Raw genomic sequence first — 112,586 nt, forward strand, 5'->3', positions numbered from 1 at the left:
CACCCCGAAGGAAACCCGCCGCGCTCGCGTAAGTCGGTGCTGCCGTGACGACGGTTGCCGCGAACGCGCCAAGGAGGCCACGCCGCGAAATGCAGCTTGCAGTCTTGTTTGTCATGTGAAGCGCCTGTCCCGTTTAGTCGCTGTGCCTGTTTGTTCCGCCTCGTTGGGCGGACCTACCATCTTTCCCCCAGATGTGCGGCTTTTATGGCACATGGAGATTAATGGATGAAGGATGTTTTCCCGTGTATAGTGGTTCCCATGCGGAAATCGGCGAAATCTTGCGCACGTGTGGAATAGCTGACTTGCCCAAAGCGGGAACCTGCCGCCACGCGATGCATTGACGTATCAGGTGCCGAAAACTCGTGTTTCTTGCGCGATTGTGTGTGGACAACCTCAGGCCCCGCACCGGAAAATCGGCACCTGAGATGAATGATAAAATTATCGGGTAGTCATGGTCATGATGCAGAGTTTCCGGAGTGGACGCAGCCTCGCAGTGTTGGCGCTGACAGGGGCGCTTTTTGCCTTCCAGCCGCCGGCTGCGGGCGCGCAAACCATGACATCCGCGCTTGGCCTGACCGCCTACCGGCAGGCCGTGGCCGAGAATCTGTCGAAAGATTCGGGCATGGCGGCCTTCTATCGCTCGCGCGATTTCGCCCCCATCTGGACCGGCCCCGACGACACGGCGGCGCTGCGCCGCGCGGCACTGATCGAGGCATTGGGCACCGCGCAGGCGCATGGCCTGCCGGCGCGCCGCTATGATCTCGACGGGCTCATCCGCCGCTTGCGTCACGTCGAGGGCGAGCGGGCCCGCGGCGAACTCGAGGTCGAACTGAGCCGCACCTTCCTGCAGTTTGCCTCTGACTTGCAGAGCGGCATCCTGACCCCGAACCAGACCGATCCGGGCATCAAGCGCGAGGCGCCGCGGCGCGATCCGAAGATCCTGCTCGAAGTGCTGGCCGCCAGCGATCCGCATCAGGTGCTGCAGCATCTTGCGCCGTCGTCGGATGAATACGCCCGGCTGATGCGCGCCAAGATGCGCCTCGAACAGACCGTCGCAGGCGGCGGCTGGGGGCCGGTGGTGCGCACCGCCAAGCTCGAGCCGGGGCAGAGCGGCGGCGATGTGGTCGTGCTGCGCGACCGGCTGATTGCCATGGGCTATCTCGAGCCGACGCTCTCGGCCTCTTACGCTGGCGCGCTCACCAGCGCGGTGAAGGCGTTCCAGACCCACCACGGTCTGGCGGTGGACGGCATCGCCGGGTCCAGCACGCTCAGCCAGCTCAACATCAGCGCCGAGCAGCGGCTCGAGCAGGTGCTTGTGGCCATGGAGCGCGAGCGCTGGATGAACCTGCCCGGCGGGCTGGGCAAGCGCCACATCACCGTGAACCTCACCGATTTCCACGCCAAGATTATCGACGACGGCAAAGTAACTTTCGAGACCCGCGCCGTGGTCGGCTCGCAAGAGAGCGACCGGCGCACGCCGGAATTCTCGGATGAGATGAACCATATGGTGATCAACCCGTCGTGGTATGTGCCGCGTTCGATCGTGGTGAATGAATACCTGCCGCTGCTGCGCCGCAATCCCGGTGCCGCCAGCCATCTGGAGATCACCGACCGGCAGGGCCGGCGGGTGAGCCGCGCCAACGGCTTCTCGCAATACAGCGCGTCGAGCTTTCCGTTCTCCATGCGCCAGCCGCCGGGGCCGCGCAACGCGCTGGGGACGGTGAAGTTCATGTTCCCCAACAAATACAACATCTACCTGCACGACACGCCGTCGAAGTCGCTGTTCGACCGAACCACGCGCACCTTCTCGCATGGCTGCGTCCGGCTCAGCGATCCGCATGACTTCGCCTATGCGCTTTTGGCGCGGCAGACCGCCGATCCGCAGGGGTTCTTCCAGTCGAAACTGGCCACCGGGCGCGAACAGCGGGTCAATCTCGACCAGCCGGTGCCGGTGCATCTGATCTATCGCACCGCCTTCACCACGGTGAAGGGCGAGATGGAATACCGCGAGGATGTCTATGGCCGTGATGCGCGGATTTGGGAGGCGCTGAGCGCCGCAGGGGTGGTACTGGCAGGCGGCCCGAGTTAAATCCTCTGGGAGACCATCCCGGAGGACCCCATGTCCCTAGACAGCACCGTTCAGAGCCACAGCATCGCTGATATCGCCGCCGCGCTTGGCCTCGAGGCCGCGGGCGACGGCACCATTCTTGTCACGTCGGTTGCCGAACCCGCCTCGGCCGGACCCGACCAGCTGGCGCTGGCGATGAAGCCCGAGTTCGCCGCAACCTTGGGTGAGGGCAAGGCGCGCGCCGCCATGCTCTGGGAGGGCGCCGACTGGCAGGGCATGGGCCTTGAGGCGGCGATCCTCGCGCCGCGCCCGCGCCACGCGCTGTCGGGGCTGTCGGCCATGCTCGACCGGGGCAACGGCTATGGCGAGGGCATCCACCCGAGCGCGATCATCGACCCCACGGCACAGCTGGGCGAGGGCGTCTCGGTCGGCCCGCTCGCGGTCATTGGCGCCTATGCCAAGATCGGCGCGCGTTCGATCATCGGCCCGCAGGTCTTTATCGGCGAAGATGCCACCATCGGCGAAGAGGCGGTGATCCACTCGGGCGTGCGCATCGGCGCGCGCTGCACCATCGGCAAGCGCTTCTTCGCGCAGTTCAACTGCTCCATCGGCGGCGACGGCTTCAGCTATGTCACTCCCGAGGTGTCGGGGGTCGAGAAGGCCCGCGCCAGCCTCGGCGAGGAGGGCACGCAGGTCGCGCAGCAGTGGGCACGGATCCACTCGCTCGGCGCGGTCACCATCGGTGACGACTGCGAGGTCGGGGCCAACGCCAGTATCGACCGCGGCTCGGTGCGCGACACGCGCATCGGCAATGGCACCAAGATCGACAGCCTCGTGATGATCGGCCACAACGTGGTGGTGGGTGACAACACGCTGATCTGCGGCTGCTGCGGCATCGCCGGATCGACCAAGATCGGCAATAACGTTGTGCTGGCCGGGCAGACCGGCGTGTCGGACAATATCTTCATCGGCGACAACGTCATCACCGGCGGCGGCACCAAGGTTCTGTCGAACATTCCGGCGGGCCGCGTGATGCTGGGCTACCCGGCGATGAAGATGGAAACCCACGTCGAAACCTACAAAGGTCTGCGCCGTTTGCCACGCCTCTTCCGCGAAGTTGCCGATCTCAAGAAAGCTGTTTCCAAGCTCACCGGGAGTGAGTAAGCCGAGACCGACGCCGAAGCTGCGACGACGAGAAGGGGAGCGCCGCACCATGAGTGTAAAAGACAAGGTCATCGAGATCATCGCCGAACAGGCTGTTCTGGAGCCATCGGATGTGACGATGGACAGCACCCTCGAAGATCTGGGCATCGACAGCCTCGGGCTGGTGGAAAGCATCTTCGCCATTGAGGAAGCCTTCGACATCTCGGTCCCGTTCAACGCCAATGAGCCCGAAAAAAGCGATTTCGACATCTCCACGGTGGCGAGCATCGTCGAGGGCATCGAAAAGCTGGTGGCCGAGCAGACCGCGTGAAACGGGTCGTCATTACGGGCGCAGGCACGATCAACGCGCTGGGGCGCGGCGTGCCTGCGACATTCGAAGCCATGCGCGAGGGGCGCTGTGGCATCGGGGAACTGGAGTTTCGGGACGTCGAGCGTCTGGCCATCCGCATCGGCGGCCAGATCAAGGGCTACGAGCCGGAAGAGACCTTCAACCGCCAGCAGCTTGCGCTTTATGATCGCTTCACACAGTTCGCGCTGATTGCGGCGCGCGAGGCGATCGCGCAATCGGGGCTGGAGTTCCACGGCGACATGGCCGACAGGTCGGGCGTGGTGCTGGGCACCTCGGGCGGCGGTCTGACCACGCAGGACGAGAATTACCGCTCGGTCTACGAGGAGGGCAAGAACCGCGTTCACCCCTTTGTTGTGCCCAAGCTGATGAACAACGCTGCCGCCAGCCATGTCAGCATGGAGTTCAACCTGCGCGGCCCGACCTTCACCGTCGCCACCGCCTGCGCCAGTTCCAACCACGCCATGGGGCTTGCCTTCCAGATGGTGCGCTCGGGGGCTTGCCCGGCGATGATCACCGGCGGCTCGGAGTCGATGCTCTGTTTTGGCGGGGTGAAAGCGTGGGAAGGCCTGCGGGTGATGTCGAAAGACGCCTGCCGCCCGTTCTCGGCCAACCGCAACGGCATGGTGCAGGGCGAGGGCGCGGGGGTCTATGTCTTCGAGGACTATGATCACGCGAAGGCGCGCGGCGCGGATATCCTTGCCGAGGTGGTGGGCTTTGCGATGACCTCGGATGCTGCCGATATCGTCATGCCCTCGAAACAGGGCGCGGCACGGGCGATCTCTGGCGCGCTGCGCGACGGCAAGATCGACCGCGATGAGGTGGGCTATATCAACGCCCATGGCACCGGCACCGCCGCCAACGACAAGACCGAATGCGCCGCCGTGGCCGACGCCATGGGACCGCAGGCGGACCGGCTGATGATTTCCTCGACAAAGTCCATGCACGGCCACTGCATCGGCGGCACCGGCGCGGTCGAATTGCTGGCCTGCATCATGGCGCTGCGCGACGGGGTGATCGCCCCGACGATCGGCCATGAGGAGTTCGACGCGGAATGCGCGCTTGACGTTGTGCCCAATGAAGCGCGCGAGGCGGATGTTTCGGTGGTGCTGTCGAACGCCTTCGCCTTTGGCGGGCTGAACGCGGTGCTGGCGCTGCGCAAGGTGTGATCCAATGAGACGGCGCGGCGGGCAGGTCTCCGCCCGCCGCTCTCTCGCCACCCGCACCACTCCCGTTCCGCGCATTCCTGCGCAGATCCGGTGCGCAAATCTGCCTCCTCCTTTCCAGCCCACGCCCCATATCTAAGGGCAAAGGCAAGGAAAGGAGATCGTCATGTCCAGAAAAGTTGCCGTCATCGTGGGCTCTCTGCGCGAGGGCTCTTACAACCGCAAGCTCGCCAAGGCGCTGACCGAGGTCGCGCCGGAAGGGCTTGAGTTCGACTTCGTGGAGATCGGCGATCTGCCGCTCTACAACCCCGACCTCGACGAGGGCACGCCGCCCGAGCCGTGGAGCCGCTTCCGCAGCCAGATGACATCCGCCGAGGCGGTGCTGTTTGTCACGCCCGAATACAACCGCGGCCTGCCCGCGGCGGTGAAGAACGCGCTGGATGTGGGCTCGCGCCCCTATGGCGACAGCATCTGGGATGGCAAACCGACGGCTGTGGTCACCGGCTCACCGGGTGGCCCCGGCGGCTTTGGCGCCAACCACCAGCTGCGCCAGTCCATGGTGTTTCTGAACATGCACCCGCTGCAGCAGCCCGAAGCCTATATCGGCAACATCATGAAGCTGATCTCGGAAGACGGAGAGGTGCAGAACGAGGACACCAAAAAATTCCTCGGAACGATCATGAGCGCCTTTGCGGAGCTGATCGAAAAGCACGGCTGAACGCTGCTCTCTGCGCACCGGCACAGAAAAGGGCGGCCCTGCGAAGGGCTGCCCTTTGGTATTTCGGAAATAGCAGTATCTCGGATTTAGCCGAAACGCTCTGGGTTCAGCGGCCCAACTCAGTGCAGCGTGCGCCCCAGCTCGGCGGCCACGTCCGCCATGCGCGCGGAGAAGCCCCACTCGTTGTCGTACCATGCCAGCACGCGCACGGTACGGCCGATGACCTTGGTCTGGTCCGGCGCGAAGATCGAGCTGTGCGTGGTGTGGTTGAAATCGACCGAAACCTTGGGCTCGGGGTCATAGGCCAGAACCGAGCCCATGCGCCCGCCAGCCGCCTCGCGGATGATCTCGTTCACATCCGCCACGGTCACGTCCTTGCCCGCCTGGAAGGTCAGGTCCACCGCCGAGACGTTCGGCGTCGGCACGCGGATCGACGAGCCGTCGAGCTTGCCACGCAGGTTCGGCAGCACTTCGCCAAGCGCCTTGGCCGCGCCGGTGGAAGTGGGGATCATCGCCATGGCGGCGGCGCGGGCGCGGTAGAGGTCCTTGTGGCGGCGGTCCAGTGTCGGCTGGTCGCCGGTGTAAGAGTGGATCGTCGTCATGATGCCGCTCTCGATGCCGATCGCCTCGTCCAGCACCTTGGCCAGCGGCGCCAGCGCATTGGTGGTGCACGAGCCGTTGGAGATCATCGTGTGACCCTTCTCCAGCTCGCGGTGGTTGACGCCGTAGACGATTGTCTTCTGCACGTTCTTCGCGGGCGCCGAGATCAGCACCGAGCGCGCGCCCTGATGGATGTGCTGCACGGCTTTCTCGCCATCGTTGAAATTGCCGGTGCACTCCAGAACGACATCGCAGCCGGTCCAGTCGAGCTCGGTCATATCGTAGGTCGACATCACTTCCATCGGCCCGCGGCCGAGGTCCATGGTCGAGCCGCTGACCCGCACGTCGCCGGCGAAACGGCCATGCACGCTGTCATAGCGCAGCAGGTGGGCGGCGGTCTCGATCGGGCCGGTGGCGTTGATCTTCACCACCTGCACGTCGTTGCGCGCGCTCTCGGCGATATGGGCGAGCGTGCAGCGGCCGATACGGCCAAATCCGTTGATCCCGACGGTCACGGTCATGGATTGGTCTCCTGGTCATATGGCGGAACTTGCCATTTCGTATACAGGCGCACACCGTGGCGGCAACGCGAAAAATACAAATATTGCAATATGTTAGCGATAAACCATGCTGCGGGCGCTAACATGAGTCACTGATAGCGTATAACCTTAGGCAGTGCCGCGACGGCAGCTTGTGCCCTTGCGCATCGCGCCCGTCGCCTTACCTTGCGGCGAAACAGAACGGAGACGGACATGAGCGGACTTCTCGCGCTCCTCGACGATGTGGCGGGAATCGCCAAGATCGCCGCGGCCTCGGTCGATGACATTTCGGCCAGCGCCGCCAAGGCCGGATCCAAGGCCGCCGGGGTGGTGATCGACGACGCGGCGGTGACGCCGAAATACCTGCATGGCTTCGAAGCCAAGCGGGAGTTGCCGATCATCTGGCGCATCGCGCGCGGGTCGGTGTTCAACAAGGTGGTGATCCTGCTGCCGCTGGCGCTCCTGCTCTCGACCTTCGCGCCGTGGATGATCCCGACGCTGCTGATCGCGGGTGGCTCGTTCCTCTGCTTCGAGGGGGCCGAGAAGGTGATGCATGTGCTTAAACCCGGCCATGAGGCGAGCGGGCCTGAGAAACAGGCGGCCAAGGGCGATCCGGTGCATCTCGAAGAGCAGAAGGTGAAGGGCGCGATCAAGACCGACTTCATTCTGTCGGCAGAGATCATGACCATCTCGCTCTCGGCCATCGAGGTCACTGAAGTCTGGATCAAGGCCGTCGCGCTCGGTCTCGTTGGCGTCGGCATTACGGCGGTGGTCTATGGCGCCGTGGCGCTGATCGTGAAGATGGACGACATCGGCCTGTGGCTGACCCGCGTCGGCCGCCTCGGGGCCACGCGCGCGCTGGGGCGCGGCATCGTCAAGGCGATGCCGGTGGTGATGTGGCTGCTCTCGACCGTGGGCACCGTGGCAATGCTCTGGGTCGGCGGCTCGATCCTCGTGCACTCGCTGGCGCAGATGGGCTGGCATATGCCCGAAGAGACCATCCACCATATCGCTGAAGGCGCGGCGCATAAGGTCTCCGAAGACCTGCAGCCTGCGGCGCTCTGGATCGTGACGGCGGTTTGCGATGGCATCCTCGGGGTGATCTGGGGGATCATCCTCGTGCCGATCGTCACCAAGCTGGTGATGCCGCTCTTCGGGAGCAAAAAGCAGGCACAGCACTGATCGCAGCACTGATCTCTGCGCCAAGTGCCCGCCGCAGCGCTACCTGCGGCGGAATGGGCGTGCTAGGCTGAGCGCGGCGCATGGGAAGCGATCCGCGCCGCGCGTCTCCCCGGAGGCCCTGCATGGCTATTCACCCGCGTCTCACGCTGCAAGCGGTGCTCTGCGCAGCCCTCCCGGCGGCTCTGCCTGCGCAGAGCCCGCTGATCGACGAGTCCTTTCTCACCGACCGCAGCTACGTGATGCTGGTGCCCCCGGCGGAGGCGGCGACGGCATGGGTCTGCATCGGCGCGGACGCGCGCGCCCGCGCAGTGCTGCGTCAGCCGGGCAGCGCGGCGCTGCAAGAGGCGCTCACCCAGGATTGGACCGCCACCGCCCGCTGCGACGCGGGCATCGCGCAGCTGCGCATCGCCGGGCCCACCGGCACAGCCTTGCAGAATTTCCCGGTCGGCCGCCATTATGTGGATGGCATCGCGCGGTTGCAGAGTTTCGACCTCACCGCCGTGATACGCCAATGCGCCGGCTGGTTCGACAGCCTTCCCGATGCCTGCCGCAGCGCGCCGCAAGGTGAGGGCTGCGCCGCGCTCGAACAGAGTTTCAGCTTCGGCCCCGGCGCGCCGCTGCCGGGCAGCGCGCCGCTCTCGATCTCCGCCAACTGCGTCAATGGCGACATCGCCCCGCGCCAGATCACCCCCCGGCTCGAGTTGCGCTGCCTGCATGAAACAATCTGCCTCGCCGCCTTCTGACGGAAAAAGGGCGCCCCAACAGAGGCGCCCTTCAAACTTCTTCTCTTTGTCAAATACGCCGGGGGTGAGCCCGCAGGGCGAGGGGGCAGCGCCCCCTCATCCTTCGCGTATCAGAGCAGACCCTTGGCCTTTTCGACCACGTTCGCCGCGGTGATGCCGAACTTCTCGTAAAGCACCTCTGCCGGGGCCGAGGCACCAAAGCTGTCCATGCCCACGAACGCCTGCTTGGCCTCGCGGCCACGCTCGCCGAGCAGCCAGCGGTCCCAGCCGCCGAGACGGGTTGCCGCCTCGATGCCGACGCGCACGGGGCCGGCGGGCAGCACGCGCTTGCGATAGGCCTCATCCTGCTGCGCAAAGAGCTCCATACAGGGCATGGAGACCACGCGGGTGCCGATGCCCTCGGCCTGCAGCGCGTCGCGCGCGGCCAGAGCGATCTCGACCTCAGAGCCGGTGGCGATGAGGATCACCTGACGCTTGCCCTCGGCATCGGCGAGCACATAGGCGCCCTTCGAGGTGAGGTTGCTGGTCTTGTGCTCCTTCCGCACGGTCGGCAGGTTCTGACGGGTCAGCGACAGCACCGACGGCGTGGTCTTCTGCGTCAGCGCGATTTCCCAAGCCTCGGCGGTCTCGACGGTGTCGGCCGGGCGGAACACCAGCGTGTTCGGCGTCGCGCGGCTGATCGCCAGATGCTCGATCGGCTGGTGCGTCGGGCCGTCTTCGCCCAGACCGATGGAATCGTGGGTCATCACAAAGACCGTCGGGATCTGCATCAGCGCGGCAAGGCGCATCGCGGGGCGGGCGTAGTCGGTGAACGCCATGAAGGTGCCGCCATAGGGGCGCAGGCCGCCGTGCAGCGCCATGCCGTTCATCGCCGAGGCCATGCCGTGCTCACGGATGCCCCAATAGACGTAGCGGCCCTTGCGGCTCTCGACGTCGAAGACGCCCAGATCGCCGGTCTTGGTGTTGTTCGAGCCGGTGAGGTCCGCCGAGCCGCCCACGGTTTCGGGCATGATCGGGTTGACCACCTCGAGCACCATTTCCGAGCTCTTGCGGGTGGCGACCTTCGGGCCTTCCTCGGTGATCTGCTTTTTCAGCGCGCGGATCACCGCCGACAGCTTCTTCGGCGCGTCGCCGTCTTGCTGGCGGGCGAACTCTTTCTGGCGGCTGTCCGACAGGCCACCCAGACGGGTTTCCCATTCGGCGCGCTCGGCGGCGCCGCGGCTGCCAACCTCTTCCCACCACGATTTCACTTCGGCGGGCACTTCGAACGGGCCGGTGGTCCAGCCCCAGACCTTCTTGGCCGCGTCGTTCTGCTCGCCGTTGGTCAGTGCGCCGTGACCCTTCGAGGTGTCCTGCGCGGCGTGGCCGAGGGCGATGTGGGTCTTGCAGGCGATCATCGTCGGCTGCGCGCTCTTCTTCGCCGCCACGATGGCCGCGTCGATCGCTTCGGGGTCATGGCCGTCGATCTCGATGACCTCCCAGCCCGCCGAGCGGAAACGGCCCGGCTGATCGGTCTTGTCCGAAAGCTCGACCTTGCCGTCGATGGTGATGCCGTTGTTGTCCCAGAAGACGATCAGCTTGCCGAGGCCATAGCGGCCGGCGAGGGTGATCGCCTCCTGGCTCACGCCTTCCATCAGGCAGCCGTCGCCAGCGATGACATAGGTGTGGTGATCCACGACCTTCTTGCCAAAGCGCGCGCGCAGGATCTCTTCGCCCATGGCGAAGCCGACGGCGGTGGCGATGCCCTGACCGAGCGGACCGGTGGTGGTCTCGATGGCGTCGGCGTGGAAGTTTTCAGGGTGGCCTGCGGTGCGGGCGCCCCATTGGCGGAAGTTCTTCACCTCATCGAGGGTGATCTGCTGATCGCCGGTGAGATAGAGCAGCGAGTAAAGCAGCATCGAGCCATGGCCCGCCGACAGGATGAACCGGTCGCGGTCGGGCCATTTGGGGTTGGCCGCATCGAACTTGAGATGCTTCGAATAGAGCACGGTCGCAACGTCTGCCATGCCGATGGGCATGCCGGAGTGGCCGGAGTTGGCGGCGGTCACCGCATCAAGCGTCAGCGCGCGAATGGCGCAGGCGCGGGTCCAGTGCTCGGGGTTGTTGGCTCGGAGTGCGTCGATATCCACGGGGCTTTGTCCTCTTGCCGGAAGCCTGTCAGCGCGCTCAATAGCAGCGTGGCCGATAAGTTCAAGCATTGCGCGGAAATCCGGTGATGCGCAGGATGAAGCGCGGGCCGTAAGGCCTTGGAACATATGGCGCGCATTTTCCCGGCACGCTTGCTATCCTTTTACGAAACCCGCTTGCATTGATTCGCCTTTCCCGTCTCGATGGTATAATTCGCGCCGAGGCCGCCGGTCGGCCCGGCACTGGCCGAAGCAGCATCGGACGGACCAAACCCGCGCATAGGCGGGAGGCAAGACCAAGGAAACAAGGGACGCAGGATGACCCAGATCGACGAGTTGCACTCACGGATCACCCGCGCACTCGACCGTATCTCGACCGGCGTCGAGATTCTGGGCACGGCGCCGGGCGCCGCCGCGCAGGGCGGCGAGAGCGATGAGATCGAGGCGTTGCGCAAGGCGCTGGACGATGAGCGCATGGCCAATGCCCAGCTCGAGGAGCGGGTGCGCGCGCTGCATGCGCAGATCGAAAACCCGCCGGTAGAGGCATCCGCTGAAAAGGATGCGGACTCGGACGCGCTGGCGGCGCAGATCGACGCGCAGCGCGGCGCCATGGCGGCGCTCGACGAGGATCTGCAGCGCCTGCGTCAGGCCAATGCCGCGCTTCTGGCGTCGCAGCAGGAGATGCGCGGGGCGCTCGAAGCAGGTGTCGGCGAGCCGCATCTGATCAATCAGGCGATGCTTGCCGAGCTTGAGGCCCTGCGCGCCGCGCGCGCCACCGAGGTCAGCGAGGCCAAAGCGCTGATCGCCGGGCTTGAGCCGCTGCTGGCCGGTGCCGCCAGTGAGTCTCAGGGCGAGATTCAGAGCGAAGCGGAGGAGCAGTGATGTCGCAGATCGAGGTCGAAATCATCATCGGCGGGCGCAGCTTCGAAGTGGCCTGCCAGCAGGGCGAAGAGCAATATCTGCAGACCGCCGCGCGTATGCTCGACACCGAGGCGCAGGTGCTGGTCAGCCAGATCGGGCGGATGCCCGAGGGGCGCATGCTGCTGATGTCGGGGCTGATGCTGGCCGATAAGACCGCCGGGCTCGAAGACCGGCTGACCGAGACCGAGGCGCGGCTGCGCGAGGCCGAGGAACGGCTCGCCGCCATGTCCTCCGAGGTGCGCGCCCTGCGCGACGCGCCGCCGCCCGAGCCGCAGCGCGTCGAGGTGCCGGTGATCCCGCAGGGGGTGACTGAGGCCATGGCCGAGCTTGCCGCCCGGGCCGAGGCGCTGGCCGCCGAGGTCGAGGAGAAAGCAGGGGAATGACCCCTGCCGCCGCGCCCTTGGATGGGGCGGGATTTGCGTATTTTTAAAGAGAAGAAGGGCTGGGGGGATACGCCCGGAATCTGATGGCGCGGCGCGAGGGGGCGGCGCTTTGGAGCGGCCAAAGTAAGAGGGCGGGAAAATTTCCCGCCCTTATCTATTGGTGCCAGTGGCGCTTTCCTGTGGCGCTCAGCGCTTGAGGATCGAGGCCCCTGCGTATTCCGCCGCTTCGTCGAGCATCTCTTCGATACGGATCAGTTGGTTGTATTTCGCGAGCCGGTCGGAGCGGGCCAGCGAGCCGGTCTTGATCTGACCGCAGTTGGTGGCGACGGCGAGATCGGCGATGGTGGCGTCCTCGGTCTCGCCCGAGCGGTGCGACATCACGTTGGTGTAGCGCGCGCGGTGGGCCATATCGACCGCCTTCAGCGTCTCGGACAGCGAGCCGATCTGGTTGACCTTCACCAGCATGGAATTGGCCACGCCCTTTTCGATGCCCATGGCGAGACGCTCGGGGTTGGTGACGAAGAGATCGTCGCCGACCAGCTGGATCTTGTCGCCGAGCTTCTCGGTCAGCAGCTTCCAGCCGTCCCAGTCATCCTCGGCGCAGCCGTCTTCGATCGAGATGATCGGGTAGTCGTCGCAGAGCGCGGCGAGGTAATCGACGTTCTCGGCCGGGGTGAGCGAGAGGCCTTCGCCCTTCATCTCGTATTTGCCGTCCTTGAAGTATTCGGTCGAGGCGGCGTCGAGCGCGAGGTAGATGTCCTCGCCGGGTTTGTAGCCGGCCTTTTTGATCGACTTGAGGATGAAGTCGAGCGCCTCGCGGGTCGATCCGAGCTCGGGGGCGAAGCCGCCTTCGTCGCCGAGACCGGTGGACATGCCCGCCGCCGACAGCTCTTTCTTCAGCGTGTGGAAGACCTCGGAGCCCATGCGCACCGCTTCGCGGATGCTGGTCGCCGAGACCGGCATGATCATGAATTCCTGAATGTCGATCGGGTTGTCGGCATGCTCGCCGCCGTTGATGATGTTCATCATCGGCACCGGCAGGACGCGGGCCGCGGTGCCGCCGACGTAGCGATAGAGCGGCTGGCCGGTGAATTCCGCCGCCGCCTTGGCCACTGCCAGCGAGACGCCGAGGATGGCGTTGGCGCCGAGCCGGCCCTTGTTCTCGGTGCCATCGAGCTCGATCATCGCCATGTCGATGGCCTGCTGCTCGGTGGCGTCAAAGCCGACGATGGTCTCGGCGATCTCGCCGTTCACCGCTTCGACCGCTTCGAGCACGCCTTTGCCCATGTAGCGGGATTTGTCGCCGTCACGCTTTTCCACGGCTTCGTGCACGCCGGTCGAGGCGCCCGAGGGCACGGCGGCGCGGCCCATGGTGCCGTCTTCGAGTGTGACGTCGACTTCGACGGTGGGATTGCCGCGGCTGTCGAGGATTTCGCGCGCGTGAATGTCGATGATGATGCTCATGGGTCCCTCGCAAAGGAATGGGTTCGCGACGAGCTATAACAGGGGCGGCGAAGAAGTAAACAATTGTGCTAACGCTAACAGCGCCTGTTTCTATTGGGTTGCGCTAACAATGCGGCGGCGCGGCGCGCAGGGTTTTGCCCTGCAGCGAAAACCCCCTAAGTTTTGCTGCAACCGCGAAAAGAGCAAACAGCAGGAAAGGCCGCAGGGCAGCGCCGAGGGGAGGACGGCGGGGCGCGGAAATACATGCATGGATGAAGAAATCAGCGAGATCGGGCAGCAGGTGGCAGAGATCTCGGAGCTGGATCAGCTTGAGCAGCAGGTGGCGGATTTTTCCGACACCGTCGAGGCGATCATCCCGGTGCTGCCGCATTGGGTGATGCCGACGGTGGTGATCGCGCTGGCCTTTCTCGTCGGCGTTTCGGCCTATCGGCTGGTGTTCTGGGCGCTGACCAAGGCTGTGGCGAAACGCGATCTGTTCTGGCGCAGCCTTGTGTCGCGCACCCGCAGACCGCTGCGCATGGGGCTGGTGGTGGCCTTTCTGGCCATCGGCGTGGCCGTGGCGCCGATGAACGAAGAGTGGCGAAACTTGCCGCAGCACGCGCTGCTCATCGCCTTCATGGTGCTGGTGGCCTGGGTGATCCACACCGCGCTTTACATCTGGACCACCGTGCATCTGCGCAAATTCTCGCTCGACGCCGAGGACAACACGCTGGCGCGCAAACATGTGACGCAGAGCCGTATCCTCATGCGGCTAGCAGGCTGGCTGATCATTATCGTTGCCGTCTCGGCGATCCTGATGACCTTTCCGGGCGTGCGGCAATGGGGCGTCTCGCTGCTCGCTTCGGCGGGGGCGGCGGGTATCGTCGTCGGCTTTGCCTTTCAGCCGGTGCTGAAGAACCTGATCGCGGGGATCCAACTGGCGATCACCCAGCCGATCCGCATCGACGATGCGGTGATCGTCGAGGGCGAATGGGGCTGGATTGAGGAGATCACCGGCACTTACGTGGTGATCAAGATCTGGGACTGGCGGAGGCTGATCGTGCCCCTGAGCTATTTCATCGAGCAGCCGTTCCAGAACTGGACGCGGGACGGGGCCTCGCTGATTGGCGGGGTGCTGCTCTATCTCGATCATTGCGCCGATATCGACCGCATCCGCGCGAAGATGAACGAGATCTGCCGCGAGAGCGAGCTTTGGGATGGCAACGTGTGCCACCTGCAGGTGAATGACTTCCGCGAGCGGGTGATGGAGATCCGCATCCTTGCCTCGGCCCGCAACGCGCCGCGCACCTATGACCTGCGCTGCGAGATCCGCGAGAAGCTGATCACGTGGATCCAGCGCGACATGCCCGAGGCGCTGCCGCGCACCCGCGAGACGGTGTCGGTGGATCGGCCAGAGACGGATATGCACCCCAGTGTCGAGGTGATCGGCGGCTGAGGTGCCGCGCGGCGCGAACCGGAGGGCTCAGAGCCCCCGGTTCACGTCACGCTCTTTGGCCCGTGCCAGCCGGTGCTCGCGTACGAAGGTGTAGAGCCCGGCGCAGAGGATCAGCGCGGCACCGGCATAGGTCCAGCCGTCGGGCCGCTCGCCAAAGATCAGCATGCCAAGGCTGGCGGTGAAAATCAGCCGCGTGTAGCGGAAGGGCGAGACCGCCGCGACCTCGGCAAGCCGCATGGCGGTGGTGACCGCAAGATAGCCGCCCGCGGTCACCGCGACGGCGGCGAGGATCGGGGCCAGCGCGCTTGGCGCAAAGACCGGTGGCTCGCCCGAGACCAGCAGTAGCGCCAGACCGACCGGCGCGATCGAGGCCATGCCCCATGCCGAGACCACCACCGAGGGGATCGCCACGGGCAGCGTGCGGGTGACGAGATCGCGCGCCGCAAGACCGATGACGCCGACCACCGCGCAAATCTCCCAACCGGAGAAAGCCGCGCCGAAGGGGCGGATCACCATCAGCATGCCGACCAGCCCCACGGCGATCGCCGACCAGCGCCGCCAGCCGACGGTCTCGCCAAGGAACAGCGCGGCCCCGAGCGTCACCGCAAGCGGGGCGGTCTGCATGATCGCCGCCATCACCGACAGCGGGATATGCGACAGGCCGACGATCATACCGAGCCCGCCGATCATCTCGAAGACGTTGCGCAGCAGCACCTTGGGATGCAGCGCATCGGCGCGGCGCAGCGGCATCCGCTTGAGCCGGGCGAGGATCAGGAAGACGAGACAGCCGCCAAGCCCGAGCGCGATCATCACCTGACCTGCGGGTGCCTGCAGGGTCGACAGCTTGATAAAGGCGTCGCTGAGAGCCAGCAACGCCATGCCAAGCACCATCATGCCGATGGCGCGAAGGGTATCCATTTTACTGCCTTTCGGTCAGGTGATCACGTCAGGCGCGTCGCGCCCGGTGCGGGTCTTGATCCCGGCGATGGCCTCGGCGGCGGAGATCACCGGAGCAAGCGCCACCTGCGGATCGAGCGCGAATTTTGCCGCATCGGTCTCGACCTTCTCGAGGTAGACGCGCAGCGTGGCACCCTCGGTGCCGGTGCCCGACAGGCGCAGCACAAGACGCGAGCCGCCCTCGAAGCCGATCTGCAGGCCCTGCTTTTCGGCGCGCGAGCCGTCGACCGGATCGTCATAGGCGAACTCTTCCGCGGAGGTGACCTTCATGCCCGCGACCTCATTGCCCGGCAGCACGCCAAGCTGTTCGCGCACGTGGTCCATCAGCCCGTGTGCCGCATCGCTGTCGACGCCCTCGTAATCGTGGCGCGAATAGTAGTTGCGGCCATACTCCTTCCAATGGGCATCCATCAGTTCGGCGACCGAGCATTGCTTCTTGGCCAGCACGTTGAGCCAGAAGAGCACCGCCCAAAGGCCATCCTTCTCGCGCACGTGGTCCGAACCGGTGCCCGCGCTTTCCTCGCCGCAGAGCGTGGCGCGGCCCGCGTCCAGCAGATTGCCGAAGAATTTCCAGCCGGTGGGCGTGGCGTAGCAGTCGATGCCAAGCCCCTCGGCCACGCGGTCCACCGCGCCGGAGGTGGGCATCGAGCGGGCGACGCCCTTCAGGCCCTCGGAGTAGGCCGGAACCAGCGTGGCATTGGCGGCGAGCATCGCAAGGCTGTCCGAGGGGGTCACATAACAATGCTTGCCGACGATCATGTTGCGGTCGCCGTCGCCATCCGAGGCGGCGCCGAAGTCGGGCGCGTGATCGCCCATCATCTCGTCCATCAGCGGCTTGGCCCAGATCGGGTTGGGATCGGGGTGGCCTTGGCCGAAATCGGGCAGCGGGATCGCGTTGATCACCGTGCCGGGGCCGGCGCCAAGCTCGCCTTCGAGGATCATCCGCGCGTAGGGGCCGGTGACCGCGTGCATCGCATCGAACCGCATGGTGAAGCCCGACCGGAACAGCGCGTGGATCGCGTCGAAATCGAAAATCTCTTTCATCAGCTCGGCGTAGTCGGCGACGGGATCGACGATCTCGATCTCCATATCGCCCAGCATCACCATGCCGGTGCCGGCAAGGCCCACGTCCTGACTGTCGAGGATCTTGAATTCCTTAATGGTCTTGGTGGCCTCAAAGATCTTGTCGGTGATGCTTTCCGGGGCCGGGCCGCCATTGGCGGCGTTGTACTTGACGCCGAAATCGCCCTCGGGGCCGCCGGGGTTGTGGCTGGCCGACAGGATGATGCCGCCATCGGCACCGCGCTTGCGGATGAGGTTCGAGGCGGCGGGTGTCGAGAGCAGCGCGCGCTCGCCGACGATCACCTTCTTGGCGCCGCTTGCCGCGGCCATGCGCAGCACAACCTGCGCCGCCTGAGAGTTGAAGTGGCGTCCGTCACCGCCCAGCACCAATGTCTTGCCTTCGACGCCGCCGATGCCGTCCCAGATGCTCTGGATGAAATTCTCGAGGTAGTGGTGCCCCTGAAAGACCGGGGTCTTCTTTCGCAGGCCGGAGGTGCCCGGCTTCTGGCCCTCGATCGGCTCGGTAGGGACGGTGCGGATGCTGTGCGTCATGACTTTCTCCTTCGGCCGGATGCTTCCATGATCCGACCGGCATTGGCAAGAACCGGGGTGTCTGCAATCGCTTGCGGCCCCAGAGGCAGGCGCTGGCGCCAGTTTGGGTATTCCGAGACGGTGCCCGGAAGATTGGGTTGGACATCGCTGTCCAGAACGTCCTCGACCTGCACGGCAACGAGCCGCGCCTTGGTGGCGGCAAGGACGTGGCACATCGCTTCGGGCGCTTCGGGCGGCAGGTCGCCGCGAAACTGGCCCGAGAGCCAGTCGAAACCGGCGATCTCGCGCCCGCGCCAGTCACGCATGCCATTGGCATGGTCTGGCGGGGTGAGGCCGATCTCGACCCGCGTGTCGATCTCGCGCCCGGCCCGCCAGCCCTTCCACGTGGGCAGGTCGTGGGTGGTGAAACTGGCGATCACCGCCTCGTCGTAGTCTTCGGGGCGCTTGAAGGCGGGCGGATCGCCCGCATGCTCGAAACAGGCAAGACGGCAGCCCAGCAGGCCGCTTTCGTCCATCGCATGGTGCAGCCCGTCGGGGATCACGCCAAGGTCCTCTCCGATGATCACCGCGTTGGCCCGCGCCGCCTCGATCCGCGCCACGGCGAACATCGCCTCACGCGGCATCTTCACATAGGCGCCGGGCAGACCTTCCTCGTCGGGCACCCAATAGGCGCGCTCGAAGCCGATGATGTGGTCGATGCGCAGCATGCCCGAGAACCGCAGCTGCTGGCGCAGGGTGAGCGCCAGCGCCTCGAAGCCGGTGGCTTCCAGCACCACCGGGTTGAACGGCGCGAGCCGCCAATTCTGGCCCTGCGGCGCAAAGGCGTCGGGCGGCGCGCCGAGGCTGGCACCGGTGGCGAAATTGGCGCGGTCGGTCCATGTCTCTGCGCCATGCGGATGGGTGCCCACGGCCAGATCAAGATAAAGCCCATGCGCCATGCCCGCGGCTTTGGCACGGCGCTGCGCGTCGGTGACGGCCCCTTCGGCGGCATATTGCAGCCACGCATGGAACCGCACCCGCTCGTTCAGCTCGCGTGCGGCCTGAGCAACCTGCGGGCTGGCGGGATCCTGATAGGCCGGATCCCATGCATCCCAATAGGCACCAAGCTTTTCCGACAGCGCCTGATGGAGCGCGAATTGCTGCAGATCCTCACCCTCGTGCCGAAGCCACGCATCAAAGGCGGCTCCCGGCGGCGCGGCGCGGAACTGCGCCTCAAGCTCGGCGAGGCGGGCAGGGGTTTCCACCGCGAAATCGACGATCGGGCCGGGCGCTGCAGCGCTGCCGGTGGGCAGGTAGAGCGGCGCGAGGCGGCGGCGGTGCGAGGGGGTGTAGGGGCTGAAGCCGCCGGGGTCGGCCACGTGAAAGCCAGCGTGGATGGGGTTGATCCCGAGAAACCCAGCGCCCTGCGCAGCGGCCCCTTCGGCGACCACGGCCAGATCCGCGAAGCTGCCGATGCCGCCCTGATCCGCCGGGCGCAGGCAGGCCAGCGGCACCATCAGCCCCCAGTCCCGCTCGGGCAGCGGCAGGCGCGGCGGCGCGCTCAGCAGCCAGCAGACCTCTTCCGCCGCTTCCAGCCGATGCCGCCCCATGGGCAGCGCGGGCAGGCGGCCTTCGCCTTCGAAACCGCGGCCGTCCTCCAGCGTGATCTGCCACGGGCCGAGCACGCCAAGGCTGGGCGGCTCGGCATGGGTGCAGACGTGCCAGCGTGGCAGGGTTCGGCTGTGGGGGCTCGCATCGGCGTCCTGTCCCATCGCCGCCAGCAGCGCGGCTTTGGTCTCGGGCGGGGTGTCGTGCCATGTCCCGTAGAGGTCGCGGTACTCGCCAAGGATGCCGGCGGCTTCGGCGCGCGCGTCGAGATCGCTCATCGCGGCTCCTCCACCAGTGCCAGAACGGAGTTTGCCGCGAGCGTCACCGTCCCCGAGACCGTCGCAGGCTCGGCGGTGGGATCCGCGGTGTCGAGATGGCGCACCCAGAGGAAATCCTCGCCCGGATCGGGCAGGGTCAGATCCACCGCGTCGCCAGCGTTGAAGGCAAGATAGATCGCCTCTTCGCGCTGCTTGTAGAGCGGCGTGCCCGAGGCCATGCGAAACTCGGCGCAGAGCACATGCAGGTGCCCGTTGGTCCAGTCAGCGCGGCCCATCTCCTGCCCGTCCGGTCGCCACCAGAAAAGATCGGGCACACCGTCGACGCGGCGGGGAATGGAGTGCAGATAGCGCCGTTGCCGAACGATCGGATGCGCCTTGCGGAAGGCGATGAGCTTGCGGGTGAAGGCGAGGAACTCGTCATCCTTTTCGCCCCAAGTGATCCAGCCGGTTTCATTGTCCTGCGCATAGGCGTTGTTGTTGCCGCCCTGCGAATTGCCGATCTCGTCACCGGCAAGGATCATCGGCGTGCCTTGGCTGAGCAGCAGCGTCGCCATCATGTTGCGCCGCCGCTGTGCCCGCGCCGCGAGGATCGCCGCATCGTCGGTCGGCCCTTCGACGCCCATATTGTCCGAGTAATTCTCGCCGTGGCCGTCGCGGTTGTGCTCGCCGTTCGCCTCGTTGTGCTTTTCGTTGTAAGAGACCGTGTCCATCAGGGTGAAGCCGTCGTGGGCGGTCAGCAGGTTCACCGAGGCGGTGGCATTGCGCCCGGAATGATCGAACAGCCCCGCCGAGCCGGTGATCCGGTCGGCCATCACTGGCACATGCCCCAGATCGCCGCGCCAGAAACGGCGCACGCCGTCGCGGTACTGGTCGTTCCACTCGCTGAAGGGCGGCGGGTAGGCACCAAGCTGATAGCCACCCGGCCCGATGTCCCAAGGCTCGGCGATGAGTTTCTTGCTGGCCAGAATAGGGTCCTGCCGCAGCGCCTTGAAGAAGGCGGAGTTGCGGTCGAAGCCGGTGGGTGTGCGCCCCAGCGTAGAGCAAAGGTCAAAGCGGAAGCCGTCGACGCCCATGGTGCCCGCCCAATAGCGCAGGCTGTCCATCACCATGCGCAGCACCATCGGGTGATCGAGGTTGAGCGTATTGCCGGTGCCGGTGTCGTTGATGTAGTGGCGCCGGTCCTCGGGCAGACGGTAGTAGCTGAGATTGTCGAGACCGCGGAACGACAGCGTGGGACCGAACTCGTCGCCCTCGCAGGTGTGGTTGTAGACCACGTCGAGGATCACCTCGATCCCGGCGGCATGCAGCCGGGCGACCATATGCTGGAACTCCCACAGCGCGCCCTGTTCGAGATAGCGCGGGTCTGGGGCGAAAAAGCCAAGGGTCTGGTAGCCCCAGTAGTTCTTGAGACCCTTTTCCACCAGAAAGCGGTCGTTGAGAAAGGCCTGCACCGGAAGGAGTTCGATTGCGGTGATGCCAAGGCTGGTCAGATGCTCCAGCACCGGGTCCGACGCGATGCCGAGAAATTTTCCCGCAGGCTCTGCGCCGGGGAACTGTTGGGTGAGGCCCTTCACATGCGCCTCGTAGATCACGCTTTTGGCAAGGCGGGTCTCGGGCGAGCTGTGGCCGCCCCAGTCAAAGCTGGGATCCTCGACCACGCCTTTGGGCATATAGGGCGCGCTGTCGGTGGTGTTGCGGCTTTCGGTGCCGCCGTTCAGCGCATCGTTCCAGACCGGATGGCCGGTGATGCGCCGGGTGTAGGGGTCGAGCAGCAGCTTATGCGGATTGAAGCGGTGGCCCTGTTTGGGCTGGAACGGCCCGTCGACGCGGTAGCCATATTGCTGTCCCGGTGTGAGGCCGGGCACGCGCCCGTGCCAGACATCGCCGTCGCGCTCGGGCAGGGGCAGGCGGTGGGTCTCATTGCCCTCCGCATCGAACAGACACAGGGTGACGGATTCGGCATGCGCCGAGAAGATCGCAAAATTAACGCCGTCACCGTCGAACGTCGCGCCCAGCGGGGTGGCACTCCCCGCAAGGATCACCGGATCGCTCATGGGCTCTTGGCCTTCACCATATCCTGATAAAGCGCCGCGTATTTTGCGGCCGAATGGGTCCAGCTGACTGGCGAGGCCATGGCGTTGGTCATCATGCGGGTCCAGGTTTCCTTGTCCTGGTACAGAGTTATAAGCTTCATCAGCGCTTGGGCCAGTGCCTGTGCGGTCACCGGGTGGAATTGTACGCCTGTGGCACATCCCGCTGCCAATCCAGCAGGCGATGCGTTGATCACCGTGTCCGCCAGACCGCCGGTGAGCGCCACCAGCGGCAGCGTGCCGTAGCGCAGCCCGTAAAGCTGGGTCAGGCCGCAGGGCTCGAAGCGCGACGGCACGAGGATCGCATCGCCGCCCGCGATAAGGCGCTGCGCCAGCCCCTCGTCATAGCCGATGTGCACCGCCACGCCGGGGTGTTTCTGCGCCTTGCGCTGGAAGGCCTCTTCAAGCCCCGGATTGCCCGAGCCCAAAAGCGCCAGCTGGCCGCCGCGATCAAGCAGCGCGGGCAGGGCTTGCAGCAGGATGTCGAGCCCCTTCTGCTCGGTCAGCCGCGAGATCACCACGCAGAGCGGACCGGGCCAATTGTCAGGCAGGCCAAGTTCTTTGCGCAGCGCGGCCTTGTGCTTGGCCTTCTGCGCGATGGTCTTATAGGGCGGGGTCCAGATGGTCTCGTCGATGCCGTTGAGGATGCCGACCAGATCCGCCTGCCGCTCGCGCAGCACGCCGTCGAGCCCCATGCCGAATTCCTTGGTCATCAACTCGCCCGCATAGGTGGGCGAGACGGTCGACAGCTTGTCGGCATAGACCAGCCCGGCCTTGAGCGCCGACACGCTGTCCCAGAACTCATAGCCGCGCTGGTGAAAGCCGGTGCGCGGCAGGCCGAGCGTGCCGATGCGCGCCGCCGAGGCCATGCCTTGGAAGGCGATGTTGTGGATGGTCATCAGCGTGGAGACCCGGCCCGCCGCGCCCAGCTCGCGCAGGTAGAGCGGGGCGAAACCGGCCTGCCAATCGTGACAATGCAGCACCTCGGGACGCCACTCGTCGATGCCGTCGGCACCGATCATCGCCGCGACCGAACTGAGCGCGGCAAACCGTTCGGGGTTGTCGCGCCAGTCGTTGCCGCCCTTGTCCATATAGGGCCCGCCGTCGCGGTCATAGAGATGCGGGGCTTCGAGCACATAGAGGGTCTGATCCCCCAGCGGTGCCTTCAGCACCCGCGCCGGACCTCCAAAGAGATCGTCGTAGTCGGCCACCGCCTCTTGCGTCGGCAGCTTGGCCATCACCTGAGGATAGCCGGGGATCAGCACCCGCATGTCGACCCCGTGAACTGCAAGCGCCGCGGGCAGGGCGCCGACCACATCGGCGAGCCCTCCGGTCTTGATCAGCGGCACACATTCCGAGGCGACAGACAGGACACGAGTCATTTTGCGGCTTCCCTTCGGTCGAGCATTCCTTGCGTGATCAGTGTCACCCCCGAAGCGGTAACACGGAACCACTTAGCGTCTTCCTCCGGATCTTCGCCGACCACAAGCCCTTCGGGAATATGCACCCCACGATTGACCACCGCCTTGCTCAGCCGTGCATGCCTCGAGACGTAAACATTGGGCAAAAGCACCACCTGTTCGAGCGAAGCATATGAATTCGTGTGCACGTTCGTGAACAAAAGCGACTCGCGGATCTCGGTGCCCGAGACGATGCAGCCGCCCGCGATCAGCGAACTGACCGCGGATCCGCGCCGGTCTTCCTCGTCGTGGATGAACTTGGCGGGGGGCAGAACCTCGGCGTAGGTCCAGACCGGCCAGTCGGTGTCCCAGAGGTCGAGATCGGGGTCAAAGTTGGTCAGGTCGATATTGGCGCGCCAGAAGGCGTCGATGGTGCCCACGTCGCGCCAATAGGCGGGCTTGCCCGCATTGCGCACGCAGCTGTCCTCGAAGCGATGCGCCTGCGCGCCGCCCGAGGCGACGATCTCGGGGATCATGTCGTTGCCGAAATCATGGGTCGAGCTTTCCGAGCCCAGATCCTCCATCAGCTTGCCGCGCAGGTATTTCCAGCTGAAGACATAGATCCCCATGCTGACCAGCGTCTTTTCGGGATCGTCGGGCAGGCCCGGCGGGTCTTTCGGTTTTTCCAGAAACGAGGTGATCCGGTCGCTTTCGTTCACCGCCATACAGCCAAAGGCGCTGGCCTCATTGCGGTCCACGGTCAGACAGCCCACCGTCACCTCGGCCTGACTGTCGACGTGCTGCTGCAGCATTTCCTCGTAGTCCATCTTGTAGATGTGGTCGCCTGCGAGGATGACGATATGGTCGATGTCGTAGCTGTCGATGATGTCGATGTTCTGCGCCACCGCGTCGACCGTGCCGCGATACCACGTCTGTTCGTTGTACCGCTGCGAGGCGGGCAGGATGTCGAGAAACTCGTTGCGCTCGGCGCGGAAGAAGTTCCAGCCACGCTGGCAGTGGCGGATCAGGCTGTGCGACTTGTACTGTGTCGCGAGCGCGATCTTGCGGATGCCGGAATTGAGCGCATTGGACAGCGCGAAATCGATGATCCGCGCCTTGCCGCCAAAATAGACGGCTGGTTTCACTCGAAAATTCGTCAGCTCATGCAGGCGCGATCCGCGTCCGCCCGCGAGGACGAACGCCATACTGCGGCTGGCGAGCCTCTGAGACCGTCGGGGCATCAATCTCCTCCTCAGTTGAATGCAATGTCTCGGCGATGGCCGTGACAGGGGTATGAAATCTTCAAGTTTCCTCGCGCACGAGGAAGATCGCCGAAAGCGGCGGCAGGAACAGCTCGGCCGAGGCGGGATAGCCATGGCTGGGCTCGTCATCGGCGACGACACGGCCGAAATTGCCGCGGTTGCCGCCTCCGTAAATTTCTGCGTCGGTGTTGAGCGCCTCACGCCAGACGCCGGTGTCGGGCAGGCCGATGCGATAGGCCTGCTGCTCGGCGTTGCTGAAGTTGCAGATCACCGCCACCTCGGGCTCGTCGGCGCGTCCGCGGCGGATCCACGACAGCACCGAATTGCCTGTGTCGCCGCCCGCGATCCAAGCAAAGCCCTCGGGCTCGCAGTCCTTGGCGTGCAACGCGGGCGTGTCGCGGTAGAGGTGGTTGAGATCGCGCACCAGCCGCTGCATCCCCGCGTGCTGCGGATCGCCAAGGCAGGGCCAGTCGATCTCGGCGTCGTGGTTCCATTCGTGCGCCTGCGCGAACTCCTGTCCCATGAACAGCAGCTTCTTGCCCGGATGACCCCACATGAAGCCATAGTAGGCGCGCAGGTTGGCAAATTTCTCCCAGCCGTTGCCCGGCATCTTGCCCAGCATCGAGCCCTTGCCGTGCACCACCTCGTCGTGGCTGATCGGCAGGATGAAGTTTTCCGAGAACGCATAGACCAACCCGAAGGTCATCTGGTGGTGGTGATGACTGCGGTAGATCGGGTCTTTGTGGATGTATTCGAGCGTGTCGTTCATCCAGCCCATGTTCCACTTGAAGCCAAAGCCGAGCCCGCCCTGATCGACCGGCGAGGACACGCCCGGATAGGCAGTGCTTTCTTCGGCGACGGTGAGGATTCCGGGGTGCTGGCCGTAGGTTTCCGTGTTCATCCGGCGCAGCATGGCGATGGCTTCGTAGTTCTCGCGTCCGCCGTCCTTGTTGGGCACCCATTCACCAGCCGGGCGGGAATAGTCGCGGTAGAGCATCGAGGCCACCGCATCCACGCGCAGCCCGTCGGCGTGATATTCGTCGAGCCAGTAGAGCGCGTTGGCGGTGAGGTAGTTCGACACCTCGGCGCGCCCGTAGTTGTAGATCAGCGTGTTCCAGTCGTGGTGGAAGCCTTCCTTGGGGTCTGCATGCTCGTAGAGCGCGGTGCCGTCGAACCGGCCAAGCCCATGCGCATCGGTCGGGAAGTGGCCGGGCACCCAGTCGAGGATCACGCCGATCCCGGCGCGGTGCGCGGCGTTGACCAGATCGCGGAACTCATGCGGCAACCCGTGGCGGATGGTCGGCGCGAACATGCCGATGGGCTGATAGCCCCATGAGCCATCGAAGGGGTACTCGCTGACCGGCATCAGTTCGATATGGGTGAAGCCCATCTCGGCGACGTAATCCACCAGTTCCTGCGCCGCCTCGATGTAAGAGATCGGACGCCCCCAGTCCTTGCGCCGCCACGAGCCCAGATGCACCTCGTAGATCGAGATCGGCGCGCTGCGCTTATGCGCTTCGGCGCGGGTTTCGATCCAGTCCTCATCAGACCAGCCGTAGCCCGAGATGTCGCGCACGATCGAGGCATTGGCGGGCGGGTGCTCTGAGCCGAAGCCGATGGGATCAGCCTTGCGCGGCTGCACGGTGCCGTCGGGGCCGACGATCTCGTAGCGGTAGAAGGCACCATCGCCAATCTCGGGCAGGAAAATCTCCCACACGCCGGTGGCCCCGCGCCGCCGCATCGGGTGGCGCAGCCCGTCCCACCAGTTGAAATCGCCCACCACCGAAACGCGTTTGGCATTGGGCGCCCAGACCGCGAAATGCGTGCCTTGGATGCCCTCATGTTCCATCACATGCGCGCCAAGCGCCTCCCACAGCCGCAGGTGGCTGCCTTCGCCAAGCAGGTATTCGTCGATCTCGCCCAGCACCGGGCCAAAGCGATAGGGGTCTTCCTTCTCGAAAGAGAACGGCCCCTCGTCGCCATGGCCCTCGCCGCGCAGCCGGTAGGGCAGATCGCCGGGCACCGCACCGCGGAAGAAGCCGGGTACATCGGTGGGCAGGAGCGGGTGGCTGACGCCTTTGACCACGGCCCACATGCTGTCGGCACCGGGATCATAGGCTGTCACATACCTCGCCCCGTCCACCTCATGTGGGCCGAGCACGGCAAAGGGATCGTCATGCTGCCCGCGAAGCAGGCGCAGCAGCGCGGAGTCGGGGGGATGCGAAGCGCTGGTCATGGAGGTGACTGTAGCTGCTTCGCAAGCGCTGGCAATGATCTAAGACACGTTGTCTCAAAGAAGACTTGTCGCGCCCCAGATGTCTCCCATGTAGCCGCGGATCGTCCGGTCGGACGAGAACCAGCCCGAGCGCGCGGTGTTGAGCGCCGCCATATGCGCCCAGGCCCGCGTGTCCTTGAACGCCACATCCACCTCGCGCTGCGCCCGCCAGTAGTCGGTGAAATCCGAGCAGACGAGGAAGTAATCGGCGCCTTCGAGGTTGCTGGTGATGCCGTGGTAGCGTTCGGGCTCGCCGGGCGAGAACCGGCCCTCGCGGATGAGGTCCAGCGCCCGTTTCAGGCGCGGATCGGCGTCGATTGCCTTGCGCGCGTGGCCCTCGATCTTGCGGCGTTCCATCACCTCCTCGGCGGTCATCCCAAAGAGGAAGAAATTCTCGGCCCCCACGTGTTCGCGGATTTCGACGTTGGCGCCATCCAGCGTGCCGACGGTGGGCGCGCCGTTGAGCGCGAACTTCATGTTGCCGGTGCCCGACGCCTCCTTGCCCGCGGTCGAGATCTGTTCCGACAGATCAGCGGCGGGGATCATCCGCTCTGCAAGGCTGACGTTGTAGTTGGGCAGGAATGCGATCTTGAGATACGGCGCGGTGACGGGATCGCTGTTGATCACCGTGGCCGCGTCATTGATCAGCCGGATGATGTCCTTGGCGAAGAAATACCCCGGTGCCGCCTTACCGCCGAAAAGCTTCAGGCGCGGCGTCCAGTCGGCGTTGGGGTTGTCGCGGATCTCGGCCCAATGGGCGATGGTCTCGAGGATGTTGAGGTGCTGGCGCTTGTATTCGTGCAGGCGCTTGATCTGCACGTCGAACAGCATCTCGGGATCCACATGCAGCCCGTAGGTCTGGCCCATCCAGTTCGACAGTTCCGCCTTGTTGTCGCGCTTGACCTGCGTGTAGCGGTCGAGCCAAGCGGCATCCTCAATCGAGGGCTCCAGCTTTTGCAACTGCTCCAGATCATCGACCCAATCCTCGCCGATGGTCTCGGTGATCAGGCCCGCCAGCCGCGGGTTGCACGACAGCAGCCAGCGCCGCGGGGTGACGCCATTGGTCTCGTTGACGATGCGCTCGGGGTGCAGGTTGTGGAGTTCCTCGAAGACGGTGGTCTTCATCAGCTCGGTGTGCAGCGCCGAGACGCCGTTCACATGATGCGCCATGACAAAGCTGAGCGGCCCCATCTTCACCTGATGGTCGGCGCGCATGGAGTTGAGGCGCGAGGGGTTCTGCTTGGCATGGGTGCTGTCGATCTGGTCGATCAGCTGGATGTGTCGCGGCAGCAGGCGGCCAAAGAGCGATTCGTCCCATGTCTCCAGCGCCTCGGGCAGCAGCGTGTGGTTGGTGTAGCTCAGGCAGCCCTTGGCGATCTCCATCGACTCCTCGAACGACAGGCCGCGCTCGTCATGCAGCACGCGCACCAGTTCCGGCCCGGCGATGGCCGGGTGGGTGTCGTTGAGCTGAATGGCCACTTTCGCGGGCAGCTTGCGCAGGTCGCCGAACTGGTTGTCGAAGCGGCGCAGGATGTCGCGCAGCGCGGCGGCGGTGAGGAAATACTCTTGCTTGAGGCGCAGTTCCTTGCCCTCGACGGTGGTGTCGTCGGGATAAAGCACGCGGCTGATGGTGCGTGCCAGCGCCTCGGGCTGAGCGGCCCCGGCAAAGTCGCCGTGGTTGAACCGGTCGAGATCGAACGGATGGATCGCGCGGCCCGACCACAGGCGCAGCGTGTTGGCCCAGCGACCCTTCCAGCCGACGATCGGCGTGTCATAGGCCTCGGCATCCACCACTTCGGACGGGTGCCAGCGCACGGTTTCGCCGCGCGTGTCCACATGACCGCCAAAGCCGATGCGATATCGCACCTCGGGGCGTTCGAACTCCCACGCGTGGCGCTGTTCGAGCCAAAGCTCCGGCTGCTCGACCTGCCGCCCGTCGACGAAACTCTGGCGGAAGAGGCCATGCTCATAGCGGATGCCATAGCCGTGCGCCGGACAGCCAAGCGTCGACAGGCTTTCGAGGAAACAGGCCGCGAGCCGCCCAAGGCCGCCATTGCCGAGCGCCGCGTCGGGCTCGTCTGCCAGCACGGCGGCGTAGTCCTTGCCGAACTCCTGAAGCACCGCCTTGGCCTCGTCCACCAGTTCGAGGTTGACGATGCCATCCTCGATCAACCGCCCGATCAGGAACTCCATCGACAGGTAGTACACCCGCTTGGCACCTGCCTCGTAGGTCTTGTGCGTGGCGTCGATCCACGCGTCGGTGATCCGGTCCCGCACCGCATAGCTCAAAGCCATGCGCCAATCTTCGAGGATCGCGTGCTCGGGATCCTTGCCGAAAGAATAGCGCAGGTGTTGGAGGACGGACTCACGCAGGGAGGCAGTGGTGGTCATGGAAAGGCTCACTCGCTTTGGAAAAGACGAAGGGTTGCGCCGGTCGACCTAGGGCGTTCGCTCGATTGATGAACAGACTTTATTGTGAAAAGGCGACCTTCTTGCGCATCACGCCGAGAATTCCGGCAATTCGCTTAAGTGACAGGCACATCCCGTGAGCGCCGCATAATCGTCGGTCACAAGGCTGACCGGAAACTGATGCATGAACTCCTTGAAGCGGCCGCGATCCACAAAAGCCTCTTCGAAGGCGCCGGTGGTCAGATAGGGGCCGAAGTGCCGCGCGACGCCGCCGATCAGATAGATGCCGCCGAAGGGCAGGGTGGTGAGCGCAAGGTTGCTGCAGACCCGGCCCATCATGCCCACAAAGGCGTCGATGGCGCGCAGCGCGCGCGCGTCGGTTCCGGCCTGCACGGCCTCCATGATCTGCTGCGCCTCCAGCGGCTCGCCCTCGCCATCCTCGTCGCAGAGCCACGCATAAACGCGCTCGAAGCCGCGGCCCGACAGAATGTGCTCGACGCCGGGGCCTTCATGCTTGCGCTCGATGAAGCGCAGCAGGCGCATCTCCGCCTCGGTCTGCACGGGGATCGCCGTATGCCCGGCCTCGGACGGCGGCACCAGCGTGCGGTCGCCAAGCCGGTAGACGGGCGCGGCGTTCATCCCGGTGCCGATGCCGACAACCAGACGCGCGGCCTGCGGGCTGGCGGTCTGGCCGGGCAGGATCGGCGTCAGGCAGTCCTCGGCGATATGCCCCAGCGCATGGCCCTGCGCCTGCAGATCGTTGAGCACCGAGATCACGCTGGCACCGGTGGCCTCGGCGAGCGTGGGGCGGTCGATCTCCCAATCGATGTTGGTCAGGCGCCCAGCCCCGTCGCGAACCGGACCGGCCACGGCAACGCAGGCCGCCTGAGGCTGCGCGCCGATCTCTGCGAGGTAATGCTTGAGCACGGCGCCGATGCCGTCGCTCTCGGCGTTGCGGTAGCGTTTGACCGAGCCTTCGATCAGCCTGCCACCTTCGCTGAGCGCGACGCGCGTGTTGGTGCCGCCGATGTCCGCCAGAACTGCTGTGCCGCTGCTGCTCATGATGCCCTCACTCCGTTTCGCCGCGCCTTTGGTCCGTGCCGTTACGGCTCATCCCGTCGTTAGCGCTCTCGCCAGCGCGTGGTAAGAGGCTTTGGGCGTGCGTTCAAGCGTCTCGAAGTCCACATGCACCAGCCCGAAGCGTTTTTCGTAGCCGAGGCTCCATTCGTAATTGTCGAGCAGGGACCAGACGAAATGCCCCTTCACCGGCGCGCCCGCGTCGATGGCGCGGCGGACCTCGGCAAGATGATCGTCGATATAGGCGATGCGATCCTGATCATCGACGCCGCCATCCACCAGAGGGTCGGGCGCGGCCATGCCGTTCTCGGTGACATAGAGCGGCAGATCGCCGGTGTAGTCCTGCGCCAGACGGATGAGGTGCTGCGACAGACCCTGCGGGTAAATCTCCCAGTCCATGAAGGTCTTGGGCAGCGGCCCCTCGACCTCGGTGAGCGACGGCCACGGGCCGGGGTCGGGCGCAATCACCTTGCGGGTGTAATAGTTCAGCCCGCACCAGTCGAGCGGCTGGGTGATGGTCGGGAAATCGTCCTGCCAGTTCTGCGGCAGATGCGGCTCCAGCCCGTCGAGCACGATCTCGGGGTAGGCCCCTTTGAAGACCCCGCCGACGAACCAGCGGTTGTAGATGCCATCGTAAAGCGCCGCCGCATGGCGGGCGTCATCGGTGTCGTCCGCGGCGGTGGCCCATTCCATGTTGAAGACGCCGCCAAGGTTGCTCATGCCGAGGCCCCGCATCACCTCGATGGCGCGGCCATGGGCGAGCAGCACGTGGTGCATGGCGCGGGCCGTGGCGCGAATGTCGCGCAGCCCCGGTGCCTGCAGCCCCATGAAATGCGACAGCCACGCCACGCACCACGGCTCGTTGATCGGCGCGACGGAATACATCCGGTCGCCGATGCGCTTCATCAGCACTTCGGTGAAATCGCCGAACCAGTCCGCGATGTCGCGGTTGCGCCAGCCGCCGAGGTCGGCGAGCGGCGAGGGCAGCTCCCAATGATAGAGCGTGGCACAGGGTTTGATGCCGCGCTCGAGCATGGCGTCGGTGAGCCGGTCATAAAAATCGAGGCCCTCGGGATTGGGGGTACCGCGCCCCTCGGGGAGCACCCGCGCCCAGCTGGTGGAAAAGCGGTAGGCATCCAGCCCCGCCGCCTGCACCAGATCGAGGTCCTGCTCATAGCGGTGGTAATGATCGCAGGCCCGCCCGCCATGTTCGGCGCGGACCACATTGCCCGGGGTCGCGGCGTAGTCATCCCAATGGGTGCGCCCGGCACCGCCGAAGGCATGGCCCTCGATCTGATAGCTCGAGGTGGCGACACCGAAGAGGAAGTCTTCGGGGAAATCCTTGCGGGTAAACTGCATGGCCTGTCCTTGTGGGGTTGGGCGATTGGGGGTCAGTTGGCCGATGCGGGGGCCGATGAGGGAGCTGGGCCGGTGGACCCGCCGATGATCAGCTGCGCCTCGAGCAGGCGCGATTGCGCCGGAAGGCTGGGGTCTTCGATATGCGCCAGCAGCATCGCGGCGGCGATGCGCCCGGCCTCATAGACCGACGAGCGTGTGGCGGTGAAGATCGGCAGATCGGGCCCATTGCGCAGGAAGCTCAGATCGTCGTCATGGGTGATCACCGAAACGTCGCGCCCCATCTCCAGCCCGGTGGCATGGATCGCCCGGCGGATGCCGATGGCGGCGATCACCGAAGAGGTGAGCAGCGCGGTGGGCGGCTCGGGCAGGGCGAGCAGGCGTTGCGCCGCCTCGAAACCGTAGCTTTCGGTCATCTCGCCGCTCGCCAGAAGTGCCGGATCGGGGGCGACGCCGCGCGCCGTCAGCGCCTGTTCGAAGCCGAGCCTGCGGCGATAGGCGAAGTCCATGAACTCCAGCCCGTTGATCAGCCCGATCCGGCGGTGGCCGAGGTCGAGCAGGAAATTCGTCGCGCGCTGGAAAGCGTGGGTGTTGTTCATGTCGACCCAGCTGTAGGCGGTCTCGAGCTCTGAGGCGCGGCCATGCACCACGAAGGGCAACCCGAGCTTGCGCAGAAAGGGGATGCGCCCGTCGTGCATCGACGGACCATGCACGATGATGCCGTCCACATTGCCCTTGGCCTTGAGCCGCCGGTAGTTCTCTTCCTCGTCGCGGTCGCCGGTGACAGAGAGCGTCATGTCATACCCGGCCTTGACGTATTCCTCGGATGCGCCAGCTATGAAGTCACCGAACACCGGGTTCATCATCTGGTGCTGCGTCGAGATCGGGATCACATGGCCGATGGCCATGGCCCGTCCCGTCGCCAGCCCTTTGGCTCTGGCGTTTGGGGCATAGTTCAGGGCCTGCGCCGCTTCCGCCACGCGCTTGCGGGTCTGCTCGCTGACCTCGGGATAGCCGTTGAGCGCGCGACTCACCGTGGTCTGCGACAGATTGAGGTGCGCGGCCAGTTGCTTGAGATTCATCGCGAGGTCTTCCAAAGCGCTTCGGTAATCATCGACATTATCGCCAAAAGCAGGGTCACGAAAAGACCTTTTCAAAACTGCCTTTTTTAGCTGCAGTGCAGCATAAAATTAACACTACCGCAGCGGATTGCGTGATTGACAAACGGGGGGCAAACGCGGGACGCTTCGGCAATCTCAAACCGCTTTGGGGGATTTTTCCCTCAAATTGCGCTGACACTGGGAATTTAACGCGGCACGGGAGGCCGCGACATGACGGGAGGACTCTGACGACATGACCATTGGCATGACGAAGCAATCGCGCACGCGCGCCATTCTTGGATCCGTTGCGGCCCTGGCGCTCTGCGCTGGCGCGGCACAGGCGGATCTGGTGTTCACGCCGGGCGAGGGGGATTTCAACTGGGAAAGCCTCGACAGTTTCGGCGCCGAGCATGATCTCTCGGGGCAGACGCTCAGCATCTTCGGACCGTGGCGCGGCGACGATCAGGCGCTGGTCGAAACCGTGCTGGCCTATTTCGAGGAAGCCACGGGCGCGACGGTCAGCTATGCCTCGTCGGAGACCTATGAGCAGCAGATCGTCATCGACACCGAGGCGGGAAGCCCGCCCAATATCGCGATCCTGCCGCAGCCGGGGCTCATCGCCGATCTGGTCAAGAAGGGCTTTGTCGAGCCGCTTGGCGACGAGACCGCCGAATGGCTGCGCGAGAATTACGCCGCTGGTGACAGCTGGGTGAGCCTCGGATCCTACGAAGGGCCGGACGGCGAGGAGGCGCTCTATGCGTTCCCCTATAAGATCGACGTGAAGTCTCTGGTCTTCTACGTGCCCGAGAACTTCGAGGACGCGGGCTATGAAGTGCCGGAAACGCTCGAAGACCTGAAGGCGCTGACCGAGCAGATCGCCGAAGAGGGCGAAACGCCGTGGTGCATCGGGCTGGGATCCGGCGGGGCGACCGGCTGGCCCGCAACCGACTGGGTCGAGGACATGATGCTGCGGGTACAGCCGCCCGAGGTCTACGACCAATGGGTCAGCAATGAGATTCCGTTCGACGACCCCAAGGTGATCGAGGCCATCGAAGAGTTCGGCTGGTTCGCCAAGAACAATGATTTCGTCGCGGGCGGCACCGGCGCGGTGGCCACCACCGATTTCCGCGAAAGCCCCAATGGCCTCTTCGCCTCGCCGCCGCAGTGCTACCTGCACCATCAGGCCAGCTTCATCCCGACCTTCTTCCCCGAAGGCACGCAGATGGGGGTAGATGCGGATTTCTTCTACATGCCCGCCTATGAGGGCAAGGATCTTGGACAGCCGGTGCTGGGCGCCGGGACGCTCGCTTTCATCACCAAGGACAGCGACGCCTCGCGCGCCTTCATCGAGTTCCTGCAAACCCCGATCGCGCATGAGATCTGGATGGCGCAGTCCGGCTTCCTGACCCCCTACAAGGAAACCGATCCCGAGATCTACGGCACGCCGACGCTGAAGAAGATGGGCGAGATCCTTCTTGATGCCACCACCTTCCGCTTTGACGCGTCCGACCTGATGCCGGGCGCGGTGGGCGCGGGCAGCTTCTGGACCGGCATGGTCGATTACGTGGGCGGCAAATCCGCCGAGGACGTGGCCGGGGCAATCCAGAACAGCTGGGACGCCGCGAAGTAAGTCCCAAGACGCGCCGGGACCCGCGCGCAACTTCCTTCGAAGGAAGTTGCAAATCTCTTCGAAGAGATTTGCGGGTCCCGGAGGCAACCCAAGTGACTGACCAAGGCTGAACGGGGGGAGAGACCATGCATCCGGCACTTCAGGCCGTGCTGACCATCGTGATCGGGCTCGGCGGCTGCATCGCCTATTTCTGGCTGTCCAACCAGCTTCTCGACAAGGTGCTGTTCCCGGCGCGCGGACCCAACATCGGGCGCAACATCCGCCGCGCCGAGATGATCCGGCCGTGGCTCTTCCTTTTCCCGGCGCTCTTCGCGCTTGGCCTCTATCTGGCCTATCCGGTGGTGGCGACCTTCTGGCTGTCGCTTACCGACCGCAATCAGGGCGGCGCTTTCGTCGGCCTCGCCAATTACGAGCAGATGATGCGCGAGCCGAAATTCTGGGAGGCGATCCGCAACAACATGCTCTGGCTGGTGGTGGTGCCCGCCGCGTCAACCGCCTTCGGGCTCTTGGCAGCGCAGCTCACCGACCGCATCCGCTGGGGCAATATCGCCAAATCGCTGATCTTCATGCCGATGGCGATCTCTTTCGTGGGCGCCTCGGTGATCTGGAAACTGGTCTATGATTTCCGCCCCATCGGGCAGGAGCAGATCGGCATCCTCAACGCCGTCTGGGTCTGGCTCGGTGGCGCGCCGCAGACATGGCTGACCATCACCCCGTGGAACAATTTCCTGCTGATGATGGTGCTGATCTGGATCCAGACCGGCTTTGCCATGGTGATCCTCGGCGCGGCGCTGCGCGGCATTCCCGAAGAGACGGTTGAGGCGGCGATCGTCGACGGCGCGAACCCGTTCCAGATCTTCTTCAAGATCAAGGTCCCGCAGATCCGCTCGACCATCGTGGTGGTCTGGACGACGATCACGCTGGTGGTGCTGAAGATCTTCGACATCGTGCTCGCCATGACCAACGGCCAGTGGCAGACGCAGGTTTTGGCCAACTACATGTACGACAAGCTGTTCCGCGCCTTCGACTGGGGTGTCGGCTCGGCCTCGGCCATGGTCATCATACTGCTGGTCTCGCCGATCCTCGTCTGGAACGTGATCAACGCGCGCCGCGAGATGCGCTGAGGGAGGGCGAAGAGATGGAGAATATCGCGGGCCAGAAATCCCACCTCACATGGGCGGTGCATATCTCGGTGGCGCTGCTGGTGGCCCTGTGGCTTTTCCCCACCGTGGGGCTGTTGGTGTCGTCCTTCCGCACCGCCGAGCAGATCAGCAATTCGGGCTGGTGGTCGGCCTTTTCGGCGCAGAAGGGCCAGCTTCCGGCGATCCGGATCGAGGGCGACGAGGCGCAGGAGGGCGATCTCTACATCATCGACGGCAATCTCTTCGGCACGGCGGAAACCACGCTGTCGGCATGGGGCACCTCCTCGCGTGAGCCCGAGGCCTATGAGCCCGACACGACGGTCGATCTGAAGGATGGCTGGCAACTGACGGTGGAAAGCTCGGGCGACTTCCGCCTCAGCAGCCCGCAGAGCTTTGAAGGCAAGCGGCTGCCGCGGGTCTTCAGCACCGCCACCGCACCGCCGGAGTTCACGCTGGAGAACTACGAAAACGTGCTCTTTGGCACCACCGCCGGCGCGGGCGTCGGGCAGGCGTTCCTCAATACGTTGACGGTGGCGATCCCGGCGACGGTGATCCCCATTCTGGTCGCGGCCTTCGCCGCCTACGCGCTGGCGTGGATGGAGTTTCCGGGCCGTGCGCTGCTGGTGGCGGCGGTGGTGGCGCTTTTGGTGGTGCCGCTGCAACTGGCGCTGATCCCGCTTTTGCAACTGCACAACAGTATCGGCATCGGCAAAGGCTACCTCGGGGTCTGGCTGGCGCACACCGGCTTTGGCCTGCCGCTCGCCATCTACCTGCTGCGCAACTACATGGTCGGCCTGCCGAAAGACATCATCGAGAACGCCCGCGTCGATGGTGCGTCGGATTTCCAGATCTTCACCAAGATCGTGCTGCCGCTGTCGTTCCCGGCGCTGGCAAGCTTTGCCATCTTCCAGTTCCTCTGGACGTGGAACGATCTGCTGGTGGCGCTGGTTTTCCTCGGCACCGATGACGACCGGCTGGTGTTGACCGCGCGGCTGGTCAACCTCATGGGCTCGCGCGGCGGGCAGTGGGAAATCCTCGCCACCTCGGCCTTCGTGTCGATCGTGGTGCCCTTGCTCGTGTTCTTCGCGATGCAGAAATATCTGGTGCGCGGCCTGCTGGCCGGTTCCGTAAAGTGATCGAAAGTGCCTGAGCCATGAGCAATAAGACAACCCTCCCTGTGCCCTCGACCGAAGACCGCGACTGGTGGCGCGGCGCGGTGATCTATCAGGTCTATCCGCGCAGCTTTCAGGACAGCAACGGCGACGGTGTTGGCGATCTGCTGGGGATCTCGCGCCGCCTGCCGCATATCGCCTCGATGGGGGTGGACGCAGTGTGGATCTCGCCGTTCTTCCGCTCGCCGATGAAGGACTTCGGCTATGACGTCAGCGATTACTGCGACGTCGACCCGATGTTCGGCAGCCTTGCGGATTTCGATACGCTGATCGAGACGGCGCATCAGCTTGGCCTGAAAGTGCTGATCGACCTCGTCATGTCGCACAGCTCGGACCAGCACCCGTGGTTCGAGGAAAGCCGCAGTTCGCGCGACAATCCGCGCGCCAATTGGTACGTCTGGGCGGATGCAAAGCCCGATGGCACGCCGCCCAACAACTGGCTGTCGATCTTCGGCGGCTCGGCATGGCAATGGGACACGGTGCGCTGCCAGTATTACCTGCACAACTTCCTGACCTCGCAGCCCGATCTCAACTTCCACGAGCCCGAGGTGCAGCAGACGCTGCTTGAAACCGCGCAGTTCTGGCTCGACCGGGGGGTCAACGGCTTCCGCCTCGATACGGTGAATTTCTACACCCACGACAAGGAGCTGCGCGACAACCCCGCGCTGGCCCCCGAGCGGCGCAACCCGATCACCGCGCCGGCGGTGAACCCCTACACATGGCAGGAACATCTTTACGACAAGACCCAGCCCGAGAACCTCGAGTTTCTCGCCAAGCTGCGCAAGCTGATGGACCGCTACAACGCCGCCGCCGTGGGCGAGATCGGCGAGGATCTGCGCGGTCTGGAAGTGCTGGGCGAATACACCTCGGGCAATGAGCATCTGCAGATGTCCTATGCCTTCGAGTTGCTTTCCGACAAGCCGCCCTCGGCCGCCTACGTCAAGGACGTGATGGACAAGGTGCATGAGGTCGCCAGCGACGGCTGGGCCTGCTGGGCCTTCTCGAACCATGACGTCGTGCGCCATGTGACGCGCTGGGGCATCGGCGACGGTGGCGCGCGGGCCTACACCACGCTGATGATGTGCCTGCGCGGGTCGGCCTGCATCTATCAGGGCGAGGAACTGGCGCTGCCCGAGGCGGTGCTGGCCTTTGAGGATTTGCAGGATCCCTATGGCATCCGCTTCTGGCCCGCCTTCAAGGGCCGCGATGGTTGCCGCACGCCGATGGTCTGGGAGCCGCACGCTCATCACGGCGGCTTCACCGAGGGCCAGCCGTGGCTGCCGGTGAGCCACGAGCATCTGCGCATGACCGTCGAGGATCAGGAGAAGGACCCGGCGGCGATCCTGCATCACTACCGCCGCGCCATCGCCTTCCGCCACGCCCATTCGGCGCTGCGCAAGGGCGAGATCACCGATGTTAAGGCGCAGGGCAGCGTGCTCAGCTTCCACCGCATCAACGATGAAGAAGAGCTGTTCTGCGCCTTCAACATCGGCCGTGACCCGGCGGCGATCGACGCGCCCGCGGGCAAGTGGCAGCAGGTGGGGGTCGAACTGGGCTCCACCGGCACGGCGCCCGACGGCAAGTTCCATCTCGGGCCGTGGCAGCCCGCGCTGGCGCTGCGGATGTGATCAGCAGGGTGATGGGCAGGCAACGAGGATAAGGGGGAGACCATGGCGGATCTGAAACTGGCCAGCGTCGGCAAGACCTACGGCGGCACCGTCGAGGTGCTGAAGGACATCAATCTCGACATCACCGCGGGCGAGTTGATCGTCTTTGTCGGTCCGTCGGGCTGCGGCAAGTCCACGCTGCTGCGGATGATCGCCGGGCTCGAAAGGATCACCGCTGGCACGCTGGAGATCGACGGACAGTTGGTCAACGATGTGCCGCCCGCACAGCGCGGCATCGCCATGGTCTTTCAGAGCTACGCGCTCTATCCCCATATGACCGTGCGCGACAACATGTCCTTCGCACTGCAGATCGCCAAGAAGAGCAAGGAAGAGATCGCCGCCTCGGTCGAGCGCGCCGCCAAGATGCTGCAGCTGGAGCCCTATCTCGACCGTCTGCCCAAGGCGCTCTCGGGCGGGCAGCGCCAGCGTGTCGCCATTGGCCGGGCCATCGTGCGCGACCCCAAGGTCTATCTCTTCGACGAGCCGCTGTCGAACCTCGACGCGGCGCTGCGCGTCGCCACCCGTATCGAGATCGCCCAGCTGAAAGAGGCGATGCCGGACCGCACGATGATCTATGTCACCCACGATCAGGTCGAGGCGATGACGCTGGCCGACCGCATCGTGGTGCTGGCCAATAAGGGCGTGGCGCAGGTCGGCTCGCCGCTGGAGCTGTACGAGACGCCGAACAGCGAGTTCGTGGCGCAGTTCATCGGCTCTCCGGCGATGAACATGCTGGCGGGCGAGGTCACCGGCACCGGCCCGCGGACCACCGTGGCGCTGCAGGCGGGTGGCACCGCGCTGTCGGACGTACCCACCACCGACGCCGACATGGGCCTCAAGGTCAACGTCGGCATCCGACCCGAGGATTTCACCATTGCCGAAGGCGCGGCGATCTTCCGGGGCAGGGTGGCGCTGACCGAGGCGCTCGGCGAGGTGACGCTGCTGCATTTCGAGCCCTCTGAAGGCGCCAAGGAAGCGGTGATCGCCAAACTGCCGGGCATCCACAAGGGGCTGCGCGGCAGCGATGTGGCGCTCACGGCGGAACCTGCGAAGGTGCATCTTTTCTCGGATGGCGTCTCGCTGCTCTATCGCTGAGCAGGGCAAAAGCCTCTCAAGACTTTTGCAAATCTCTTCGAAGAGAGTTGTTTTGCACGGGCCTAGGCTGATTTACACTGAAATGGCGCCGGAACGCCCCTAGTGTTCCGCAAAAGTTCTCTTTTGAGCATTGCGATCCGGCTGGTTTCCCCTATGTGTAGAGGCGTTCCTTTCCCGAGGGTCTTCATGCCAGAGCTCAAGCAGATCGAAGTTCGCGGCGCGCGCGAGCACAACCTCAAGAACATCGACGTGGACATCCCCCGCGACGAGCTGGTGGTGATCACCGGGCTGTCGGGCTCGGGCAAGTCCTCGCTGGCCTTCGACACCATCTATGCCGAGGGTCAGAGGCGCTATGTCGAGAGCCTCTCGGCCTACGCGCGGCAGTTCCTCGACATGATGGAAAAGCCCGATGTTGATCATATCGCGGGCCTCTCGCCGGCGATCTCCATCGAACAGAAAACCACCTCGAAGAACCCGCGCTCGACGGTCGGCACGGTCACCGAGATCTATGACTATCTGCGCCTGCTGTTTGCCCGCGTCGGCACGCCCTACAGCCCCGCCACCGGCCTGCCTATCGAGGCGCAGCAGGTGCAGGACATGGTCGACCGCGTCATGGCGCTCGAGGAGGGCACCCGCGGCTACCTGCTGGCGCCGATCATCCGCGACCGCAAGGGCGAGTACCGCAAGGAATTCCTCGAGCTGCGCAAGCAGGGCTTCCAGCGGGTCAAGGTGGATGGCGCGTTCTACGAGCTTGACGAACCGCCGACCCTCGACAAGAAATTCCGCCACGACATCGACGTGGTGGTCGACCGCATCGTCGTGCGCGAGGGGCTGGAGACGCGGCTTGCCGACAGTTTCCGCACCGCGCTCGATCTGGCCTCCGGCATCGCCGTGCTCGAAACCGCGCCGCGCGACGGCGAGGGCGAGGCTGAGCGGATCACCTTCTCCGAGAATTTCTCTTGCCCGGTCAGCGGCTTCACCATCTCCGAGATCGAGCCGCGGCTGTTTTCCTTCAACGCCCCCGTGGGCGCCTGTCCCGATTGCGACGGGCTTGGGGTGGAGCTGTTCTTCGACGAAAACCTCGTGGTGCCCGATATCACGCTGAAGGTCGCCGACGGGGCCATCGCACCGTGGCGCAAGGGCAAGTCGCCCTATTTCCTGCAGACCATCGAGTCGATCGCCAAGCACTATGGGTTCGACAAGAACGCCCGCTGGAAGGATCTGCCCAAGAAGGTGCAGGAGGTCTTCCTGCGCGGCTCGGGCAAGGAAGAGATCCCCTTCCGCTACGACGAGGGCGGGCGCGTCTATCAGGTGACCCGCGCCTTCGAGGGCGTGATCCCCAATATGCAGCGCCGCTACCGCGAGACCGACAGCGCCTGGGTGCGCGAAGAGTTCGAGCGTTATCAGAACAACCGGCCCTGCGGCAGCTGCGGCGGCTACCGTCTGCGCCCCGAGGCGCTGGCGGTGAAGATTGGCGACGCCAAAGCCGGGCAGGACAACCTGCTGCACATCGGCCATGTGGTCGAGAAGTCGATCCGCGAGGCACATGAGTGGATCGAGACCGTGCCCGCCGCGCTCTCGGGACAGAAGAACGAGATCGCCCGCGCCATCCTCAAGGAGATCCGAGAGCGGCTTGGCTTTCTCAACAACGTCGGCCTCGACTATCTGACCATGTCCCGCGCCGCGGGCACCCTGTCGGGCGGCGAGAGCCAGCGTATCCGACTGGCGAGCCAAATTGGCTCGGGGCTGACGGGCGTGCTCTACGTGCTCGATGAGCCCTCGATCGGGTTGCACCAGCGCGACAATGACCGGCTCATCGGCACGCTGAAATCGCTGCGCGATCAGGGCAATACGGTGATCGTGGTCGAGCATGACGAGGATATGATCCGGCAGGCCGACTATGTCTTCGACATCGGCCCCGGCGCCGGGGTGCACGGCGGCAATGTGGTCAGCCACGGCACGCCGCCGATGATCGCCGACGATCCCGCCAGCCTCACCGGCCAGTATCTCGCCGGCACGCGCGAGATCGCCGTGCCGAGTGAGCGGCGCAAGGGCAACGGCAAGATGCTGAAAGTGGTGAAAGCCACCGGCAACAACCTCAAGGGCATCGACGCGGAATTTCCGCTGGGCAAGTTCGTCTGCGTCACCGGGGTCTCGGGCGGCGGCAAATCCACGCTGACCATCGAGACGCTCTACAAGAACGCCGCCATGCGGCTCAACGGCGCGCGCGAAACCCCGTCGCCCTGCGAGACGATCAAGGGGTTTGAGTATCTCGACAAGGTCATCGACATCGACCAGCGCCCGATCGGGCGCACGCCGCGCTCGAACCCGGCCACCTACACCGGCGCCTTCACCCCGATCCGCGACTGGTTCGCCGGGCTCCCCGAGGCCAAGGCGCGCGGCTACAAGCCGGGGCGGTTCAGCTTCAACGTCAAGGGCGGCCGCTGCGAGGCCTGTCAGGGCGATGGCGTTATCAAGATCGAGATGCACTTCCTGCCCGACGTCTACGTCGAATGCGAGACCTGCAAGGGACAGCGCTACAACCGCGAGACTCTGGAGATCAAGTTCAAGGGAAAGAGCATCGCGGATGTGCTTGATATGACTGTGGAAGAGGCGCAGGAGTTCTTCCAGTCGGTGCCCTCGATCCGCGAGAAGATGGACGCGCTGATGCGCGTCGGGCTCAGCTATGTGAAGGTCGGCCAGCAGGCGACGACGCTCTCGGGCGGCGAGGCGCAGCGGGTGAAACTCTCGAAGGAACTGGCGAAACGCTCGACCGGGCGCACGCTCTATATCCTCGACGAGCCGACCACGGGCCTGCATTTTGAGGATGTGCGCAAGCTTTTGGAAGTGCTGCATGAGCTGGTGGAGCAGGGCAATACTGTGGTGGTGATCGAGCACAATCTCGACGTCATCAAGACCGCCGACCACATCATCGACATCGGCCCCGAGGGCGGCGACGGGGGTGGCGAGATCGTCGCAACCGGCACCCCCGAGGATGTGGCCGAGGTCGGGCGTTCGCACACCGGCCAGTACCTCAAGCCGATGCTGCGGACCGGCAAGGTCGCCGCGGAATAGCAGCGCAGCGCGGCCGCGAGGTTGCGCCATGCGTATTTGACAAGAGAAGAAGGACCGGCGCTTGTGGCAGCGCTGGTCCTTCTTTCGTCTAGATCAAAATATCCCGGGGGTCCGGGGGCAGCGCCCCCGACGCTTTTTAGCGCGCCAGCTGCGCGAGACCGCCGATGATGTCGAGCACGGCGCCGGTGTCGGGATCGACGCGGTAGATGTAGTCATCGACGTTGTAATAGGTGCGGCGCGGGTCAAGATCGTAGCGGCGCGGGTCGCGGATCACCACGTAATCGCGGTCGATACGGTCACCCCGGTCGAAGCGGCGGTCGCGCACCCGGTCGTGGTCGCGATCGTCATAGCGGTCGTGGCCGTAGTGATCGCGGTCGCGCTCGTGACGCACCGGCGCCTGCTTTTTGTACTGGCCCGGCGGCATGCAGGCCGCGTTCTTCTTGGCAAGGCCCGGCGGGCAGCCCTTGGGCGCGGCGGTGGCGGCCATCGGGGTGGCCAGAGCGGCGGCCGACAGGGCCGCGAAAGTGAGGGTACGCAACATCATGCTCTCCTGTACGTGGTGCGGAGTTATACGCAGAGAACGCAGTCCCCCGCCGCAGCGGTTCCGTAACATATGCAAATATCAGCGGGTTTCCGCCAGCGGCTCAGGCGCTCCAGTCGGGCTTTCGCTTGTCCAGAAAGGCCGACATGCCTTCGCTGGTGTCGCGCTCGAGCATGTTTTCCACCATCACGTGCCCGGCGAGCGCATAGGCCTCGTCGAGCGGCAGCTCGGCCTGCGCGTAGAACGCCTGTTTGCCGATCTTCACCGCCCTGGGCAGTTTCGACGCCACGGTTTCAGCCAGGTCTAGGGCCGCGCCAGCGAGGTCCTCGGCGGGAACCACGCAGTTGATCAGCCCCATGGCCTGCGCCTCTTCGGCATGGATGAAGCGGCCCGTGGTCAGCATCTCGAAGGCCTGTTTGCGCGGCAGGTTGCGGGTCAGCGCCACCATTGGCGTCGAGCAGAAAAGACCGATATTGACGCCATTGACCGCAAAGCGCGCGTCCTCTGCCGCCACCGCCATGTCGCAACTCGCCACCAGCTGGCAACCGGCGGCGGCGGCGATGCCATGGACCTGCGCAATCACCGGCTGGGGCAGGCGGGTGAGGCCCGTCATCACCTTGGCGCAGCGGGCGAAGAGATCGGCGAAATAGCCCGCGCCCTTGTCCTCGGCCTGCCGCCCGGCCTGCATCTCGCGCAAGTCATGCCCGGCGCAGAACACCTTGCCCGCGCCCGAGATCACCACGGCGCGGATCGCTCTGTCGTGCGCCAGCGCATCGATCTGGTCCTGCAGCGCGGCCAGCATGGCATCCGACAGCGGGTTCAGCCGCTCGGGCGCGTTCAGCCGCAGATGCGCCACCGGCCCGGTGTCGTGACGTTCGAGAATTGCCATCTTGTCCTCCTCCATCCTCGCGGGCAGCCTAGCCAGCGGAGATGAGGGGCGAAAGAGGCGGGAGGTCGCATGACGCTGCAGTTCACCATACCGGAGATGAAGGGCTATCTGTCGGAGGTTTTTCCGCAGGTCGAGGGGATGTTCGGCATCGAACGGATGGATGAGGACCTGCTGGTGATGCGGCTGATCACCGGTGATCAGCATCTGCGCCCGGGCGGCACCGTCTCTGGCCCGTCGATGTTCGCGCTGGCGGATGTGGCGGCCTATGTGGCAACGCTGGCACGCATTGGGCGGCAGGCGCTGACCGTCACCACCCATTGCTCGATCGACTTCATGCGCAAGCCTGCCTCCGGCTGCGATCTGCTGGCCGAGGCGCGGCTGCTGAAGCTCGGGCGCAGCCTGAGCGTGACCGATGTGCTGCTCTACAGCGAAGGCTCACGCGAGGCGGTCGCCCATGCCTCGCTGACCTATGCCATTCCGCCGCGCCGCTAGGCCTCCGCGCGGCCTCAGAGCGCTTCGGGAAAGGCGAGCCCGGCCTCGGTGGCGCAGGCGCGGATCCGCGTGAGCACTTCGCCAGGCAGGGTGACGCCCTCTGTGCGGGCGCGTGCGGCGGCGCTGGCAGCGCGGTCGCCGGGGATGCGCACCGGGCGCGCGGGGTCGATCGGGCGGCTGTTGCGGCAGGCCTCATTGAGGTGCTCGACCTGCGACACGAAAGCCTCGCGCCCGCCGAAGGCCTCGGGGTCGATCACCTGCAAAAAGACATTCGCGCCCCAGCGCGTCGGCGCCTCGACCCGGCCATGGCCAGCGAGCGCCTGCGTCAGCATCTCGACCATCAGCCCCATGGCAAACCCCTTGTGGCCATGATCCGCCCCGCCCACCGGCAGGATCGAGCCCTTGGGGCTCTGGTTGATCACCGTGGGATCGGTGGTGGCATGGCCGGCGCCGTCCAGCATCCACGGATGCGCAAACTCGGTGCCAGAGTTGATGTGCTCGCGCACCTTCGACAGCGTGGTGATCGAGGCGCAGGTGTCGATCAGCACCGGATGATCGCGGCCGGGATAGCCCACTGCCCATGGATTCGGGGTGAGCAGCGGCTCGCAACCGCCGTAGGGCGCCACCCATTCGCCCGAGGGATCGGAGGTGGCAATGTAGCACACATAGCCCTGCTCGGCGGCGATCCGGGTCAGGGCCGACAGACAGCCGATGTGATGGCTGCGGCGGATCGCCATGGCGGCCATGCCATACTCGGCGGCGCGCGTCATGCAGGTCTCGAGCGCGTGGCGCATCACCCAGTGGCCCGGCAGGTAATTGCCATCCCAAAGCAGCGTGACCTTATTGTCGGCCAGCACCGCATGGCTGCCTTCCTTGGTCATCAGATCCTTGGCAAGCTCGGGCAGGTAGTAGGACACCATCGAAATGCCATGGGTGGTGACCCCGATCTCATCGGTCTGGATCAAGAGCTCGGCCACGGTGGCGGCCTTGTCGGCGGGCAGGCCGCCCTGTTCCAGCAGGCTGCGGGCGAGGGTGTAAAGGGCGGTGCGGTCAAATGTCTGGCTCATGGCTCTGTTGTCGGGTGCCTTTGCCCTTTGGTCAACGGCGGTTTCCCGCAACCGCCCTGCGGGGGCCCGCGGCGCGGATTTTCTGCGCTGCCGCATGGGTTACGCCAAGGCCCCGCGCGCAGGAGGGGTTGCGAAGCGCCGCCATCGGCGCAATCCTCTGCCCCTGAAGGCTCTGCTGACCGCGCGCGGTGCGGCGCATAAGCCATTGGTCTAATATGCGCCCGATCATGGCCTGATAGGCTGGGCGCACTCGAAGAAGGATTTGAGCCATGGAGATGAGCGATTCCCGCGTGATCAAGGCCCCGCGAGAGGTGGTCTGGGCGGCGATCCTGAGCCCCGAGGTGCTGAAGGCCTGCGTGCCGGGCTGCACCGAACTGACCGGCACGCCCGAAGAGGGCTATCAGGCCACGGTGGTGCAAAAGGTCGGCCCGGTGAAGGCGACCTTCAAGGGCACGGTGACCCTGTCGAACATGAATGAGCCCGAAAGCCTGACGCTCTCGGGCGAGGGCAAGGGCGGCGCGGCGGGCTTTGCCAAAGGCGGCGCCGATGTCAGCTTCAAAGAGGTCGAAGAGGGCACCGAGCTGACCTATGCGGTGGACGCCAAGGTCGGCGGCAAGCTGGCGCAGCTCGGCAGCCGGATCATCGACGGTTTCGCCAAGAAGATGGCCGACCAGTTCTTCACCAATCTGCAGGATGCGGTCGAAGGCCCGGCAGACGCCGATGCGGCGCCCGAGGCCGAAGGCGAAGCCGCCGAAGAGGGTAAGAAAAAAGGCTGGTTCAAGCGGATGGTCTCGGGCTGATCCCCGTGCCAGAGTAACACCAAGCCAAAACCGAACAGTCATCCCAGGGAGGGAACGTATGACCAAGGTAACGATGACGGTGAACGGCAAATCGGTCAGCAAGGAGGTCCGGGGCAATATGCTCATGACCGAGTTTCTGCGCGACGAGCTGCATCTGACGGGCACCCATGTGGGCTGCGACACCTCGCAATGCGGCGCCTGCACGATCCACGTCAACGGCGAGAACGTGAAGGGCTGCACCATCTTTGCCGCCGAATGCGACGGCGCCGAGGTCGGCACGATCGAAGGGCAAGCCAATGCCGACGGCTCGCTCAACGTGATCCAGCAGGCGTTTCAGGACCACCACGGCCTGCAGTGCGGTTTCTGCACGCCGGGCATGGTGATGGCCGCCGCCTCGCTGCTGCAGGAGAATCCCAAACCCTCCGAGGCCGAGATCCGGCATTACCTAGAGGGCAATATCTGCCGCTGCACCGGCTATCATAACATCGTCAAGGCGATCATGGCCGCCAGCGGTCAGGACGTGAGCAGCATCGCGGCGGAGTGATGCGGGCCAAGTGAGAGCGGCGGGGCGTGTGGAGGCGTCTGGCTGCGAGTATTTTGGGAAAGATGAAAGGCGCTGAGCGGCGCTTTTGACGGACCGAAGGCGGAGGGGAGACCGCCATCGGTGACGGGAGGACCGGCGGTCGCAAAGCGCGCCGGGTGGAGAGTTCGAGGCGGGCAGGCCCGCCGGCATATCAGGGAGGAGACCCCATGCCGAAGGATCATGGAATCGGCGCGGCGCAGAAGCGGCGCGAGGACGTGCGCTTTCTGACCGGCGCCGGTCAGTACACCGACGACATCAACACCTACGGGCAGGCCTACTGCCATTTCCTGCGCTCGGATGTGGCGCATGGCAAGATCACCTCGATCGACACCAGCGCCGCTGAGGCGATGCCCGGCGTGGTGCGCATCTTCACCGGCAAGGATTTCGAAGGCATCGGCGGGCTGCCCTGCGGCTGGCAGGTCACCGACAAGCACGGCGAGCCGATGAAGGAACCGGCGCATCCGGTTCTGGCGCAGGGTAAGGTCCGCCATGTGGGCGATCCGATCTGCGCGGTGATTGCCGACACGCTTGATCAGGCGCGCGATGCCGCCGAGGCCATAGAGGTGGAGATCGAAGATCTTCCGGCGGTGGTCGACATGAAGGCGGCGCTGGAGAGCGGTGCGGCCCTGGTGCACGACGATCTGTCGGACAACCTGTGTTATGATTGGCAGTTCGGCTCGGATCAGGAGGCGGTGGACAAGGCCTTTGCGGAGGCCGCCCATGTCACCACGCTGGAACTGGTCAACAACCGGCTGGTGGCCAACCCGATGGAGCCGCGCGTGGCACTTGGCGAGTACAACCGCGCCAATGACGAAAGCACGCTCTACACCACCTCGCAGAACCCGCATGTGATCCGGCTGCTGATGGGGGCCTTTGTGCTGGGCATTCCCGAGCACAAGCTGCGCGTGGTCGCGCCTGATGTCGGCGGCGGCTTTGGCACGAAGATCTTCCACTACGCCGAGGAGGCCTTCGTCACCTTCGCCTCGCGGCAGATCAACCGGCCCGTCAAATGGACCTCGACCCGCTCCGAGGCCTTCATGTCCGATGCCCATGGCCGCGATCACGTGACCAAGATCGAACTGGCGCTGGATGCGGACAATAACTTCATCGGGCTGCGCACCGACACGCTGGCCAATATGGGGGCGTATCTGTCGACCTTCTCCAGCTCGGTGCCAACATGGCTGCACGGCACGCTGATGGCCGGCAATTACAAAACCCCGGCAATCCAGGTGAACGTCAAGGCGGTCTTCACCAACACCGTGCCCGTCGATGCCTACCGCGGCGCGGGCCGCCCCGAGGCGACCTTCCAGCTTGAGCGGCTTGTCGACAAGGCGGCGCGGGAGCTGGGCGTGGACCCGATCAAGCTGCGCCGTCAGAACTTCATCGAGAGCTTCCCCTATGCGACCCCGGTGGCGGTGGAATATGACACCGGCGACTATGTGGCGACCATGGACAAGCTCGAAGCGATGATCGACATCCCCGGCTTTGCCGCTCGCCGCGCCGAGAGCGAGGCGAAGGGCAAGCTGCGCGGGCTTGGGGTTAATTGCTACATCGAGGCTTGCGGCATCGCGCCGTCAAACCTTGTCGGGCAGCTCGGCGCAAGGGCGGGGCTCTACGATGCGGCGACCGTGCGGGTGAATGCCACCGGCTCGATCTCTGTCATGGTTGGCGCGCACAGCCACGGCCAGGGGCATGAGACCGCCTTCCCGCAGGTGGTGGCCGACATGCTGGGCATCGACGAGAGCATGATCGACATCGTCCACGGCGACACCTCGAAGATCCCCTTCGGCATGGGCACCTATGGCTCGCGCTCCTTGGCGGTCTGCGGCTCGGCCATGGTCCGCGCCACTGAGAAAATCATCAATAAGGCCAAGAAGATCGCGGCCCATCTGATGGAGGCTTCGGAGGGCGACATCGAACTGAAGGATGGGCAGTTCACCGTGGCGGGCACCGACAAATCGGTGGCTTGGGGCGATGTGACCCTTGCCGCCTATGTGCCGCACAACTACCCGCTCACCGAGATCGAGCCGGGGCTGGAAGAGACCGCCTTCTATGATCCGGCCAATTTCACCTATCCCGCGGGGGCCTATGCCTGCGAGGTGGAGGTCGACCCCGAGACCGGCAAGGTCACCATCGAACGCTTTGCCGCCGCCGATGATTTCGGCAATGTGGTGAACCCGATGATCGTCGAGGGGCAGGTGCATGGCGGACTGGCGCAGGGCATAGGTCAGGCGCTGCTGGAAAGCTGCGTCTACGACGCCGACGGCCAGCTGCTTTCGGCCAGCTACATGGATTACGCCATGCCACGCGCCGGGGACGTGCCGTTCTACATGGTCGATCACAGCTGCGCCACGCCCTGCACCCACAACCCGCTTGGGGTGAAGGGCTGCGGCGAGGCCGGGGCCATCGGCTCGCCGCCCGCCGTGGTCAACGCGGTGCTGGATGCGCTCAACCATGCGGGACATGACGTGGCGCATATCGACATGCCCGTTTCGCCGCATCGTGTGTGGCAGGCGATGCAGGGCTAGGGGATTTCAGCGCTATTTCCCGGCGCAGGTGCTTGCATCTCGCGCCGGGGGACGTGAGTATTTGGCGAAAGATGAAAGGGATAGCGGCAGGGCCCGCACCCTTTTCGCAGGAGGATGACGATGTACAGCTTCGACGTTGTGAAACCCGGCACGCTGGATGACGCGCTGGCCGCGCTCGGCGAGGATGAGGCGCAGGCGCTGGGGGGCGGGCAGACGCTGATCCCCTCGCTCAAGCAGCGGCTTGCCATGCCCTCGGTGCTGGTGAGCCTTATGGGGATCGAAGAGATCAAGGGCGTGTCCAGCGAGGGCGGCGTGCTGACCGTCGGCGGCGGCGCCAGCCATGCCAGCGTGGCGCGTGAGGCGGCCTCGAGCTACCCGGCGCTGGCGGCGCTGGCGGGCAATATCGGCGATCCGGCGGTGCGCAACCGCGGCACCGCGGGCGGCAGCCTTGCCAACAATGATCCGGCGGCCTGCTATCCGGCGGCGGCGCTGGCCTCGGGCGCGACGATCGTGACCAACGCGCGCGAGATCGCGGCGGACGAGTATTTTCAGGGCATGTTCACCACCGCGCTCGACGAAGGCGAGATCATCACCGCGGTGAAATTCCCGATCCCGGAAAAGGCCGCCTACATTAAGTTCGAGCAGCCCGCCTCGCGCTTTGCGCTGGTGGGGGTCTTCGTGGCGAAATTCGCCGACGGTGTGCGCGTCGCGGTGACCGGCGCGTCGGAAGAGGGCGTGTTCCGCTGGACCGAAGCCGAAGACGCGCTGTCAGGCGATTTCTCGGCCGCGGCGCTCGACGGGCTGTCGGTGCCTGCGGAGGGGCTGATGACCGACCTGCATGGCTCGGCGGCCTACCGCGCGCATCTCATCGGCGTGCTGACCAAACGGGCCGTCGCGCAGGCGTGACCCTTTACGCGGCTCCAGATTGGCGCCCTCCGGGAGACCGGGGGGCGTTTTTTGTGACGTGCTTTAGCGCGCGAGAGCCAGCAGGCCCGCCACGTCCAGATGCTGCTCCATATGGTCGGCCAGCGCATCGAGCACGCTGTCGACCTTGGCCTCGTAGCGCAGATCGCTGCGCGCCACGCCCAGCCCGTCGAGCCAGCGCGCGCGGAAGGCATCATCGGCAAACAGCCCGTGCAGATAGCTGCCGGTGATGCGCCCACCCAATGAGATCGCCCCATCGGGCGCGCCGTCGACCATCGCGAAGGGCCGGGCGCAATCGGGGCCGTCGGTCTGGCCGATGTGGATCTCATAGCCATCGAGCGGCAGACCGCTGGCGGCATGGGTGGCGCGCACGCGGGTCAGGCGTTTCTCGGCGGTCATCACCGTGTCCACATCCAGCAGCCCGAGGCCCGCGTCCGTGCCAGCCGGGCCTTCGATCCCCTCTGGGTCCGAGATGCTGCGGCCCAGCATCTGGTAGCCGCCGCAGATGCCGAGCACATGGCCGCCGCGGCGCACATGGGCGGCGAGGTCGACGTCCCAACCCTGCGCGCGCAGAAAGTTGAGATCGCCGCGGGTGGATTTGCTGCCGGGCAGGATCACCAGATGGGTATCGCCGGGAATCGCCTCGCCGGGGGCCAGCATCGACAGCGCCACGCCCGGCTCCTGCGCCAGCGGGTCGAGATCGTCGAAATTGGCGATGCGTGAAAGCGCGAGGCACACCACCTTGAGCCCATCCGCGCGGGAGCGGCGCGGCAGGTCGAGCGCATCCTCGGCGGGCAGAAGATGCGCGTCGCGGAACCACGGCAGCACGCCGAAGCCGCGCCAGCCGGTGTGCTCGGCGATCATCTGGTAGCCATCGTCAAAGAGCGTGGGATCGCCCCGGAACTTGTTGATCAGGAATCCTTTCACCATCTCGGCATCGCCCGCATCCATGACCGCCTGCGTGCCGACGATCTGCGCGATGACGCCGCCGCGGTCGATGTCTCCGGCCAGCACCACGGGCACATTCGCGGCGCGGGCAAAGCCCATATTGGCGATGTCGCGCGGGCGCAGGTTCACTTCGGCTGGGCTGCCCGCGCCTTCGACCAGCACCAGATCATGCGCCGCGCGGAGCCGCTCGAAGCTCTCCAGCACGGCCTCCATCAGCCGCGGGCGGAGCCCGGCGTAATCGCGCGCCTGCGTGGTGGCGATGCGCTTGCCCTGCAGCACCACCTGCGCGCCGATGTCACTCTCGGGCTTCAGCAGCACCGGGTTCATGTCGGTGATCGGCTCGAGCCCGCAGGCGCGGGCCTGCAGCGCCTGCGCCCGGCCAATCTCGCCGCCATCCGCCGTCACCGCCGCGTTGTTCGACATGTTCTGCGGCTTGAAGGGCGCGACGCTGTATCCCCGGCGGCGCGCGGCCCGGCAAAGCCCCGCCACCAGCATGGATTTGCCGACGTTCGAGCCGGTGCCCTGCAGCATCAGCGCGGGCATGCGCAGCCTCCGGCGGGGGCGAGATCGCGGGCCGAGCGCTGCGGGGCAGGCGGCGGGCCGGCGTATTTGCGGAACAATGAAAGGGCGGGCATTGCGAGGCTCTCAGGGGTGCTCTTTGGTCCCCTGAGTGCCATCACGCGCGCGCGGAGGCCAGACGGAAACGCTCAGGAGCGGGCGATGTAGCGGTCGCGGCGGTGGTTGATCGAGATCAGCGCGTTGAGGATGATCGCACCCACGAGCGACCAGAGCACCTGCATCGGCTCGAACAGCAGCGCCGCCAGCGCGAAGACCAGAAGGTCAAAGCCCAGTTGCACCCATCCCGCCTTGATCCCGCGGGTGTCCTGCAGCCAAAGGGCGACGATGCCGACGCCGCCCAGCGTGGCGCCATGGCGGAACAGCGACAGCAGGCCGATGCCGGCGCAGACGCCAAAGAGCGCGGCGGCCAGCGGCGGCGAGACCTCGATATCCATCGCCAGCGGCAGCAGGTCCACCATGCTCGACATCAGCGCCACCGAGATGAAGCTCTTGATCGTGAAGCGCCAGCCCAGCTGTTTTACCGCGAGGATGTAGAAGGGCGCATTGAGCAGGAAGAAGAGCAGGCCGAAGCGCAGCCCCGTGGGTTCGCCCAGAACCAGGGCAAGCCCGGCGATCTGGCCGGTGAAGAGGCCCGAGGCGCGCAGGAACTGGATGCCGAGCGCAACCAGAGTTGTGCCGACGAGAATGCCGTGGACGTCTTCCCACAGCGTATGACGATCAGGAGGGGGGCTTTCGAGGAGGAGCATGGGGCAGAAATGCTGACCTTTATCGGCAAGGTCAAGGGGTGTTCGCTGCAGCGCGGCGTCAGCGCGCGGGGGACGCACAGAAATGAGGCAGTAAAGCAAACGGCCGGCCCCATGGGACCGGCCGCGTTTTCAGGGGCTTGGCGTCAGGCCGCGCCGAGCGCCTTGTTGAGGTTCTCGTCCACCTTCTCGAGGAAGCCCATGGTGGTGAGCCACTTCTGGTCCGGCCCGACCAGCAGCGCGAGGTCTTTCGTCATCCAGCCCGATTCCACCGTCTGCACCACCACCTTCTCGAGCGTCTCGGCGAAACTCATAAGCTGCGCGTTGGCGTCGAGCTTGGCGCGGTGCTTGAGGCCGCCGGTCCATGCAAAGATGGAGGCGATGGAGTTGGTCGAGGTCGCCTGACCCGCCTGATGCTGGCGGAAGTGGCGGGTGACCGTGCCGTGGGCCGCTTCGGCCTCGACGATCTTGCCATCGGGGGTCATCAGCTGCGAGGTCATCAGGCCGAGCGAACCGAAGCCCTGTGCCACGGTGTCCGACTGTACGTCGCCATCGTAGTTCTTGCAGGCCCAGACGAAGCCGCCGTTCCACTTCATGGCGCAGGCCACCATGTCGTCGATCAGCCGGTGTTCGTACCAGATCTTCTTCTTCTTGAACTCGGCTTCGAACTCTTCCTCAAAGACCTTCTGGAACAGGTCCTTGAAGCGCCCGTCATAGGCCTTGAGGATGGTGTTCTTGGTCGACAGATACACCGGCCAGCCCATCATCAACCCGTAGTTGAACGAGGCGCGGGCGAAGTCGATGATCGAGCTGTCGAGGTTGTACATCGCCTGATAGACGCCGGCGGAGGGCGCCTGATAGACCTCTTTCTCGATCACCGTGCCGTCCTCGCCGACGAATTTCATCGTCAGCGTGCCAGCGCCGGGGAAGTGGAAATCGGTGGCTTTGTACTGATCGCCGAAGGCGTGGCGGCCGATGACGATGGGCCGGGTCCAGCCGGGCACCAGACGCGGCACGTTGCGGCAGATGATCGGCTGGCGGAAGACCACGCCGCCAAGGATGTTGCGGATCGTGCCGTTGGGCGAGCGCCACATCTTCTTGAGGCCGAATTCCTCGACCCGTGCCTCATCGGGGGTGATCGTGGCGCATTTCACCGCGACACCGATCTCTTTGGTCTTTTCCGCCGCGTCGATGGTGATCTGGTCCTCGGTGCGGTCACGCTCTTCGATCCCGAGGTCGTAATAGAGCAGATCGACGTCCAGATAGGGCAGGATCAGTTTCTTCTTGATGAAGTCCCAGATGATCCGGGTCATCTCGTCCCCGTCCATTTCGACGATGGGGTTCTCGACCTTGATCTTCGACATGGGTGTCCCTTTCGATGGCTGAGTCGGCTGAGTGGCATGTAACGCGTTTCCCCACGGGAGGGAAGGATGGTATGCAGTCGTATACCGTAACGTCGTCATTTTTCCATGATGAGCGCGGCGGAATTAGCGAAATGGAAAACCTTCGCCACTTATGCAGGCGTCATGGATCAGAAGATTGAGGATTTCATGACCGTGCTGCTTTTGGGATTTGTTCTGAGCGTCTCCCTCGCGGCAGGGGGCGTGATGCTGTTTGGGGACTCTCCGGCGAATGGGGCTGCGCCCGGCCCCGTGCTGGTCATCGCGCCGCCATGGGGACCGGGGCCCGCGGCTCTGATCCATGGCGCTGGCGGGCGGATGATCGGCCCGGTAAGCGCGCCGTTTGGGGCCTTGGCGCGTTTCGACGGCGCGGTCCCGGTGGCCCGGTTGCGCGCGCTCGGCGCATGGGGCGTGCGCGATGCATCGGCGCTGGCGGCCTACTGCGGGGCAAAGCCATGAGCGGGGTATCAGATATCCTCGGCCTTCGCGCCCTGCAGGCGCGCGTGCAGGCCATGTCGGCACAGACGCTGCTCTTGCTCCTGGGCATCATGCTGCTGCCGGTGCATATGGCCAGCGACCTCTACCTTGGGCGTCCCGGCATGACCGGCACGCTGATCTCGGTCACGCTCTTGCTGGTCGCCGGTGCCGCGACGCGCCTGCGCAGCCGGTTGACCGACTATGTGCTCGCCGCCGTGGTCATCGCCGAAGTCGTCGAACTCACGGCGGCCTACCGCCTGCACCCGTGGCAGCTTGATACCCATATGCTGTATTTCGTGATGCTGGCCGGGATCTCGATCCTCGGACGGGTGAGCGTGCTGATGTTCGGCTGCGCGCTCGTCGCGGTTCAGCACCTCGCTTTGGTGTTCATCATGCCCGCGCTGGTCTTTCCCTCGACCGATCTGGTGGAAAATCTGATGCGCGTGCTTCTGCACGGCGGCATCGTCATCATGGAGGGGTTGATCCTCACCATGGCGATCATGCAGCGCAACGCCGCGCAGCGCCATCTTGCGGAAAGCGCCGAGCGGCTCGCCGACGAAAGTCACCGGGCGGCTGAGGCCAAGCAGCACGCCGAGCAGGCGGCGCGGCAGACCCAAGACATGGCCGCACAATTCTCGCGGCATCTGCACGACCTCGCCGAGCGCAACCTCGATTGCGCGGTCGAGACGCCAATGGACGGTGCCTTCGAAGATCTCCGGCGCGATTTCAACCGCGCGCTCGGCCAGTTGCAGGGTGCTTTGGGCAGTTCGCGCCGCACCGCCGATGGTGTCGACGAAGAGGCTGCGGCGCTGGAGCAAGTGACCGGCGATCTCTCGACCCGCAGCGAGCGGCAAGCGCAGGAACTCAGCGGCGCGGCAAGCGGCATGGCCGAGGTCACATCGGCCTTGCGCGGCACCGCGCAGCGCGCCGGGGAGCTTGCCGATCAGGCCCGGCTCGCGCGCACCAGCGCCGAAGAAGGCGGCACGGTCACCCATCGTGCTATGGAGGCGATGCAACTGATCGAAGAAAGCTCGTCAGAGGTCGGCAAGATCATCGACCTGATCGATGATATTTCCTTCCAGACCAACCTTCTTGCCCTCAATGCCGGGGTCGAGGCCGCCCGCGCAGGTGAAAGTGGCAAGGGCTTTGCCGTGGTCGCCTCCGAGGTGCGGCAACTTGCGCAGCGCACCTCCGAAGCCGCCGCCGGGGTAAAGAAACTGATCCTCGACAGCGAGGATCAAGTCTCGGAAGGCGCCAAGCTGGTCAATGAGGCGGGGGGCAGGCTCTCCAGCATCGTCGACGCGGTGAGCACCGTCAGCAATATGATCGCCGAGATACGCGACGATGCGCGCGGCCAATCCGAACGGCTTTCCACGCTCTCCGATGCCGTCTCGCGGCTCGACAGCCAGACTCAGGAGAGCGCGGCGCTGAGCGAGGAAATGGCCGCCATGGGGCTCCGGCTGCGGGGCCACGCGCGCGACCTTACGCAGGAGATGGCGATCTTCCAGCTGGGCAACACCCGAACAGGAGCGGAGGTTGCTTTTACCCCGCCGCCTCGAGCTTCTTCAACTTGAGCATGAGAAGCGTCGCGACGATCACCTCGGCAAAGACACCACAGGCGAGCGGCAGCGGCGTGCCGTCAAACATCAGCCCGACCGGCACCGCCATCAGCACCGCCAGCACGGTGGAAATCGCACCAATCAGCGAAGAGGCCATCCCGGCGATATGCCCCACCGGCTCCATGGCAATGGCGTTCACATTGCCCATGGTCATCCCCATCTGAAAGAACACGGTGATCTGCCACAGGTAGAAGACGGCAAAGCCTGCGGTTCCGGAAATCCCGCTGGAAAACGCCACGATGGCGATGCCCGAAAAGAGGATCTGCGCCGCTAGCACCGCGGTCACGATCCGCCGCATGCCAAGTCGGCCCACGAGCCGCGCGTTCACAAAGCTCGCAGAGGCGGCAAAAACCGCCGCAGCCCCGAACCAGATCGGAAAATAGGTTCCCTGATCGAAGCTCACGTCATAGATCTGCTGCACCGACGAGATCATCGAGAACATCGTGGCCTGACACAGCGCCTGCACGCCGATCGAGACGCGGACAACGGGATGTGCCAAGAGCTCCTTCACCGCCGCCCACAGCGGACCCGCGCGGAACGGACGCCGGCGCTCGCGCGGCAGGGTTTCCGGCAGGCGGATGCTCAGCCAGATCGCGATCACCGAGGCAAACCCGACGAAGGCCAGAAACACGCCGCGCCAGCCCGAAAGCCCGATGATCAGCGTGCCGATGCTCGGTGCCAGCGCCGGGAACAGGGTGAAGACCATCATCACAAAGGACATGATCTGCGCCATGCCGCGCCCGGCGTAAACGTCGCGTACAATGGCCAGCGCCACCACCCGCGGCCCGGCAGCGCCGAGCCCCTGCAGCATACGCGCGGCCAGCACCCATTCCAGCGTTTCGGCATTCGCCGCCAACAGAGCGGCGCAGATATAGACGGCGATCCCGCCAAGGATCACCGGCTTGCGCCCAAAGGTGTCCGACAGTGGCCCGGTGAACAGCGTGCCAACACCCATCCCGAGCACGAAGCTGGTGACCACCAGTTGCGCGCGGTTGATGTCATCCGGCGTCAGCTCCTGCCCGATTTGCGGCAGCGCGGGCAGCATGGCGTCGATGGAAAACGCGATCGTCGCGAACATCGACGCCAGCAGCGCGATCAGTTCGAAACGGCTCGGGCCCTTGGACGCGGCGGCCGCATCCGGGGTCTGGGAGGAAGTCATGGTCATTTCGGCCTCGGCGGGAAGACCCCGCGGGCACGATGAACGCAGGGGGAGGGGCAGGGTAGGGAGATGCCGCAGGGCTATCTCGAAACGTCACGTAACGAAAGGCCGCCGGGGCTCCATTGGCGCACAGAGCGCTCACGCCTCACGCACAGACGCCCCCTCAGGCCTGCGCCTTGACCTCTTCGATCACCCGCTCCCAAAGCTCGGTCGCCTGCGCGCCCGGCACCGCGTGCTGCCCGGCCACCACAAAGGTCGGCACCGCCTGCACGCCCATGCCGCGTGCGGCCTGGTCCATCTCGGCGATCTCTTTACGATCCGCCTCCGAGTCCAGCAGCCGCAGCACCACGGCGGCATCCATGCCGCAGCTGTCAGCGATATCGCCCAGCACTTCGGCATCCCCGATATTTCGGCCATCGACGAAATAGGCACGGAAGAGCGAGGAGACCACGGCGGTCTGCACGCCTTCGATCCCGGCCCAATGGATCAGCCGATGCGCATCCAGCGTCGAGGGCGTGGTGGCGATCTTGTCGAGATTGATCTCCAGCCCGGCCTCCGTGGCCCTCTCGGCTACCGGCAGATAAGCCTCGACCGCGCCCTCCTTGCCGCCGAATTTCCCCTCGAGGTAGGCGCGGCGGTCCATGCCGCCCGCGGGCATCTCGGGATTGAGCATGAAGGGGCGCCAGCGGATGGTGAACGGGTGGTCGTGATGCGCCGCAAGCGCACGATCCAGAAGGCCTTTACCGATGTAGCACCAAGGGCAGATCGGGTCGGAGAAAATATCAAGCGTGGTCATCGGTCATCCATCCTTTGCGGCCTCTTAACAGCCGCGCGGGCGATTGGCGAGGCACAGCGGCGCCCTAACCGCCTATTTCGGAAAATTCCGAAATGCCCAGCTCTGCGGCACAGGCAAGTGCTCCCGCGGCTTCTTCTCTTTAAAAATACGCCGGGGGTGAGGCCGAAGGCCGAGGGGGCATCGCCCCCTCATGCCGCAAAAGATCAGCCGCGCCCACGCCCTTCGAACCGCGGCAACATGGCGGAAAAATCCCGGCCCCGACCGTCTTCCTCTTCAACAAAACTCCGGTACAGCTCCAACGCCCGCGCGCCCATCGGCGTGTCGGCATCCGCCGCCTCGGCGGCCTGCTGCGACAACCCCAGATCTTTGAGCATCAACTCGGCCGCGAAGCCTGGCTTATAGCCATTGTCGGCGGGCGACTGCGGCCCGACGCCGGGTGCCGGGCAATAGGCGTTCATCGACCAGCTGTAGCCCGAAGAGGTGGAAACCACATCGAACATCGCCTCGCGCGAGAGCCCCAGCTTGTCGGCCAGTGCAAAAGCCTCGCAGGTGGCGATCATGGTGACGCCAAGGATCATATTGTTGCAGATCTTCGCCGCCTGCCCATTGCCCGATGGCCCGCAGTGCACCGCTTTCTGCCCCATGATGTCAAAGAGCGGCCCGGCGATGGCAAAAGCCTCTGCGCCGCCGCCGACCATGAAGGTGAGCGTGCCGCCCGCCGCGCCGCCGATGCCGCCCGACACGGGCGCATCCAGCGCGCCCAGACCTGCGGCCTGCGCCGCCTCGGCCACCACCCGCGCGCTTTCCACATCGACGGTGGAGCAATCGAGCAGTACCGCGCCCGGCGTCATCGCCGGGATGATCTCTTCGGCCACGCTGCGCAGGATCGCGCCATTGGGCAGCATAGTGATCACCACCTCTGCGCCCGTGGCCGCCTCTGCCGCGCTGGCCGCCTGCGCAGCGCCCTCGACGCGCACGCCCGCCACGTCAAACCCGGTGACCTCATGGCCCGCAGCGATAAGGTTGGCGGCCATCGGCCCGCCCATATTGCCAAGCCCGATAAATCCGATCTTCATCTCTATCTCCTCCCCCTTAACCTTGCTGCAACCGTCCCGTCAGAGCACCAGTTCCTGCGCGCCCAGCGGGGCGAGCAGCGCGGCGACGCGCTCTGGCGGCACCGCATCCAGCGCCATGCCCCAATGCGGGTTCCGGTCCTTGTCGATCAGCTGCGCACGCACCCCTTCGAGGAAATCGCCCTCCTGCATGATGCGGTAGGCGACGCGGAATTCCTGCGCCAGCGCGGCGTCGATATCGCTTGGCGCCGGACCGAGCCGGGCGAGCATCTCCAGCGTGGTCGCCATCGACAGCGGCGAGTTGCGGCGGATCTGCTTGAGCGCCGCCGCGGCCCAATCGGCGCTCTCGGCCTCTAGGCTCTCGGCAATTTTCGGCAGGTTATCCGATGCATAGGCTGCGTCGATCTCTGCTTGCGCCGCGGCCATGGGGCTCTCCGGGGCAGGGCGCGCCACCTCTTCCAGCGCCGAGGCCTCGCCGCTGTCGAGCAGGCGCTGCTTGAGCAACGCCCAGTCTTCCTCGGGCACAAAGTGATCGGCAAATCCCGCGTGCAGCGCGTCGCCGGGGCCCATGCGCGCGGCGGTCAGCGCCAGATGCGCACCGAGCCGTCCCGGCGCGCGGGCCAGCAGGTAGGAACCGCCGACGTCGGGCACAAAACCGATGCCGCATTCGGGCATCGCCACCTGCGCGCTCTCGCCGACGATCCGGTACGAACAATGCCCGCCAAGACCAACGCCGCCGCCCATGATGAAGCCATGCATGAAGGCGACGATGGGCTTGGGGTAGGCGGCGAGCTTGGCATTCATCCGGTACTCATCCGCCCAGAAGCGGCGGCCGAAATCCACGTCGCCCTTCAGGCCGCGGCGGTACATCTCGGCGATATCGCCCCCGGCGCAGAAGGCCCGCTCGCCCTCGGCGTCGAGGATGATCAGCGCCACCTCGGGATCATCCGCCCATGCATCGAGCGCCTTTTCGATCGCAAGGCACATCTCCCAGCTCAGCGCATTCAGCGCCTTCGGGCGGGTCAGGGTGATATGGCCGGCACGGCCGCTCTTGCGGGTCTCGACCTCTGTCGTCGGGTCTTCAAGCGTGGGCATCTCGGTCATCGGCTTCCAATCAGGCTGCGCGCGGTGATCATGCGCATGATTTCATTGGTCCCTTCGAGGATCTGATGCACGCGCAGATCGCGCACCAGCTTCTCGATACCGTAGTCCGCAAGATAGCCGTAGCCACCGTGCAATTGCAGACATTGGTCGACCACTTTCGATCCCGCCTCGGTGACGAACTTCTTGGCCATGGCGCAGAACTTCGTAGCATCGGGCGCGCCGGTGTCGAGCTTCCACGCCGCCTGCCGCAGAAAGACGCGGGCGGCCTGCAGTTCGATTTCCATATCGGCAAGGCGGAACTGCAGCGCCTGAAATTGGTCGATGCTCTGACCGAAGGCGCGGCGTTCGGCCATGTAATCCAGCGTTGCATCCAGCGCCGCCTGAGCGGCCCCGAGCGAGCAGGCCGAGATATTGAGCCGCCCGCCGTCGAGCCCGGCCATGGCGTAGCGAAAGCCCTTGCCTTCCTCGCCCAGCAGATTGGCCAGCGGCACCTCGCAACCGTCGAACTGCACCTGCCGCGTCGGCTGGCTCTTCCAGCCCATCTTCTGCTCGAGCCCGCCAAAGCTCAGCCCTTCGGTGCCATCCTCGACCAGCAGCGCTGAGATGCCCTTGGGCCCCTCAGCGCCGGTGCGGCACATGACGACATAAGCGTCGGAATATCCGCCGCCGGAGATGAACGCTTTGCTGCCGGTGAGCAGGTAGCTGTCGTTGCTCTTCTCGGCCTTGGTGCGCAGCGCGGCGGCATCCGAGCCCGAGCCCGGCTCGGTGAGGCAGTAGGACAGCACCGTCTGCATGCTCAGCGCGCCGGGCAGCACCCTTGTCTTCATCTCCTCCGAGCCATAGGCGTCGATCATCTTGGCGCACATATTGTGGATCGACAGGAAGGCCGCCACCGAAGGACAGGCCATGCTGAGCGCCTCGAAGACCAGCGTGGCATCAAGCCGTGTCAGCCCCGAGCCGCCGCTCTCTTCCGAGACATAAAGCCCGCCGAACCCCAGTTCCGCCAGCTTCGGCCAGAGATCGCGGGGGATGGTGCCCTCGGCCTCCCAGTCGCGGGCGAAGGGTGCGATATGCTCCTGCCCGAACGCCTTTGCCATGTCGAAGATCGCCTGCTGCTCCTCGCTTGGTGCAAACTCCATGGGGCCTCCCTTTCCCAATGGCTCCGGGGCCTCCCAACCCCGGAAATGAACATTTGTTCAGAACATGGCTGGAATCGCCCGACGATGCAAGCCGCACACCGACGGCAGCTTCCTCTTGGCACAAATATCCCGGGGGTGAGGCGCGCAGCGCCGAGGGGGCAGCGCCCCTTTATGAAGTCCTGGGAAGGGCCCGGTCGGCGAATGAGTATTTATGGAAAGATGAAAGGCTCAGGCCGCGCTTTCACGCAGGGCGACGATGCGGCGGATCTCGTCTTCGACCTTGCCCAGCAGGATGGCGTTGTCGAATTTCGCCTCGGCGGTGGCGCGGGCGGCGCGGGACATGGCGGCGCGGTCGGGCAGGTCGAGCACTTTCGAGATCGCCCCGGCAAACCCGGTCTCGTCCCACTCGGGCACCAGAAAGCCGGTCTCGCCCTCGGTCACCGCCTCGGGGATCCCCGCATGCAGGGTCGAGACGGTGATGCAGCCCGCGGCCAGCGCTTCTTGAATGGCGGTGGGCAGCCCCTCGGTGTTGCCGTTCTTGTCGGTGATCGAATGCTGCAGGAAGGTCTCGGTGGTGAGCAACTGCTTGCGGACTTCGTCGTGCGGCAGCGCGCCGGTGAAGGTGACTTGCTCTGCGACGCCAAGCGCGGCGGCGAGGGCCTTGCAGGGCTCAAGCAGCGGGCCATCGCCGATGAAGGTGAGATGCGCCTCGCGCCCCTTGGCGGCGGCGGCGAAGGCGCGCAGCGTGACCTGCGGCGCTTTCTTGTCGACCATCCGGCCCACGGCGAGGCAACTGCCCGGCACTTTCTCGCCCGGGACGAAACGGCGCACGTCGACGCCCGAGGGCACCACGTGGGAATTGGGGTGGGTGACGCCGTGCTTGGCGAGATTGTCGAGCAGGAACTGCGAGACCGAGAACACCCCGTCGAGCCGCGGCATCATCTTGCGGTAGCTCTTGACCCGCTGCGCCGAGGTCAGCGCGCGCGAGGCATCGGTACCGCGGAAATAGGTGAAGACCGGCAGGTTCATCTCATTGGCGAGCTTGGCCACCACCAGCGCCTGCGTGCCGAACTCGGCGAGGATCACCTCGACACCTTGATCACGCAGCCATTGCTTGAGACGGGATTTATTCTCGCCGAAGGGCAGGCGGCCCGTGCCCTCGGTCAGAGAATTCCACCCCATGGCGAGCGGTGCCAGCACCTTGTCGGAGAGCGAGAGCTTCGCGCGGCGCTCGAACAGCGGTTTGCCGTAGGGGTTCTTGCCGTTGAACCTGCCGCAGAGCACCACCGTATCGCCGCCGAAGATGTGCTCGATATGGCGGTTGATGAAGGTCTCGCCCGGCACATGGTAGTCGGAGGTGACGATGCAGGTTTTGTACAAGGGCTTTTCAAGGCGGCTCATGCGGGATCTCCCGGGGGTCTTCGTGCCGCGCCTACATGCCCGTGAAGACCCCGCCGCGCAAGGGCGGCGGGGTCCGGTCTCAGCTCAGGGTCATTCCCCGTAGGCCATCGCGGGCAGCCATGTGGTCAGCGCCGGGAATTCGAAGACGATGAACAGGCCCAGAAGCTGCAGCAGCACGAAGGGGATGATGCCCTTGTAGATATGCGCCAGCGTGACCCCCGGCGGGCAGACGCCCTTGAGATAGAAGAGCGCGAAGCCCACGGGTGGCGTCAGGAAGGAGGTCTGCAAGGTCACCGCCACGAGGATGGCGAACCAGACCACCTGCGGGTCGCGCACCTGATCAAAGCCCGGCACCGCCAGATCGAGCCCTTGGATGATCGGCAGCATCAGCGGCATGATGATGATGGTGATCTCGATCCAATCGAGCAGGAAGCCAAGGCAGAAGACGATGAACAGGATGAAGGCGATCGTCAGATACGGGTTGTCGAAGGCCGAGAGCACCAGATGCTGCACGATCTCATCCCCGCCGTAGCGCCGCAGCACGAAGGCAAAGAAGTTCGCCGCAAGGAAGATGCCGGTGATGTAGCCGGCGGTGTTGAGCGTCGAGCGCGCCACCTCGCGGAACACTTTCCAGTCGAGCTTGCGGTTGAGCAGGGCAAGGACGGTCGCGCCGAGCGCGCCGAGGCCAGAGGCTTCGGTTGGCGTTGCGACACCCACGAAGATCGAGCCCAGCACCAGCAGGATCAGCAGCATCGGCGGCACCACGGCCAGCAGCACTTCCTTCACCTCGTGCCAGCCCACGTGCTCGGATTTCTCCGGCGCGGGCATGCTGTCGGGCGAGAGGAAGCCGTAGACCACGATGAAGACGATATAGAGCGCCCCAAGGATCAGCCCCGGAAAGAGCGCCCCCATGAAGAGATCCCCGAGCGAGATCGCCAGCTGGTCCGACATGATCACCAGCATGATCGACGGCGGGATCAGGATGCCCAGCGTCCCCGCCGAGGCGATGGTGCCGGTGGCGATGGGTTTCGAGTAATTCTGCGCCATCATCGCGGGCAGCGCCATCACCCCCAGCAGCGTCACCGAGGCACCGATCACGCCGGTGGAGGCCGCGAGGATGATGCCGATCAGCAGCACGGTCAGCGACAGGCCCCCACGCAGCGAGCCAAAGAGCTTCTGCATGGCGTGCATCATCCGCTGCGCCACGCCCGACTGGTCGAGCATCAGCCCCATGTAGATGAACATCGGCAGCGCCACGAGCACCGGGTTGTTGACGATATTACCGAAGAGGCGGCCCGAAAGCGCCAGCAGGCGGTTGTATTCCAGCCCAATGCGGTCGAACTCGATCACGTCCTTGAAGTCGGCGCGGAACGGGTCGAGCAGGATCTGCGACAGGATGACGAAGATCAGGCTCACGCCCACCAGCGCCATGGCCACGGGGATGCCGCGGAACAGCATGTAGATGAAGGTCAGGAACATCGCCGCGACGGCGATCTCGTTCAGCGTCAGGAATTGGCCGAGGAAGTGCAGCATCTCAGCGCTCCTTACGCGCGAAGAGACGCGCCACAACAATCACGACCACCGAGGCGACAAGCGCCAGAGCGATGGTCTTTTTCATTTCCCACGGCCCGAAGGCGAGGTCGTCGAAGATCGGCGCGCGCGTCGCCTTGCGCATGCTGTCGATCTCGGGGTCGGTGGCCATCAGCCAGCCGACGCAGGCGTACCAGATGATCAGCTGAACACCGAAGATGGTGGAGGGCAGGGCAAAGAGCAGCTGCTTCCACAGCGCTGGCCGCGTCAGCTGCGACAGGTGGCGCACATAGGCCGACCAGATCGCCACCATGATCACGATGAAGCTGAGGTTCATCAGCGTCTTGAGGATCCACAGGTTGTGCAGCCCGTTGGGGCTCGACGAGCCTTCGTCCGAGGCGATGGAGGTCAGCGCATAATCCAGCGTCACGTCCCAGCACAGCAGCACGAAGGGGAAGAACAGCCAGACCAGCGCGATGATGTCGATGATCAGCCGTTTCCGCTTGGCGAAATTGTCGTAGAAGATGTCGACCCGCACGTGGCTGCCGGTGGTCACCGCATAGGCGATGCCGATCAGCACGGCGACGCCGTAGAGCCACCACTGCAGGTCATCGAGCCAGGCTTGGTTGTGCCCCGCGCCGCGCAGCAGAACCTGCGCGCAGATGGCGATCATCAGGATGGGAAACAGCCAGGCGACGATGTTGGACAGATGCACGATGAGCCTGTCGCCCCGGTTCTGGTCCTTGCGTCCGATCTCTCCGGGGTCGGAGATGGCGACCTTGAAATCCTCCACGGGCCTTGTCCTTTGCTTTGCCTGCCTTGGTCGGGGATGCGCGCCGCGCCCACGCGGGCGCCTCGACGCGAAAACGGCGCGCCAGCGTGAGACCGGGGCGCGCCGGGAAGGGCCGGACCCGAAGGCCCGGCGCTCAGCCGCTCGCTGTTATTTCCAGGGACGCGGCAGGTAGATGTTGTTGTACCAGGTGGAGTAGCCCTCGCGGAACTCGCTGAGGTCGGCCCAGGTCTTGGCGAACATCTCGTCCTCGGCCTTCAGTTCTTCCACCACCTCAAGCCACGCCGCTTCGAATTCCTTCAGCTGCTCGGGCGTCCAGTTCTTGATCGTCACGCCATGCTCTTCGACGTTCTCGACCATGGCCGGGAAGTTCTTGGCCTCGCCTTCGGCGAAGTTGTCGGTGAGGTTGGCCATGCAGGCGATCTCGATCTGTTTCTGGCTCTTCTCGTCCAGATCTTCCCAGCGATCCTTGTTGATCAGCAGTTCGAACATGGTGGCGGGCTGGTGCCAGCCGGGGAAGTAGTTGAACTTGGCGATGTTGTAGAAGCCGAGGTTCGCGTCCACCAGCGGCATCGAGAACTCGGTGGCGTCGATCGCGCCGCGCTCCAGCGCCGGGAAGATGTCGCCCGCGCCCAGCAGCGAGGTCGACACGCCCATCTTCTGCATCACCTCGGCGCCAAGGCCGAAGAAGCGCATGTTCAGGCCCTTAAGATCCTCAAGCGAGGTGATCTCTTCCTTGAACCAGCCCGAGGTTTCGGGCGCGTAGGAGCCGCAGAGCACCACATGCACGTTGTAGCCGTTGGTGTCATACATCTCCTGGAACAGCGTCATGCCGTCGTCATAGAGCATCCATGCCAGCATCTCGCCCGGCTCCGGGCCGAAAGGCACGGCGGCGAAAAGGCCCGCGGCGGGCATCTTGCCCTGCCAGTAGCCCGAGGTCGAATAGGCCGCATCCACAGAGCCGTTCGACACCGCGTCGAGCATCTCCAGCGACGGCACCAGCTCGCCCGGATCGAAATGCTCGAACTCGACGCTTTCCGAGATGTTGTTGATCTTGTCGACGAAATTGACCGCCGCGGTGCCGAGGATCGGCAGGTTCTTGGAATAGCCCGAGGTCATCTCGAGCAGTTCCTGCGCCGAGGCTGCCCCTGCAAAAGCAAAAGCGGCGGCCGAAACGGCCGTGAAGGTCTTGTTGATCATGTCTTTCCTCCCTGAAGCAGCATCCCCTCCCAAGGACGCCGCAGGCATTTGTGCCTGCCGCGAAAGCTATCCAAGCCTCACGCGGCTGTGAATACCCAGTAGTACGTATGCGCCCGCAAGAAAGTTACTTACGCTGCGGAAATCCCGGAACTTTCCACCCCGCGCACCCCGTGCCGCCGTAACCCTTTCATCTTTCCAAAAATACTCAAAACCCGCCGCTAACCGGCCTTCACCTTGCCTTTCATTGTTCCCCAAATACGCTTCGCACCGCCCGCGCTGACCGAACGTCGGGCAAGGGCGCTTTTCATCGCCCTCCGCCTGCGCTATTCCCGCGCGAAACGGGGTCTCGGAGGTTGGCATGACCGAAGGTAAGAACGGCATCACCTATGCGGATGCAGGCGTGGACATCGATGCGGGCAACGCGCTGGTCGAGCGGATCAAACCCGCGGCCAAACGCACCAGCCGCAGCGGCACGATGTCGGGTCTGGGCGGCTTCGGCGCGCTTTTTGACCTGAAAGGCGCGGGCTATGAGGATCCGATCCTCGTTGCGGCGACCGACGGCGTGGGCACCAAGCTGCGCATCGCGATCGACACCGGCCATGTGGACGGCGTGGGCATCGACCTTGTCGCCATGTGCGTCAACGATCTGGTCTGTCAGGGCGCAGAGCCGCTGTTCTTCCTCGATTATTTCGCCACCGGCAAGCTCGACACCGACAGCGCCGCGCGCGTCATCGAGGGCATCGCCGAGGGCTGTGTGCGCTCGGGCTGCGCGCTCATTGGCGGCGAGACCGCCGAGATGCCGGGCATGTATCCGGCGGGCGATTTCGATCTTGCGGGCTTTGCCGTGGGCGCCATGGAGCGCGGCACCGACCTGCCGAGCGGCGTGGTCGCGGGCGACGTGCTGCTGGGTCTGGCCTCGGATGGCGTGCATTCGAACGGCTACTCGCTGGTGCGCAAGCTGGTCGAAGTTTCCGGCCTTGGCTGGGACGCAGATTGCCCTTGGGCCGAAGGCTCGCTTGGGGAAGTGCTGCTGACCCCGACCCGGCTTTACGTCAAACAGGCGCTGGCGGCGGTCCGCGCGGGCGGCGTGCATGCGCTGGCCCATATCACCGGCGGCGGCCTCACCGAGAACCTGCCGCGCGTGCTGCCTGAGGGCTGCGGCGCGAGTATCGACCTGGGTTCCTGGGAGCTTCCGGCGATCTTCGGCTGGATGGCCGAAGTGGGCGGCATCTCCGAGGCCGAGATGCTCAAGACCTTCAACTGCGGCGTCGGCATGATCCTGTCGGTCTCGGCGGACCGCGCCGAGGCGCTGAAGGCGCTGCTCGAGGCCGAGGGCGAGACGGTCTACACGCTCGGCACCGTGACCGAGGGGCAGGGCGTCTCCTACGAGGGCAGCCTCAAGTGAAACGCGTCGCGATCTTCATCTCGGGCGGCGGCTCCAACATGGTGACGCTGGCCGAGAGCATGACCGGAGATCACCCGGCCCGCCCGGTTCTGGTACTTTCGAACAACGCCGATGCTGGCGGGCTGAAGAAGGCCGAGGCGATGGGCATTCCCACCGCCGTGGTCGATCACCGCCCGTTCAAGGGCGACCGCCCCGGCTTTGAGGCGGCGCTGCAGGCGGAACTCGACAAGGCGCAGCCCGACATCCTGTGTCTGGCGGGCTTTATGCGCGTGCTAACCGCGGGTTTCGTCGAGCCGTGGAAGGGGCGGATGCTGAACATCCACCCCTCGCTCTTGCCGAAGTATCGCGGGCTGCACACCCATGCGCGGGCGCTGGAGGCGGGCGACGCCGAGCACGGCTGCACCGTGCATGAGGTCACGCCCGAACTGGACGACGGCCCGCTGCTGGGTCAGGCGCGGGTGCCGGTGCTGGCGGGCGACACGCCGGACACGCTGGCCGCGCGCGTGCTGGAGATGGAGCACAAGCTCTATCCCGCGGTGCTCCGCCGCTTTGCCGCGGACGACAAGACGCCGGTGCTGCTGCCTTAAGGCACCAGCGCCGCCGCATTGCCATGCCAGTCAAGCTGCTGCGCCGCGCCGGGCTCCGGGGCGGGCGCAAGCAGGGCGGGAAGGCCGATCAGCAGCAGCAAGGCAAGCGCCGCAAGGCCAGCGGTGACGCCGCCGTGCGGGGCGGGGCGGGCGGTGTAGCTATAGGCAAGGTCGAGCGAAGTCATGGGAGGAACTCCTCTTGGGGTTGCAAGGTGATTTCGAAGTACCCGCAACATAGGCGCCAGCGATCCTTCGCAAAAGCGAATGCTTGTCGCCTCCGCCATCACGCAGCGTGATGAGTCCGCCAAGCCTTTGGCGTCCAACACCTTCCTCGGGCCGCGCTTGATGCCAAAAGGCGGCGCTCTGAGGCTTTCTTGCATCGCCGCTTTGAACTTCCTCGCGCGAAGGTGTAGGAGGCGCGATAACCAAGAGAAACAAGAACCAGCCGGTGCCTGAATGAAGACATTGACCAAGACGGACGAGCTTGCGGAGTTCTGCGCCGAAGCCGCCAAAGCGCCTTACGTGACCGTGGACACCGAGTTCCTGCGCGAGCGCACCTATTACTCCAAGCTCTGCCTGATCCAGCTGGCGATCCCGGGCACTGGCGAAGAGAATGCCGTTCTGGTCGATCCGCTGGTCGAGGGCCTGTCGCTCGATCCGCTCATGGAGCTGTTCCGCAACACCGATGTGGTCAAAGTCTTCCACGCCGCGCGGCAGGATCTCGAGATTTTCTTCATCGACAACGGCGTGATCCCGCAGCCGCTCTTCGACACGCAGGTCGCCGCGATGGTCTGCGGTTTCGGCGAGCAGGTGGGCTATGAGACGCTGGTCAAGCGCATCGCCAAGCAGCAGCTCGACAAAAGCTCGCGCTTCACCGACTGGTCGCGCCGCCCGCTGACCGAGGCGCAGAAGAAATACGCGCTGGCCGATGTGACGCATCTGCGGGTGATCTACGAGTTTCTCGCCGCCAAGCTCGAAGAGACCGGGCGCGCGCATTGGGTGGCCGAAGAACTGGCGACGCTCACCGATCCCGAGACCTATATCACCCGCCCCGAAGAGGCATGGCTGCGCGTGCGCACCCGCTCGTCGAGCCCGCGGTTTCTGGCCATCGTGCGCGAGCTTGCCGCCTTCCGCGAGAATTACGCGCAGACCCGCAACATCCCGCGCAACCGGGTGTTTAAGGATGACGCGCTGGCCGAGCTTGCCTCGACCAAGCCGGTGACCATGGAAGACCTCGGACGCTCGCGCCTGCTGCTGCGCGAGGCGCGCAAGGGCGCGATCGCCGAGGGCATCCTCGCCGCAGTGAAGGCCGGGACCGACGCGCCCAAGGAAAGCCTGCCGCAGGTCGACGCCAGCCGTGACCAGCTGCAGGTCAACCCGGCGCTGGCGGATCTGCTGCGTGTGCTGCTGAAGGCCAAGACCGAGACCTCCGGCGTCGCCTCGAAACTGATCGCGCCGGCTGCCGAGCTTGACGCGATTGCCGCGGGCCAGCGCGACGTCAAGGCGCTCAGCGGCTGGCGGCACGAGGTGTTCGGCGCCGATGCCCTGCGGCTCTGCGCGGGCGAGATCGGCCTCGCCGCGAAGGGCAAGACGGTTCAGGTCATCGAGATCTGAGGCGGAAGGCGCTGCCCCCGCGGCGCAGGAAGGGCAGGCGGGCCGCCTGCCCGGAAACACCCGGCACCGGAACTATCACACAAGAGACTGCCGCGCCTAGCGCCGCCAGCTGATCCGCGCGACGAGATCGGCGCAGGGTTTCGACAGGCTGCGCGAGCGTCCCCCGAGGGCGTCCCAACGCCGCTGCAACTCCACGACCTGAGCGCGCTGCTCGGCGCTCCACGGCGAGGTGCGCCATTCCTCGTCCTGCACGGCCTTGAGGATCACACTCAGCTCGGCAAACTCCGCCTCCGAGGGCCCGCAGATGCGGCGCCCCTCGGGTCCGGCAAGCGCGGCGAGATCGAAGGTGGTGTCGAGCCGCACCGGGTCCGACAGCGGCAGCGTTTTCAGATCATAGGCGACGAAGATCGCGGAATTCTCCGGGATCGTGCCCGGCGGCACCCCGGGGCCGGTCCGCGCGGTCTCAGCACAGGCCTGAAGCAGCAGACCGGCCGACAAGAGGCAGGCAAGTTTGCACATTAAGGTTCCCTCCCAGAACGAGTGTCCGGTCGGGATCGTCGCAGCCCGGCGGCCGCAGGTCATTGATCTGCCTCAAAAGGTTAGGCGCCCGCGCGCGGGCCGCCGTTTAGCGGCTGATGCTCTGCGCGTTGCGCAGCCCTTCGACGCGCAGCGCGCGGTAGGGCGCGAGGGATTTGTCGCTCAGCCACAGGCCAGCGGTCACCGTGCGGGCCAATTCGCCGCCGGTGCGCGGCCCGGGCAGTTGCAGCGCCAGCAGGCGGAAGGTCAGCGTGCCGGTGTCTTCCGAGCCTTCAACCGGCACCAGCCGCACATCGAAGGGGCCGGGATAGTCGGCGACGCCGGTGACGCGCAGGATCGCACCGCCCGGACGCCGCTCCAGCAGCAACTCGGTGATCACGCCGACCGGCTGGCCGGGATAGACCTCGTCCTTCTTGGTAAAGAAGCTCACCGCGCTGCGCTGCGGGATCAGCGGGTTGTTCACCCCGGTCTCGGCGCTCACGCTCGGCGCCTCGCTCTGGCCGCCACAACCGGCCAAAGCCAGCGCCGAAATCATCACGACCGATACGGTTTTGAACATGGTGCAACTGCCCTTTGCCTGTCTTGCCTCCGGGGTTAGCGCATCGCGGCGGGGTTGAAAAGCGCGGTTTGCCGGGGCTGGACCTTTGCCGCCCCGCCGCCTACCTCTTGGCACCGATCGTGCTGGTGCAATGAGATGGGCAAGGGGATCCGCTCCGGGCCCATGCACCTATGGACGCAATGGACGCCGGCAGCAGGAGCGCAGATGGCACAGGCAGGTTTCGAAGAACTGGTCGAGGATTTCGAATTTCTCGAGGATTGGGAAGACCGCTACCGCACGGTGATCGAACTGGGCAAGGCGATGGCGCCGCTGCCCGAGGCGCTGAAGGTGCCCGCCACCAAGGTCGAGGGCTGCGCCAGTCAGGTCTGGCTGCATCTGACGTGGGATGCGGGCAAGCTGCAGTTCGAGGGCGAGAGCGACGCGATGATCGTGCGCGGCCTGATCGCCGTGCTGCACCGGCTCTACGACGGGCTGGCAGCGCCGGAGGTGCTGAAGATCGACGCCCGCGCCGAATTGGGGCGGCTGGGTCTGAACGAGCATCTTTCCGCGCAGCGCTCGAACGGGCTTCGTGCCATGGTAGAGCGTATTCGCGAGCAGGCAGCCGCCGTAGCGTGAGACTTCTGCGGCGCCCAAGATGGCCGCAAACCGCTATACATCCGGGCGCCTGTGGCTTAGAACGCCTTTTAACAGGAATGACTTGAACGGGCAGAACCAACATGTCTGAAGACTTCGAACTCGACACCGCTGACCTGCAGCGCCGCATGGACGGCGCCATGGCGAACCTCCGCACCGAATTCGCCTCGCTGCGGACCGGCCGCGCCTCGGCCTCGATGCTCGAGCCGGTGCAGGTCGAAGCCTATGGCTCCATGACGCCGATCAATCAGGTCGGCACCGTCAACGTCCCCGAGCCGCGCATGGTCACCATCAACGTCTGGGACAAGGGCCTTGTGGGCAAAGTGGAAAAGGCGATCCGCGAAAGCGGCCTCGGCATCAACCCGCAGCTCAACGGCACGATCATTATGCTGCCGATCCCCGAGCTCAACGAAGAGCGCCGCCGCGATTTGACCAAAGTGGCCGGTCAATACGCCGAACACGCCCGCGTCGCGGTTCGCAACGTCCGCCGCGACGGCATGGACCAGATCAAGAAGGCCAAGGCAGACGGCATGTCCGAGGATGACCAGAAGTTCTGGGAAACCGAGGTGCAGGAACTGACCGACACCTACATCAAAAAGGTCGACGCCGCGCTGGAGACCAAGCAAGAAGAGATCATGCAGGTCTGAGGCGGAAACGCCCGAAGCGAGGAGGGCAGATGCCCAAACCGATCCGAGACGGCAATGGCCCGCGCCACGTGGCCATCATCATGGACGGCAATGGCCGCTGGGCGACCCAAAGGGGGCGCCCGCGGCTGTTTGGCCACCACGCAGGCGCAAAGCGGGTCCGCGAGATTGTCGAGGCCTGCCCCGATGCCGGGGTGCAATATCTGACGATCTTTGCCTTCTCGACCGAGAACTGGAAGCGCACGCAGACCGAGGTGGCCGGGCTCATGAGCCTGTTCCGCCGCTACATCCAGAAAGAGGCGCGCGCGCTGCACGCCGAAAACGTGCGGGTGCGCTTCATTGGCGACCGGGTCAAGCTCGACAAGAAGCTGATCACCTTGATGGACGAGCTTGAGGTGATGACCGAGGGCTGCACGGGGGTGAACCTTACCATCGCGATCAACTACGGTGGACGCGACGAGGTGGCCCGCGCCACCAAGCGTCTGGCGCAGGATGTGGCCGCCGGGCGGCTCGATCCCGAAGAGGTCAACGAAGAGACCCTGCCGCGCTATCTCGACACCTGTGTGCTGCCCGATCCCGATCTGGTGATCCGCACCTCGGGCGAGGCGCGCATTTCGAACTTCCTGCTGTGGCAGTCGGCCTATGCGGAATATGAGTTCGTCGACACGCTCTGGCCGGACTTCTCGGCCGAGGAATTTTCTACACTGATCGGCGGCTATGGCGCGCGGGACCGGCGCTATGGCGGGGTGAAGGCATGAACAGCACACGTTGGAGCGATCTGGGGCCGCGCATGGCCTCGGCGGCGGTGCTTATCGTCGTTGCGCTGGTCTGCGTCTGGCTCGGCGGGATCTGGTGGCGCGCCGCCATCGCGCTGGCCTGCGGCGGCATGGTCTGGGAACTGGTCAACATGGTGGACACCAACCGCCATCGCTCGGCCAAGATCCTCGCCGCTGTCGCGGGGGCCTGCGCGCTGGCCGCGATCTATCTGCCGCCCGCCTTCGCGCTGCCGCTGCTGCTGCTACCGTCCATGGCGGGCTTTGGCCAGATGCAGCGCGGCGGCGTGACCTACGCCGTGTTCACCGCGATGATCATGCTGGCGGGCTTTGGCATGATGATGCTGCGCTCTGGCTCTGAGTTAGGCCTGACCTGGATGCTGTGGATGGTGACCGTGGTCGTGGTGACTGATGTGGCAGGCTATTTCGCCGGACGCGCCATCGGCGGCCCCAAGCTCTGGCCGCGCGTCAGCCCCAAGAAGACTTGGTCGGGCTCGGCAGCGGGCTGGATCGGGGCCGCCATCGTTGGCGCAATCTTCGCGATGATCTCGCGCGAGGCGGGCTTTGGTCTGATCGGCGTGTCCATCGCCATCTCCATGGCGAGCCAGATCGGTGACATGGCCGAAAGCACCATCAAGCGCCGCGCCGGGGTCAAGGACAGCTCGAACCTGCTGCCGGGCCATGGTGGGCTGCTGGACCGCTTCGACGGCATGCTGGGCGCCGCGCTGTTTCTGCTGATCGCGGGGCAGATCGTCGACTTCCCGCCGGGTGTTGAGTGAGACCGTCGACATGAGGCGCATTTCCATTTTCGGCGCGACCGGCTCGATCGGTCAGAACACGCTCGACCTGATCGCCCGCGACCCCGAAAGCTACCATGTCGTCGCTCTGACCGGCGGCAAGAACGTCGCGCAACTTGCGAAAGACGCTCGGAAATTCGGCGCCGAGATCGCCGTGACCGCTGACCCTGCGCTGCTGCCCGAACTGCGCGCGCGGCTGGCGGGCTCCAATGTCGAGGCCGCTGCCGGGCCGGAAGCGATCTGCGAGGCGGCGAGCCGTCCGGCGGATTGGGTGATGTCGGCCATCGTTGGCGCCGCTGGTCTCGCGCCGGGACTGAAGGCTTTGGAGCAGGGCGCCACGCTAGCGCTCGCCAACAAGGAAAGCATGGTCTGCGCCGGTCCGCTGGTGCTGCACACCGCACAGGCCCATGGCGGCCGCGTGCTGCCGGTGGACAGCGAGCATTCGGCAGTGTTTCAGGCTCTGATTGGCGAGGAAATGAGCCGCGTCGAGCGGGTGATCATCACCGCCTCGGGCGGGGCTTTCCGCGACTGGCCGCTGGAGAAACTGGCCAGCGCCACCCCCGAACAGGCGGCGACGCACCCCAATTGGGCCATGGGACAGCGGATCACCATCGATTCCGCCTCCATGTTCAACAAAGCCCTGGAAGTCATCGAGACAAAAGAGTTTTTCGACCTTGATCCGGCAAAGATCGAGGTGGTCGTCCACCCCGAGAGCATGATCCACGCGCTGGTCGGCTTCTGCGACGGGGCGCTGATGGCGCACTTGGGCCCGCCGGACATGCGCCATGCCATCGGCTTTGCCCTCAACCACCCGTCGCGCGCAGATCTGCCCGTGGAGCGGCTGGATCTGGTGAAGCTCTCGCAACTGACATTCCGCCCCGCCTGCGAGACCCGCTGGCCGGCGCTGCGGCTGGCGCGCGAGGTGATGCAGACCGGGGGGCTTGCCGGGGCTGTTTTCAACGCTGCCAAGGAACAGGCGCTGGATGCCTTCATCGAAAAGCGCATCGGTTTTCAGGACATGGCGAAGGTCGTTGAACAAACACTTGAACATGTGTTGGCCGAGAGTGATCTGGCCAGCGCCGCCATCACCCTTGATAACGTGCGCGGCGCTGACCATCTCGCTCGGGAGACCGCGCGCGCGCTGATGCTGCAGCACCATTGAGCCTCGCCGCCTTGGCGGGGTGAGTGAACTGATTTGAAAGGGCCGAGCTTTTGGAGATCACCCAGTTGCTTCCGGAATTCGGGGGCCTCATCTGGACGCTTCTGGCGTTTGTCATCGCGCTTTCGGTGATCGTCGCGATCCATGAATACGGCCACTACATCGTCGGACGCTGGTCTGGGATCCATGCCGATGTCTTCTCGCTTGGCTTCGGGCCGGTGCTGCTGAGCCGCGTCGACAAACGCGGCACGCGCTGGCAACTCGCGGCGCTGCCCTTTGGCGGCTATGTGAAGTTCAAGGGCGACTCCAACGCCGCCAGCGGCACCTCTGACGAAGAGGTGATGCGCCAGATGACCGCCGAAGAGCGCCGCCAGACCATGACCGGCGCGCCGCTCTGGGCCCGCGCGGCCACCGTCGCGGCGGGGCCGGTGTTCAACTTCGCGCTGACCATTCTGCTTTTCACCGGCATCTTCATGTTCCAAGGCAAGGTGGCCGAGCCGCTGACCGTGGGCGAGCTGCGTGCCACGCCCAGCGTGCAGGAGCTGCAGGTCGGCGACGTGCTGCTTGGGATCGAGGGCACGCCCACGCCGTCCTTTGACGATGCCGAAGGCTTCGAGGCGTTCCTTGAAGATCTGCCACAGCAGAACACGCTCACCTATGACGTCGAACGCGATGGCACGCGGATGGAGGTCACCGGCCCCTATGTCTATCCGCCGGTCGTCTCGCAGGTGGTTCCGCGCTCGGCGGCCATCGATGCGGGCATGGAGGCGGGCGACGTCATCATGTCGATCGACGGGGTGCCGATCTTCGCCTTTGATCAACTCAAGCAACGGGTTGAAAGCTCGGATGGCGAGACGCTGGGGCTGGAGGTCTGGCGCAACGGCGAGATCCTTGATCTAGCGCTGACGCCGAAGCGGACCGATGAGCCGCTGCCCGATGGCGGCTTCCAGACCGTCTATCGGATCGGCATCGTCGGCGGCATGGTGTTCGAGCCTGCCACCGAAGCCGCCGGGCCGGTCGAGGCGGTGCAGGGCGCGGTGCTGCGCACCTATGACATCGCGGCGGGCTCGCTGTCGGGGCTGTGGCACATGATCGCGGGCAATATCTCGTCGTGCAACCTGTCGGGGCCCATCGGCATCGCCGAGACCTCGGGCGCCATGGCCTCGCAGGGCGGGCAGAGCTTCCTGACCTTCATCGCGGTGCTGTCGACCGCCGTTGGCCTGCTCAACCTCTTCCCGGTGCCGGTGCTGGATGGCGGGCATCTGGTGTTCTACGCCTATGAGGCCGTCGCCGGCAAACCGCCGTCGGACAAAGCGCTGCGGATGCTGATGTCGGTCGGCCTTGTGCTGATCCTGAGCCTGATGGTCTTTGCGCTGACCAACGACCTCTTCTGCCCTTGATCGGGGAGCGTGCGGACTACGCGCGGGCAGGGCGGGCCATTGGGCTCGCCCGCCACCCGAAAAATTTCCCGAGCGGCGCATAATCCTGCCGTAAATCAGCCATAATGCACCGATATTTCCCGAGCCTCAGGTATAGCGCATCGGGGGATAAGATGCAGACCCTACAGAATGGTTATCGCGGGCTCGGCCTGCTGCTTTCGATCAACTGGGAACGGATGTTCTTCCCGGCGGTGATCCTTGCCGCGTTGTATTTTGGCGCCTTCCTCGGAACTCTTTGAGACATCGCCGTTTCGTCTTTTGACAAGACCACTTCCAGCCGCTACTCACTTAAAAAAAACACGGCGGAGTGGACAGCGAGCATGAGCATCGGGCAGAAGACGGGCAGCCCCCGCATCAGGACTTACGCGCACCGCGCTGGCGTTTCGGCGCTGGCGCTTTCGCTTGCGGCGGCAGTGACCTTTACGGCACTTCCCGAAGCGGTTTTCGCGCAGTCCTATTCGTTCAATCAGGTTCAGATCGAAGGCAACGAGCGGATCGAATCCGGCACCATCCTGAGCTATGCGGGCATCGCTCGCGGCCAGACCGTGGATGCCGGGGAACTCAACGCCGCCTATCAGCGGATCGTTGAATCGGGCCTCTTCGAAAGCGTCGAGATCACCCCGCGCGGCAACACGCTCGTGATCGAAGTCACCGAGTTTCCGACGGTCAACCAGATCGCCTTTGAGGGCAACCGCCGCCTCAAGGACGAAGACCTTGCCGCCATCGTGAAAACCCAGTCGCGCCGCGTCTACAGCCCGCGTCAGGCCGAGGCCGATGCCGCCCAGATCGCGCAGGCCTATGTCCAGCAGGGCCGTATCGCCGCGCAGGTCACGCCGAAGCTGATCCGCCGTTCGAGCAACCGCGTCGATCTGGTGTTCGAGATCTTCGAAGGTGGCGTCACCGAGGTCGAGCGCATCGGCTTCGTCGGCAACCAAGCCTATTCCGACGGACGCCTGCGCCGCGTGATCGAGACCAAACAGGCCGGGCTTCTGCGCGCGGTGATCCGCAGCGATACCTACATCGAAGACCGCGTGGCCTTTGACCGGCAGCTGCTGCAGGATTTCTACGCCTCGCGCGGCTACGTCGATTTCCGCGTGACCGGCGTCAACGCCGAGCTTTCCGAAGAGCGTGACAGCTACTTCCTGACCTTCAACGTCGAAGAGGGCCAGCAGTTCGACTTCGGCCGCATCGGCGTTGCCAGCGATCTGCCGGAAGTGAACGTCGAGAGCTTCCGCAACGCGCTGAGCCTCAAGTCGGGCCGCGCCTATTCGCCCGCAGAGGTCGACAAAGAGATCATCCGTCTCGAGCGTCTGGCCACCCAGCAGGGGCTGAACTTCGTGCGCATCGAGCCGCAGGTGACGCGCAACGAGCGTGATCTGACGCTGGATGTGACGTTCAACCTGATCCGCGGGCCGCGCATCTTCGTCGAGCGCATCGACATCGAAGGCAACACCACCACGCTTGACCGCGTCGTGCGTCAGCAGTTCGACACCGCCGAGGGCGATCCGTTCAACCCGCGCGCCATCCGCGAGGCGGCAGAGCGCATCCGCGCGCTTGGCTATTTCTCGGACGCACAGGTGGAGGCCCGCGAAGGCTCGACCCCGCAGCAGGTCATCGTCGATGTGAACGTCACCGAGCAGCCCACCGGCTCGATCGGTTTCGGCGGTTCTTATTCGACATCCGACGGTTTCGGCGCATCGATCTCTTTCGCCGAGCAGAACTTCCTCGGCCGCGGTCAGCGACTGTCGTTCGGCATCAACACCGCGTCGAGCACCCAAAGCTACACGTTCAACTTCGTGGAGCCCGCGTTCCTTGGCCGCGACGTCGCCTTCGGACTCGCGCTCAGCTATAAGGAAACGTCTTACGACAGCGCCGACTACGACACGGCGACCGGGATTTTCCGGCCCAGCCTGACCTTCCCGATCTCCGAAAACGGGCGTCTCGGCGTGCGCTATACCGCGCGGTACACCGACATCATCGACGAAGATGATGACGTCGGCAACGTCGTGACCGCCGAAGCTCAGGAAGACGCACGCTGGGACAACATGGTTGGCTATACGCTGAGCTATGACACCCGTCGCAGTGGGCTTGAGACCGACCGCGGCATCCTGCTCGAGTTCGGTCAGGACTTTGGCGCAGGCGGTGACACGCAATTCGTTCAAACCGATTTTCGCGCCATCGCGCAGACCATGGTCTGGAACGATGAGGTGACGCTGCGGGCCACGCTGCAAGGTGGGGCACTCAACTACGTCGAAGGCGACAGCCGCGTGACCGACCGCTACATGCTGACCGAAAGCATGCTGCGCGGTTTCGAATACGCTGGTATCGGCCCGCGCGAGTACAATGAGGACGACGACATCGACTCTCCGCTGGGCGGTAACTACTACGCCTCGCTGCGGCTCGATGCAGAGTTCCCGCTTGGCCTGCCCGAAGAATATGGCATCACCGGTGGTGTGTTCTACGACGTCGGCTCGGTCTGGGGCCTTTCGGATGACACTATCGCCAAGGCGGATGGCAACGACGTTCTCTATGAGGATTTCACTGCGCGCTCGTCGATCGGCGTATCGATCCTCTGGGACTCGGTGCTGGGGCCGCTTCGCCTGAACTTCTCGACCCCGGTGTCGAAGGAAGAGCATGACAACGAGCAGAACTTCAGCCTCTCGCTTTCCAGCACCTTCTGATCGGATGGCGCGCAGCACCCTGCGCGCCGCCGCTTTCGGGCTGGCACTGGCGATCGGCGCGACAACACCGGCTCTGGCGCAGGACAATATGCGCCAGGGCATCGTGCAAAGCCCGATTGTGACCATAGAGGTCGACCGTCTCTATTCTTCGAGCGATTTCGGGCAGAAGACCTCTGCCGCGCTCGACGCTGCGGGTGCGACCATTGCCGCCGAGAATCGGCGCATCGAAGCCGAGCTGACCGCCGAGGAAAAATCCCTCACGGAGAAGCGCCGCTCGATGGACCCGGTTGCGTTCCGCAAGCTCGCCGATGCCTTTGACATCAAGGTGCAGGATCTGCGCGACGCTCAGGACAGCAAGGCGCGCAAGCTGGGCAATGTCTCGGAAGAGCGCCGGCGCGAGTTCATCTCCAGCGCAGAGCCGGTTCTGGCGCAGCTGATGCGCGAGGCCGGGGCCTTGGCCATTCTCGATCAACGCTCTGTGTTCCTGTCTGCGGGGGCGATCGACATCACCGATGCGGCGATCGAACGGCTCAACGATGTGCTGGACGATCCCGAGCCGCTGCCCGACTTTTCGGGCGATGACGAAAGCGCGCAAGAACCGGACACTCAGGCAGGGCCGCTCAAGCCCTGAGGGGCCGCCGCCGCCCGCGCTCTGTTTCAAAGCGTTACGGGCGCGCGTGCCCTGACGTGCCGCGCCGCTTGCCCCGCGCCGCAGGGATTGCTAGGGGAAGGGCGACTTTTTCCTTTTGAAAGGCCCACGATGACCGAGACGCTTCTCAGCGCTGACATCCAGCTGATCCAGCGCATCCTGCCGCATCGCTACCCGTTCCTGCTCGTCGATAAGGTCGAAGAGATCGACGGCACCAGCTCGGCCGTGGGCATCAAGAACGTCACGATGAACGAGCCGCATTTTCAGGGCCATTTCCCCGGCCTGCCGATCATGCCGGGCGTGACCATCGTCGAGGCCATGGCGCAGACCACCGCTGTGATGGTGGGCGTCGCGCTCGATCTCGCGGACAAGGACCTGAAGGTCTATTTCATGGGCATCGACAAGTGCAAATTCCGCCGCAAAGTGGTGCCGGGCGATGTGCTGAAGATGAAGGTCCGCACCCTGCGCGGCAAGCCGGGCGGCAAAGTCTGGAAGTTCGAGGGCGTTGCCGAGGTCGATGGCGAACTGGCCTGCGAAGCCGAATTCACCGCGATGATGGACCTGCCGGCGTGACCGAGACCGTGATCCACCCCAGCGCCTATGTCGAGCCGGGCGCACAGATCGGCGCGGGCTGTAAAATCGGCCCGTTCTGCCATATCGGCCCCGATGTGGTGCTGGCCGACAACGTCGAGCTGAAAAGCCATGTGGTCGTCACCGGCCGCACCGAGATCGGCGAAGACACGGTGATCTTTCCCTTCGCGGTGATCGGCGAGATCCCGCAGGACCTGAAGTTCCGCGGCGAAAAGACCGCGCTGGTGATCGGCAAGCGCAACCGCATCCGCGAGCATGTGACGATGAACGCCGGCACCGATGGCGGCGGCGGGGTCACCCGTGTGGGCGACGACGGTCTGTTCATGGCAGGCTGCCATGTGGCGCATGATGCGCAGGTCGGCGACCGGGTGATCTTGGTGAACAACTCGGCGCTTGCAGGGCACTGCGTCATCGAAGACGACGTGATCGTCGGCGGGCTCTCGGGCGTGCACCAATGGGTGCGCATCGGACGCGGCGCCATTATCGGTGCGGTCACCATGGTGACCAACGACGTGATCCCCTACGGCCTCGTGCAAGCCCCGCGCGGCAAGCTCGACGGTCTGAACCTCGTGGGCCTCAAGCGTCGCGGTGTCAGCCGCGCCGACATCACCGCGCTGCGGGCGGCCTTCCAGATGCTGGCGCAGGGCGAGGGGGCCTTTGCCGACCGCGCCAAGCGCCTCGGCGATGAGACCCAGAGCGAGTATGTGCGCGAGATCGTCGCCTTCATCCTCGGCGACAGCGACCGTCATTTCCTGACGCCGGGCTGAGCGCATGCTGGCGCTGATCGCAGGGCAGGGCGATTTGCCACGGGCGGTGGTGGACGCGCTGCCCGAACCGGCGCTGATCTGCGCCATGGAAAGCTCGCCGCCCGACAGGATCGCGCCCGATCACCTGTTCCGCGTCGAGCAATTGGGCAGTTTCTTTCGCTGGCTTAAGGCGCGCGGCGTCACCCGCGTGTGCATGTGCGGCGCGGTCGGTCGGCCCGACGTCAAGCTGTCCAAGCTCGACCTGCCGACGCTGATGCTGTTGCCGCGCGTGCTGCGCGCGCTGAAGCGGGGCGACGATGGCGCGCTTCGGATCGTCATCGGGATGCTCGAGGACAGCGGCTTTCAGGTGATCGGCGCGCATGAGGCCGCGCCCGCGCTGCTGCCCGAGGCCGGTGTTCTGACCGCCGCACAGCCGGGCGACGGTGCCGCCGCCATGGCGGCACTGGCCGATCAGGTGAGCCACCGACAGGGGCTTCAGGATCTAGGACAGTGCTGCGTCATCTCGGGCGATCAGGTGGTCGCGCAAGAGGACGCGCGCGGCACCGACGCCATGCTTGGCGAATTGCCCCCGGTGCCCGGCGGGCTGTTCTACAAAGCGCCGAAACCGGGCCAAGAGCGCCGCGCCGACCTGCCGGTCATTGGTCCCAACACCGCCGTCGGCGCGATCCGCGCGGGGCTGTCGGGGATCGTGATCGAAGCGGGCGGCGTGATGATGCTCGACCGCGCGGCGGTGATCGAAATGCTGGATGCCGCAGGGCTCTTCCTGTGGGTACGGGAGCGGGACGCATGAAAGTTTTCATCATTGCGGGCGAGCCCTCGGGCGATCGTCTGGGCGGCGCTCTGATGCATGGGCTGAAGGCGCGGGTGCCCGATGTCTCCTTCGAGGGGATCGGCGGCGAGCGGATGCTTGAGGAGGGGCTGCAGAGCCTCTTTCCCATGGATGAGATCTCGATCATGGGCATCACCGAGATCCTGCGCCACTACGGCGCGCTGAAGGCCCGCATCCGCCAGACCGCCGATGCCATTGTCGCCGCCAAGCCCGACGTGCTGATCACCGTCGATCTGCCCGAGTTCTCGCTGCGCGTCGCCAAGCTGGTCAAGGAACGCTCGGACATCCGCACGGTGCATTACGTCGCCCCGACGGTCTGGGCGTGGCGTCCGGGGCGCGCCGCCAAGATGGCCAAACACATCGATCAGGTGCTTGCGCTGCTGCCGTTTGAGCCGCCCTATATGGAGGCTGCTGGCATGCGCTGCGATTTCGTCGGCCATCCGGTGGTGACCGACCCGCAGGCAAGCCATAGCGAAGAGGCCGAGTTTCGCCTGCGTCACGGTATCGGCGATGCGCCGCTGTGCCTGATCCTGCCGGGCTCGCGCCGGTCAGAAATCAGCCGCCTTGGCCCGGTCTTCGGTGAGGCGCTGGAACAGCTGAGGGACGCGCGGCCCGAGCTGCGCTACGTGCTCCCTATGGCGGGGCCGGTGGCCGATCTGGTGCGCGAAACCGTGGCGGACTGGCCGGTGAATCCGATCCTGCTTGATCCGCGCGCGCAGGGCGAAGCGGGCAAGGCCGAGAAACGCGCCGCCTTTGCCGCCGCCGATGTGGCGCTCGCCGCCTCGGGCACCGTGGCGTTGGAGCTTGCCGCCGCCAGCACGCCCATGGTGGTGGCTTATGACATGGGCTGGCTGTCGCGGCAGATCATCTCGCGGCTGATGCTGGTGGACTCGGTAAACCTTGTGAACCTCGTCACCGGCAGCCGCAGCGTGCCGGAATATGTCGGCGATGCCTGCAGACCGGGACCGATCGCCGATGCGGTGCTGCGGGTTCTCGACGCCCCGCAAGAGCAGATCGCCGCGATGCGCGACACGATGGAGCAACTGGGCAAGGGCGGACCGCCCCCCGGCCAGCGCGCTGCAGACGCGGTGCTCGACGGGATCCGGCGAGCCGGGTAACCCCAGTTTCGGGAAATGCCGAAATACAAATAAGCCCCGACATCCTCGCGATGCCGGGGCTTTGTTTTCTGGGCCTTAGCCGCGCTTACTGGCGCAGGGCGCTGGTCTCTTCATAGCCAGCGGTGAAGCCCGATAGCGACATGTCCAGCTCCACCTTCTGATCCGGCGCGAGCGCGGGAACGATGGTGATCTTGGCACTTGCGCCGCCCTTGAAGCGGTTCACGTCTTCTCCGGTGAAGCCGACGCGGGCGTAGCAGCCCACCGGGGTGCAGAACGAGAAATCATAGCGTTTCGCCTGACCGCCATCGACGGCAATGGTCATCTTCTGCGTCAGCAGCGTCTCGAGCGGCACGACGAACGTGCCGCCAGCCGCGACCTGGCCCCCATTGGCGACGCGGAACAGGCTGACCTCGGCAACGTTATTGCCGTCACCATCCTGCAGGAGCTGGTACATCTGGCACGGATCTTCGGCCTCGCTGCCCTCGGGGGCGCGCAGACACTGAAGCTCCCACGAGCCATGGGTGGCTTTGACGTAGGTTTCGGGCTGGTTCTGGCCCGCTGCCGGTGCGGCTGCGGCGCCAGCGCCGGTGTCTTCGCCCAGCGACAGGCCGCCCGGCGCGACAGATCCTTCTGCCGCTGCAGCGGGCGCGTCTTCGGTCTCGGCGGTGTCCTGCGCATAGGCGGGCAGCGCGACGAGCGCAGCGGCCAGCGGCAGCACGCGCAGAATGTGAAGCGGTGTGGTCATGGTTTCCCCCTGAACGTTCATTCTTGCCTCACTGATCGCTTAGCATGCACGTCAAACGGTGTCAGTCGGGAATTCCTCGCGATCACGAGAGCGGCAAAAAAGCGCGAAACTAGTTCAAAAAAAAGAGAAAAGGGACCGTGCGGTCCCCTTTCCCTTGCTCCCTGTCGGACCGGCCGACTTTGTCATTGACGGGACGCTACGAAACTCTTCGGCACCGGTCAACAGGCTTTGCAAGGTCAGGGCTACACTTTTGTGCAAAAGGCCGCGCCCGAAACACGGACGCGGCAAGTCAGACAGGGAGGAAGTTCGCCCGAGGCAGGAGAGGACATGTTGCCCCGGACGAATTTCATACTGGCACCAAAGAGTTAAGATTGTATGCTCGGGGGCGGGCCGGATTTGGCAGAGCAAAGCGACATCGGAGGCGGGTCATGGAAAGTGACGTTTTTGTAGGCGGTGGCGGCGAAGGCTACTCCGAAAAACAATACCTTGGCCTGAAGTACGGCAATCGCCACGGGCTCATCGCCGGGGCGACCGGCACCGGCAAGACCGTCACGCTGCAGATCCTCGCAGAAGGCTTTTCCGCAGCGGGCGTGCCGGTCTTCCTGTCGGACGTGAAGGGCGATCTTTCGGGGCTCGCGCTGGCCGGGTCGGAAAGCGCACCGCTGCATGGCCCGTTCACCGAACGCAATGCCACCATAGGCTTTGATGAGTTCACCTATCAGGCGTTCCCTGCGGTCTTTTGGGATCTCTTCGGCACCAAGGGCCACCCGGTGCGCACCACGGTGGCCGAGATGGGCCCGCTGCTGCTGGCGCGGCTTTTGGAACTTACCGAAGCGCAGGAGGGCATTCTCAATATCGCCTTCCGCCTGTCGGACGAGCAGGGGCTGCCGTTGCTCGATCTCAAGGACCTGCAATCGCTGCTGGTCTGGGTTGGGCAGAACGCCAAGGACCTCAGCCTGCGCTACGGCAATATCTCCACCGCCTCGGTCGGGGCGATCCAGCGGCGTCTTCTGGTGCTCGAGAACCAAGGCGGCACGCGGCTGTTTGGCGAGCCGGCGCTGGATCTGGCGGATCTGATGCGCTGCGCCCCGGACGGACGCGGACATATCAACATCCTCGCCGCAGATGCGCTGATGGGCGCGCCCCGGCTCTACGCCACCTTCCTTTTATGGCTGTTGTCGGAGCTTTTCGAGGAGCTGCCCGAGGTGGGCGATCCCGACAAGCCCAAGCTGGTGTTCTTCTTTGACGAGGCACATCTGCTGTTTGACGATGCACCCAAGGCGCTGGTCGACAAGGTCGAGCAAGTGGCGCGGCTGATCCGCTCGAAAGGGGTCGGCGTCTATTTCGTCACCCAGAACCCCGATGACATCCCCGAAGACATCCTCGGCCAGCTTGGCAACCGCGTGCAGCACGCGCTGCGGGCCTTCACCGCGCGCGACAAGAAGGCGCTCAAGCAAGCCGCCGAAACCTATCGCCCGAACCCCGCCTTCGACACCGAAACCACCATTCGCGAGGTCGGCACCGGCGAGGCTGTCACCTCGTTTCTGCAAAAGAAGGGCGTGCCGGGCATCGTGCAGCGCACACTGGTGCGCCCGCCCAGCTCGCAGCTTGGCCCGATCACCGACGCCGAGCGCACGGAACTGATGGACGCCTCAACGCTCAAGGGCAAATACGACACGCCGGTGGATCGAAACTCGGCGCATGAGATGCTCAAGGCGCGCGCCGAGGCCGCGGCGCGCGAGGCCGAGGCGGCCGAGACCACCAGCACGGCGCAGCAAACGCTCGAGGCCGAGGTGCGCGACTATAACCGTGCGCGCCGCTACGATCCGACGCCGCGCGCCGGGGCCCGCTCGAGCAGCAGCAAGAGCCGCAGCACCCGCTACAGCGCCCCCGACAGCATCGGCGAGGCGCTGGGGCAGGCGGTGCTGAAAGAGCTTTCGGGCACTACCGGCAAAAGGCTGGTGCGCGGCATTCTTGGCAGCCTGTTCAAGGCACGCTGAGGAAGGAGGAGCCGCAGGATGGGGATGGGACTACAGATCCTTCTGGGCACTGGGCTGCTGTTTCTCTGCGCGCTGGTGCAGATCTGGCTGGTGTCGCTGGTGGGGCCGCGGCTGATGCGCCACGCCGCGCGGCCCGAATTGCAGGCCAGCCGTTTGAAGCTGTTTGTGCTGATCTGCGCGGCTTTCGGCGCCATGGTGGTGGCACATACGATTCAGGTCTGGATCTGGGCCGCGAGCTTTCGCCGCCTCGGGGCCTTCGAGACGCTGAACGAGGCGTTCTATTTCGCCGTCGTCAGCTACACCACGCTGGGCTATGGCGACATCACGCTGGGCGAGGGGATGCGCATCTTCGGCAGCTTCGCGGCGATCACCGGGCTGCTGACCTTCGGGGTCAGCACGGCGTTTCTGCTGGCGGTGCTGACCCGGCTGCGCCCGATGCTGGGCGAACCATGACGCGGGGGCGCTGCCCCCGCACGCAGGTCAGACACGGGGCTCTGCCCCCGTACGCAGGTTAGACACGGGGGCTCTGCCCCCGTACCCCCCGGGATATTTTTGCCAAGAGGAAGGGGCCGGGATCAGAACCAACTGTCGACCGTGCGCGAGGCGCGCGAGACGTCCTGTCCGAAGCCATCGACGGTGCCGCAAGCGGCAAGCGGGGCGGCCAGAAGGGCGATGAGGATAAGGCGTTTCATACTGTCTGCTCGTTTCTCGTTGTCGTGTTGGTCTTATTTTTTGGTCGTATCGTCTTCCCACCACCAGGCATTGGGCTGCCAGTCGATCCAATCGCCGTAGACCGGGGTGGGCTCGGCATATTTTAGCTCTTTAGCGTGGGCAATCCAGCTCTGGTTCCACTGGTAGGTGGGGATGACGTAGCGCCCCGCGGTGAGCACCCGGTCGAGCGCCCGCGTGGCGGCGAGGAAATCGTCGCGCGAGGTGGCGGTCAGAAGCTCTTCGATCATCGCGTCGGCGGCGGGGCTCTTCATCCCCATGAGGTTGCGCGAGCCCTCCTGATCGGCGGCGGCGCTGCCCCAATAGAGGCGCTGCTCATTGCCCGGCGACAGCGACAGACCGCGGCGGAACCATGTGACGTCGAAATCGAAAGAGGCGGTGCGCGAGTTATACTGGGCGGAATCCACCGTATCGACGCGCACTTCGATGCCCAGGCGTTGCAGCGCCTGCACGTAGATGTCGATCATCGACCCCGCCTCGGTCTCGCCCTGCGGCAGCAGGATGTCGAAGCCGAAGGGCTGGCCGTCGGGGCCGGTCATCACGCCGTTCTGCACGGTGTAGCCAGCCTCTTCCAGAAGGCCCATCGCCTTGCGCAGACCGGCGCGATTGCGCGCCGAGCCATCGCCCTGAGGCAGGCTGTAGCCCTCGAGCGCGCCCGGCGGCAGGCTGTCCGCGAAAGGCGCGAGCAATTCCTTCACCCGGCCACCGGCGGGACCGTCCTTCATCGCCAGTTCGGAGTTGGAGAAATAGGAGGTGATGCGCGGCTGGCGGCCACCGGTCAGCGTCTCGTTGATATATTCGAAGTTGAAGAGCTGGATCATCGCCTCGCGCACCCGCCAGTCGGCAAAGGCCGGCTGGCGCGTGTTCATCACAAAGCCGGTCATCCCCGAGGGGCGCCCGTGCGGGATCACCGATTTGACCACCTCGCCGCTTTCGATCGCCGGGAAACCATACTGGCTTTCCCATTTCTCCGAGTTGAACTCGCGGTTGGAGTTGAGCAGCCCGGCCTTGAACGCCTCGAACATCGCGGTGCCATCGCCAAAGAACTCCATGCGCACCTCGTCGAGGTTGGCCTGCCCCTTCATGAAGGGCACATCCTTGCCCCAATAGTCGGGGTTGCGCTTGAGCGAGACGTAGCGCCCCGCCTCGAAATCGTCGATGACATAGGACGCGGTGGTGATCGGGATCACGTCGAGGCCGGACTCGGCGAAATCCTTGCCCTCCCATTGCGCCTTTTTGAGGATCGGACGCATGCCGACGATCAGCGCCAGCTCGCGATCGGGAGTGTTGAAGGTAAAGCGCAAGCTGCGCTCGCCGGTCTTTTCGATGCTCTCGATCCGGTTATACGTGCCCTGATAGCGCGGATGGCCGACGGTGCCGAGCGTGTCGAAGCTCCAGATCACGTCCTCGACCGTCACCGGCGTGCCGTCCGAGAACTTGGCCTCGGGGCGCAGGGTGAACTCGACCCAGTCGCGCTCGGGCGAGGTGTCGACCGTTTCGCAGATCAGACAATAAAGTGTGAAAGGCTCGTCCCAGCTGCGGCCCATGAGGGATTCATAGGCCAGAAACCGCAGCTGCCACGGCACCGAGCCCTTGAGGATATGCGGGTTGAGACTGTCGAAACTGCCCACTTCGCCGGTGACGATGCGGCCGCCCTTGGGGGCATCGGGATTGACGTAGGGCAGGTGGTCGAAATCGGCGGGCAGGGCGGGCGCGCCATACATGGCGATGCCGTGCATGGGCTCTGCCGCAGCGCCGAATCCGACGCAGATCGCCAGCGCGGTCAATGTGCTGTTTCCCAGCGAGGGGAATTTGAAAAAATTCGCGGTCATCTTGGAAACCGTCCTGCTCTGCCCTTGTTTTCTTGGCTTCAGAGCCTACCGGGGCTTTTACGTCTTTTCAAACTTTTAGGTTGGACTCCGGCGGCAAAGCGCGTATAAAGAAGTCACTGCTCGATAGGTTTCTTGCCTGTATGAAACCTGCCTCAATGACTGAACGCCGGCTTCGTGCCGGCGTTTTTTTTATGGCTCGCAACACTTTTCCGAAGAGGCGCAGTCCGTTTACGCCGCCCAGAAGGACGAGTCGGAGAGGGGCTGCGACGCGCGCCGTCTGCCTGCAAATGCGGCAGCGCGGCATGACGGGCAGCGATGCCGGAGCCATACAGGCCAAGGCCCCGCTTGCCTAGGGGGGCATTCATCCACAGGGCCTACTTATCCGTGATGACGTTGCGATCCCGGGCTTGCAGCTTCCGCTTGGATAGCAGAGCAATGGGGCGGACAGGGAACCGGGAGGATGGGTTGTCCCTTGGTCCCAGTGAGGCGTGCAATTTTGGCGCCGCAGCAATCGAGGAGTTTTCGCATGTCTCTCAAGGGCAAAACAGCCATCGTCACCGGGTCGAACTCGGGCATCGGCCTCGGCGTCGCGCGCGAACTGGCGCAGGCCGGCGCGTCGGTGGTGCTCAATTCCTTCACCGACCGTGACGAGGATCATCAGCTCGCCGCCGACATGTCCAAAGAGTTCGGCGTGCCGGTGCGCTACATCAAGGCCGATATGTCCAAGGGCGACGAATGCCGCGCGCTGATCGAACAGGCGGGCGCCTGCGACATCCTCGTCAACAACGCCGGCATTCAGCATGTGGCGCCGATCGACGAGTTTCCGATCGAGAAATGGGACGCGATCATCGCCATCAACCTCACCTCGGCCTTCCACACCACCGCCGCGGCGCTGCCGATGATGCGCAAGGCGGGCTGGGGCCGGGTGGTGAACATCGCCTCGGCGCATGGGCTCACCGCCTCGCCGTTTAAATCAGCCTATGTCTCGGCCAAGCACGGCATCGTCGGCATGACCAAGACCGTGGCGCTGGAAACCGCGAAAGAGCCGATCACCTGCAACGCCATCTGCCCGGGCTATGTGAAGACCCCGCTGGTCGAGGCGCAGATCCCCGACACCGCGGCCAAGTACAACATGTCCGAGGAAGAGGTGATCGAGAAGGTGATCCTCGAGCGCCAGCCCTCGAAAGAATTCGCCACCACCGCGCAGATCGGCGGCACGGCGGTCTTCCTGTGCTCGGACGCGGCAGAGCAGATCACCGGCACGACGATCTCGGTCGACGGCGGCTGGACCGCGCTCTGATCCGGCACGGCTTCGGGGACACTTCGGCGTGAGCCGCGGTGTCCCCCCAACTTCCCCCGTTGATCGGGCGCGCATGTGAACATATCATGAACACATGACAAGAATGACCCTCGATCAGAAGCTCGCGATTCTTTCCGACGCGGCAAAATACGATGCCTCCTGCGCCTCCAGCGGGGGGCAAAAGCGCAATTCGCGCGACGGTAAGGGCCTCGGCTCGACCACCGGCTCTGGCATCTGCCACGCCTATACGCCCGACGGGCGCTGCATCAGCCTGCTGAAGATCCTGATGACGAACTTCTGCATCTATGATTGCGCCTATTGCGTGAACCGCGTCAGCTCCAACGTCACCCGCGCCCGGTTCTCGCCCGAAGAGGTGGTGACGCTGACGCTGGAGTTCTACCGGCGCAATTACATCGAGGGGCTGTTCCTCTCGTCCGGCATCATCCGCAGCCCCGACGAGACCATGTCCGACATGGTGCGCATCGCTCGGATGCTGCGGCTCGATCATCACTTCCGCGGCTACATCCACCTCAAGACCATCCCTGATGCTGCGCCCGAACTGATCGAGGAGGCGGGGCTTTATGCCGACCGTTTGTCGATCAATGTGGAGCTGCCGACCGACCGCGCGGTGAAAGACTATGCGCCGGAAAAGGATCCGGCGCAGATCCGCCGCGCCATGGCCGATGTGCGGCTGAAGCGCGAGGCCCGCAAGGAGCGCAGCTTTACCGGCAAGCGGCCGCCGCGGTTTGCGCCCGCGGGGCAGTCGACGCAGATGATCGTTGGCGCCGATGGGGCGGACGACACCACCATTCTGCGCAGTTCGACCCGGCTTTACTCCAGCTACGGGCTCAAGCGCGTCTATTACTCGGCCTTTTCGCCAATCCCCGACAGTTCCGCCGCGCTGCCGCTGATCAAGCCGCCGCTCATGCGCGAGCATCGGCTCTATCAGGCGGACTGGTTGCTGCGCTTTTATGGCTTCGACGTCGACGAGATCGCCGCCTCGAGCAAGGGCGGTCATCTCGATCTGGAGATCGACCCAAAGCTCGCCTGGGCGCTGGCCAACCGCCATCTGTTTCCGGTCGATGTGAACCGCGCCGAGCGCGAGATGCTGCTGCGGGTGCCGGGGCTGGGCACCAAGAGCGTTGGGCGCATCCTTGCCACACGGCGCCATCGCACGCTGCGCTATGACGATCTGCGGCGCATGGGGGCGAACCTCAAACAGGCCAAGCCTTTCATCACGCTGCTCGACTGGCGCCCGCGCGCGCTGAGCGATGCTGCCGGCCTACGCGCCCGTTTCACGCCGCCGCCCGAGCAGTTGCAGCTGATCTGATGCGCAGCGTCAGCCTGCCAGAGATCGGCACCTTCGAGGCGTGGCGCGACGAGGCGCGGGCGCTGCTTACCGCATCGGTGCCGCCCGAAGAGGTGCTGTGGCAGCGCGGGCAGGGTGCGGCTGACCTCTTTTCCGATGCCCCCGGCACCGAAGCTCCGCCACCAGCCGCCGCCGCGCCGCTCTCGGTGCCGCGCGGCTTTGTCGATCTTGCGCGGCTGGCAATCTGCCACAGCGATCCCGAGCGGTTCGCCCGGCTCTATGCGCTGCTTTGGGCGCTGCGCTCGGACAAGCGCCTGCTGAGCGACCGCGCCGATCCGGGCATCGACCGGCTCGAACGGATGGCCAAAGAAGTCCGCCGCGACCGGCACAAGATGACCGCCTTCGTCCGGTTCCGCGAGATCGGCGCCCCCGGCGCCAACCGCCGCAGCTTTGCCGCGTGGTTCGAGCCGACGCACCATATTGTCGAGTTGACCGCGCCCTTCTTCGTCAGCCGTTTCGGCGACATGGACTGGTGTATTCTCACGCCCGATATCTCGGCACATTTCGAGGGCGGCGATCTGCGCTTCGCAGCCGGGGCCGTGCGTCCCGATCTGCCCGAGGATGCCACCGAGGATCTCTGGCGCACCTATTTCCGCAATATCTTCAATCCCGCCCGGCTGAAGCCCAAGGCGATGCAGGCGGAGATGCCAAAGAAATACTGGCACAATATGCCCGAAACCCAGCTGATCCCCGAACTTCTGGCCAGCGCTCAGGCGCGGGCGCAGGAGATGGCCGAGGCCGCTCCAACGCTGGCCCCGGCGCGCGCCGGGAAGATCACCGAAAGGCTGCGCGCAGAGCCAAACGCAGCGCCCGAACTGCCCGGCGATCTGGCGCAGGCGCTACAGGGCTGCCGCCGCTGCCCGCTGTGGCAGGACGCCACGCAGCCGGTACCGGGCGAGGGGCCGAAGGATGCGGCGCTGATGGTGGTGGGCGAACAGCCCGGAGATCGCGAAGACCTCGAAGGCCGACCCTTCGTCGGCCCAGCAGGGCAGCTTTTCGACAAGGTGGCGACGCGGGCCGGGCTCGACCGAGCGGAGGCCTATCTCACCAACGCGGTGAAGCATTTCAAATTCACCCCGCGTGGTAAGCGCCGGATCCATCAGGCGCCGAACCGGGGCGAGGTGATGCACTGCCGCTGGTGGCTCGACATCGAGCGCGCGCAGGTGAAGCCGAAGCTGATCCTCGCCATGGGCGCCACAGCCGCCGAGAGCCTCACTGGAAGTCGCGCGGGGCTGATGGCGCGGCGGGGACGGGTGGAGCACACCGAAGACGGCACGCCGGTGCTGATCACCCTGCACCCATCCTACCTGCTGCGTCTGCCCGAGGCGGAAAGACCGGCAGCCGAGGCCCTGTTCGAAGAGGAACTGCGTCTGGCGGCGAAAATGGTCGCCGCGTTGCGCTGAGCCTCAGCTCGCGCGGCGCACCGGCTCGACCTTGGGTTTGCCGCCGGATTTCTCGGGCGGATAGACGAGACCGGCGGAGATCACCAGTTTCGCGGCGTCCTCGATGCTCATCTCCAGTTCCACCACATCCTCGACCGGGAAGTAGAGCAGGAAGCCCGAGGTGGGGTTCGGCGTGGTTGGCACAAAGACCGACACAAGCTCTCCGGTGACGTCGGATTTCTCCAGCACCTCACCCTTGGCCTGCGTCGAGATGAAGCCGATTGCCCAGATGCCCTTGCGCGGGTATTGCACAAGGCAGGCCTTCTCAAAACTGCGCTCGGTCTGGGCAAACACCGTCTCGGCGATCTGCTTGATGCCGGAATAGATCGAGCGCACCACCGGGGTCCGGTCCACGAGCGTTTCGGCAAAGCGGATCGCCGAGCGGCCGATGAGGCCCTTGGCGACCCAGCCCACCACGATGGTGAAGACAAGGAAGAAGATCACCCCGACGCCGCGCAGGTTGATCCCGATGTATTCCTCGGGATTGAACCGCTGCGGCACCAGCGGCAACACAAAGCCGTCGACCCAGCCAAACAGGGTCCAGATCAGCCAGACCGTCAGGCCGACCGGCGCGATCACCACCAGCCCGGTGAGGAAGCTGGCCCGGAGGCTCGCAAAGATGCCGGGACGGCGCGGCTTTTCGTCGAAGGGGGTGTTCATTCGTGGTCCGGAAAAATCAGTTACCGCACCAACCTAGGCACTCGCGCGCCGCTTCACAATGGGCGCGCGAGCCTGTGAGGTCAGCTTCGGGGCAGGGCGCTCAGTTCCGAAGCGATCGCAGCGCCCAGCTTGGCGTTGTTGAGCACCAGTTCGATGTTGCTCTCCAGCGAGCGGCCCTCGGTCAGCTCGAAGATGCGCTGCAGCAGATAGGGCGTCACAGCTTTGCCGTGGATGCCGTGCGTTGTGGCGTCTTCCATGGCGCGCTGGATGATCGGCATCATGGTGTCGCGTGGGATTTCCGCCGCGGGCGGGATCGGGTTGGCGACAAGCTGACCACCCGGAAGCCCCAAGGCCGCGCGCATCCGCTGCGCCTCGGCGATCTGCTTGGGGGTATCGAGCCGCAGCGGCGCCGCCAGACCGGCCTCACGCGACCAGAAGGCGGGCAGCTGGTCCTGACCAAAGGCGATCACCGGAACACCAAGGGTTTCAAGCACTTCCAACGTCTTCGAAAGGTCGAGGATCGCCTTTGCGCCCGCCGCGATCACGGTCACCGGGGTCTGCGCCAGTTCCTGCAGGTCGGCCGAGATATCAAAACTCTGCTCGGCACCGCGATGCACGCCGCCGATGCCGCCGGTGGCAAAAACCTCGATCCCTGCGAGCCGCGCCGCGATCATCGTCGCCGCGACGGTGGTGGCCCCAGTGCCGCCGCGCGCCATGCAGACCGCCATATCGGCGCGCGAGAGTTTCGCCGCGTGTTTGGTCTGCGCCAGCTTCTCAAGCTGCGCATCGTCAAGCCCGACGCAGAGCTTGCCGTCGAGCACCGCGATGGTCGCCGGGGTAGCGCCGCCGTCGCGGATGGTCTGCTCGACCTTGCGCGCCATCTCGAGGTTCTGCGGCCAAGGCATACCGTGGGTGATGATGGTGGATTCCAGCGCCACCACGGGCGCGCCGTTTTCCAGCGCGTCGGCAACGGGGGCGGACAGATGCACGAGGCTCATGAAGCGATATCTCCGGATACGTAGGTTGCGGCGGCCTCCAGCGCTTCATGCAGCGCGGTGGCACGGTCAGCGCCGCGCAGTTCGGCGGCGATATGCGCCGCCATGAAAGTGTCACCCGCGCCGGTGACACGGGTCACCAGCACCTCGGGCGGGCATTCGGACACGACGCCCTCGGCGGTTGCATCGGCGGCGGGCTTGCCGCCATCGGTGACCAGCGCGCGCGCCGCGCCGCGCTCGATCAGCGCAGCCGCCGCGGTTTTGGCATCGTCAAAGCTCTGCATGCAAAGAAGGCCGGCTTCTTCGAGGTTCACATAAAGCACACCGCGTCCCGCGCGCAGGAAGGGCGTCAGACGCTCGGCCTTGCCGGGGCTCGCCGGGGCGATGCGCAGGTCGGCGGCGCGGAAGGCGGGCAAGCGGACGATTTCCTCCAGCAGCGCCTCGGTGAGATTGCCGTCGAGCGCGACCGGCCCGCTCCATGGCGCATCGGCCTGGCCAAGCGGGCCGTCGATCAGCGGCGCAAGGATACGGGCACCGGCCTGTTCCAGAGAATGCGCGTCGGCAATCGCTGCGATCAGCCCGTTCGCACCTTCAACCGCCATGTAAATGTCGGTCGGCAAATCTTCGGAACGATAAAGAAATTCCGTGATACACCCAAGCCGCTCACAGGCATCGACAAGCTCGTGGCCGTTGGGGTCCTGACCAACCGCGCTGAGCAGTCCGGGCTTCAGACCAAAGCGCGTCAGGGTCATCGCGATGTTCATCGCGACGCCGCCGGGCAGGCGGGTGATACGGCCGGGCACATCCGAGCCCTGACGCATATGGCTGGCGGATCGGCCAATCACATCCCACAGGACGGAGCCGATGCAAAGGATATCGGGGGCGCTGTTCATTCTGTCCTTGTGACCGAGCGTGCGCGCCGGGGCAAGAGCATTGATGCGCGGGTGCGCGGCTGCTAGCGCTTCGGCGGAAACACGCGTGAAAGCGTTGGATTTGGGAGGAATAGAGCCATGATGAACCGCCGATGGGTGCTTAATCACTATCCGCAGGGCGCGGCGACCGAGGACGTCTGGCGGCTCGAAGACGCGCCGATCCCAGAGCTTGATCCGGGGCAAATTCTTGCGAAAACCCAGTGGCTTTCGCTTGATCCTTACATGCGCGGGCGGATCGCTCCGGGGGCCAATTACACCGCCGGTGTCGCGCCCGGAGGGCTGATGCAGGGCGGCGGTGTCGGTGAGGTGATCGCCTCGGCGCATCCGGGCTGGAAGGTCGGCGATATGGCCGAGAGCATGGGGTTTGGCTGGCAGACCCATGCGGTGCTGAGCCCGGATCTGCCGGGCGCTCAGGCCACGAACCGGGTGCCCGAGGGGGTTCCGGCCCAAGCCGCGCTGTCGTGGCTCGGGATGCCGGGGCTGACGGCTTATGTTGGGCTGACCGAGATCGGGCGGCCGCTGCCGGGCGAAACCGTGGTCGTCTCGGCAGCCTCGGGCGCTGTGGGCCAGTTGGTCGGCCAGATCGCAAAGCTGATGGGCGCGCGTGTCGTGGCGATCGCAGGCAGCGAAGAAAAGCTGAACTATTGCCGTGAGTTGGGCTTCGACGTTGCGATCTCGCACCGCGACCCAAAGCTCGCCGAGGCGCTGTCAGAGGCATGCCCAGAGGGCGTCGATGTTTTCTGGGACAACACCGGCGGCACCATTCATGACATCGTATTGGCGCAACTGGCGACGCGAGCGCGCGTGGTGATCTGCGGTCGCATCGCGGTGGTCGACAAGCCCGCCAGCGAGGACATCGGCCTGAGGGCCAGCGCGCGGCTGATCGTGACGCGCGCACGGGTCGAGGGCTTGGTGGTCTTCGACTGGTGGCACAAGCGCGACGAGGCGTTCCGGCATCTGCGCAAATGGCAGGCTGCGGGGCATATCCGCTACCGTGAGGACGTTTTGGAGGGGTTCGAACGCATGCCCGAAGCATTCCTGCGCATGATGAGCGGAGCCAATCTGGGCAAGCAACTGGTACGCGTCTGAGGAAAATCCGAGGTGGGGACACCAAAATTCCCACCTCGATTTCGCACCATAGTGATTCTCATAATTGGTATTATGTATATTAAGTGCAGATGCGTGGCGCTGAGAAAGACCATATAGCCCTTTGACGCGGCGCGAAAATCTCCGCATTCTGCCAGTATGCGCCGAAATCCTGCACGTCCTATCCTCATCGCGATTATCGCCCTTGCCCTTACCGCAGCGGTCTTTGTCGGCGTCCGCACCGTGCGCCACGCGCTCTATTGGGCCGATCCGGCGCATCGCAATGTCACGCCCGAGGGCTGGATGACGCTTGGCTATCTAGAGCGTTCGCATCACTTGCCGCACCACAGCCTTGGCCCGGCGCTTGGGCTGTCGCCGCAGCCCGGCGAGCCGCTGAGCCTCGAGGAGATCGCCGCGACGCGCAACGAGCCACTGGCGCAGCTTCTCGCAGAGGTCGGCGCCGTGATTGAGGCCGAGAAGCAATGAGCGATGTCACGGGCAGCCTTAGCGATACGATCCTCGCGCTGCTGCCCGAGCTGGGCCTGCCGGTGCTTGGCGGAACCATCATGCTGGCCTCGCTCGGACTGCCGATGGCGCCGGGCTCGCTGATGGTTCTCGTCGCGGGCACGCTGGCGGCCGCTGGTGAGCTGCCCATTGTCGCCACCGCGCTCACCGCGCTCTGCGCGGCTTTGCTTGGCGATCAGCTGGGATATTGGCTTGGGCGTCTGCTGGGCACGCGGCTTCTTGGCGGTCGGCTGGCCGCGCGCCAAGGACCGACGCTGGAGCGCGCGCTGGCGCTGCTGTCCGAACGCGGCGCCATGGCGGTGTTTCTGACGCGCTGGCTGATCGCGCCGCTTGGTCCGGCGATGAACCTCGTGACTGGCGCTGGCGGCTTGCCATGGCTGCGCTTCGCGCTGGCCGATCTCGCCGGAGAACTGGTCTGGGTCAGCGCCTACATGGGCCTCGGCGCGGCCTTCGCGCCGTTCATCCCGCAGATCGCCCAGCTGTCGAGCGATGTCACCACGCTGCTCGCCGCGCTCGCCGTCGCGCTGGCCGCCGGACTGCTGCTGCGCCGCCACCGGCATCATCGGCACGACAGACCCCGCTAGCGGGATTTCTGGACAAGCCGATCACGCGCGCGCTATCTGGGCGGGAATTACCGGAGACTTGCCCATGCACTCGCTGCTCATTCTGAACGGCCCGAACCTCAACCTGCTTGGCCAGCGCCAGCCCGAAGTCTATGGCCGCACCACGCTGGCCGACGTCGAGGCCATGTGCCGTGCCCATGCCGAAAAAATCGGTGTCACTCTCGATTTCGCACAGAGCAACCACGAAGGCGCGCTGATCGACGCGATCCATGCCGCGCGCGGCACCAAAGATGGTATCATCCTCAACGCCGGCGCTTACACGCATACTTCGGTCGCTCTGATGGATGCGATCAGCTCGGCAGAAGTTCCGACGATTGAATTGCACCTGTCGAATGTTCACGCCCGCGAAAGCTTTCGCCACACCAGCTATATCGCCAAGGTCGCGCTTGGCGTGATCTGCGGCTTCGGCGCGCGCGGCTACACGCTGGCCATGGATGCGCTGGTGTCCCACTTGGAGTGACACGCTCATGACCCCGGACGATCGGGCCCATCTTCTGGCACTTACCAATGCCTCCAGCATCGAGACCGCATGGTCCATGCATGTGGCGAAAATGGCCGGATATGGGTTCGATCGTCTACTCTACGGGTTCACCCGCTATCGCACGCCGACCTCGCTGGGCGATCCCAATGATTTCCTTGTCCTGACCAACCACCGGCCCGATTACACGCGCGAGTTCATCGGCAACGGGCTCTATCGCCATTCTCCCATGGTCCGCTGGGCGCTGGAGAACGAAGGCCCGCGCTCTTGGAGCCGCACAGCCGCTGCGCTCGCGCGTGGCGAGCTGTCGGAAGATGCGCGGCGGGTCGTGGCGTTCAACGCGTCCAAACAGGTCACCGCGGGCTACACCATTGGTTTCAAATCACTTTCGCATCGGGCCAAGGGCGCTATCGCGCTGACCGCGCGGCCCGGCATGACGCAGGAAGAGGTCGAGCGGATCTGGTCTGCCCATGGCGAGACCATTTTGTTGTGCAACAATGTACTTCACCTGCGCGTGCTCACCCTGCCCTACATCCCGCCCGATCAGACTTTGACGCCGCGCCAGCGCGAGGCACTGGAATGGGTCGGCGACGGCAAAACCACTCAGGACATTGCACAGATCATGGGGCTGACGCAGGCGACTGTGGAAAAGCACTTGCGTCGCGCAAGAGACACACTGAACGTGGAAACCAGCGCACAAGCTGTCGCTAAGGCGACATTTCTCAACCAAATGTTCATTTTGGATATATAAGCGTATTTGAATTAACAGAGTGATAGATTCGAATCGCACATCGAAACAATGCCGTCAGAGCATGCATCACGCATGTTCTTTATTGCTTTTGCTTATAGGGACCTTTCAAAAACCGGAAACTGTGGCCGGAAATGCTCGTGAATGCGCTCTAAAGTGCCTCGCGCTGCATCACCCCTCTTTTACTTAGCGTCAGTCCGTTGCACACTCACTCATGTTCCGTGAGTGGTGGCTTTGGCCATAGGAACCCGAGACTGTCACTCCCCGCAATTTCGGGGCTCTGCCAGCCTCCCGGTTTATACCGGAGCCAGATCGGTCCCTCGCAATTTCCGCTTGGGCTCGGCTTGGCACGCCTGTCTTGGCACTCCGGCCTCATCCCCAAATGTATTGGGGTGCCGAGAAACACAGGTTGCGGGGTCGCTCCAAGGAGCGGCTCCGCTCTTGTTTTCAGCCCCCGTCTGGCCCTCGTTCGGCCCCCATCTGGCAGGCGAAATTCGCCCAAACACGAAGCCCTCGTAGAAGAACGTTCGTTCTGGCCCATTGTCCCTGCCCCGGCTCCAGCATGGGCCTGTATGGGCCTCTGGCACCTTCGAGCATCCCACCCGGCGAGCCCCGCTGCACGGCACAATGAACCAAAACAAAAGAGGCGCCCCGGATGGGACGCCTCTCGATCTTTCGGCAGCGGGGCCGCGGTGGCCCCGGAGCGGGCTTAGCCCTGAGCGGCTTTGGCCACTTCTGCCGCGAAGTCTTCTTCGACTTTCTCGATGCCTTCGCCGACCTGCAGACGGATGAAACCGGTGATCTCGGCACCAGCTTCTTTCGCCGCCTGCTCGACGGTCAGATCGGGGTTCACCACGAACTGCTGACCCAGCAGGGTCACTTCGGCGAGGAACTTCTTCATGCGGCCGACGATCATCTTCTCGATCACGGCGTCCGGCTTGCCGGATTCCTTGGCGATGTCGATCTGAACCTGACGCTCTTTCTCGACAACCGCCGGGTCCAGCTCAGCTTCGTTCAGCGAGGCCGGGTTGGCAGCTGCGATGTGCATCGCGACCTGCTTGCCGAACTCTTCGCTGCCGCCGGTCATGGCAACCAGCACGCCGATCTGGCCGAGGCCGGGCGCTGCTGCGTTGTGCACGTAGGTGGCGACGACTTCGCCTTCGATTTTCGCCATCCGGCGCAGGGTCATGTTCTCGCCGATCTTGGCGATCTTGTCGGTGACCAGCTCGGAGACTTTCTTGCCTTCGATCTCTGCGTCGGCCAGCGCTTCCACGCTGTCCACTTTCAGAGCGGCGCCAGCGATGTCGCGGACCATGCCCTGGAATTCGGCGTTCTTGGCAACGAAGTCGGTCTCGGCGTTCACCTCGACGGCAACACCCACGCCACCTTCGACCTCAACGGCCACGAGGCCTTCTGCGGCGGTGCGGCCGGATTTCTTCGCAGCTTTCGCGAGGCCCTTGGTGCGCAGCCAGTCAACCGCGGCTTCCATGTCGCCATCGGTCTCGGTCAGCGCTTTTTTGGCATCCATCATGCCTGCGCCGGTCATCTCGCGCAGTTCTTTAACCTGTGCAGCAGTGATCGCCATCTCGGCTCTCCTCATCTCAAATTCGGTGGGGCGGCCCTGCCCCGGGCCACCCGCTCCTGTCATGAATTCGTGACGCTTTCGCGACAGGCCCAGGGAACTGACCCATGGGGCGCGCGAGAGCGTGGTGCGCCCGCCCCGCACGGGGCGCGGCAGGCGCGGATGGCTTACTTGCCTGCGTTCGCGTCGGCGAGCAGCTCTTCTGCCGGTGCGTCTTCCAGAGCGCCGAGGTCAACGCCTGCCGCTTCCATCTGGCCGGTCATGCCGTCCAGGGCTGCGCGCGAAACGAGGTCGCAGTAGAGCGAGATGGCGCGTGCCGCGTCATCGTTGCCGGGGATGATGTAGTCCACGCCTTCGGGCGAGCAGTTGGTGTCGACGATGGCGACAACCGGGATGCCCAGCTTGTTGGCTTCGGCCACGGCCAGCGCTTCTTTTTTCACGTCGATGACGAAGAGCATGTCGGGCAGGCCGCCCATTTCGCGGATGCCGCCGAGCGATGCCTGAAGCTTCGCCTGGTCACGCTCCATGCCGAGGCGCTCTTTCTTGGTGAGGCCTTCTGCGCCGGTTTCCATGCGCTCGTCGATGGTCTTCAGACGCTGGATCGACTGCGAAACGGTCTGCCAGTTGGTGAGCGTGCCGCCCAGCCAGCGGTGGTTCATGTAGAACTGTGCGCATTTTTCTGCGGCTTCGGCGATCGGGCCAGCTGCCTGACGCTTGGTGCCGACGAAGAGCACCGAGCCGCCTTTGGCGACGGTTTCGCGGATCGCGTTCAGCGCAGCGTCCAGCATCGGGACGGTCTGCGTCAGGTCCATGATGTGGATGCCGTTGCGCGCGCCGTAGATGAACTCGCCCATGCGGGGGTTCCAACGCTGCGTCTGGTGGCCGAAGTGCACGCCTGCTTCAAGCAGCTGGCGCATGGTGAACTCGGGGAGAGCCATGTCCGTATATCCTTTCCGGTTTCATAAATCCTCAGCGGGGGCTCATCCTTTTGGGACAACCGGTGGACGCTTGGGGATGTCTCCCCCAAAGGCCCGACCCCGCCTGTGGCGTTCTCGTGGGCGCGCCTATACTCCCGTTCCCGTGAGCGCGCAACCCCTGGAGCCGCAAATTCCTCTCAGCACGGTGCCCGGTCGTGGTTTCTGGCCGAGTCTTCTGGCGGCGCTTTCCGGCCTGCCTCCGGCGGGGATATTTTGATCTAGACGAAGAACCACGCCCCGCGCCCTTCGTCTAGAAACAAATATCCCGGGGAGTCCGCGCAAGCGGACGGGGCAGAGCCCCAAATCGTTCAGCCCATCACCGCAAACCTGCCGCTGGGTCACGCCTGCGTGAGCCCCGCTTGCGAAAACTACTTACCCTGTTAACTACCATCCCTGTTAAGCAACCGCAGCAACCCGGCCCAACCTCATGTCCGACACCTCCGACACCCGCCAGTCTACACGCCTCCTCGAAGCTCTGCTCGCCGCCACGCGCGAGATCCGCACGCACTATGATGCCAGCGCGCAGGACCTCGGGCTGACGTTCTCGCGGGCGCGGGTAGTCTCGGAGCTGGCACGGCACGAGGGCGCGACGCAGGCGGAACTGGCCTGCGTGCTGCGCATCGAGGCCCCAGCACTCAAGCGCCAGATCGACGCACTGGAGGCGCAGGGCTTCATCGAGCGCCGGGCGCTCGACGGGGACGCCCGCAAACGCGCGCTGCATCTGACCGATAAGGCCAGATCGAGCCGCATCACCTGTTTTCTCGGGCGCGTGCGCGCCGATCTTCTCGACGGGATCTCACCCGAAGATCAGGACCTCGCCTGCGAAGTGCTGGAACGCATCGCGCTCAACGCAACCAAGCTGACTTCCGAATGACCGACCAGACCACAGAACACCAGAAGCCGGAGCGCGCGGGAGAACCCCCGTCCGACACGCCGACACCGGCCGCAGCAGAACCGGCCGCACCGCCGCCGCCCGCGCCGGGCATGCCCCTGCGCCGCGCGCTGCCCTATATCGGCGCTTCGCTCACCATCGGTGTGACGCAGGGGCTGGGACAGGGGTTCATCTCGACCAACCTGCCGCAGATCGCCGGCGATCTGGGGATCACCACGGCGCAGGCCAGCTGGCTCATGGCCGCCTATATGATCCCCCGCGCCTCGCTGACCATCATGCTGATCAAGCTGCGCACCCAATACGGGCTGCGGCGCTTCGCCGAGATCGGCATCGCGGTCTATGTGGTGGTGGCCTTCATCTCGCTATGGATCACCGATCTGCGCTCGGCGGTGGTGATCGAGTTCCTCTCCGGCATCGCCGCCGCACCGCTCTCGACGCTGGCCTTCCTCTATATCCTCGAGCCGCTGGCGCAGCAGTGGAAGCTGCGCCTCGGGTTGCCGATCGCGCTGATGCTGCTGACCTCCGGGCCGACGCTGGCGCGGGTGGTCTCGCCGTGGCTTATTGGCGATGGCGGGCTGGCGGGGATCCATTTCACCACGCTGGGCCTGTCGATGGTCTGTCTGATGCTGGTCTACCTGCTGCCGATGGGACCGATGCCGCGCAGCAAGGTGATCCAGCGCGCCGATTTCCTCAGCTTCGGGCTGATCGCGATCGGGCTCGGCGGGCTGGTCACCGGCTTCATCATGGGGCCGATCCACTGGTGGACCGCCCTGCCCTGGCTCGGCTGGCTGCTGGCGGCCTCTGTGCTGTGCCTGACGCTGGCGGTGATCCTCGAATTGCACCGCGACGCGCCGCTGATCGACATCCGCTGGCTGCTGACCCCGGCGATGCTGCACCTTGCCTTCACGCTGTTCCTGTTCCGCCTGCTGCTGTCAGAGCAGAGCACCGGCGCGCCGGCGCTGTTTCAGGTGCTGGGGCTGGGCAGCGCGCAGATGACCGGGCTGTTCACCATGATCCTTGCGGGCACTGCCATGGGCGCGCTGGCCTGCGTGGGGTGGATGAAGCCCGGACGCGAGCCTGCCTATCACTTCGTCTCGCTGGCGCTCATCGCGTTTGGCGCGTGGATGGACAGCGCTTCGACGCTGCAGACCCGGCCCGAGCAGATGTATGTGAGCCAGACGCTGATCGCCTTCGCCTCGATGCTCTTCATGGCGCCTGCGATGATGAAGGGGCTGATCGCCGCGCTGAGCAAGGGGCCGATGTATCTGCTTTCTTTCGTCATCGTCTTTCTGGTCACCCAGAGCGTTGGCGGCATCCTCGGCTCGGGCATCTTCCGTTCCTTGATCAATGAGCGGCAGGCCTTCCATCTGCAGGTGCTGCGCGAGGAACTGACCAGCGCCGATCCGATGACCGCGCAGAGCATCGCCGCCAGCATGCAGCAGCTTGCGCCGCAGATCGCCGACAGCGCGCAACTCAAGGCGCAGGCGGTGTCGCAACTGGCCAGCACCGCCTCGAGCCAAGCCTATGTGATGGCCTATAACGACGGCTATTTCATGATCTCTCTCGTGGCGCTGGCGTCGCTGGTCGCGCTGGTGCTGCACATCTTCCGCGACTGGCTGGCCGCGCGCCTTGCTCGCTCCGACGCAGAGCAAAACACCCAGCCAGAGCCGCAACCCTCCTGACCCATCCGAGCAAGAACAATGAAGAAATTCCTCTCCCTCCCAACCCTTATCGCCTCGGCGATCGGCATCGCCGGTGTGCTGCTGCTGCTGTTTGCATGGCACCTGCCGCCCTTCGCCGCCGCCCATCCCTCGACCGAAAACGCCTATCTGCGCGGCAAGGTCACGCAGATCGCGCCGCAGCTCTCGGGCTATCTGTCCGAGGTCGACGTGAGCGACTTCCAGACCGTCAAGCAAGGCGATTTGATCGCGCGCATTGACCCGTCGAGCTATCGCCAGAAACTCTCGCAGGCGCAGGCAACGCTGGCCTCTGCCAAGGCCGCCGTCGATGTGGCGAAACAGAGCGTCAGCTCGGCGGTGGCCAGCGAGCATTCGGCAGAGGCCGCGCTCGCCTCGGCGCAATCGACGCTGGAGACCGCGCAGACCGACGCCGAGCGGATGGACAAGCTGCGCGAGCGCGGCGTGACGTCCCAATCCAGCGCCGATCAGACCGATCTTGCGCTGCGGCAGGCGCAGGCCTCTGTGCGGCAGGCCGAAGCGCAGCTTCAGGTCCAGCGCGAGGCGACCGCGAGCGCAAAGCTGCAGATCGCCGCGCGCAACGCGGATGTGGAAAGCGCCGAGGCGGCGGTGGAATTGGCGCAGATCGACCTCGACCACACCGAAATCCGCGCCCCGGCGGATGGCCGCCTCGGTCAGGTCTCGGCGCATGTGGGGCAATATGCGACGGCGGGCACCACGCTGGTGAGCCATGTGGGCATCGATCTGTGGGTGATCGCCAACTTCAAGGAAACCGCGCTGCACGGGCTGCAGGCGGGACAGCCCGTGCGCTTTACCGTGGACGCGCTTGGCGGGCGCGCCTTTGACGGCCATGTGCAGGGCTTCTCGCCCGCCGCCGCCTCGGAATTCAGCCTGCTGTCGGGGTCCAACGCCACGGGCAATTTCACCAAAATCGCGCAGCGGCTGCCGGTGCGGATTTCGATCGACGATGGACAGGATGCGCAGGCGCTGCGGCCCGGCTTTTCGGTTGTGGTGGATGTGGATACCGCGGGGGCGGCGGGCTGACGCCCGCCGGGATGGGGGCGCTGCCCCCGTCCGCTGACGCGGACTCCCCCGGCGTATTTTAAAAAGAGAAGAAGCGCGGAAAGGAAAAGGGCGGCCTTGGGACCGCCCTTTCGCTGTGGTGTGTGATGTGCGCGCTCAGCCGAGCGCGTAGCCGGCGCCGCGCACGGTGCGCAGCGGATCCTCTCCGCCATGGGCACCAAGCGCCTTGCGCAGACGGCCGATGTGGACGTCGACGGTGCGCGTGTCCACATAGATGTCGCGGCCCCAGACCCGGTCGAGCAGCTGCTCACGCGACCAGACGCGGCCGGGCTTTTCCATGAAGGTGGAGAGCAGGCGGAACTCGGTCGGCCCGAGCTTCAGTTCCTGCCCGCCGCGCATCACGCGGTGGGTTTCGGCGTCGAGCACGATGTCCTCGAACTCCAGCCGCAGACCGGCCGCCGAGGGCCGCGCGCGGCGCAGCTGCGCCTTCACCCGCGCCATCAGCTCGCGCAGGCTGTAGGGTTTCACCACATAGTCGTCGGCGCCGGTGTCGAGGCCGCGAATGCGATCGACCTCTTCGGAGCGCGCCGAGAGCATGATCACCGGCAGGCTGCGGGTCTCGGTGCGGGTCTTGATCTGGCGGCAGACCTCGATCCCCGAGAGATTGGGCAGCATCCAGTCGAGCACCACCACATCCGGGTTCTCTTCGTCGAGCAGCACCAGCGCCTCTTCGCCATTGCCAGCGGCAGCGACGCGGAAGCCCTCGGCCTCGAGGTTGTAGCGCAGCACCTCGCGCTGCGCGGCCTCATCCTCGACCACCAGAACCGTGGGTTGATCAGCGGCCATGCCTCACTCCTTGCCCGCATCGGCGCTGAGCGCCGGGTCGGAAGAGGTGCGGTCTTCTTTCACCCGGCCCTCATGCGGCATCTCGCCGGTGGCGAGGAAAATCACCTGCTCGGCGATGGCGGTCACATGGTCGCCCATGCGCTCGACGTTCTTGGCGATGAAATGCAGATGCATGCAGGAGGTGATGTTGCGCGGGTCCTCGAGCATGAAGGTCAGGAACTCGCGGAACAGCGTGTTGTACATCTGGTCCACATCGCGGTCGCGCTCGATCACGTCTTTGGCCAGCGCCTCATCGCGGCGGATGTAGGCGTCGAGCCCGTCTTTGAGCATATGCTCGACCTCGCGCGACATGCGGCGCAGCGCGGTGGCCGAGCCTTCGATCTGCGCCAGCTGCGAGAGCACCGAGGTGCGCTTGGCCATGTTCTTCGACAGATCGCCGATCCGCTCGAGGTTGGCCGACATGCGCATCACCGAAAGCACCACGCGCAGGTCGCGGGCGGTGGGGGCGCGCAGCGCGATCACCCGCGCGGCTTCCTCGTTGAGCAGCTCTTCAAGCTCGTCGATCGCCTTGTCACCGGCGACGACCTTCTGTGCCAGTTCCTCGTCGCGGCTCTCAAGCGAGAGCGCGGCATCATGGATCGCCGCCTCGACGAGGCCGCCCATCTTGAGGATCTGCGCCTGAATGCCTTCGAGGTCGCGGTCGAAGGCCGAGGCGATGTGTTTCTTCAGCTCGTCACTCATGACTTATCCGATCCGTCCGGTGATGTAGGATTCCGTGCGGGGATCCACGGGGTTGGTGAAGATCTGCGAGGTGTCGCCGTATTCCACGAGGTTGCCGAGGTGGAAGAAGGCGGTCTTCTGGCTCACCCGCGCGGCCTGCTGCATGGAGTGGGTCACGATCACCACCGAGTAGTTCTCGCGCAGCTCGTCGATCAGCTCCTCGACCTGACCGGTGGCGATCGGGTCGAGCGCCGAGCAGGGCTCGTCCATCAGCAGCACCTCGGGCTCGGTGGCCACGGCGCGGGCGATGCACAGACGCTGCTGCTGGCCGCCCGACAGGCCGGTCCCCGGCGCATCGAGGCGGTCCTTCACCTCATCCCAGATGGCACCGCGGCGCAGGGCCTTCTCGACGATCTCGTCAAGCTCGGCCTTGTTCTTGGCCAGCCCGTGGATTTTCGGCCCGTAAGCGACGTTGTCGTAGATCGACTTGGGGAACGGGTTCGGCTTTTGAAACACCATGCCCACTTTGGCGCGCAGCTGCACCGGGTCGACACGCTTGTCGTAGATGTCCTCGCCGTCGAGCTCGATAAGCCCTTCGACGCGGCAGATGTCGATCGTGTCGTTCATCCGGTTCAGGGTGCGCAGAAAGGTGGATTTGCCGCAGCCCGACGGACCGATGAAGGCGGTCACGGTCTTGTCGAGGATCTCGACATTGACGTCCTTGATGGCGTGCGTGTCCCTATAATAGACCTGCACGTCACGGGCGGAAATCTTGCTAGCGTTGGTATCCACTTCGGTCTTCCTCAATGGCGAGTCGTACATGTTCAATATCCTTATAGCTTACCAGCGGCGCTCGAACTTGCGGCGCAGCACGATGGCGAGCAGGTTCATGGCCAGCAGGAACACCAGCAGGATGATGATCCCGCCCCAGGCACGCTCGTAGTAGGCAGGGTCGGCGCGCTTGGCCCATTCGTAGATCTGGGCGGGCATGGCCGAGTTCGGCGACAGGAAGCCCGAAAAGACCCCCTCGGGATAGTTGGTGGCGATATAGCCGACCATGCCGATCAGCAGCAGCGGCGCGGTTTCGCCAAGCGCTTGGGCAAGGCCGATGATCGTGCCGGTCAGGATGCCGGGCATGGCCAGCGGCAGCACGTGGTGGAAGGTCGCCTGCATCTTCGACGCACCCACCCCCAGCGCCGCATCGCGGATCGACGGCGGCACCGCCTTCAGCGCGGCGCGGGTCGAGATCACGATGGTCGGCAGCGTCATCAGCGTCAGCGTCAGGCCACCCACAAGCGGTGCCGACTGCGGCAGATGCGCGAACTGGATGAAGGCCGCGAGGCCAAGGATACCGAAGACGATCGAGGGCACCGCGGCGAGGTTGGAGATGTTCACCTCGATGAAGTCGGTGAACTTGTTCTGCGGCGCAAACTCTTCGAGGTAGATCGAGGCCGCGACGCCAATCGGCAGAGCCAGCAGCAGCACGGTGATCATCATGAAGAGCGAGCCCAGCATCGACACGCCCAGACCGGCCTGTTCAGCGCGGCTTTCCGAGGCGTCGGCGCCGGTGATGAACTCCCAGTTGAAGCTCTTGTGGACCACGCCCTGCTCGCGCAGCACGTCGACCAGATCGAGATGCTCGGCGTCGATGTTCTTGTCCTGCTCGATGCTCTCGCGGCTGACGCGGCCTTTGAGGTAGCCGTCGACGCGGCTCGACGCGAGGATCTGGAAATCGACGGTTTCGCCAACCCGCTCGGGGTTTGCCAGCACCCAGTCACGCACCTTGGCCGCAGCCGAGGCAGAGATCATCTCCTTGACGTCCTTGGCTTCCTCGAAGGGGGTCTCGGCGCCGCTGTCGACGACGACTTTCCACAGCGAGTTCTGGATCAGCGGGTTGTAGCCAAAGGTCGAGACCTTCTGCATTTCCGCCGGATCGCGGTTGCCGTTTTTGTCGAGCTTGGCTTCTTCGAGATAGACCGGCACCTCGATGAAGGTCTGCTGGAACGCGCCGATGCCGTTGCTGACGATGGCGATCAGCAGCACCGCGAGAAAGAACACACCGGCGCCAATGGCCGCGAGGCCATAGGTGCGAAAGCGTTTCTCGGAAGCGTTGCGTTTCTTGGTGCGGGGATCGACGGTCAGCAGCCCGTGGGACTTGGGCGCGTCGCCGGAATAGGTTGCGTCGGACATCAGTCGTACTGCTCCCGGTATTTGCGCACGATGTAGAGCGCGAAGACGTTGAGCGCCAAGGTCATGACGAAAAGGGTCATGCCGAGGGCGAAGGCCACCAGTGCTTCGGGCGAGGCGAAATCCGCGTCGCCGGTCAGCTGGCTGACGATCTTGGCGGTGACGGTGGTCATCGCATCGAACGGGTTGAGCGACAGCCGGGCCGCGGCCCCTGCCCCCATCACCACGATCATCGTCTCGCCGATGGCGCGCGAGGCGGCCAGAAGGATCGCGCCGACGATGCCGGGCAGCGCGGCGGGCAGGATCACCTGCTTGATGGTCTCGGACTGGGTCGCGCCAAGCCCGTAAGACCCGTCGCGCAGCGATTGCGGCACGGCGTTGATGATGTCATCCGACAGCGAGCTGACGAAGGGGATCAGCATGATGCCCATCACGAGACCCGCGGTCATCACGGCGGTGCCCGCCTGCATCCAGTTCAGCCCGTCGCGGCCAAAGACCGACAGCAGCAGCGGGCCGACCGTCAGCAGCGCGAAGAGACCGTAAACGATGGTCGGGATACCGGCCAAGAGTTCCAGCGCGGGTTTGGCGACGGCACGGAATTTCGGCCCGGCGTATTCCGACAGGTAGACGGCGGCAAACAGCCCGATCGGCACCGACACCAGCAGCGCGATCAGCGAGATATAGAGCGTGCCCCAAAGCAGCGGCCAGATGCCAAGCTGCGAGCCGCCGCCAAAGCTGGGCGACCATGTGAAGGAGCCGAAGAATTCCGACGCCGGGTAGATGCGGAAGAACTCGACGGTGTTGAAGACCAGCGACAGCACGATGCCGATGGTGGTCAGGATCGCGATCGAGGCGGCACCGATCAGGATCGCGCGGATCGCATGCTCGACCGAGTTGCGCGCGCGGAAATCCTTGTTGGTCTGCGCCAGCGCCCATGCGCCGCCAGCCAGCGCAAGGCCAAGCACCACGATGGCGCGCAGCAGATCGCCGGTGGCGTTGCTCGTGCGGTAGCTTTGCGCGGCATCCAGCACCTCGGGCGTGATGTCAGAGCCCACGGCAACACCGGCGCTGCCTAGAATGCCGCGAACGTCGGTCCCCGACGTGCTCAGGTCCGAGGCCTCACCAGCGGTCAGCAGCCCCTGCTCGACGGCGAGGTCGAGCCCGTCAGCCACGCGGCGCACATCCGACATCACCAGACCCAGCGTGGATCCTTCGGGGATGGCGGCAGCGTCAAGCAGGCCGGTGGCCTTGCTGTTGACCACGAAAGGCTGGGCGACCAGCCAGATGATCAGAACGAGGAAGGCCGGTGCCATCGCTTTGATCGCGACGTTCCAGCCATAATAATTCGGCAGCGAATGAAGGCCGCGTCGGTCGTCGCCGGCGCTTGAAATGGCGCGTGCGCGCCCGGCGAAATATCCCGCGACGGCCAGCGCGAGAACGATCAGGATCAGCCAGAGAACAGGCATTGGGCCCCCAAGTTATTCCGGTGCGAGATCACCAAAAAGCAAAACGGAGGGCAGCGCGAAGCTGCCCTCCGCCCAACAGACTGACGTCCGCTTACATGGTTTCCTCGTCGGCGACCATCGACTGAGTCGCGCTCAGTTCGGGGTCGGACACGAGGCCGTAGTTGGCGAGCGGGCCATCGGGGCCAGCGATCTCGTCAGCAACGAAGAACTCTGCGAATTCTTTAAGGCCGGGGATGACGCCGATGTGGGCTTTCTTGATGTAGAAGAACAGCGGACGCGACACCGGGTATTCGCCCGACGCGATGGTCTCGGTCGACGGCTCGATGCCGGACATGGTCGCGACTTTGAGCTTGTCGGTGTTGTTCTCGTAGAACGCCAGGCCGAAGACGCCAACGCCGTTTGCGTTGCTGTCGATACGGGCCAGGGTCTCGGTGTAGTCGCCGTCGATGTCGACCGACTTGCCGTCGGTGCGGACCGCGATGCAGGCGTCTTCAGCGTCGTCTTCCGACATGCCCGAAGCGACCATGGCTTCCAGAGCGCCGGTGGTCTCGCAACCAGCCGCCAGAACCTTCTCTTCAAAGACTTCGCGGGTGCCGTGCTTGGTGCCCGGGATGAAGGCTGCGATCTCGACGTCCGGCAGATCGGCGTTGAATTCCGACCATTTGGTGTAGGGGTTGTCGACCAGCTCGCCGTCGACGACGACTTTCGGTGCCAGCGCGTTGTACCAGTCATCCGGCTCGAACGCGGTGAACTCGGGGCCGTCTTTCTGCGACGCGAAGACGATGCCGTCATAGCCGATGCGGACCTGAATGATGTCCGTCACGCCAGCGTCGGCACAGGCTTTGATCTCTTTTTCGCGGATGGCGCGCGAGGCGTTCGCGATGTCGATGGTGTTCTCGCCGACGCCTTCGCAGAAGCGCTTCAGGCCAGCCGAGGAGCCGCCCGATTCCACGACGGGCGTCGGGAAGTCGAAGTTCTCGCCAAAGGCTTCGGCGACGATCGAGGCGTAGGGCAGCACGGTCGACGAGCCTGCAACCTGAACGTTGTCACGTGCGGCAGCAGCGCTTGCCGAAGCAGCGGCGAGCGCGAGGGTCGAAACGGCGAGTTTGACGGATTGCATATGAATGCTCCTGTTTGGTCAGAACCCGTCCCCCGGTCGGGGAACTTGAAGCGGTGCCTAGGCAACGTTCGCTATGCTTTTGTGACACCTATGTAACGCTTTTATGACAGCCTGTCGCCCACGTCGGCGCGAAGCGGCCCATAGGATACTATGTGACTGTTTTTGTGCACTTATCTAAAATTTCGACCGGCAAAAATTCGATTAAATTTCCGTGGCCAATTTTAGGCCGAACTCGATTTAAGGGTTATTATCCTTGGCGGATTCAACCATAGAGCGCTCTATGTGACAGCCTGCGCCACCCGCTGCACACGCAAAAAAGAACCCGCCGCATTGCGACGGGCCGTCTTTGTAAAAATCCACCGTGGAGTCGCGGATCGAGAATCAGGCGTCCTCGACCCGCGGCGCGCTGGCGCGCAGCGGCAGGATCACCCGGAAGGTGCTGCCTTTGCCCGGCATGCTCTCGATCCGAAGTCGCCCGCGGTGCCGGTTCACGATATGCTTGACGATGGCGAGGCCCAGCCCGGTGCCGCCCATCTCGCGCGAGCGGTGACTGTCGACCCGGTAGAACCGCTCGGTCAGGCGCGGGATATGCAGCGGATCAAAGCCCGGCCCGGTGTCAGTCACCTCGATCTCGACCCCCTCGGCCCGCAGGCGCGGCTGATAGGTCGGCGGTGACAGGCGCACCGTCACCTGCGCGCCGCGACCGGAATATTTCAACGCGTTTTCAACGAGATTGACCATGACCTGCCGCAGCTGATCGGAATCGCCAACCACCTCCAGCGGCCCCTCGGGCAGATCGCGGACCAAGCTGACCCCGGCCTCTTCGGCCAGCGGCGCCAGCCCGTTCAGCACCGAGCTCATAAGCTCCGGCAGATCGAGTGGCTCGGTCGGGCGCACGCGCTCTTCCGCCTCCAGACGGCTGAGCGAGAGCAGATCGCCCACGAGCCGTTCCATGCGTTCGGCCTCGGTCTCCATGATCCCGAGAAAGCGCTCGCGCGCGGCCGCATCCTCGCGCGCCGGGCCGCGCAGGGTCTCTATGAAGCCCAGCAAAGCGGTCAGCGGCGTGCGTAGCTCATGGCTGACGTTGGCGACAAAATCGCGCCGCATCTGCCCGGCCTGCTCCAGATGGGTGACATCGGCGAAGGTCAGCAGCACGCCCGGCCCTTTCTCGAGCGCCACCGCGCGGCAGGCCACATCAAAGGCGGTGTCCTGCCGACCATCGGTCGACAGGTAGCGGGTCTTGCGCGGTGTGCCGTCGCGAAACGTGCCCTCGATCGCATCCAGCAGCACCGGCTGGCGCAGCACGGTGATGAAATGCCGGCCCGCAAGCCCCTCGCCCAGCAAGGCGGTCGCTTCCGCGTTGGCGGCGTCGATTCTCTCGTCCCAGCGGATCAGAACCGCCGGGAGCGGCATGGCGTCGATCAGATCGCGCGCCTCGGCCTTCATCAGAGCGCCTCTCGCGCGGCTTTGAGGCCGCTCTCGAAGACCTCGAGCAGCGCCTCGGGATCCTCAAGCCCCACCGAGACGCGGAAGAAGCCCTCGGAAATCCCCAGCGCGGCGCGCCCTTCGGGCGTCAGCGCTCGGTGCGACGAGGACGCGGGATGCGACAGCGTGGTGCCCACATCGCCGAGCGTCGGGGCAAAGGCGATGCCCTGCGCCGCCTCGGTGAAAGCGTTGGCCGCGGCCCGCCCGCCGTCCAGCTCGAAGCTGAGCATATTGCCCGGATTGCCCCGCAGCACCGATTGCGCGCGCCCGGCGTCGGGATGGTCAGCGCGGCCCGGATAGAGCACGCGGCGCACGCCCGGCTTGCCGGTCAGGAAATCGGACAGCCGCTGCGCCGTCTCCTGCGTCTGGCGGAACCGCAGCGGGAAGGTCATCAGCCCGCGCTCGGCCAGCCAGCAATCAAACGGGCTTGCGGTGAGGCCTGCGGTCACGGCGAAGACGCGCAGGCGCTGGTTCACCTCCGGGTCCTTGGCGGCCACCCAGCCCAGCGTCACATCCGCATGG

Annotated in this window: 101 protein-coding genes (2 of these 101 running past the window's edge); 52 read left to right on the top strand and 49 right to left on the bottom strand. The window is 65.0% G+C overall.

What is annotated here, in order from left to right:
- On the bottom strand, nucleotides 1-115 hold the 5' end (the start) of the coding sequence (locus AYJ57_RS00575; RefSeq protein ID WP_066099713.1) for a YcbK family protein. The gene continues 455 nt to the left of window position 1, outside the view; only the first 115 of its 570 coding nucleotides appear in the window; it begins with the start codon at nucleotides 113-115; its stop codon lies beyond the left edge, outside the window.
- A 438-nt stretch (nucleotides 116-553) separates the two neighbouring features.
- Here AYJ57_RS00575 and AYJ57_RS00580 point away from each other — a divergent pair, with 438 nt between their 5' ends.
- The 5 genes from AYJ57_RS00580 to AYJ57_RS00600 all read left to right on the top strand — a co-directional run bounded on the left by AYJ57_RS00580 (nucleotide 554) and on the right by AYJ57_RS00600 (nucleotide 5,462).
- Nucleotides 554-2,089, top strand: coding sequence for a L,D-transpeptidase family protein (locus tag AYJ57_RS00580; RefSeq protein WP_237220173.1), 1,536 nt, complete (start codon nucleotides 554-556; stop codon nucleotides 2,087-2,089).
- Nucleotides 2,090-2,119: 30 nt separating this feature from the next.
- On the top strand, nucleotides 2,120-3,232 hold the full coding sequence (locus tag AYJ57_RS00585) for a UDP-3-O-(3-hydroxymyristoyl)glucosamine N-acyltransferase (protein ID WP_066099716.1): 1,113 nt from the start codon (nucleotides 2,120-2,122) through the stop codon (nucleotides 3,230-3,232).
- Between the two features lie 49 nt (nucleotides 3,233-3,281).
- Entirely contained in the window at nucleotides 3,282-3,542 is a 261-nt protein-coding gene (locus AYJ57_RS00590; RefSeq protein WP_066099719.1) for an acyl carrier protein, read from the top strand.
- Nucleotides 3,539-4,747 carry a beta-ketoacyl-[acyl-carrier-protein] synthase family protein gene (locus AYJ57_RS00595; protein WP_066099723.1) on the top strand — a complete coding sequence of 403 codons (1,209 nt, stop codon included), beginning with the start codon at nucleotides 3,539-3,541 and terminating at the stop codon, nucleotides 4,745-4,747. Before AYJ57_RS00590 ends, AYJ57_RS00595 begins: the two co-directional genes overlap by 4 nt.
- 163 nt (nucleotides 4,748-4,910) lie before the next feature.
- Nucleotides 4,911-5,462 carry an NADPH-dependent FMN reductase gene (locus AYJ57_RS00600; RefSeq protein ID WP_066099726.1) on the top strand — a complete coding sequence of 184 codons (552 nt, stop codon included), beginning with the start codon at nucleotides 4,911-4,913 and terminating at the stop codon, nucleotides 5,460-5,462.
- 119 nt (nucleotides 5,463-5,581) lie between these two features.
- Here the strand turns inward: AYJ57_RS00600 and gap are convergent, their stop codons facing one another.
- A complete protein-coding gene (gap, locus tag AYJ57_RS00605) occupies nucleotides 5,582-6,583 on the bottom strand; it encodes a type I glyceraldehyde-3-phosphate dehydrogenase (protein WP_066099729.1) in 1,002 nt (333 codons plus the stop codon).
- 231 nt (nucleotides 6,584-6,814) lie between these two features.
- Here gap and AYJ57_RS00610 point away from each other — a divergent pair, with 231 nt between their 5' ends.
- Together AYJ57_RS00610 and AYJ57_RS00615 are read left to right on the top strand one after the other, a co-directional pair.
- On the top strand, nucleotides 6,815-7,783 hold the full coding sequence (locus AYJ57_RS00610; protein ID WP_066099732.1) for a DUF808 domain-containing protein: 969 nt from the start codon (nucleotides 6,815-6,817) through the stop codon (nucleotides 7,781-7,783).
- 122 nt (nucleotides 7,784-7,905) lie between these two features.
- A complete protein-coding gene (locus AYJ57_RS00615) occupies nucleotides 7,906-8,526 on the top strand; it encodes a hypothetical protein (protein WP_066099735.1) in 621 nt (206 codons plus the stop codon).
- 110 nt (nucleotides 8,527-8,636) lie between these two features.
- Here AYJ57_RS00615 and tkt read toward each other — a convergent pair whose 3' ends face one another.
- Complete coding sequence (tkt, locus tag AYJ57_RS00620) at nucleotides 8,637-10,655, bottom strand: transketolase (protein ID WP_066099738.1); 2,019 nt, start codon at nucleotides 10,653-10,655, stop codon at nucleotides 8,637-8,639.
- Nucleotides 10,656-10,970: 315 nt separating this feature from the next.
- Here tkt and AYJ57_RS00625 point away from each other — a divergent pair, with 315 nt between their 5' ends.
- A complete protein-coding gene (locus AYJ57_RS00625) occupies nucleotides 10,971-11,534 on the top strand; it encodes a hypothetical protein (protein ID WP_066099740.1) in 564 nt (187 codons plus the stop codon).
- Nucleotides 11,534-11,956, top strand: a complete 423-nt coding sequence (locus AYJ57_RS00630; RefSeq protein WP_066099745.1) for a cell division protein ZapA — start codon at nucleotides 11,534-11,536, stop codon at nucleotides 11,954-11,956. Before AYJ57_RS00625 ends, AYJ57_RS00630 begins: the two co-directional genes overlap by 1 nt.
- Nucleotides 11,957-12,142: 186 nt before the next feature.
- Here the strand turns inward: AYJ57_RS00630 and eno are convergent, their stop codons facing one another.
- Nucleotides 12,143-13,420 (bottom strand): phosphopyruvate hydratase, encoded by a 1,278-nt coding sequence (eno, locus tag AYJ57_RS00635; RefSeq protein WP_066099748.1) that lies wholly within the window; start codon nucleotides 13,418-13,420, stop codon nucleotides 12,143-12,145.
- A 247-nt stretch (nucleotides 13,421-13,667) separates the two neighbouring features.
- Here eno and AYJ57_RS00640 point away from each other — a divergent pair, with 247 nt between their 5' ends.
- Entirely contained in the window at nucleotides 13,668-14,855 is a 1,188-nt protein-coding gene (locus AYJ57_RS00640; RefSeq protein ID WP_066099751.1) for a mechanosensitive ion channel family protein, read from the top strand.
- 27 nt (nucleotides 14,856-14,882) lie between these two features.
- On the opposite strand, the gene AYJ57_RS00645 is transcribed toward AYJ57_RS00640, so the two are convergent.
- From AYJ57_RS00645 to AYJ57_RS00695, 11 genes are all read right to left on the bottom strand, one after another.
- A complete protein-coding gene (locus tag AYJ57_RS00645) occupies nucleotides 14,883-15,773 on the bottom strand; it encodes a DMT family transporter (RefSeq protein WP_066099754.1) in 891 nt (296 codons plus the stop codon).
- A 15-nt stretch (nucleotides 15,774-15,788) separates the two neighbouring features.
- Nucleotides 15,789-17,426 (bottom strand): alpha-D-glucose phosphate-specific phosphoglucomutase, encoded by a 1,638-nt coding sequence (locus AYJ57_RS00650; RefSeq protein WP_066099757.1) that lies wholly within the window; start codon nucleotides 17,424-17,426, stop codon nucleotides 15,789-15,791.
- A complete protein-coding gene (locus AYJ57_RS00655) occupies nucleotides 17,423-19,291 on the bottom strand; it encodes a 4-alpha-glucanotransferase (RefSeq protein ID WP_066099760.1) in 1,869 nt (622 codons plus the stop codon). Before AYJ57_RS00655 ends, AYJ57_RS00650 begins: the two co-directional genes overlap by 4 nt.
- Nucleotides 19,288-21,345, bottom strand: a complete 2,058-nt coding sequence (gene glgX / locus AYJ57_RS00660) for a glycogen debranching protein GlgX (protein WP_066099763.1) — start codon at nucleotides 21,343-21,345, stop codon at nucleotides 19,288-19,290. Before glgX ends, AYJ57_RS00655 begins: the two co-directional genes overlap by 4 nt.
- Nucleotides 21,342-22,763: a glycogen synthase GlgA gene (gene glgA / locus AYJ57_RS00665; RefSeq protein ID WP_066099766.1), complete on the bottom strand. Its 1,422-nt coding sequence runs from the start codon at nucleotides 22,761-22,763 to the stop codon at nucleotides 21,342-21,344. Before glgA ends, glgX begins: the two co-directional genes overlap by 4 nt.
- Nucleotides 22,760-23,986 carry a glucose-1-phosphate adenylyltransferase gene (gene glgC / locus AYJ57_RS00670; RefSeq protein WP_442974743.1) on the bottom strand — a complete coding sequence of 409 codons (1,227 nt, stop codon included), beginning with the start codon at nucleotides 23,984-23,986 and terminating at the stop codon, nucleotides 22,760-22,762. The genes glgA and glgC overlap by 4 nt, the downstream gene beginning before the upstream one ends.
- A gap of 97 nt (nucleotides 23,987-24,083) precedes the next feature.
- Complete coding sequence (gene glgB, locus AYJ57_RS00675; RefSeq protein ID WP_066099771.1) at nucleotides 24,084-26,279, bottom strand: 1,4-alpha-glucan branching protein GlgB; 2,196 nt, start codon at nucleotides 26,277-26,279, stop codon at nucleotides 24,084-24,086.
- Nucleotides 26,280-26,333: 54 nt separating this feature from the next.
- On the bottom strand, nucleotides 26,334-28,709 hold the full coding sequence (locus tag AYJ57_RS00680; protein ID WP_066099774.1) for a glycogen/starch/alpha-glucan phosphorylase: 2,376 nt from the start codon (nucleotides 28,707-28,709) through the stop codon (nucleotides 26,334-26,336).
- Nucleotides 28,710-28,817: 108 nt separating this feature from the next.
- Nucleotides 28,818-29,789, bottom strand: a complete 972-nt coding sequence (locus AYJ57_RS00685) for a glucokinase (protein ID WP_066099778.1) — start codon at nucleotides 29,787-29,789, stop codon at nucleotides 28,818-28,820.
- A 48-nt stretch (nucleotides 29,790-29,837) separates the two neighbouring features.
- On the bottom strand, nucleotides 29,838-31,163 hold the full coding sequence (locus AYJ57_RS00690) for a GH1 family beta-glucosidase (protein WP_066099781.1): 1,326 nt from the start codon (nucleotides 31,161-31,163) through the stop codon (nucleotides 29,838-29,840).
- 32 nt (nucleotides 31,164-31,195) lie between these two features.
- Nucleotides 31,196-32,242: a LacI family DNA-binding transcriptional regulator gene (locus tag AYJ57_RS00695; RefSeq protein ID WP_066099782.1), complete on the bottom strand. Its 1,047-nt coding sequence runs from the start codon at nucleotides 32,240-32,242 to the stop codon at nucleotides 31,196-31,198.
- A gap of 271 nt (nucleotides 32,243-32,513) precedes the next feature.
- Here AYJ57_RS00695 and AYJ57_RS00700 point away from each other — a divergent pair, with 271 nt between their 5' ends.
- The 6 genes from AYJ57_RS00700 (at nucleotide 32,514) to uvrA (ending at nucleotide 42,041) form a co-directional block, all read left to right on the top strand.
- The gene (locus AYJ57_RS00700) at nucleotides 32,514-33,890 is read left to right on the top strand and encodes an ABC transporter substrate-binding protein (RefSeq protein ID WP_083191109.1); all 1,377 of its coding nucleotides are present in this window, start codon (nucleotides 32,514-32,516) and stop codon (nucleotides 33,888-33,890) included.
- Nucleotides 33,891-34,015: 125 nt separating this feature from the next.
- On the top strand, nucleotides 34,016-35,014 hold the full coding sequence (locus AYJ57_RS00705; protein WP_066099785.1) for a carbohydrate ABC transporter permease: 999 nt from the start codon (nucleotides 34,016-34,018) through the stop codon (nucleotides 35,012-35,014).
- A 14-nt stretch (nucleotides 35,015-35,028) separates the two neighbouring features.
- Nucleotides 35,029-36,168 (top strand): carbohydrate ABC transporter permease, encoded by a 1,140-nt coding sequence (locus AYJ57_RS00710; RefSeq protein ID WP_066099788.1) that lies wholly within the window; start codon nucleotides 35,029-35,031, stop codon nucleotides 36,166-36,168.
- 17 nt (nucleotides 36,169-36,185) lie between these two features.
- On the top strand, nucleotides 36,186-37,832 hold the full coding sequence (locus AYJ57_RS00715) for an alpha-glucosidase (protein WP_066099791.1): 1,647 nt from the start codon (nucleotides 36,186-36,188) through the stop codon (nucleotides 37,830-37,832).
- 42 nt (nucleotides 37,833-37,874) lie between these two features.
- Entirely contained in the window at nucleotides 37,875-38,966 is a 1,092-nt protein-coding gene (locus AYJ57_RS00720) for an ABC transporter ATP-binding protein (protein WP_066099794.1), read from the top strand.
- Nucleotides 38,967-39,152: 186 nt separating this feature from the next.
- Entirely contained in the window at nucleotides 39,153-42,041 is a 2,889-nt protein-coding gene (gene uvrA, locus AYJ57_RS00725) for an excinuclease ABC subunit UvrA (RefSeq protein WP_066099797.1), read from the top strand.
- A 136-nt stretch (nucleotides 42,042-42,177) separates the two neighbouring features.
- Here uvrA and AYJ57_RS00730 read toward each other — a convergent pair whose 3' ends face one another.
- Nucleotides 42,178-42,585, bottom strand: a complete 408-nt coding sequence (locus AYJ57_RS00730; RefSeq protein ID WP_237220174.1) for an excinuclease ABC subunit A — start codon at nucleotides 42,583-42,585, stop codon at nucleotides 42,178-42,180.
- A gap of 100 nt (nucleotides 42,586-42,685) precedes the next feature.
- Nucleotides 42,686-43,471 (bottom strand): enoyl-CoA hydratase, encoded by a 786-nt coding sequence (locus AYJ57_RS00735; RefSeq protein WP_066099803.1) that lies wholly within the window; start codon nucleotides 43,469-43,471, stop codon nucleotides 42,686-42,688.
- Between the two features lie 69 nt (nucleotides 43,472-43,540).
- Between AYJ57_RS00735 and AYJ57_RS00740 the strand changes: the two genes are divergently transcribed.
- A complete protein-coding gene (locus AYJ57_RS00740) occupies nucleotides 43,541-43,963 on the top strand; it encodes a PaaI family thioesterase (protein ID WP_066099805.1) in 423 nt (140 codons plus the stop codon).
- A gap of 14 nt (nucleotides 43,964-43,977) precedes the next feature.
- On the opposite strand, the gene AYJ57_RS00745 is transcribed toward AYJ57_RS00740, so the two are convergent.
- The gene (locus AYJ57_RS00745; RefSeq protein ID WP_066099807.1) at nucleotides 43,978-45,030 is read right to left on the bottom strand and encodes an Ldh family oxidoreductase; all 1,053 of its coding nucleotides are present in this window, start codon (nucleotides 45,028-45,030) and stop codon (nucleotides 43,978-43,980) included.
- 269 nt (nucleotides 45,031-45,299) lie between these two features.
- Between AYJ57_RS00745 and AYJ57_RS00750 the strand changes: the two genes are divergently transcribed.
- The 4 genes from AYJ57_RS00750 to AYJ57_RS00765 all read left to right on the top strand — a co-directional run bounded on the left by AYJ57_RS00750 (nucleotide 45,300) and on the right by AYJ57_RS00765 (nucleotide 49,847).
- Nucleotides 45,300-45,830 carry a CoxG family protein gene (locus AYJ57_RS00750; protein ID WP_066099810.1) on the top strand — a complete coding sequence of 177 codons (531 nt, stop codon included), beginning with the start codon at nucleotides 45,300-45,302 and terminating at the stop codon, nucleotides 45,828-45,830.
- 58 nt (nucleotides 45,831-45,888) lie between these two features.
- A complete protein-coding gene (locus AYJ57_RS00755) occupies nucleotides 45,889-46,374 on the top strand; it encodes a (2Fe-2S)-binding protein (protein WP_066099813.1) in 486 nt (161 codons plus the stop codon).
- 206 nt (nucleotides 46,375-46,580) lie between these two features.
- Entirely contained in the window at nucleotides 46,581-48,941 is a 2,361-nt protein-coding gene (locus AYJ57_RS00760) for a xanthine dehydrogenase family protein molybdopterin-binding subunit (protein WP_066099815.1), read from the top strand.
- Nucleotides 48,942-49,061: 120 nt separating this feature from the next.
- Entirely contained in the window at nucleotides 49,062-49,847 is a 786-nt protein-coding gene (locus tag AYJ57_RS00765; RefSeq protein ID WP_066099818.1) for an FAD binding domain-containing protein, read from the top strand.
- Nucleotides 49,848-49,910: 63 nt separating this feature from the next.
- On the opposite strand, the gene AYJ57_RS00770 is transcribed toward AYJ57_RS00765, so the two are convergent.
- The 3 genes from AYJ57_RS00770 to AYJ57_RS00780 all read right to left on the bottom strand — a co-directional run bounded on the left by AYJ57_RS00770 (nucleotide 49,911) and on the right by AYJ57_RS00780 (nucleotide 53,499).
- Entirely contained in the window at nucleotides 49,911-51,356 is a 1,446-nt protein-coding gene (locus tag AYJ57_RS00770) for a cobyric acid synthase (RefSeq protein WP_066099820.1), read from the bottom strand.
- Between the two features lie 164 nt (nucleotides 51,357-51,520).
- Complete coding sequence (locus AYJ57_RS00775; protein WP_066099823.1) at nucleotides 51,521-52,138, bottom strand: YitT family protein; 618 nt, start codon at nucleotides 52,136-52,138, stop codon at nucleotides 51,521-51,523.
- 143 nt (nucleotides 52,139-52,281) lie between these two features.
- Entirely contained in the window at nucleotides 52,282-53,499 is a 1,218-nt protein-coding gene (locus tag AYJ57_RS00780) for an NADP-dependent isocitrate dehydrogenase (RefSeq protein ID WP_066099825.1), read from the bottom strand.
- A gap of 162 nt (nucleotides 53,500-53,661) precedes the next feature.
- Here AYJ57_RS00780 and AYJ57_RS00785 point away from each other — a divergent pair, with 162 nt between their 5' ends.
- Together AYJ57_RS00785 and AYJ57_RS00790 are read left to right on the top strand one after the other, a co-directional pair.
- Nucleotides 53,662-53,994: a hypothetical protein gene (locus tag AYJ57_RS00785; protein ID WP_066099828.1), complete on the top strand. Its 333-nt coding sequence runs from the start codon at nucleotides 53,662-53,664 to the stop codon at nucleotides 53,992-53,994.
- Nucleotides 53,991-55,586: a methyl-accepting chemotaxis protein gene (locus AYJ57_RS00790; protein WP_066099831.1), complete on the top strand. Its 1,596-nt coding sequence runs from the start codon at nucleotides 53,991-53,993 to the stop codon at nucleotides 55,584-55,586. Before AYJ57_RS00785 ends, AYJ57_RS00790 begins: the two co-directional genes overlap by 4 nt.
- Here the strand turns inward: AYJ57_RS00790 and AYJ57_RS00795 are convergent.
- The 9 genes from AYJ57_RS00795 to AYJ57_RS00835 all read right to left on the bottom strand — a co-directional run bounded on the left by AYJ57_RS00795 (nucleotide 55,555) and on the right by AYJ57_RS00835 (nucleotide 65,823).
- The gene (locus tag AYJ57_RS00795) at nucleotides 55,555-56,790 is read right to left on the bottom strand and encodes a multidrug effflux MFS transporter (RefSeq protein WP_066106467.1); all 1,236 of its coding nucleotides are present in this window, start codon (nucleotides 56,788-56,790) and stop codon (nucleotides 55,555-55,557) included. The genes AYJ57_RS00790 and AYJ57_RS00795 overlap by 32 nt on opposite strands.
- Before the next feature lie 163 nt (nucleotides 56,791-56,953).
- Complete coding sequence (locus tag AYJ57_RS00800; RefSeq protein WP_066099834.1) at nucleotides 56,954-57,586, bottom strand: DsbA family oxidoreductase; 633 nt, start codon at nucleotides 57,584-57,586, stop codon at nucleotides 56,954-56,956.
- Nucleotides 57,587-57,789: 203 nt separating this feature from the next.
- The gene (gene mmsB, locus AYJ57_RS00805; protein WP_066099838.1) at nucleotides 57,790-58,662 is read right to left on the bottom strand and encodes a 3-hydroxyisobutyrate dehydrogenase; all 873 of its coding nucleotides are present in this window, start codon (nucleotides 58,660-58,662) and stop codon (nucleotides 57,790-57,792) included.
- 39 nt (nucleotides 58,663-58,701) lie between these two features.
- Nucleotides 58,702-59,763, bottom strand: coding sequence for an enoyl-CoA hydratase/isomerase family protein (locus AYJ57_RS00810; RefSeq protein ID WP_237220175.1), 1,062 nt, complete (start codon nucleotides 59,761-59,763; stop codon nucleotides 58,702-58,704).
- On the bottom strand, nucleotides 59,760-60,902 hold the full coding sequence (locus AYJ57_RS00815; protein WP_066099841.1) for an acyl-CoA dehydrogenase family protein: 1,143 nt from the start codon (nucleotides 60,900-60,902) through the stop codon (nucleotides 59,760-59,762). The genes AYJ57_RS00810 and AYJ57_RS00815 overlap by 4 nt, the downstream gene beginning before the upstream one ends.
- Nucleotides 60,903-61,130: 228 nt before the next feature.
- Complete coding sequence (locus tag AYJ57_RS00820) at nucleotides 61,131-62,303, bottom strand: glycosyltransferase (RefSeq protein ID WP_066099843.1); 1,173 nt, start codon at nucleotides 62,301-62,303, stop codon at nucleotides 61,131-61,133.
- A gap of 90 nt (nucleotides 62,304-62,393) precedes the next feature.
- Nucleotides 62,394-63,836, bottom strand: coding sequence for a TRAP transporter large permease (locus AYJ57_RS00825; protein ID WP_083191110.1), 1,443 nt, complete (start codon nucleotides 63,834-63,836; stop codon nucleotides 62,394-62,396).
- Between the two features lies 1 nt (nucleotide 63,837).
- The gene (locus tag AYJ57_RS00830) at nucleotides 63,838-64,626 is read right to left on the bottom strand and encodes a TRAP transporter small permease subunit (RefSeq protein WP_066099845.1); all 789 of its coding nucleotides are present in this window, start codon (nucleotides 64,624-64,626) and stop codon (nucleotides 63,838-63,840) included.
- A 147-nt stretch (nucleotides 64,627-64,773) separates the two neighbouring features.
- Nucleotides 64,774-65,823, bottom strand: coding sequence for a TRAP transporter substrate-binding protein (locus AYJ57_RS00835; RefSeq protein WP_193789497.1), 1,050 nt, complete (start codon nucleotides 65,821-65,823; stop codon nucleotides 64,774-64,776).
- 358 nt (nucleotides 65,824-66,181) lie between these two features.
- Here AYJ57_RS00835 and purM point away from each other — a divergent pair, with 358 nt between their 5' ends.
- Nucleotides 66,182-67,228 carry a phosphoribosylformylglycinamidine cyclo-ligase gene (gene purM / locus AYJ57_RS00840; protein WP_066099848.1) on the top strand — a complete coding sequence of 349 codons (1,047 nt, stop codon included), beginning with the start codon at nucleotides 66,182-66,184 and terminating at the stop codon, nucleotides 67,226-67,228.
- On the top strand, nucleotides 67,225-67,815 hold the full coding sequence (gene purN, locus AYJ57_RS00845; RefSeq protein ID WP_066099850.1) for a phosphoribosylglycinamide formyltransferase: 591 nt from the start codon (nucleotides 67,225-67,227) through the stop codon (nucleotides 67,813-67,815). Before purM ends, purN begins: the two co-directional genes overlap by 4 nt.
- On the opposite strand, the gene AYJ57_RS00850 is transcribed toward purN, so the two are convergent.
- The gene (locus tag AYJ57_RS00850; RefSeq protein WP_066099857.1) at nucleotides 67,812-68,000 is read right to left on the bottom strand and encodes a hypothetical protein; all 189 of its coding nucleotides are present in this window, start codon (nucleotides 67,998-68,000) and stop codon (nucleotides 67,812-67,814) included. The two genes, purN and AYJ57_RS00850, sit on opposite strands and share 4 nt — an antisense overlap.
- A 271-nt stretch (nucleotides 68,001-68,271) precedes the next feature.
- Here AYJ57_RS00850 and rnd point away from each other — a divergent pair, with 271 nt between their 5' ends.
- Complete coding sequence (gene rnd / locus AYJ57_RS00855; RefSeq protein WP_066099860.1) at nucleotides 68,272-69,429, top strand: ribonuclease D; 1,158 nt, start codon at nucleotides 68,272-68,274, stop codon at nucleotides 69,427-69,429.
- A 96-nt stretch (nucleotides 69,430-69,525) separates the two neighbouring features.
- Here the strand turns inward: rnd and AYJ57_RS00860 are convergent, their stop codons facing one another.
- Together AYJ57_RS00860 and AYJ57_RS00865 are read right to left on the bottom strand one after the other, a co-directional pair.
- Nucleotides 69,526-69,948 (bottom strand): hypothetical protein, encoded by a 423-nt coding sequence (locus AYJ57_RS00860; protein WP_066099863.1) that lies wholly within the window; start codon nucleotides 69,946-69,948, stop codon nucleotides 69,526-69,528.
- A gap of 106 nt (nucleotides 69,949-70,054) precedes the next feature.
- A complete protein-coding gene (locus AYJ57_RS00865; protein WP_066099866.1) occupies nucleotides 70,055-70,525 on the bottom strand; it encodes a hypothetical protein in 471 nt (156 codons plus the stop codon).
- 204 nt (nucleotides 70,526-70,729) lie between these two features.
- Between AYJ57_RS00865 and AYJ57_RS00870 the strand changes: the two genes are divergently transcribed.
- From AYJ57_RS00870 to lpxB, 13 genes are all read left to right on the top strand, one after another.
- Nucleotides 70,730-71,140: a SufE family protein gene (locus AYJ57_RS00870; RefSeq protein ID WP_066099867.1), complete on the top strand. Its 411-nt coding sequence runs from the start codon at nucleotides 70,730-70,732 to the stop codon at nucleotides 71,138-71,140.
- Between the two features lie 101 nt (nucleotides 71,141-71,241).
- Entirely contained in the window at nucleotides 71,242-71,805 is a 564-nt protein-coding gene (gene frr, locus AYJ57_RS00875; protein WP_066099870.1) for a ribosome recycling factor, read from the top strand.
- Between the two features lie 29 nt (nucleotides 71,806-71,834).
- The gene (locus AYJ57_RS00880; RefSeq protein WP_066099873.1) at nucleotides 71,835-72,560 is read left to right on the top strand and encodes an isoprenyl transferase; all 726 of its coding nucleotides are present in this window, start codon (nucleotides 71,835-71,837) and stop codon (nucleotides 72,558-72,560) included.
- Complete coding sequence (locus AYJ57_RS00885; RefSeq protein ID WP_066099875.1) at nucleotides 72,557-73,354, top strand: phosphatidate cytidylyltransferase; 798 nt, start codon at nucleotides 72,557-72,559, stop codon at nucleotides 73,352-73,354. Before AYJ57_RS00880 ends, AYJ57_RS00885 begins: the two co-directional genes overlap by 4 nt.
- Before the next feature lie 10 nt (nucleotides 73,355-73,364).
- Nucleotides 73,365-74,534: a 1-deoxy-D-xylulose-5-phosphate reductoisomerase gene (dxr, locus tag AYJ57_RS00890; RefSeq protein WP_066099878.1), complete on the top strand. Its 1,170-nt coding sequence runs from the start codon at nucleotides 73,365-73,367 to the stop codon at nucleotides 74,532-74,534.
- Between the two features lie 50 nt (nucleotides 74,535-74,584).
- Nucleotides 74,585-75,931, top strand: a complete 1,347-nt coding sequence (gene rseP / locus AYJ57_RS00895; RefSeq protein WP_066099881.1) for an RIP metalloprotease RseP — start codon at nucleotides 74,585-74,587, stop codon at nucleotides 75,929-75,931.
- A 152-nt stretch (nucleotides 75,932-76,083) separates the two neighbouring features.
- Nucleotides 76,084-76,209 carry a hypothetical protein gene (locus AYJ57_RS26545; protein WP_257784696.1) on the top strand — a complete coding sequence of 42 codons (126 nt, stop codon included), beginning with the start codon at nucleotides 76,084-76,086 and terminating at the stop codon, nucleotides 76,207-76,209.
- An 81-nt stretch (nucleotides 76,210-76,290) separates the two neighbouring features.
- Nucleotides 76,291-78,651 carry an outer membrane protein assembly factor BamA gene (gene bamA, locus AYJ57_RS00900; protein ID WP_066099883.1) on the top strand — a complete coding sequence of 787 codons (2,361 nt, stop codon included), beginning with the start codon at nucleotides 76,291-76,293 and terminating at the stop codon, nucleotides 78,649-78,651.
- A 4-nt stretch (nucleotides 78,652-78,655) separates the two neighbouring features.
- Nucleotides 78,656-79,282, top strand: a complete 627-nt coding sequence (locus tag AYJ57_RS00905; protein WP_066099886.1) for an OmpH family outer membrane protein — start codon at nucleotides 78,656-78,658, stop codon at nucleotides 79,280-79,282.
- 129 nt (nucleotides 79,283-79,411) lie between these two features.
- Nucleotides 79,412-79,873 carry a 3-hydroxyacyl-ACP dehydratase FabZ gene (gene fabZ, locus AYJ57_RS00910; protein WP_066099889.1) on the top strand — a complete coding sequence of 154 codons (462 nt, stop codon included), beginning with the start codon at nucleotides 79,412-79,414 and terminating at the stop codon, nucleotides 79,871-79,873.
- Nucleotides 79,870-80,658, top strand: a complete 789-nt coding sequence (gene lpxA, locus AYJ57_RS00915) for an acyl-ACP--UDP-N-acetylglucosamine O-acyltransferase (RefSeq protein ID WP_066099892.1) — start codon at nucleotides 79,870-79,872, stop codon at nucleotides 80,656-80,658. Before fabZ ends, lpxA begins: the two co-directional genes overlap by 4 nt.
- A gap of 4 nt (nucleotides 80,659-80,662) precedes the next feature.
- A complete protein-coding gene (locus AYJ57_RS00920; protein ID WP_066099895.1) occupies nucleotides 80,663-81,448 on the top strand; it encodes an LpxI family protein in 786 nt (261 codons plus the stop codon).
- The gene (lpxB, locus tag AYJ57_RS00925) at nucleotides 81,445-82,605 is read left to right on the top strand and encodes a lipid-A-disaccharide synthase (RefSeq protein ID WP_066099899.1); all 1,161 of its coding nucleotides are present in this window, start codon (nucleotides 81,445-81,447) and stop codon (nucleotides 82,603-82,605) included. Before AYJ57_RS00920 ends, lpxB begins: the two co-directional genes overlap by 4 nt.
- An 85-nt stretch (nucleotides 82,606-82,690) precedes the next feature.
- Here lpxB and AYJ57_RS00930 read toward each other — a convergent pair whose 3' ends face one another.
- The gene (locus AYJ57_RS00930; RefSeq protein WP_066099902.1) at nucleotides 82,691-83,350 is read right to left on the bottom strand and encodes an invasion associated locus B family protein; all 660 of its coding nucleotides are present in this window, start codon (nucleotides 83,348-83,350) and stop codon (nucleotides 82,691-82,693) included.
- A 428-nt stretch (nucleotides 83,351-83,778) separates the two neighbouring features.
- On the opposite strand from AYJ57_RS00930, the gene AYJ57_RS00935 reads away from it, so the two are divergent.
- Complete coding sequence (locus AYJ57_RS00935) at nucleotides 83,779-85,350, top strand: helicase HerA-like domain-containing protein (RefSeq protein WP_066099905.1); 1,572 nt, start codon at nucleotides 83,779-83,781, stop codon at nucleotides 85,348-85,350.
- 24 nt (nucleotides 85,351-85,374) lie between these two features.
- Nucleotides 85,375-85,803, top strand: coding sequence for a potassium channel family protein (locus AYJ57_RS00940; RefSeq protein ID WP_193789498.1), 429 nt, complete (start codon nucleotides 85,375-85,377; stop codon nucleotides 85,801-85,803).
- A gap of 122 nt (nucleotides 85,804-85,925) precedes the next feature.
- Here AYJ57_RS00940 and AYJ57_RS00945 read toward each other — a convergent pair whose 3' ends face one another.
- On the bottom strand, nucleotides 85,926-86,042 hold the full coding sequence (locus AYJ57_RS00945) for an entericidin EcnA/B family protein (protein WP_066099911.1): 117 nt from the start codon (nucleotides 86,040-86,042) through the stop codon (nucleotides 85,926-85,928).
- 33 nt (nucleotides 86,043-86,075) lie between these two features.
- The gene (locus AYJ57_RS00950; protein ID WP_066099913.1) at nucleotides 86,076-87,911 is read right to left on the bottom strand and encodes an extracellular solute-binding protein; all 1,836 of its coding nucleotides are present in this window, start codon (nucleotides 87,909-87,911) and stop codon (nucleotides 86,076-86,078) included.
- 526 nt (nucleotides 87,912-88,437) lie between these two features.
- On the opposite strand from AYJ57_RS00950, the gene AYJ57_RS00955 reads away from it, so the two are divergent.
- From AYJ57_RS00955 to AYJ57_RS00965, 3 genes are all read left to right on the top strand, one after another.
- Nucleotides 88,438-89,211, top strand: coding sequence for a 3-hydroxybutyrate dehydrogenase (locus tag AYJ57_RS00955; protein WP_066099916.1), 774 nt, complete (start codon nucleotides 88,438-88,440; stop codon nucleotides 89,209-89,211).
- A gap of 94 nt (nucleotides 89,212-89,305) precedes the next feature.
- Entirely contained in the window at nucleotides 89,306-90,541 is a 1,236-nt protein-coding gene (locus tag AYJ57_RS00960) for a putative DNA modification/repair radical SAM protein (RefSeq protein ID WP_066099918.1), read from the top strand.
- Nucleotides 90,541-91,983 carry a UdgX family uracil-DNA binding protein gene (locus AYJ57_RS00965; RefSeq protein ID WP_066099921.1) on the top strand — a complete coding sequence of 481 codons (1,443 nt, stop codon included), beginning with the start codon at nucleotides 90,541-90,543 and terminating at the stop codon, nucleotides 91,981-91,983. The genes AYJ57_RS00960 and AYJ57_RS00965 overlap by 1 nt, the downstream gene beginning before the upstream one ends.
- Before the next feature lie 3 nt (nucleotides 91,984-91,986).
- Here the strand turns inward: AYJ57_RS00965 and AYJ57_RS00970 are convergent, their stop codons facing one another.
- The 3 genes from AYJ57_RS00970 to AYJ57_RS00980 form a co-directional block, all read right to left on the bottom strand.
- Complete coding sequence (locus tag AYJ57_RS00970) at nucleotides 91,987-92,682, bottom strand: DUF502 domain-containing protein (RefSeq protein ID WP_066099924.1); 696 nt, start codon at nucleotides 92,680-92,682, stop codon at nucleotides 91,987-91,989.
- 80 nt (nucleotides 92,683-92,762) lie between these two features.
- On the bottom strand, nucleotides 92,763-93,680 hold the full coding sequence (locus AYJ57_RS00975) for a pseudouridine-5'-phosphate glycosidase (RefSeq protein WP_066099927.1): 918 nt from the start codon (nucleotides 93,678-93,680) through the stop codon (nucleotides 92,763-92,765).
- Nucleotides 93,677-94,570, bottom strand: coding sequence for a PfkB family carbohydrate kinase (locus AYJ57_RS00980; protein ID WP_066099930.1), 894 nt, complete (start codon nucleotides 94,568-94,570; stop codon nucleotides 93,677-93,679). Before AYJ57_RS00980 ends, AYJ57_RS00975 begins: the two co-directional genes overlap by 4 nt.
- A 117-nt stretch (nucleotides 94,571-94,687) precedes the next feature.
- Between AYJ57_RS00980 and AYJ57_RS00985 the strand changes: the two genes are divergently transcribed.
- The 5 genes from AYJ57_RS00985 to AYJ57_RS01005 all read left to right on the top strand — a co-directional run bounded on the left by AYJ57_RS00985 (nucleotide 94,688) and on the right by AYJ57_RS01005 (nucleotide 98,072).
- Entirely contained in the window at nucleotides 94,688-95,698 is a 1,011-nt protein-coding gene (locus AYJ57_RS00985; protein ID WP_066099933.1) for an NADP-dependent oxidoreductase, read from the top strand.
- 156 nt (nucleotides 95,699-95,854) lie between these two features.
- Nucleotides 95,855-96,181, top strand: coding sequence for a hypothetical protein (locus AYJ57_RS00990; protein WP_066099936.1), 327 nt, complete (start codon nucleotides 95,855-95,857; stop codon nucleotides 96,179-96,181).
- A complete protein-coding gene (locus tag AYJ57_RS00995) occupies nucleotides 96,178-96,804 on the top strand; it encodes a DedA family protein (protein ID WP_066099938.1) in 627 nt (208 codons plus the stop codon). Before AYJ57_RS00990 ends, AYJ57_RS00995 begins: the two co-directional genes overlap by 4 nt.
- Before the next feature lie 64 nt (nucleotides 96,805-96,868).
- Complete coding sequence (aroQ, locus tag AYJ57_RS01000) at nucleotides 96,869-97,303, top strand: type II 3-dehydroquinate dehydratase (RefSeq protein WP_066099941.1); 435 nt, start codon at nucleotides 96,869-96,871, stop codon at nucleotides 97,301-97,303.
- Between the two features lie 7 nt (nucleotides 97,304-97,310).
- Nucleotides 97,311-98,072, top strand: a complete 762-nt coding sequence (locus tag AYJ57_RS01005; RefSeq protein WP_066099944.1) for a LuxR family transcriptional regulator — start codon at nucleotides 97,311-97,313, stop codon at nucleotides 98,070-98,072.
- Between the two features lie 706 nt (nucleotides 98,073-98,778).
- Here AYJ57_RS01005 and tsf read toward each other — a convergent pair.
- Both tsf and rpsB read right to left on the bottom strand, forming a co-directional pair.
- Nucleotides 98,779-99,654 (bottom strand): translation elongation factor Ts, encoded by an 876-nt coding sequence (gene tsf / locus AYJ57_RS01010; protein ID WP_066099947.1) that lies wholly within the window; start codon nucleotides 99,652-99,654, stop codon nucleotides 98,779-98,781.
- A gap of 164 nt (nucleotides 99,655-99,818) precedes the next feature.
- Entirely contained in the window at nucleotides 99,819-100,589 is a 771-nt protein-coding gene (gene rpsB / locus AYJ57_RS01015; protein WP_066099950.1) for a 30S ribosomal protein S2, read from the bottom strand.
- 466 nt (nucleotides 100,590-101,055) lie between these two features.
- Between rpsB and AYJ57_RS01020 the strand changes: the two genes are divergently transcribed.
- From AYJ57_RS01020 to AYJ57_RS01030, 3 genes are read left to right on the top strand one after another with little or no spacing between them, the layout of a single operon-like run.
- Nucleotides 101,056-101,502 (top strand): MarR family winged helix-turn-helix transcriptional regulator, encoded by a 447-nt coding sequence (locus tag AYJ57_RS01020; protein WP_066099954.1) that lies wholly within the window; start codon nucleotides 101,056-101,058, stop codon nucleotides 101,500-101,502.
- Nucleotides 101,499-103,202 (top strand): MFS transporter, encoded by a 1,704-nt coding sequence (locus AYJ57_RS01025; protein WP_237220176.1) that lies wholly within the window; start codon nucleotides 101,499-101,501, stop codon nucleotides 103,200-103,202. Before AYJ57_RS01020 ends, AYJ57_RS01025 begins: the two co-directional genes overlap by 4 nt.
- An 18-nt stretch (nucleotides 103,203-103,220) precedes the next feature.
- Entirely contained in the window at nucleotides 103,221-104,261 is a 1,041-nt protein-coding gene (locus AYJ57_RS01030) for an HlyD family secretion protein (RefSeq protein ID WP_066099957.1), read from the top strand.
- 135 nt (nucleotides 104,262-104,396) lie between these two features.
- Here the strand turns inward: AYJ57_RS01030 and phoB are convergent, their stop codons facing one another.
- From phoB to AYJ57_RS01070, 8 genes are all read right to left on the bottom strand, one after another.
- Nucleotides 104,397-105,086, bottom strand: coding sequence for a phosphate regulon transcriptional regulator PhoB (gene phoB, locus AYJ57_RS01035; RefSeq protein WP_066099960.1), 690 nt, complete (start codon nucleotides 105,084-105,086; stop codon nucleotides 104,397-104,399).
- A 3-nt stretch (nucleotides 105,087-105,089) separates the two neighbouring features.
- Complete coding sequence (gene phoU / locus AYJ57_RS01040) at nucleotides 105,090-105,827, bottom strand: phosphate signaling complex protein PhoU (protein WP_066099963.1); 738 nt, start codon at nucleotides 105,825-105,827, stop codon at nucleotides 105,090-105,092.
- Nucleotides 105,828-105,830: 3 nt separating this feature from the next.
- Nucleotides 105,831-106,628, bottom strand: coding sequence for a phosphate ABC transporter ATP-binding protein PstB (gene pstB / locus AYJ57_RS01045; protein WP_066099967.1), 798 nt, complete (start codon nucleotides 106,626-106,628; stop codon nucleotides 105,831-105,833).
- An 18-nt stretch (nucleotides 106,629-106,646) separates the two neighbouring features.
- Nucleotides 106,647-107,996 carry a phosphate ABC transporter permease PstA gene (pstA, locus tag AYJ57_RS01050; protein WP_066099969.1) on the bottom strand — a complete coding sequence of 450 codons (1,350 nt, stop codon included), beginning with the start codon at nucleotides 107,994-107,996 and terminating at the stop codon, nucleotides 106,647-106,649.
- Nucleotides 107,996-109,459 (bottom strand): phosphate ABC transporter permease subunit PstC, encoded by a 1,464-nt coding sequence (gene pstC / locus AYJ57_RS01055; protein ID WP_066099973.1) that lies wholly within the window; start codon nucleotides 109,457-109,459, stop codon nucleotides 107,996-107,998. Before pstC ends, pstA begins: the two co-directional genes overlap by 1 nt.
- 91 nt (nucleotides 109,460-109,550) lie before the next feature.
- Entirely contained in the window at nucleotides 109,551-110,579 is a 1,029-nt protein-coding gene (locus AYJ57_RS01060; RefSeq protein WP_066099975.1) for a substrate-binding domain-containing protein, read from the bottom strand.
- A 381-nt stretch (nucleotides 110,580-110,960) separates the two neighbouring features.
- Nucleotides 110,961-112,025, bottom strand: a complete 1,065-nt coding sequence (locus tag AYJ57_RS01065) for an ATP-binding protein (RefSeq protein WP_066099980.1) — start codon at nucleotides 112,023-112,025, stop codon at nucleotides 110,961-110,963.
- On the bottom strand, nucleotides 112,025-112,586 hold the 3' end of the coding sequence (locus tag AYJ57_RS01070) for a trans-sulfuration enzyme family protein (protein WP_066099983.1). It continues 623 nt past the right edge of the window; the window shows 562 of its 1,185 coding nt (coding positions 624-1,185); its start codon lies beyond the right edge, outside the window; it ends in the stop codon at nucleotides 112,025-112,027. The genes AYJ57_RS01065 and AYJ57_RS01070 overlap by 1 nt, the downstream gene beginning before the upstream one ends.

The sequence above is a fragment of the Salipiger sp. CCB-MM3 genome, from assembly GCF_001687105.1.
In the GTDB taxonomy this organism is placed as follows: domain Bacteria; phylum Pseudomonadota; class Alphaproteobacteria; order Rhodobacterales; family Rhodobacteraceae; genus Salipiger.

Excerpts from the sequence above, each read along its gene's own strand:
- AYJ57_RS00865 (WP_066099866.1), bottom strand. The coding sequence starts at position 70,525 with ATGTTCAAAACCGTATCGGTCGTGATGATTTCGGCGCTGGCTTTGGCC.
- AYJ57_RS00730 (WP_237220174.1), bottom strand. The coding sequence starts at position 42,585 with ATGATGTTGCGTACCCTCACTTTCGCGGCCCTGTCGGCCGCCGCTCTG.
- AYJ57_RS00710 (WP_066099788.1), top strand. The coding sequence starts at position 35,029 with ATGGAGAATATCGCGGGCCAGAAATCCCACCTCACATGGGCGGTGCAT.
- AYJ57_RS00705 (WP_066099785.1), top strand. The coding sequence starts at position 34,016 with ATGCATCCGGCACTTCAGGCCGTGCTGACCATCGTGATCGGGCTCGGC.
- phoB (WP_066099960.1), bottom strand. The coding sequence starts at position 105,086 with ATGGCCGCTGATCAACCCACGGTTCTGGTGGTCGAGGATGAGGCCGCG.
- pstA (WP_066099969.1), bottom strand. The coding sequence starts at position 107,996 with ATGTCCGACGCAACCTATTCCGGCGACGCGCCCAAGTCCCACGGGCTG.
- AYJ57_RS00870 (WP_066099867.1), top strand. The coding sequence starts at position 70,730 with ATGGCACAGGCAGGTTTCGAAGAACTGGTCGAGGATTTCGAATTTCTC.
- AYJ57_RS00785 (WP_066099828.1), top strand. The coding sequence starts at position 53,662 with ATGGATCAGAAGATTGAGGATTTCATGACCGTGCTGCTTTTGGGATTT.
- rnd (WP_066099860.1), top strand. The coding sequence starts at position 68,272 with ATGAAGACATTGACCAAGACGGACGAGCTTGCGGAGTTCTGCGCCGAA.
- AYJ57_RS00905 (WP_066099886.1), top strand. The coding sequence starts at position 78,656 with ATGGCGCGCAGCACCCTGCGCGCCGCCGCTTTCGGGCTGGCACTGGCG.
- AYJ57_RS00600 (WP_066099726.1), top strand. The coding sequence starts at position 4,911 with ATGTCCAGAAAAGTTGCCGTCATCGTGGGCTCTCTGCGCGAGGGCTCT.
- AYJ57_RS00720 (WP_066099794.1), top strand. The coding sequence starts at position 37,875 with ATGGCGGATCTGAAACTGGCCAGCGTCGGCAAGACCTACGGCGGCACC.
- AYJ57_RS00680 (WP_066099774.1), bottom strand. The coding sequence starts at position 28,709 with ATGACCACCACTGCCTCCCTGCGTGAGTCCGTCCTCCAACACCTGCGC.
- AYJ57_RS01025 (WP_237220176.1), top strand. The coding sequence starts at position 101,499 with ATGACCGACCAGACCACAGAACACCAGAAGCCGGAGCGCGCGGGAGAA.
- AYJ57_RS00685 (WP_066099778.1), bottom strand. The coding sequence starts at position 29,789 with ATGAGCAGCAGCGGCACAGCAGTTCTGGCGGACATCGGCGGCACCAAC.
- AYJ57_RS00590 (WP_066099719.1), top strand. The coding sequence starts at position 3,282 with ATGAGTGTAAAAGACAAGGTCATCGAGATCATCGCCGAACAGGCTGTT.
- AYJ57_RS00995 (WP_066099938.1), top strand. The coding sequence starts at position 96,178 with ATGAGCGATGTCACGGGCAGCCTTAGCGATACGATCCTCGCGCTGCTG.
- AYJ57_RS00930 (WP_066099902.1), bottom strand. The coding sequence starts at position 83,350 with ATGACCACACCGCTTCACATTCTGCGCGTGCTGCCGCTGGCCGCTGCG.
- AYJ57_RS00610 (WP_066099732.1), top strand. The coding sequence starts at position 6,815 with ATGAGCGGACTTCTCGCGCTCCTCGACGATGTGGCGGGAATCGCCAAG.
- AYJ57_RS00790 (WP_066099831.1), top strand. The coding sequence starts at position 53,991 with ATGAGCGGGGTATCAGATATCCTCGGCCTTCGCGCCCTGCAGGCGCGC.
- eno (WP_066099748.1), bottom strand. The coding sequence starts at position 13,420 with ATGAGCATCATCATCGACATTCACGCGCGCGAAATCCTCGACAGCCGC.
- AYJ57_RS00815 (WP_066099841.1), bottom strand. The coding sequence starts at position 60,902 with ATGGAGTTTGCACCAAGCGAGGAGCAGCAGGCGATCTTCGACATGGCA.
- AYJ57_RS00615 (WP_066099735.1), top strand. The coding sequence starts at position 7,906 with ATGGCTATTCACCCGCGTCTCACGCTGCAAGCGGTGCTCTGCGCAGCC.
- AYJ57_RS00800 (WP_066099834.1), bottom strand. The coding sequence starts at position 57,586 with ATGACCACGCTTGATATTTTCTCCGACCCGATCTGCCCTTGGTGCTAC.
- AYJ57_RS00770 (WP_066099820.1), bottom strand. The coding sequence starts at position 51,356 with ATGCCCGCGCTGATGCTGCAGGGCACCGGCTCGAACGTCGGCAAATCC.
- AYJ57_RS00780 (WP_066099825.1), bottom strand. The coding sequence starts at position 53,499 with ATGTCGAAGATCAAGGTCGAGAACCCCATCGTCGAAATGGACGGGGAC.
- AYJ57_RS00980 (WP_066099930.1), bottom strand. The coding sequence starts at position 94,570 with ATGAACAGCGCCCCCGATATCCTTTGCATCGGCTCCGTCCTGTGGGAT.
- AYJ57_RS00850 (WP_066099857.1), bottom strand. The coding sequence starts at position 68,000 with ATGACTTCGCTCGACCTTGCCTATAGCTACACCGCCCGCCCCGCCCCG.
- AYJ57_RS00960 (WP_066099918.1), top strand. The coding sequence starts at position 89,306 with ATGACAAGAATGACCCTCGATCAGAAGCTCGCGATTCTTTCCGACGCG.
- AYJ57_RS00935 (WP_066099905.1), top strand. The coding sequence starts at position 83,779 with ATGGAAAGTGACGTTTTTGTAGGCGGTGGCGGCGAAGGCTACTCCGAA.
- AYJ57_RS00655 (WP_066099760.1), bottom strand. The coding sequence starts at position 19,291 with ATGAGCGATCTCGACGCGCGCGCCGAAGCCGCCGGCATCCTTGGCGAG.
- AYJ57_RS00695 (WP_066099782.1), bottom strand. The coding sequence starts at position 32,242 with ATGAATCTCAAGCAACTGGCCGCGCACCTCAATCTGTCGCAGACCACG.
- phoU (WP_066099963.1), bottom strand. The coding sequence starts at position 105,827 with ATGAGTGACGAGCTGAAGAAACACATCGCCTCGGCCTTCGACCGCGAC.
- AYJ57_RS00640 (WP_066099751.1), top strand. The coding sequence starts at position 13,668 with ATGGATGAAGAAATCAGCGAGATCGGGCAGCAGGTGGCAGAGATCTCG.
- fabZ (WP_066099889.1), top strand. The coding sequence starts at position 79,412 with ATGACCGAGACGCTTCTCAGCGCTGACATCCAGCTGATCCAGCGCATC.
- AYJ57_RS00825 (WP_083191110.1), bottom strand. The coding sequence starts at position 63,836 with ATGCTGCACTTCCTCGGCCAATTCCTGACGCTGAACGAGATCGCCGTC.
- AYJ57_RS00860 (WP_066099863.1), bottom strand. The coding sequence starts at position 69,948 with ATGTGCAAACTTGCCTGCCTCTTGTCGGCCGGTCTGCTGCTTCAGGCC.
- AYJ57_RS01030 (WP_066099957.1), top strand. The coding sequence starts at position 103,221 with ATGAAGAAATTCCTCTCCCTCCCAACCCTTATCGCCTCGGCGATCGGC.
- AYJ57_RS00920 (WP_066099895.1), top strand. The coding sequence starts at position 80,663 with ATGCTGGCGCTGATCGCAGGGCAGGGCGATTTGCCACGGGCGGTGGTG.
- AYJ57_RS00765 (WP_066099818.1), top strand. The coding sequence starts at position 49,062 with ATGTACAGCTTCGACGTTGTGAAACCCGGCACGCTGGATGACGCGCTG.
- AYJ57_RS00630 (WP_066099745.1), top strand. The coding sequence starts at position 11,534 with ATGTCGCAGATCGAGGTCGAAATCATCATCGGCGGGCGCAGCTTCGAA.
- purM (WP_066099848.1), top strand. The coding sequence starts at position 66,182 with ATGACCGAAGGTAAGAACGGCATCACCTATGCGGATGCAGGCGTGGAC.
- AYJ57_RS00795 (WP_066106467.1), bottom strand. The coding sequence starts at position 56,790 with ATGACTTCCTCCCAGACCCCGGATGCGGCCGCCGCGTCCAAGGGCCCG.
- AYJ57_RS00700 (WP_083191109.1), top strand. The coding sequence starts at position 32,514 with ATGACCATTGGCATGACGAAGCAATCGCGCACGCGCGCCATTCTTGGA.
- aroQ (WP_066099941.1), top strand. The coding sequence starts at position 96,869 with ATGCACTCGCTGCTCATTCTGAACGGCCCGAACCTCAACCTGCTTGGC.
- AYJ57_RS00835 (WP_193789497.1), bottom strand. The coding sequence starts at position 65,823 with ATGATCAACAAGACCTTCACGGCCGTTTCGGCCGCCGCTTTTGCTTTT.
- AYJ57_RS00940 (WP_193789498.1), top strand. The coding sequence starts at position 85,375 with ATGGGACTACAGATCCTTCTGGGCACTGGGCTGCTGTTTCTCTGCGCG.
- AYJ57_RS00950 (WP_066099913.1), bottom strand. The coding sequence starts at position 87,911 with ATGACCGCGAATTTTTTCAAATTCCCCTCGCTGGGAAACAGCACATTG.
- AYJ57_RS01060 (WP_066099975.1), bottom strand. The coding sequence starts at position 110,579 with ATGCAATCCGTCAAACTCGCCGTTTCGACCCTCGCGCTCGCCGCTGCT.
- glgX (WP_066099763.1), bottom strand. The coding sequence starts at position 21,345 with ATGAGCGATCCGGTGATCCTTGCGGGGAGTGCCACCCCGCTGGGCGCG.
- tsf (WP_066099947.1), bottom strand. The coding sequence starts at position 99,654 with ATGGCGATCACTGCTGCACAGGTTAAAGAACTGCGCGAGATGACCGGC.
- pstB (WP_066099967.1), bottom strand. The coding sequence starts at position 106,628 with ATGTACGACTCGCCATTGAGGAAGACCGAAGTGGATACCAACGCTAGC.
- AYJ57_RS26545 (WP_257784696.1), top strand. The coding sequence starts at position 76,084 with ATGCAGACCCTACAGAATGGTTATCGCGGGCTCGGCCTGCTGCTTTCG.
- AYJ57_RS00885 (WP_066099875.1), top strand. The coding sequence starts at position 72,557 with ATGAACAGCACACGTTGGAGCGATCTGGGGCCGCGCATGGCCTCGGCG.
- AYJ57_RS00880 (WP_066099873.1), top strand. The coding sequence starts at position 71,835 with ATGCCCAAACCGATCCGAGACGGCAATGGCCCGCGCCACGTGGCCATC.
- AYJ57_RS00990 (WP_066099936.1), top strand. The coding sequence starts at position 95,855 with ATGCGCCGAAATCCTGCACGTCCTATCCTCATCGCGATTATCGCCCTT.
- AYJ57_RS00585 (WP_066099716.1), top strand. The coding sequence starts at position 2,120 with ATGTCCCTAGACAGCACCGTTCAGAGCCACAGCATCGCTGATATCGCC.
- glgB (WP_066099771.1), bottom strand. The coding sequence starts at position 26,279 with ATGACCAGCGCTTCGCATCCCCCCGACTCCGCGCTGCTGCGCCTGCTT.
- AYJ57_RS00745 (WP_066099807.1), bottom strand. The coding sequence starts at position 45,030 with ATGAGCCAGACATTTGACCGCACCGCCCTTTACACCCTCGCCCGCAGC.
- AYJ57_RS01065 (WP_066099980.1), bottom strand. The coding sequence starts at position 112,025 with ATGAAGGCCGAGGCGCGCGATCTGATCGACGCCATGCCGCTCCCGGCG.
- bamA (WP_066099883.1), top strand. The coding sequence starts at position 76,291 with ATGAGCATCGGGCAGAAGACGGGCAGCCCCCGCATCAGGACTTACGCG.
- lpxB (WP_066099899.1), top strand. The coding sequence starts at position 81,445 with ATGAAAGTTTTCATCATTGCGGGCGAGCCCTCGGGCGATCGTCTGGGC.
- AYJ57_RS00580 (WP_237220173.1), top strand. The coding sequence starts at position 554 with ATGACATCCGCGCTTGGCCTGACCGCCTACCGGCAGGCCGTGGCCGAG.
- uvrA (WP_066099797.1), top strand. The coding sequence starts at position 39,153 with ATGCCAGAGCTCAAGCAGATCGAAGTTCGCGGCGCGCGCGAGCACAAC.
- rpsB (WP_066099950.1), bottom strand. The coding sequence starts at position 100,589 with ATGGCTCTCCCCGAGTTCACCATGCGCCAGCTGCTTGAAGCAGGCGTG.
- AYJ57_RS00740 (WP_066099805.1), top strand. The coding sequence starts at position 43,541 with ATGACGCTGCAGTTCACCATACCGGAGATGAAGGGCTATCTGTCGGAG.
- AYJ57_RS01005 (WP_066099944.1), top strand. The coding sequence starts at position 97,311 with ATGACCCCGGACGATCGGGCCCATCTTCTGGCACTTACCAATGCCTCC.
- AYJ57_RS00820 (WP_066099843.1), bottom strand. The coding sequence starts at position 62,303 with ATGAGCCGCCTTGAAAAGCCCTTGTACAAAACCTGCATCGTCACCTCC.
- frr (WP_066099870.1), top strand. The coding sequence starts at position 71,242 with ATGTCTGAAGACTTCGAACTCGACACCGCTGACCTGCAGCGCCGCATG.
- AYJ57_RS00945 (WP_066099911.1), bottom strand. The coding sequence starts at position 86,042 with ATGAAACGCCTTATCCTCATCGCCCTTCTGGCCGCCCCGCTTGCCGCT.
- AYJ57_RS00810 (WP_237220175.1), bottom strand. The coding sequence starts at position 59,763 with ATGACCGAGATGCCCACGCTTGAAGACCCGACGACAGAGGTCGAGACC.
- AYJ57_RS00735 (WP_066099803.1), bottom strand. The coding sequence starts at position 43,471 with ATGGCAATTCTCGAACGTCACGACACCGGGCCGGTGGCGCATCTGCGG.
- AYJ57_RS00625 (WP_066099740.1), top strand. The coding sequence starts at position 10,971 with ATGACCCAGATCGACGAGTTGCACTCACGGATCACCCGCGCACTCGAC.
- AYJ57_RS01020 (WP_066099954.1), top strand. The coding sequence starts at position 101,056 with ATGTCCGACACCTCCGACACCCGCCAGTCTACACGCCTCCTCGAAGCT.
- pstC (WP_066099973.1), bottom strand. The coding sequence starts at position 109,459 with ATGCCTGTTCTCTGGCTGATCCTGATCGTTCTCGCGCTGGCCGTCGCG.
- AYJ57_RS00750 (WP_066099810.1), top strand. The coding sequence starts at position 45,300 with ATGGAGATGAGCGATTCCCGCGTGATCAAGGCCCCGCGAGAGGTGGTC.
- AYJ57_RS00755 (WP_066099813.1), top strand. The coding sequence starts at position 45,889 with ATGACCAAGGTAACGATGACGGTGAACGGCAAATCGGTCAGCAAGGAG.
- glgA (WP_066099766.1), bottom strand. The coding sequence starts at position 22,763 with ATGACTCGTGTCCTGTCTGTCGCCTCGGAATGTGTGCCGCTGATCAAG.
- glgC (WP_442974743.1), bottom strand. The coding sequence starts at position 23,986 with ATGGCGTTCGTCCTCGCGGGCGGACGCGGATCGCGCCTGCATGAGCTG.
- AYJ57_RS00965 (WP_066099921.1), top strand. The coding sequence starts at position 90,541 with ATGCGCAGCGTCAGCCTGCCAGAGATCGGCACCTTCGAGGCGTGGCGC.
- dxr (WP_066099878.1), top strand. The coding sequence starts at position 73,365 with ATGAGGCGCATTTCCATTTTCGGCGCGACCGGCTCGATCGGTCAGAAC.
- AYJ57_RS00985 (WP_066099933.1), top strand. The coding sequence starts at position 94,688 with ATGATGAACCGCCGATGGGTGCTTAATCACTATCCGCAGGGCGCGGCG.
- AYJ57_RS00760 (WP_066099815.1), top strand. The coding sequence starts at position 46,581 with ATGCCGAAGGATCATGGAATCGGCGCGGCGCAGAAGCGGCGCGAGGAC.
- gap (WP_066099729.1), bottom strand. The coding sequence starts at position 6,583 with ATGACCGTGACCGTCGGGATCAACGGATTTGGCCGTATCGGCCGCTGC.
- AYJ57_RS00775 (WP_066099823.1), bottom strand. The coding sequence starts at position 52,138 with ATGCTCCTCCTCGAAAGCCCCCCTCCTGATCGTCATACGCTGTGGGAA.
- AYJ57_RS00690 (WP_066099781.1), bottom strand. The coding sequence starts at position 31,163 with ATGCAGTTTACCCGCAAGGATTTCCCCGAAGACTTCCTCTTCGGTGTC.
- AYJ57_RS00715 (WP_066099791.1), top strand. The coding sequence starts at position 36,186 with ATGAGCAATAAGACAACCCTCCCTGTGCCCTCGACCGAAGACCGCGAC.
- AYJ57_RS00955 (WP_066099916.1), top strand. The coding sequence starts at position 88,438 with ATGTCTCTCAAGGGCAAAACAGCCATCGTCACCGGGTCGAACTCGGGC.
- AYJ57_RS00650 (WP_066099757.1), bottom strand. The coding sequence starts at position 17,426 with ATGACGCACAGCATCCGCACCGTCCCTACCGAGCCGATCGAGGGCCAG.
- AYJ57_RS00970 (WP_066099924.1), bottom strand. The coding sequence starts at position 92,682 with ATGAACACCCCCTTCGACGAAAAGCCGCGCCGTCCCGGCATCTTTGCG.
- AYJ57_RS00645 (WP_066099754.1), bottom strand. The coding sequence starts at position 15,773 with ATGGATACCCTTCGCGCCATCGGCATGATGGTGCTTGGCATGGCGTTG.
- mmsB (WP_066099838.1), bottom strand. The coding sequence starts at position 58,662 with ATGAAGATCGGATTTATCGGGCTTGGCAATATGGGCGGGCCGATGGCC.
- AYJ57_RS00975 (WP_066099927.1), bottom strand. The coding sequence starts at position 93,680 with ATGAGCCTCGTGCATCTGTCCGCCCCCGTTGCCGACGCGCTGGAAAAC.